The sequence below is a fragment of the Mesorhizobium sp. BR115XR7A genome, from assembly GCF_020165315.1.
GTDB classification, from domain to species: Bacteria; Pseudomonadota; Alphaproteobacteria; order Rhizobiales; family Rhizobiaceae; genus Mesorhizobium; species Mesorhizobium australicum.
In genome coordinates, this window is the sequence record NZ_JAIUHW010000005.1 from 225697 (window position 1) to 335030 (window position 109334).

Genomic DNA, 109334 nt, shown 5'->3' on the forward strand with positions numbered 1-109334 from the left:
CGATGACCAGAAAGCCGACACCGAAACCAATCGCCGCCGCCAGCGATCCATAGCGGGCCGATGCCCAGATATAGGCCGCGCCGACCAGGAAGCCGATACCGCAAAACACCGCCAGCGCGGCAAGCATATAGACGATGGCCGCCGTCCGTGCTCGACGTATGGCGGCCACGGTTTCGCCCGAGGCGAAACCCGAGAGCAACGATGCCAGCAGTCCCATCTCGGCGGAACTAGCGACGCGTGAGCAGCGCGAACAGGAAGCCGACGCCCGCGGCGATAGCCAGCGACGTCACCGGCTTTTCGCGTACGCTTGCCACCATCTGCGCCTCGATATCCCTGGCATTACCGCGCAAGCTGTCGAAGGCGGCCTCCCCTTGGGCGCGCAACTGTTCGACGCCTTCGGCCGCCGCGCGCCGCGCCGTGCCGTAGCCGTGTTCACCGGTCTTGGCCAATTGTTTGGTGAGCTTGTCGATATCGGCCTTCAGCTGCCTGATGTCGGCTTCCAGATCCGGATTCGTCCGCGCTTCGTTGGCTGTCTTCCCTGCGACGGTGGCCATTGCTTAACTCCTTGTGATTGCTCGATTTCAAACGCGCCTTGCGTCTCAAGGTTCCGATGTCGGGACAAACTACCCGAAAACCCGGTCACGCGCACCCGATCCGCCCCGGCAAGGTGTCGGTCAGATCAGCGGCCGGCGGCCCTCGGACAGCCCCTCCCAGCCGGCGAGCTGTTTCAGACCTTCAATGTCGACGACACCGCAACCGCCGTCGCGCCAGACGATCAGCTGACGGTCCATCAGCTTGCGGATTGTCTTGTTGGTGTGAACCAACGACAAGCCAAGCGTATCGGCGATGTGCTGCTGCGTGATCGGTATCTGGATGGACTGCGTGCCGTTCAGGCCCACGACCTTGGCGCGGCTGGCGATGAAGGCGACAAGATAGGCGGCGCGTTCGATTGCGCTGCGGCGGCCGACACTGAGCAGGTTCTCGTCCAGCATACGCTCTTCACGCGAAGCGATCCAGGTGATGTCGTAGGCGAGGCCCGGATGGTTGCGGTAGATCTCGAGCAGATTGTCGCGTTCGAACACGCAAAGCAGCATTGGCGACAGCGCCTCGACGGAATGCTGCATTTCCCCCATGACGCTGCCTTGCAGACCGATGAGATCGCCGGGCATGAGGTAATTGAGGATCTGCCGGCGGCCGTCCTGCAGCAGCTTGTAGCGGAACGCCCAGCCGGACAGCACCGTGTAGAGATGCGCGCTGTGGCTTCCTTCCACGAGAACCGTGGCACCCTTGTCGACCGCGAGTTCTCCCTTCTTGAACTTGCTGATGAAGGCCAGCTCCGGCTTCTCGAACTCCCGGAACACCGGCAGGGCCCGCAACGGGCATTGCTCGCAGGGGTATTGACGGCTTGAGGAAGAGCGCCCGGTCTGGCTCGGCATTTCGGCCCCTTGCGAATGCCTGCCGTGAGCAGGTCTGTTTTAGCGCGTTGCCGAGATCGGCCTGTCGGCGATGTCTTTTTTAAATGACAACACACCAAATTACGATCATGACTCCCGGCGTTTCAAGGAGCAATTGCCTGTGCCCCAATTACTTGATGGATTGCGCATTCTTGTCCTGGAGGATGAATTCCTCATCGCCATGGATGTCGAGCAACTCTGCCGTGACCACGGTGCAGGCGAGGTGGTGGTTGCCCGCGATTTGGCCGAGGTCGATGGCCGGAAGGTCGCGAAGGATTTCGACGCGGCCATTGTCGACCTGATGCTGGGTGGCGCCTCGACGCTCGAATTTGCCGCGGGCCTTCGTGAGACCGGCGTCCCGTTCGTGTTTGCGTCCGGTTATTCGGATGCGGATGAGATCAAGGCGTCTTTCCCGGGGGTAAGGCTGGTCACCAAGCCCTATTCGGGCGAAGACCTCGTCGAGGCCGTGGCGCTGGCCTATGGTCGCGGCTCCCCTGGCTGAGACTGACGCGACAACGTCCGAATCGCCGTTATGCGGCTCCGCATTTCAATGCGCGGCCGTTCCCGTGACCTGAGCCGAAATCGCGTCGGGGCCATACTCGTCCTCACCTGAGATTTTCAGGATTTCCTGCAGGCGCGTGCGGGCCCTGCTGACGCGGCTTTTGATCGTACCGACCGCGCAACCGCAGATTTCGGCGGCCTCCTCGTAGGAGAAGCCCGATGCACCGATCAGGATGATGGCTTCGCGCTGGTCCTCCGGCAATTGCTCGAGTGCACCCCGAAAATCCTTGAGGTCGAGCTGGCCGTGCTGGGCCGGGTGCACTGCAAGCCGGGCCGTCATGATGCCGTCGCTGTCCTGCACCTCGCGGCCGCGCTTGCGCATTTGCGAATAGAATTCATTGCGCAGGATCGTGAAAAGCCATGCCTTGAGGTTGGTGCCGGGCTGGAAGCTTTCATGCTTGTCCCAGGCCTTGACCAACGTTTCCTGAACGAGGTCATCGGCCTTGTCGGCATTCTGCGTCAGCGACACGGCAAAGGCCCGCAAGCTCGGGATCGCCCCAAGCAGATCGGTCTTGAAGCCTTGGGAGACCGCTGCCATGTCCCTAGTCCTTCTTCTGTGCGGGTTCGGCCTGTTCCAGTTGGCTGAGCAACTGGGCGAAGCGATCCGGCACATTGTCGGAGACCAGCTCGTCGTAATATTGTTTGAGTTTGCGTCCGATTTCGGAATTCGGCCCTAACGGATCGCCGTCGCCGTTCCGGCGCCTGCCCGTGACGCCAGCCAGAATATCTTTGGTCATGTCCTTCATTTCGCCCTTTATTTCCCAGAACTCAAGCCGCTCACAACACAACACAAGGCAAGCGGCACCCTCGTCTGGTTGCCCATCCCGGCACTAAAACGCCATTGCCGGTGATTCGTTCCATATCGGCGGAACTTTTTCAGAAAAGCGGCGTTGTTCCCACGGGGCTTGCAATCGGCATAGCCTGGAATCCGTTCAACGCGTCATCTGAGGGAGACGTCTATTATGAGCTTGTCCGCCACCATCGCTCCGCATCTGCCGTTCCTGCGGCGCTTTTCGCGTGCCGTCTCGGGATCGCAGGAGAGCGGCGACGCGCTGGTCGCCGCGATGCTTGAGGCGATCATTGCCGATGTCGACATCTTCCCCGAGGCGTCGAGTGACCGGATCGCACTATACAAGGTTTTCGCCAAGCTCTTCACATCGGTTGCCATCCGCGTTCCGCAAGAGCAGACACAGGCGGGCTGGGAACAGCGCGCGGCCGCCAATCTCAATGCAATCGCGCCGCTTCCCCGCCAGGCCTTCCTGCTGGTTGCCGTCGAAGGTTTCAGCGAGGACGAGGCGGCCGAGATCCTCGATGTCGGCGACCAGCAGTTCTCCGAGCTGCTTGCCCAGGCAAGCAACGAGATTTCCCGTCAGGTGGCGACCGACGTGCTGATCATCGAGGATGAGCCGCTCATTGCCATGGATATAGAGGAGATGGTCGAGAGCCTCGGCCATCGGGTGGTGGGCACGGCGCGCACCCATGCCGAAGCGGTGACGATGTTCGGCAAGACCCGACCGAAGATGGTGCTGGCCGACATCCAGCTCGCCGACGGCAGCTCGGGCATCGAGGCGGTGAACGAAATCCTCTCGTCAACATCGGTGCCGGTAATCTTCATCACCGCTTTTCCCGAGCGTCTGCTGACCGGAGAGCGTCCGGAGCCTGCTTTCCTCGTGACCAAGCCGTTCAATCCCGACATGGTGAAGGCGCTGATCAGCCAGGCGCTCTTCTTCGACCGGCAGGCCAAGGCCGCTGCATAAATCGCGGCCTCCGCGAGCCGGACAAGGACATAAAAGGCCACTGGGTGCGATGCATTCGGTGGCCTTCTTGACAAGCCGGATCGGCCGCCAGCGAATTTCCAGCCCGCGCTGCCTGGAACGGTTTGCAAGCATCGGCTTTTTCGGCGAATGGTGGAACAAACCGCATTTACCCACGTTTTCACCATATCATTGGAAGGAGATGAACCATGCTTTACTGGGCGCTCGTATTTCTCGTCGTGGCGATTATTGCCGGCGCGCTTGGTTTCGGCGGCATCGCCGGCACATCCGCCGGTATCGCGCAGATATTGTTCTTCATCTTCCTCGCGTTCCTGGTCATTTCGCTTTTGGCCGGCCTTTTCAGACGGGCGTGAGCCTGGCGACTGAATAGAGGAACACTGGAAGCCGCACCCCTCAAACGGTTTCCAGCCACCGCCGGGCGGTGTCCTTTACTGGACGCCGTCCGGCGGACCGCTTTAGGAAGGGTGGTTGTCCCGATTCATTTGGAACCGATGTGGCAGGTGAGCGGTTCAGTCTGAGTTGGGGTGGACAGGTTGACCGATGCGCTCGAGGACTTCAGATAGAGAGGAAGGCGCACGGGGCGATGAAGTGATCGCCATGCATCCGGCCGAGAGCGGCATGCAGCTTGGCCGGGCTCTTCTCCACGCGCTCCACAATGCCGGCATTTCCGTCCTCTATCAGGATCGTGAGATGAAGACCGTATGGGCCCGCAACATGCGCGCCCCTTGGGCCTCCGACGATGTCGATGGCAACGGCATTTTGCCGACGGCGCAGACCGACCGCATCGGCGCCGCCAAGCGCGATGTGATCGCGACCGGCAATCCCCAGCGCCTTGAAATCAGTGTTCCGGTCGAGAATGGCGTTCGCTGGTTTCAGATTTGGGTCGATGCCGACCGAGGCGACGATGGCGATGTACAGGGCGTCGTCACCACCATGGTCGAGACGACCGAGCAAAAGCGGCGTGAACAGACGTTGACGACGCTGCTGCGGGAAGTCAGCCATCGCTCGAAGAACCTCCTGGCGATCATCCAGAGCATCGCGACCCAGACCGGCCGCTATTCCGACGGCATCGGCGATTTCCTGACGCGCTTCCGCGGCCGGCTGCAGTCGCTGGCCTCCTCGCAGGATCTGGTGACATCCTCCAATTGGCGAGGGGCAGCCCTTCATGAACTGGTGGCGGGCCAGGTCGGCCGCTATGGCGCGAACCCGTCGCATAGCCTCCGTTTTCGTGGCGCCAATCCTTACCTCAATCCCAACGCCGCGCTGCATATCGGGCTGGCGATGCATGAACTTGCCGTCAACTCGGTGAGCTACGGCGCCCTGTCCCGGCCGGATGGCTTCGTCGAGGTCACCGCCCAACTCGACGCTGCTGCCACGGGGGAGGTTGCGCTGTCGCTGACATGGGCCGAAACGATAGAAGCCAATCGCGGTGGCGGCGGTCAACGGCGCTTCGGAAGCGTTGCGTTGGAGCGGGTGGTGCCGGCATCCCTGAACGGAACCGCGAACCTGGATATCGGCGAGGGCCACCTCGAATATCGCCTTGTCGTGCCGCACAGCAGTTTCGAGACGCAGTGAGAGCCTGGCAAATAACAATCCTTAACCGGCTGTTCACCATAAGCGCGGATGCTGTTTTTCCCAGATACCGTCGGAACCTGCCCCGCCTTCGGAGATTGTTGGCAGGCTCGAAGCACGGTACGGGAGGAATGTCTTGACGATTGCCGACATGAACAGATTGGAACAAGCCGCCCGTATTTCGATGGGCGAATTTCTGGAATCCGAACCCTCCATGGAGGCACTCCCTGAAGCAGGTAGGGGGTTGATGAAGGGGATCGTTCTTGCCGCGGCCGCGATCATGGTGCTGGCCATTTTCTGGCAGTTGACCTGACTAAATCTGCTCTCCTCTCCGTCGCGCCAATTGAAGTCGCCGGGCAGGCCAACGCCGCAGCGTGAGGAGCCGCGGTTTTCTCCGAACTATTCGCGTAACGCCGTTGGAATGACAGGAACTTTTTGACGATGCCGGCCGTTAATGCGGCCAGAGGAACATCTGTCATGGAACACATAGCCGCGTTGTTGCTGGTGATCGGTTGCTCGAACACGATGGCCGAATGTCGGGAATTGCAGGTCCCTGTCAGTGTTTTTGCGACTGCTGACGAATGCACCGCTGAGCGCCCCTTCGCGATGGGCGACGTGCAGGGGCAGGCGCAGCATGTCGTCGCCAAATGCCTCGCGGTCGATCCCGCCTTGGAGGACGACTACGATCAGATTGTCTGGAAGGTGCGGCCAGATGGTAGTCTTGACGCTTCGTTGGCCGTATCCAACGTCGTCATGGCATCTAACACGAACCGCCCAGAAAAAGACCACCTTAGCCAACAATAAATTGCAGCAGCAAAGGCCTTCGTTTCGTGCTAAATGGCGGTTGGAGCTTACCAAAGTGTGGACACAAGTGAGGAGTGACTCTATGCGGAAAATACTTATTGCCATGGTTGCGGTGGTTGCCGTCAGCGGCTGTACCTCGACCGAGCAGGACGTCGTCGGCGGCGGCTTGATCGGCGCGGGCGTGGGTGGGTTGGTCGGCGGCGGCAAGGGTGCCCTGATCGGCGCGGCCGTCGGTGCCGGTTCCGGCCTGCTGGTTCGCAACCTGCGCAACGGCTACTGCCAGTATCGCGACCATCGCGGCCGGATCTACACGGCCCGCTGCAACTGATTCAGCGATAACAAGTCAAAATCCGGAGGCCCAGGGGCCTCCGGATTTTCGTGGCTGGGGGTCGGCCGCTAGGGCCGCTGACGGGTGGGTTTCAGCCGGCCAGTGGAATTTTGATTTCCACCTTGAGGCCATCGGCCTGAAAATCGCGTCTGATCGTGCCGCGCAGCTCGCGCGTGACATTGAGATCGATCAGCTTGGTGCCGAATCCCGTCCGCGATGGCGCCTCTACCCTCTTCTTCCCCGCCTCCCGCCAGTTCAGCGCCAGCGTCCGCTCGCGCCCCCGCCCTTCCAGCGACCAGTTCACCTTGAGAGCGCCAACGAAATTGCCGGCTTCGCCGTATTTCAGCGCGTTGGTGGCGAGTTCATGAAAGGTCAGCCCAAGCGCCTGCGTCGTTGTTTCATCGAGCAGCACCTCCGGGCCTGACAGGAGCCCGTCCGGCAGTTCCTTGCCGAACACTTGGCCAAGCTCGATGCGCAGCAGATCGGCAAGGTCGGCTTTCTGCCAGCGCGAGCGCGTCAACATGTCCTGCGAGGCGGCCATCGCCTGCAGCCTGGCCGAGAAGGAAGCGGAAAACTCATTGACGTCGGTTGCCCGCGAAGCCGTCTGCCGCGCGATCGCCAGCACCCTGGTGATGGAGTTCTTGATGCGATGCTTCATCTCCTGCAGCATCAGGTCCTTTTCGAGCAGGCTTTTTTCCGTCGTCTCGTGCAAGGCCGACACCGCGTCATAGGCTCGCTCCTGATAGCGCGCCACCAGCGCGATGGCGCCTGCCAGGAGCAGGCCGAACAGCCCCAGCATCACGGGGATGGCGCGCGAAGAGGGTTGCGAGAAGGCGCTGGTTGGCCTGAACAATACGGTCCACGGGCGTCCCGCCACGGTCATCTTGCGGGTGACCAGCAGCCGGTCTCCCAGGGATGAGGCCGGTGGCGTCTCCGAGCGGAACAACAGATTGTCGCCGTTCACCGCTCCATCATAGATCTCGGTGTTGACCGGCAGCAGCGGCGCACGGCTGAGCGCGATCTGGAACAGGTCCCGGGCCCGAAAGGCCGCATAGAGAAAGCCGGCGGTCGAGGACCGCGATGCGTTGATGACCTCCGGTGCGGTTTCCACATTGAGCCGCACATAGACCAGGAAGCCCGTGAAAGTCTGCGCCACGCCCGTGCCCTGGCCGAGTTGCACCAGCCCGCTCGCATGCTGCTGGTCATCGGCCATGGCTTTTTCGATCGCCGCACGCCGCACCGGCTCGCTGAACATGTCATAGCCGATGATGGTCTGGTTGGACGGATCGAGCGGCTCGAAAAGCGCGATCGGCGTGCGCCAGGCCTGCGTCGTATCCGGATAGACCGGATGACTGGCGCCGAAATCGTGGAGGGTGTCGCGTTCCACCGCTGCCTCGTCGCCCGTCCTGACCAGCCGCAGGAAGCCGATGCCTCGCAGGCCGGCGAAATTGTTGCCGACATCCAGCGCCTTGAAGAATGCCTTGAACTCGTTCTGGGAAATATCGCCGTTGCGTGCGTCGAACAGGGCCTGTGTCGAGCGCAGCAGCGACAGGTGCAGGTCGATGCGGCTCTCGATCCGGTTGAGGGCGTCATCGGCCGCCCCTTCGAACTTGATGCGGGCGGCTTCCTGCGTCGCGAAATAAGCGAACCCCGCCATGGTCATGCTGATCAGTGCAACGGCAATGAACGCGACGATTGGAAAAAGCTTCTTCAACGGATGATGCGGTCCATGAGCAAAACAGGACCTTTTATGGGCAAGTCGCCGGGCCAACACAATGGTCAGGCCACACCATCGTGATCACTGGCATATCACGTGACCGGCAACGGGGCGTGCCCGAAGCGGCCTGACCGGCCTCAGGCGGCGATCTTCAGCGCGCCCGGCCCCGGTATGGCACCTGGAGGACATTTGCCCAGGATGATCATCCCAAGCACCTCGTCCTGAGTGACGTCAGTCGTGCGGGCGGTGCCGACCACCTGGCCATTCTTCATCACGCAGACACGGTCGGCCAGCTCGAACACGTCGTGGATGTCGTGGCTGATCAAGAAGATGCCTATGCCATCGGATTTGAGCTGCCTGACCAACTCGCCGACCTGGGCGGTTTCCTGGGGCCCAAGTGCCGCCGTCGGCTCGTCCATGATCAGGATGCGGGCATTGAACAGGATCGCGCGCGCGATCGCCACCGATTGCCGCTGACCGCCCGACAGCTTGATCACCGGTTCCTTGAAGCGCTGGAAGCGGGGATTGAGCCGCCCCATCACCTTGCGCGCCTCGGCCTCCATGGCGACGTCGTCGAGCGTGCCCCAGGCGGTCATCAGTTCGCGGCCGAGGAACAGGTTGGCGGCGGCATCGACATTGTCGGCCAGCGCCAGCGTCTGGTAGATCGTCTCGATACCATATTTCTTGGCGTCGCGCGGGTTGGAAATCGCTGCCTCCTCGCCATTGACGAAGATCTGGCCCGCATCGCGTTTGTAGGCGCCGGACAGGATCTTGATCAGCGTCGACTTGCCGGCGCCGTTGTGGCCGAGCAGTGCCACGACCTCGCCGGGGAAAAGATCGATCGAGGCGTCGTCGACGGCGCGGATGCCGCCGAAGGCGATCGAGATGTTGCGCATGTCGACCAGCGGCGTGCCAGTGGGCGCAGTTGTGAGGGCCCTTACGGGAGCGGTTTTGTCAGCCATGGTCGTATCCCTAAACCCGCTTGCGATAGACGGTGTCGAGCCAGACGGCGATGACCAGCACGGCGCCGACGACGATGCTCTGCAACGGCGAATCGACACCGAGCAGCACCATGCCCGACTGCAGCGACTGCATCAGCAATGCACCGAGCATGGCGCCGATGATGGTTCCCGAGCCGCCGGCAAGCGAGGTGCCGCCGATGACGGCCGCGGCAATGACCAGCAGCTCATCCAATGTTCCCAGCACATTGGTGGACGAGTTCTGCCGGGCCGACGAAATGGCGGCGGCGATCGTGGCCAGCACGCCCATGATCATGAACACCTTCATGGTGATCCAGCGCGTGTTGATGCCGGCGAGATTGGCCGCTTCCGGATTGCCGCCGATAGCAAAGACATAACGGCCGAAACGGGTGCGGTTGGTGATGAAGGTCATGACCAGACCGACGGCGACCGCCATCAGCACCGGTATGGCGATGCCGTGGGCGATGAACAGCCCGCCCTCCGGCACGGTGATGTTGTTGGCGGCCGCGTACCGGTTCACGATCCCGATCGGCCATGGATAGGAGTTGGCTAGCCAGACCGCGCCCATGATGACGGCGCAGGTGACGACGCCGAGCAGCGTCTCGGCCCAGATCGGCCGCAGGGGGAAGCGGAAGCGCTTGCGCTGGACCCGCCCGTTGAACAGCGCGAACACGACGGCCAGGCAGGCGACGATGCCGACGACCCAGCTCCAGGTGGCGCCGATCGATCCGGCCGGTCCGCCGCCCATAAGCTGGAACGTGGCGTCGAGCGGTGCCACCGTCTGGCCTGACGTGACCCACCAGGCGGCGCCGCGCCAGACCAGCAGGCCACCCAGCGTGACGATGAAGGCCGGCACTTCGAGATAGGCGATGATGAAGCCCTGGAAGGCGCCGATCAAAAGCCCGAGCGCCAGACCGATGACCAGTGCCAGGACCCAGATCCATGGGTTGCCGAGTTCAAGTCCTACGAACCGAACCAGGAAATGTACCTGCGCAAAGCCCATGACCATGCCGATCAAGCCCTCGGCGGAACCGACGGACAGGTCGATGTTGCGCATGACGATGACCAGCACCATGCCGCAGGCCATGATGGCGACCGCGGACGTCTGCACCGACAGGTTCCACAGATTGCGTGGCGTGAGGAACGTGCGGCTGTCGAAATCGAGCGGATTGACACCAAGACGCAGGCTCGAAATCACATGCAGCGCGACCCAGATCAGCAGCAGCGCGCCGATCATGCCGAGCATGCGGGTATCGATCTCGGTCGCCTTCAGGAAACGCGCGACCGCGCCGAGTTCCGACGCACGCGCCGTATCGGCCTGCGAGGTTGAGGTCGTGTCGGTCATGATGTCCTCCCAGCGGCTTGCCGTCTGACGCGGAGCCGGACCAGAGCCCAGAAGTTAGCCGCCAGCGGCGGAAACACAAATCTTGTCGGGAAAACGCCGCGGCTTGGAAGCAATTCCAGGAAAAGTGCGTAAGGGTTTTTGTCCGGAATTGCGAAGACAAGGAAATTGGAACGGCCAGTGTTCAGAACACTGACCGTTCCACGCCGCGGCGTTTCCGACTTTTCAGGCGATCAAGCTCAGTTGCAGGCCGCGACGTTGCCCGCGGCAACGCCCGTGCAGACTTCGTCCTTCTTGATCCAGCCGGCGTCGATGACGAGGTTGAGATTGTCCTTGGTGATGGCCACCGGGGTCAGGAACAGCGACTTGACGGTGTTGCCGCCAGGCGTCGTGAAGTCCTTCACGCCGGCGATGTCGGTCATCTTCTTGCCGTCGGCGAGTTGCGAGGCGATCTCGGCGGCGTTCTTGCCGAGTTCGCGCGCGTCCTTCCACACCGACACGGTCTGGGTGCCGAGCGCGATGCGGTTGAGCGCGGCGTGGTCGCCGTCCTGGCCGGAGACCGGCACGGTGCCGGCGAGCCCCTGCGCCGTCAGCGCCGCGACGACGCCGCCGGCGGTGCCGTCATTGGCGGCGACCACGGCGTCGACCTTGTTGTCGTTGGCGGTGAGGAACTGTTCCATGTTCTTCTGGGCGTTGGCGGGCAGCCAGCCGTCCGTATAGGCTTCGCCGACATTCTTGATCTTGCCGCTGTCTATGGCCGCCTTCAGCACTTCCATCGAGCCCGAGAACAGGAAGTCGGCATTCGGATCGGCGCCGGAGCCCTTGATGAAGACGTAATTGCCCTCAGGCTTCACCTTGAACACTTCGCGGGCCTGCATGCGGCCAACTTCCTTGTTGTCGAAGGTCAGGTAGAAGACGTCCTTGTTCTCGATCAGGCGGTCATAGCCGACGACCGGAATGCCCTCGTCGAGCGCCTTCTGTACCGCCGGGCCGATGGCCGACGCGTCCTGCGCCAGGATGATCAGCGAATTGGCACCCTGCGAAATCAGGCTCTCGACATCGGTCAGCTGCTTGCCGGGATTGGACTGCGCATCGGCGGAAATGTACTTGTCGCCCGCGGCCTCGATCGCCTTCTTCATGGCCGCCTCGTCGGTCTTCCAGCGCTCCTCCTGGAAGTTGGACCACGACACGCCGATGACCTTGTCCTTTGCCTGCGCGACCGACGCCAGCGTCAGCGACATGGCGACACCCGCCAGAATGGCGACTGTGAATCTCTTCATGATATCCTCCCTGCGCCCGCGTGTGGCGCGACCAAACTGGCCCTAAGGCCGGCACAAAGGCCCTATTTTTTCGAGCCTCGAAAAAACACTGGTCCATCGCCTGAGCACTGTCAACATTGATTCTGACGCATTTTGAGGTGCCAGAAGCCTTTTTTCGAGCCCCGCAATAAATAAATGACAGCCCCAGCCGCTTCTGCCAGTATTCGACCCGTTGCCGGAGGTGTTCGAGGGGGCGTCAAGAACCACGGCGACGGGGAGGGAATGATGTCGGTCGGAATCCGCCACGACGATCTGCGCCGGCGCAACCGTGCAATGGTGATTGGAGCCGTGCGCCGGGGTGGCCAGCCCTCGCGCACTGAGATCGCCGCCACCACCGCCCTGAGCCACTCGACCATATCGGCGATATCAGCCGATCTGATCGGCGAAGGTATCCTGAGCGAAGGCAAGCCGAACGAGGCCGGCTCACTGAAACGCGGCCGGCCGCAGGTGGGCCTTTGTCTCAACCCCGAGGCCGCGGCGGTCATGACCGTGGTGCTGTCGCTGAATTTCCTCTCCGTCGCCGTCATCGACTACGCCGGCCAGGTGATATCGGAGGAGCAGCGCCGGCTGGACACGCTGACCATGTCGCGCGAGGCGCTGATCGGCGAATGCGTGGCCATCGTCCGGCGCCGCCTCGAGGATCCCGACCTCGATGTCGCCAGCATTGCCCGCATCGCGCTGGCGATCCAGGGCATCACCGACACCGAGGCGCGCGCCATGCTGTGGTCGCCGATCACGCCGCAGACGGACATTGCCTTCGCCGATATACTCGAAGCCGAATTCGGCATCCCCGCCACCATGGAGAACGACTGCAACATGATGGCTGTGGCGCTGCGCTGGCGCGACCCCGAGCGCTACCGCGACGACTTCATCGCCATCCTGCTCTCGCACGGCATCGGCATGGGCCTAGTGCTGAAGGGCGAGCTGTTCACCGGCACCCATTCCTCGGGCGGCGAGTTCGGCCACATGATCCATCGCCCCGGCGGCGCGCTCTGCCGCTGCGGGCGGCGCGGCTGCGTCGAGGCCTATGCCGGCAACTATGCCATCTGGCGTAATGCAGGACAGATGGGTGAGGACGCCAAACCGGTCGACGTCAGCGACGCCGACATGCGCGCATTGGCGGCCACGGCGCGCGAAAGAGACGGACCGGAGCGCGAGGCCTATCGCAAGGCCGGCGAGGCGCTAGGCTATGGGCTTGGCAGCTTGTTCGCGCTGATCGATCCGGCGCCGGTTGCGATGGTCGGCGTCAGCGCCGCCGCCTTCGATCTGATCGAGCCGGCCTTGCGTGAGGCCATCGCCCAGACCGCCGGCGGCCAGCATTCGAAATCGATTTCCTTCGATACAGAGCCGAACGAATTGCCGCTGATCCGCGAGGGCTGCGCCATGCGCGCGCTCACCTTCGTCGACCAGGAGATTTTCGCGCCGGGCGTGCAGGTGAGATCCGGCAAGAACGTGGCCTGATCTCAATCCTCGCGAATTGCGTAGCCTGCGCCACGGATGGTGCGTATCACATCGGGCATGCGGCCATTGTTGACCGCCTTGCGAAGGCGCCCGACATGCACATCCACGGTGCGCTCGTCGATGTAGATCGTCTCGCCCCAGACATTGTCGAGCAACTGGCTGCGCGAGAACACGCGGCCAGGATGGCGCATCATGAATTCGAGCAGCCGGAACTCGGTCGGTCCGAGCCGGATCTCGCTCTTCTTGCGATAGACCCGGTGCGATTCGCGGTCGAGCACGATGTCGCCGACCTTGAGCACGCTGGACAGCACTTCCGGCTTGGCGCGGCGCAGCAGCGCCTTGACCCGGGCCATGAATTCCGGCGTCGAGAACGGCTTGACCAGATAGTCGTCGGCGCCGGTCGAGAGGCCGCGCACGCGATCGCTCTCCTCGCCACGCGCCGTCAGCATGATGATCGGCAGTCGCTCCGTCTCGGGCCGCATGCGCAGGCGCCGACAGAGTTCGATGCCGGAAACCGCCGGCACCATCCAGTCGAGCACCAGGAGGTCGGGCACGTTTTCCTGGAGGCGTATCTCGGCTTCGTCGCCGCGTGTCACCACCTCGACCTGGTAACCCTCGGACTCCAGGTTGTAGCGGAGGAGCACGCCCAGCGGCTCCTCGTCCTCCACCACCATGATGCGTGGCGCGATCATCGGTCGATCATCCCTGCCGTCAAGCCGCCGGCACCGACATCGCCGTCTCGTCCTGCTTCGGACGGTTGGCGGGCAGTTGCGTGCCGGTCAGCACATAATACGCATTCTCGGCGATGTTGGTCACATGGTCGCCGATGCGTTCGAGATTCTTGGCGCAGAACAAAAGATGCGTGCAAGCCGTGATGTTGCGGGGATCCTCCATCATGTAGGTCAGGAGTTCGCGGAACACCGAGGTGTATTTGACGTCGATGCGTTCGTCGTCATTCCTGAGCTTGGCGAGGGCGGCGGCATCGCCGGCCGCATATTCCTCGACCACGCCCTGCACCTGGATCAGCACCAGCTGCGCCATGGAGTCGATGGAATGCGACAGGTCGCGCGGCGTGGCGGTGAGGCCGACGGAGCCGACGCGCTTGGCAATGTTCTTGGCAAGGTCGCCGATGCGTTCGAGATCGCCCGCCATGCGGATCGAGCCGACGACATGACGCAGATCGTCGGCCATCGGTTGGCGCTTGGCGATCAGGGTGATGGCGCGATCATCGAGTTCGCGCTGGCGTGCGTCCATGATGGCGTCGTCGGAGACGACGCGCTGTGCCAGCGCGTTGTCGGAATTCAGCAGCGCCTTGGTGGCGCCGCCGACCATCGTGCCGGCGAGATCGCCCATGTCGCTGATCAGCCTGCTGATCTGTCCGAGATCCTCGTCGAAGGCTGCGACTGTGTGTTCGGCCATGATCCTGGTCCTCGTATGCGTGAGATCAGCCGAAGCGGCCGGTGATATAGTCCTGCGTGCGCTTCTCGCGAGGCGACGTGAAGATTTTCTCGGTCTTGTCGAATTCGACCAGCTCGCCCAGATACATGAAAGCCGTCTGCTTCGACACGCGCGCGGCCTGCTGCATGTTGTGGGTGACGATGACGATCGTGTAGTCGGCCTGCAACTCGTCGATCAATTCCTCGATCTTGGCGGTCGACAATGGGTCGAGCGCCGAGGCCGGTTCGTCGAGCAGGATGACCTCCGGCTTGACCGCCACGGTGCGGGCGATGCAAAGCCGCTGCTGCTGGCCGCCCGACAGGCTGAGGCCGCTGGCGTTGAGCTTGTCCTTGACCTCGTTCCACAGCGCGGCGCGTTTCAACGCCTGCTCGACACGGCCGTCCATCTCGGCCTTGCCGATCTTCTCATAGAGCCTGACGCCGAAGGCGATATTCTCATAGATCGACATCGGGAACGGCGTCGGCTTCTGGAACACCATGCCGATCTTGGTGCGCAACAGGTTGAGGTCCTGCGAGCGGTCGAGAACGTTCTGGCCGTCGAGCAGCACCTGACCCTCGGCGGTCTGCTTGGGGTAGAGCTCGTAGATGCGGTTGAAGACGCGCAGCAGCGTCGACTTTCCGCAACCCGACGGTCCGATGAAGGCCGTCACGCTGCGCTCGGGCAGCGACAAGGTGATGTCTTTCAGCGCCTTCGACTGGCCGTAGTAGAAATTGAGGTTCTTGACCTCGATCTTCGCCTTGGCGGCTGCCTCTGTCGCAATCGTCATGTCTGGAGACAACATCTGGCTCATTTGTCCTCTCTGCGTCCGGTCAGGCTGCGCGCAAAGATGCTGAGCGCGAGAACCGTCAATGTGATTATGAGTGCGCCGGTCCACGCCAGTTGCTGCCACTCCTCGTAAGGGCTGAGAGCGAACTGGAAGATGGTCACCGGCAGGCTGGCCATCGGCGCATTGAGATTGCTCGACCAGAACTGGTTGTTGAGCGCTGTGAAGAGTAGCGGCGCCGTCTCGCCGGAAATGCGGGCAATGGCCAACAATATGCCGGTGACGATGCCGGACATCGCCGCGCGGTAGGCCACCGAACGGATCACCACCCAGCGCGGCGCGCCAATCGCCGTGCCGGCCTCGCGCAAAGCGTTCGGCACAAGGTTGAGCATGTCCTCGGTGGTACGCACCACGACGGGAATGACCAGGATGGCCAGTGCCACGGCACCGGCGATGGCCGAGAAATGCCCCATCGGCCGTACCATCAATTCGTAGACGAACAGGCCGATGATGATTGAGGGCGCCGACAGCAGGATGTCGTTGATAAAGCGCACCACGGTGGTGAGCTTCGAAAAGCGGCCATATTCGGCCATGTAGGTGCCGGCCAGCACGCCGATCGGCGTGCCGACGACGATGCCGATAATAGTCATCACGATGCTGCCGTAGATGGCGTTGAGCAGGCCACCGGCATCACCGGGCGGCGGGGTCATTTCCGTGAACACTGAGAGCGAAACGCCCGACAGGCCCTTATAGAGCAGCGCGCCGAGGATCAGCGCCAGCCAGGCAAGGCCGATGCCGGCGGCGACGACGCAGAGCGTCATCATCACGCCGTTCTTGCGCTTGCGGCTCTGGTGAAGCGATGCGGCTGTCGACATCGGTCAGACTCCGGTACGGGCATCGATGCGCATCAGCATGTAGCGGGCGATGGCAAGGATGAGGAAGGTGATGACGAACAGGATCAGGCCGAGCGCCACCAACGAGGAAGTGTAGAGATCGCCGACGGCTTCGGTGAATTCGTTGGCGATGGTTGCCGAGATCGTCGTTGCCGGCGCGAACAGCGAGGCGCTGATCCGGTGGGCGTTGCCGATGACGAAGGTGACCGCCATGGTTTCACCGAGTGCACGGCCGAGCGCAAGCATGACGCCGCCCATGATGCCGATGCGGGTGTAGGGGACGACGACCCGGCGTGTTACCTCCCAGGTCGTGCAGCCAATGCCGTAGGCGGACTCCTTCAGCACCGGCGGCACCGTATCGAACACATCCTTGGTGATCGAGGTGATGAAAGGCAGGATCATGATGGCCAGGATCATCGCCGAGGTCAGCAGGCCGATGCCATAAGGAGGCCCGGCAAACAGGCTGTTAAGGCCGGGAATGCCGTGGAACACGTTGATGATGAAAGGTTGCACTGTCGTCTGCAGGAACGGTGCCAGCACGAACAGGCCCCAGATGCCGTAGATGATCGAAGGAATGCCGGCCAGCAGTTCCACCGCCATGCCGATCGGGCGCCGAAGCGGACGCGGGCAAAGCTCGGTAAGAAAAATGGCGATGCCGATGCCGAGCGGCACAGCGATCAGGATGGCGATGGCCGAAGTGATGATGGTGCCATAGATCGGCGCCAGGGCGCCGAATTTCTCGGTGACGGGATTCCAGCTCTCGGTGGTCAGAAAGGAGAAGCCGAAGGTCGACAGTGCCTGCCAGGAACCGGCGAACAGCGAGATGGCGACGCCGCCGAGCAGCACCAGCACGAGAATGGCGGCGGCGCGGGTCAGCCCATGGAAGATCGAATCGGTCAACGCGAACCGTCTGACGGTGGCGTCGCGTGAACCTCGAATGGCTGGCAAGGCTTCGTGGGCAGCGCTCATGTCAAGCTCGGCTCTTTGTGTTGATTGAAAAGGAGCGCCGCGGGGCGGCGCTCCTCCAGAAAGATATTACTCGCCGGCGTAGACGGGCTTGCCGTCGGCCTTGATGTCGGCCTTCCACGAAGCCTTGATCAGGTCGACGACGCTATCGGGGATCGACACATAGTCGAGCGCCTTGGCGGTTTCCTTGCCGTCCTTGTAGGCCCAGGCAAAGAACTTGAGCGCTTCGCCGGTGGCTGCGGCATCGTCCGGGGTCTTGTGGATCAGCACCCAGGTCGAGGCAGCGATGGGCCAGGTGGCGTCGCCCGGCTCGTTGGTGATGATGACGTTGAAGTTCTTGGCGCCCTTGAAGTCGGCGTTCGAAGCAGCCGCGCCGAAGGATTCGAGCGACGGCTCGACGACCTTGCCGGCGGCGTTCAGCATCTTGGAGTAGGAGAGATTGTTCTGCTTGGCATAGGCATATTCGACATAGCCGATGCCGCCGTCGGTCTGCTTGACGGTGTTGGCAACGCCTTCGCTGCCCTTGGCGCCGACGCCCGTCGGCCATTCGACGGCCGTATCTGAGCCGACCTTGTCCTTCCAGTCGGGCGAGAGCTTCACGAGGTAGTCAGTGAAGTTGAAGGTCGTGCCCGAGCCGTCCGAACGATGAACGACGGCGATAGCGGTCGACGGCAGCTTAAGGTCCGGGTTCAGGGCCTTGATCGCGGCATCGTCCCAGGTGGTGATCGCGCCGAGATAGATCTGGGCCAGCGTCTTGCCGTCGAGGACGAGTTCGCCCGGCTTGATGCCCGTGAGGTTGACGATCGGCACGATGCCGCCCATCACCATCGGGAACTGCACGAGGCCGTTCTTTTCCAGATCGGCGTCGGACATCGGCTTGTCGGTGGCGCCGAAGGTCACGGTCTTGGCGATGACCTGCTTGATGCCGCCGCCCGAGCCGATCGACTGATAGTTGAGGCCGATGCCAGTATCCTTCTTGTAGGTGTCGGCCCATTTGGCGAACACCGGATAGATGAAGGTCGAGCCGGCGCCGGAAAGGTCAGCTGCCATTGCTGCGGAAAGGGTGAGGGTGGACGCCGCAGCCATTGCAATCGCAACGGCCGCCGAGCGGATGAAATGTCTCATGTGGCCTGCTCCTGTTCGGAAGATGGTCTCTCGGCGCCACTTCTTGCCGGCGCCGCTGAGGCCAATAGCCTTCGATTATAACAGTCGCATGACAGTTTCATGTCAGCCCGGTAACGCGTTGCCGGCAACGCGAAAGACGCTGATCTCGGGCGCTCGCGGCGCGGTCCGAGTTTGCCGCCGGAATCAGGGGCTTGAGCCGTCCGACGGCTGGAATCACCACGGACTCGACCAGGCTTTTCCCAAATGAAGAAAATCCGGACGGGAGCGCGTTGCTCGCAGCCAGAGCGTGTCATGGCCGGGCCATCGCCAAAAACAGGTCCGTTGGGGTAGAGTGACACTGTTTCTTGCAGGCGGTCGCTGCTCCCGCCCGTAACTGAGAAGAGCGGAATTCGATTTCGCTATTGTTCCGGCTGGACACGGCCTTTGATATGGCGCGATCGCACCATAGTCATTGCACGCAGCGGTAGCAGCGAATCTCCGCTGATTCCTTGTTGCCTCCCCGGATCCTGCAATTCAGGCGACGCGGGCTCTATCCCGCGTTGCGGTGGACCTGACGGCCGGCGCCGACCCAGCGCTCGACCTTCTCGAGCAGGGCCCTGGGGCTGATCGGCTTGGGCAGATAGTCGTCCATGCCTGCCTCCAGGCAGCGCTCGCGGTCGCCCTTGAGCGCATGCGCGGTGACGCCGACGATCGGCACATGCGTGCCGGTCTCCTGCTCCAGCAGGCGGATCGCGGCCGTCGCTTCGAGACCGCTCATCTCCGGCATCGAGACATCCATCAGGATCATGCACGGATTGAGCGTACCGAAGGCGTCGAGCGCCTTGCGGCCATTGCCGACGATCTCGAAGCCATAGCCGGTCTCGCCGAGGATTTGCGTGAACACCATCTGGTTCACCTCATTGTCCTCGGCCACCAGGATATCCAGCCTGTGCCCGCCGGCCGTCGCGGGCAGCCTGGGGCGAACCTGTGGCGGCTGCAATTGCGCGCGCTGCTCGGATGGTGCCAGGGGCGGCGGCCGGGACGCCTCGGGCGCCTCGCCCGTGAGCGGTTGAACGGCGTGGCCGCTGGTGGCGTGGCGATGGCGCTGGATGGTCGCGACCAGCGTTTCCAGGAGCACCGAGGAGCGCGCCGGCTTGATCAGCTGGGCGTCGATGCCAAGATCGCGGTAGCTGGTGTTGGCAAGCGACTGGTCGACCGATGTCAGCATGATGATCGGCGTGTCCGCGAGGCCCTCGGTGTTGCGCACGATACGCGCCATTTCGGCGCCGCTCATTTCAGGCATCTGGTAGTCGAGCACGACGCAGTCGACCGCCACGCCATAAGCTGCCGCGGCGATCAGCACCTTGAGACCTTCGGCGCCGCTTTCGGCCGCGCAGGAATCGAACGTCCACGAGGTCATCTGCTCGGTCAGGATGGCGCGGTTGACGGCGTTGTCATCGACGATCAGCACGCGTGCGCCCGTCACGTCCACCGGCGTGATGCGCTGCCCGCTCTGCTGCCCGGCCCCTGGCAACGTTACGGTGAACCAGAAGGTTGACCCCTTGCCTTCGGCGCTCTCGACGCCAATGTCGCCGCCCATCAGATCGACCAGCCGCGAGGTGATGGCAAGGCCAAGCCCGGTGCCCTCGTGGCGCCTTGTCGAGGACGTATCGACCTGGCTGAATTTCTCGAACACCAGTTTCAGTTTTTCCTCGGGGATGCCTATGCCGGTATCGGTGACCGAGATCGTCAGCCTGGTTCCCGTTGGAACCCGTTCGCCGGTCACGTCGACCAGCACGTGGCCTTCATCGGTGAACTTCACCGCATTGCCGAGCAGGTTGGTGACGATTTGCCGGATGCGGCCGACATCGCCGATGAACAGGCTTTCGAGCCGTGGCTCGATGCGCACGATGAGCTCCAGATCCTTTTCCTTGGCCCGTGTCGACACCAGCGTCGCCACGTCCTCGATCGCCTCGGCGAGATTGAATGGCGCCGGGTCGAGCACCAGCTGGCCGGCATCGATCTTGGAGAAATCCAGGATGTCGTTGATGATGGTCAACAGCGCGTTGCCCGATTTGACGATGATGTCGGTGAATGTCTTCTGCTTCGGATCGAGATTGGATTTGGCCAGGAGTTCAGCCATGCCCAGCACGCCGTTCATCGGCGTGCGGATCTCGTGGCTCATATTGGCTAGGAACTCCGACTTGGCGCGGTCGGCGAGCACGGCGCGCCGGCGCGCCTCGCTGAGCTCCGCCTCGCGCTGCTTGAGTTCCGTAATATCTGTGGTCGAACCGATCAGGTAGAGCGAACCGTCAGAGGCGATCATTGCGCCCTTGCGGGCGAACTGATGCCTGACGCTGCCGTCTGAAAGGCGCACCGTCTCCTCGATCTCCTGGGTCTCGCCGGTACGCAGCACGGCGAGATCGCTGGCCACGAAGGCCTCGCCATCCGGCCCGAAGATCTCGACGTCGGTCTTGCCGATCGCCTCCTGCTTGCTGAAGCCGGTGAGATCGCACCAGCCCTTGTTGACATAGAACTGCCTGAGATCGGAGCGCTTGGCGTAGATCGACACCGGCACGTTGTCGATCAGGCTGCGGAACACCTCGTTCTCGCGCATGCTCTCTTCCAGAGCTTGCTCGCGCGCCTTGACGTCGGTGATGTCGGTGCTGGATCCGACCAGATGCACCGATCCGTCCGTGGCCACCAGGCGGCTCTTGCGCGTCATCAACTGCCGCACCGTTCCGTCACGATGGGTGACGGGCTCCTCGACCTCGCGCACATTGCCGTTCGTCACGACATCGGTATCGTCCTGGCTGAAGCCCTCCGCTTCCTCGCCGTTGAACAGCTGACGGTCGGTCCGGCCGATGACGTCGTCCTTGGCGAGACCCGTCAGCGCGCACCAGGCCTTGTTGACGAATTCGATGCTCAGGTCCTGCGCCTTGATGAAGGCGGCTACCGGCAACTCGTCCATGACATGGCGGAAGAGATCGATCTGGCGCATCGAATCATGAAGCGCCGCCTCGCGGCTCTTGAGGTCGGTGATGTCGACGCGCACCCCGATGAACGTGCCGTCGCCTGTGCGCATATCGTAGACCTGGTACCAGCGGCCATCCGCATTGAGGCGCTCATAGGAGGAATTCGGCAGACGGTAACGCGCCAGGATGCCGTCAAGCCAGCGTTCGGAATCGCCTTCGTACAGGCTGTCGATCCCAGGATCGCCACTCGAACGGAAATAACCCACCGAATGGCCGAACTCCAGCGCTTCGCGGAAGGTGCGGCCGGGCTGCCACAAAGGCTTCAGCGCCGGCAACGTATCCTGCAGCCTGTGGTTGGCGAAGACGAACTTGTCGTCGCGGTCGTAGATGATGACCCCCGCCGGCAGCGATTCCAGCACGCTGGCGAGATGCTTGCGCGCATCTTCGGCTTCGGTCTCGCGCCGCTTCATGTCGGAGATGTCGAACAGAAAGCCGGCGACATAGTCGCGGCCGCTTGCCATGCGGACGCGGTTCTTCCTGACGATACGCGAACGGGTGCCGCCGCCGGCCTTGAAGCTTTCTTCCACTTCGTATTGCTGTCCGCCGGCCAGCACCTCGCGTTCGCTGCTTTCGAACAGCGCGACCTCGTCCGGCCCGAGGAAATCGCTTCCCGGCCTGCCAAGCATGGCCTGCGGCGCCTGCTTGAACAGCGCCGCGAAGGCCTCGTTGACGAAGACGAAGCGCAGATTGTCGTCCTTGACGAAGATCGGATCCTTGACCCCGTTGATTACTGCTTCCGCCAGCCGCGCCTTTTCCAGCGCTTCGGCAAGTTCGGCCTCGCGATCCTTCATGTCGGTGACATCGACATAGGAAATGAACCGCTTGCCGCCGGCCAGCGGCGCCATCGACGAGATCAGCGTCCTGCCGTCATTGCGCGGGAACTGCCTCGCTCCAGCTGTGCCGGCTCTGATTTCAGCCTCGCGTTCGGCGACATGCCGGTGCCATGTCGCGTCGTCCGAACCATACGGGTCGATGTCGCGGCTGGCTTCCATCAGATCGAGGAAGCTGCAGCCGGTCTCGGCGCGCCGGGCGTCGATCTGCCAGAAATCGTAAAAGGCGCGGTTGATGACCTCGGCATGCATGTCGGCATCGAGGACAAGAACACCGATCGGCATCTGATCGACCATGGTGCGGAGATTGGCGAAAGTCTCGGCTATCTTGGCGTTGGCATTCTCGATCTCGGCGTCCCGCCGCTTGACCTCGGTGACCTCATAGTAGGTCAGCAGGCGTTTGCCTCCCGACAGAGCCGTGACGGAGAACATCATGGTGCGCCCGTCGGTGTGGGCAAACTCCCGAGGTGCGACGGTGCCGGCCTTGATCTCTTCGATGCGCGTGGCGAGGTAGCGCTGCCATTGCTCTTCGTCGATGTCGCCATAGATGCCGTTGCGGCGATTGAGTTCCATCAGCAGGCTGAACGGCGCGCCTACCGTCACGGCCCCGTCCGGAATCCTGGAGAGATCGCGGTAGGCCTTGTTGACGATGAGCGTATCGAGCCTGGCGTCCAGAAGCACGACGCCCATATGCATGGCATCCATCGTCCGCTCGAGATCGGCGAGATGCTGGACGGCATCGCCGCCAGCCGCCGGCTGCATGGCCTCGAAGGCGCTGGCCAGCGCGGTGACGTTGCGGCCCAGGCCGCGATAGCCGACGAATTTTCCTTCGCTGTCGAAACGCGGGAAGCCTGACGTCAGCACCCAGCGGCAGTCGGGGCGGCCCCCCTTCAGTTCGTAGACGAAGTCGCGGAACGGCCGGTGCGCCTGCAAATCCTCCAGATGCGCCGCCGCACCGCGGTTGCCCTTCAGGACCTGGTTGAGAAAATCGAAGCGGAACCGGCCAAGCACCATTGCCGGATCGATACCGGTTGCCGCCTGGTAATCTTGGGAAAGCCAGGAAAAGCGCAATTCCGCGTCGGTTTCCCAAATCCAGTCCGAGCCCGCTTCGACGAGTTGGCGCAGCGCGTCGGCGCAATCCATGTCGACGCCGGATGGCCCATCGCCGCCAGGCGCGGCTGCCTTGCCGGGCTTGCGCTTGCCGCGCACGCCGATTGCTTCGTCCGATTCCGCCATGCTGTCCCCACCCCGAAAATCAAGGCCGAACCCTCCCTCCGCGGTCCGTCGGCGGAATGTGCCGTAGAAGCATTAACGATCCGCTAACCTTAACGGCGCAACCGGCCTGTTCCTGCTGCGTTATTCCGTCCGGTTGTGGCGCGGAGCAAGGCCGCGCTATAAGCATGCACAGGGGTGTTGCTAATGTACGGACGGATAGGGCCTTTCTTGCTGGGCGTGGCGCTGCTTTTCGGCGGCGGCTGCTCTCGCAGCTATGACGGCACGGTGGTTATTCCGCGGCCGCTCGACGCCAGGCGAATCTGGGACCGGCCGCCGCCCAATGTCGACTACCAGCCGCAGGTCGACAACAGCGCCTTTCCGGGTCCACCCCAGCCTCCTGGGCGGTTTAACGAGCGCAGGGTCGTTAAGCCTGCGCCTCACAGACGGTCTCAGACCAGGGCGACAACGCCCTCTCATCCGTCATCGGGCCCCGAAAAACAATTGGCATGCAGGAACGTAAGCGCTCCCGGCCAAAGAGTTCGCATGGTTTGCGACTAATGCATAAAAACAAAGACCTAAAGCGCGGCGCCTGAATCCGCTTCGACGCGGCGTGCTTTGGAACGGTTCGGCTCTATAGCGTTGCCGCGCCCTTCCTCGGTTCCTTGGCGCCGAGCTTGTCGAGAGCAAGCCGAACCTGGCGCAGATCGTCCTGCCAGCCGTCATCGTCGCCCATCGGGCTCTCCGACGCCGCCCGTTGCAGCCCGCGCGCCTCGGATTCGATCTTGCGCAATTCAGCGATCTTCTGGTCGGTAGTCAGGGAGCCGTCTTCGACGATCTCCAGTACCCGCATATCCCTGAACGTGGCCATGGCGCTTCTCCCTGCCTGATATCGACCACAACGCCGGGAAGCGGGCCCCTGTTCCGAAGACGGCCGTTCCCGCGAAAACACTCGTGGGTCATTCAGCCGGGAAAAAGGCGGGGCCGACCACACGCACCGTCCGCTGGCCGGCCTCGATCGACTGGAGCTGGGTGGCCGTCGGCGGGCCGATGCGTCGAGCCTGCGATCAATCAGGCGTTACCGGTGTCCGGCACTGAAACCTTTGCCCGTACTGCCGCGTTGAGGCGCAAAGGAGAACGCGCGATGTCGATGCATTTCACCGTATCGGAGCTGACAAGAAACCTTTTTCACTCCCTCGGGCTGGATCACGGGCGTGCCCCACGGCCGCTCAACCCCGAGCAAAACCTGTTACTGGAGTGCTATCTGGCCGGGCAGATTCCGGAATCGGCCTGGAGCGACTACGTCTTCGAGACCCCGGATCTGGCACGGCATGCCGAAGCACGGCGCCTGAGCCATTGATCTGCGGCGATCGGGGGAAATGACACCCGACCCGGTTCTCCGGTTCGACGAACACCCGTGCCGATGCCCGCTCCATGGCAGGCGTTCTTTGGGCGCTACCGCTATTGCTTGGGCGAAACGAATTGCTGCGTGAACACGTTGCCGGCAATCCCTTGCGACAGCGCCGGCGATAAACTCAGCGGCGTGCAATTCTTCACCGCCGCTATTGCCGCATCGATGAACGCCTTACGTGCCTTGTCGTCGCCAGCCACCTTGGCGGCGGTTGGTCGCGGCGGCCCTATCAGAGTACCGTCGCGCTTGAAACTGAAACTCAGGGTTACAGTCGAATCTCCGGCACCGGCAGGCGGTGTCCAGCAGGACTGGATCGCGGTCCCGACATCGTCCATAGTGTTGAGCGTTGCGGCAGATGCGCATACGACACCTGCCGACATCACACCCGCAATCGCCAGTTTTGCAGCACGTTTCATCGCAAGCCCTCATCGTCACGACGGTCCGGCAACCCGCCGGACTGCTGTGATCGATGGTAGAGCCGACATGGGCAATGACAATATCCCTTGCCAAAAAGTTGTTCGAAGAAAGCCGACTGCGAAGCCGCCCTGGCGCCTGGCCGATGCGAGCCATGTAGCCCGAAAAAGCAAAAAGGCCGGCACGGAGCCGACCTTTCCTTTCCGCCTCGGCAACTGCGCCAGTACATCCGTGGTCGCAGGCCGAAAGCGAATTGTCCCCAGTAGACAGGCTATTGGTAAACCAAACCTTAACCTGCCTGCCGTCCCCACCCGCAAGGCTAGGAATAGATGGCCGCGATGTCCATGATTGTCGCGATAGGACGGCCTACGCGACGGCCCTGAACTCGGTTTCTGGTATCGTTCCAAGCCCGGCACACTGCGCGCATATCATGGTCTTTCCCGGGCAACCGCTTTGATGTGTCCCGTGCGGGCAGCAATACCCTTTTGAGGCACGCCATCTCGAGCAGTCGAAAACCTTTCCACCGCCATGGCAGTGCGTGCATGTCGTCCCAACAGAGGCCATTCCAAACTCTACCCGACCCAAACCCGCGTTGCCGCGAAAGCTATCCCCGCTCCGCAAGTATCAGAGATCGCAGTGCTTTCAAGCGTCGCGGCTTGACTTAAATTGGGTGGATTCGGGGTATGGGAAGCCCGGCCTCTCGCAGGCTTTGCGTGCTCTTTCGAGGTATGCGGAGCCCATGCCGGACGGGTCCGAAACTGCAGGATTGTCTGTAGGTCAACGACAGGAACGTTGCCTGGTACGCCCAAGGGGAATCGAACCCCTGTTCCCGCCGTGAGAGGGCGGTGTCCTGACCGCTAGACGATGGGCGCGCTCAAGAAGGGGCGATATAGGCTGACGGCCGGGAAAAAGCAACTGGGGTTCGGCGGCTTTGCCGCATCGAATGAAAAGCCGCCCCGCGTTACCGTTTCGGCTGGATCAGGTCCCACAGATTGCCATGCAGATCGGCGAAAACCGCCACCGTGCCATAGGCTTCGTGACGCGGCGCCTCGCGGAATTCGACGCCCTTGTCCAGCATCGCTGCATGGTCGCCGGCAAAATCGTCGGTTTCGAGGAAGAGAAAAACCCGGCCGCCGGTCTGGTTGCCGATGCTTTTCCTCTGCGTCTCGTCGGACGCCTCGGCCAGCAACAGCCTGGCGCCCTGCCCGTCGGCCGGCGCGACCGTGACCCAGCGTTTGCCGCCGCCGAGATCGACATCCTCCGTCAGCGTAAAACCCAGCCGCTCGACATACCAGGCGATCGCCTCGTCATAGCTGGCGACGACCAGCGCCACGGTCGCGACACGACGGTGTTCGGCAAACCCGGTCATGTCGGTGGCAAATGTGTTTGCCGCATTGGCGCCGGCCTATTTGTTGCGGATCGCAAAACGGCCGATCAGGCGGCGCTCGGCGATATCGTAGACGAAGATCGCACGGCTGCCGTCGGCAAGCTCGGCGTCGATCGAAAGGCGGCTGCCCGACAGTGACTGACCGACCACCCTGGCGCCAACCGGCAGAACGATGTCCCCGCTGAGCGGTTCGCCAGCGGGCACCTGGACGTCGCCGGCCAGCGGCGGGCTCACCGGCGTTGCCTTGCGTGATTTGTAGACAATCGCCGCGATCACCACCATAAGAGCCAGAAAGAGCAGGCCGAGATTGATGGCCATGAAGCGGATGAGCTTGCCGCGCAGCTTGTCGACTTCGGGGGCGAGCGGTTTTTCCTGCTCTTCATCGGCATCGGGCCGGGCCATGGCAAACATTCCGGAATGGTTTTTCGATGAGCGCTCATAGCGAAGAGGCCCCCGAATTGATAGAGGACGTGTTGATAGAGGCCGCGCCCACCTTGCTGGTCGCCGGCGCGGATGCGGCCGGCCAACGGCTCGATCAGTGGCTGGCGGCAGCCCTTGGCCCGGACATGTCACGCAGTCGCGTGCAGATGCTGATAAGGCAAGGCGCCGTCGTCATCGACGGCAAGCCGGTCGACGAAACCAAGCGCAAGATGCGCGCGGGCGAAAATGTGTCCGTAGCCATGCCGGAACCGGAGCCGGCGCAGCCGCAGGGCGAGAACATTGCGCTCGACGTGCTCTACGAAGACGACGAGTTGATCGTCATCAACAAGCCGGCGGGGCTCGTCGTGCACCCCGGCGCCGGCAACTGGACCGGCACGCTGGTCAATGCGCTGATTCATCATTGCGGCGACAGCCTGTCAGGCATTGGCGGGGTGCGCCGCCCGGGCATCGTCCATCGCCTCGACAAGGAGACCAGCGGCGTCATGGTGGTCGCCAAGACCGACCGTGCCCACAAGGCTCTGTCGGAGGCGTTCGCCGACCACGGCCTGACCGGCGATCTCGAGCGCGCCTACCTGGCGCTGGTCTGGGGCATACCGCAGAGGCCGACCGGAACGATCGATGCACCGCTTGGCCGCGCCTCCGACCGGGTTCGCCGCGCCGTGGTGCCGGAAGGCCGCGACGACGCACGCCACGCGGTCACCCGTTTTGCCGTGCAGGAGCGTTTCGGCGAGGGCCAGCGGGAATTCGCTGCCGCTAGCCTCGTCGAATGCCGGCTGGAAACCGGTCGCACCCACCAGATCCGCGTCCACATGGCCCATATCGGCCATCCCGTGATTGGCGACCCGGACTACGGGCTAGCCTTCCGCACCAAGGCCAATCGGCTGCCCGAACCGCTGAAACGCCAGGTCGAGGCATTTTCCCGGCAAGCTTTGCATGCATGGCTCCTTGCATTTCGGCACCCGACTACCCATCTAACGATGAGGTTCGAGGCGCCGTTACCGGGGGACATGGAGGAACTCGTCGGCGGCTTTCGCAAGCTGTGAACCTGCCATCAAAAAACCTGAGTGGCATTGTTCACTTCAGCGTGACACACTGTTTCGTGTTGAACAAATGCTGTCTTTTCTGGTTTTGTTCCTGTATAAGATCTGTTGTCGCGAGCGAGCCTTTTGGTGTTCGCGTCACATGCCTGCCGCGTTTCGGGGGCATCACTCCAATAGAGAGGGGGCGCTATCATGGCCCAGTCATTACCCAGTATCGTTTCCGGTGAAGGCGGCCTCAGCCGCTATCTGGAAGAAATCCGCCGCTTTCCCATGCTTCAGCCGCAGGAAGAGTACATGCTCGCCAAGCGTTACGCCGAGCATGAAGACACCACGGCCGCGCACAAGCTCGTCACCAGCCATTTGAGGCTCGTCGCCAAGATCGCCATGGGCTATCGCGGCTATGGCCTGCCGATCGGCGAAGTGATCTCGGAAGGCAATGTCGGCCTCATGCAGGCCGTCAAGAAATTCGAACCCGAGCGCGGTTTTCGCCTCGCCACCTACGCCATGTGGTGGATCAAGGCCTCGATCCAGGAATACATCCTGCGCTCGTGGAGCCTGGTCAAGATGGGCACGACCGCCAACCAGAAGCGTCTGTTCTTCAATCTCCGCAAGGTGAAGGGCAAGATCCAGGCGCTGGACGATGGCGACCTCAAGCCCGACCAGATCGCCGAAATCGCCACGCGGCTGAACGTTTCCGAGGCCGAAGTGGTGTCGATGAACCGCCGCCTGTCCGGCGACGCGTCACTCAACGCGCCGATCCGGGCGACGGAAGGCGAGTCCGGCGAATGGCAGGACTGGCTGGTCGACGACCACGAAAGCCAGGAAGAGATGCTGATCGAGCAGGACGAGCTGGAAAACCGGCGCGGCATGCTGTCGGGCGCTCTGGCCGTGCTCAACGATCGCGAGCGGCGCATCTTCGAGGCGCGCCGCCTCGCCGAGGAGCCGCTGACGCTCGAGGAACTGTCGGCCGAGTTCGACATCAGCCGCGAGCGCGTGCGGCAGATCGAGGTGCGCGCCTTCGAGAAGGTGCAGGATGCGGTCAAGGCCGCCGCCAAGCGACAGATGCAGGCGCTGCGCACGATCGAGGCACAGCCGGCGGCTTAAAGCCGGCTTCGCGCAGGAAGTAGCAGGGCGGCGTCAGGAAACTGGCGCCGCCCTTTTTGTACGCCGTAGCCGGGCCACGGTTGCCTCAAAGCGAATCCAGCGGAAATTTGAGGTAGCGCCGGCCATTGGCTTCCGGCTCTGGCAGCCGCCCCCCATTGATGTTGACCTGCAGCGCATGCAGGATAAGCCGCGGCATCGGCAATGTGCGATCGCGCGCCTCGCGTAGCGCGACGAACTCGGCCTCTGTACGCGCGGCGACAAGATGGATGTTGGTCGCCTTCTGCGCCGCGACCGTGCTTTCCCACATCGGTTCGCGCCCGCCGGCCTGGTAATCATGGCCGACGAACAGCCGGGTTTCCTCCGGCAAGGCCAGGATGCCCTGGATCGAGCGCCACAACCGCGCGGCGCTTCCACCGGGAAAATCCGTTCTTGCCGTGCCGCTGTCGGGCATGAACAGGGTGTCGTGGATGAAGCCGGCGTCACCGATCACATAGGTGATCGATGCCAATGTATGTCCAGGCGAGAACAGCACCCTGACCGGAAGGGTTCCGATCCGGAAGGTCTCGCCCTCGGCGAACAGCCTGTCCCACTGTGAGCCGTCTGCCGGAAAGTCCGGCCAGTTATAGATCACCTTCCACAGTGCCTGGACGTCGACGACCTTGTCGCCGATCGCCATCGGCGCGCCGGTCCTCTGTTTCAGGTAATGCGCCGCCGAGAAATGGTCAGCGTGGGGATGGGTATCGAGAATCCACTCGAGCTCCAGCCCGTTTTCCCCAATGAAATCGAGCAAGCTATCCGCGCTCATCGTACTCGTCGCGCCGGATTTTTCATCAAAGTCGAGGATCGGATCGATAATGGCGCATCGCTTCGTCGCCGGGTCAGCGACGACATACTGGATGGCCCCGGTCGGCTTGTCATAAAAACCGCTGACCTGCGGCTTCGCCAAAGTTATCTGCACGTCCGGCTTCCCCAGACCTAGCCGGCAGGAACGATTTTCTCCGCCGGAACCCACCGTGAGCATGGTTGTCCGCCCCGACGAACCAGTCAAGCATGACTTGGTTCGCAGGAGCGGAAAACGCCGGAAACCATTCCGGCGTGCTGGCTCAGGCGGAGGGCTGCTTGGTCTTCCTGAGATAGGGCAGGATGGTCTCGTAGGCGCCGAAGCGCTTGATCGCATCCTCGTTGGAAACGGCGGCGGTAATGATGACGTCCTCACCCTGTTTCCAGTTCGCCGGCGTCGCCACTTGATGCTTGGCGGTGAGCTGCATGGAATCGACCGCCCGCAGGATCTCGTCGAAGTTGCGCCCCGTGGTCATCGGGTAGGTAAGCACCAGCTTGATCTTCTTGTCCGGCCCGATGACGTAGACCGAGCGCACGGTGGCGTTGTCGGCGGGTGTGCGGCCTTCCGAAGTTTCGCCGGCACCGCCTGGCAGCATGTCATAAAGCTTGGCGACCTTGAGGTCCTTGTCGCCGATCAGCGGGTAATGCACCGAATGGCCGGTCGCCGTCTTGATGTCGTCCTGCCATTTGCCATGGCTTTCGACCGGGTCGACCGAAATGCCGATGATCTTGACGTTGCGCTTCTTGAACTCGCCCTCGAGCCCGGCCATCGTGCCAAGCTCGGTCGTGCAGACCGGCGTGAAATTCTTCGGATGGCTGAACAGGATCGCCCAGCCGTCGCCGATCCAGTCATGGAATTTGATGGCTCCCTGCGTGGTCTCGGCGGTGAAGTCCGGCGCGATATCGTTGATACGAAGACTCATGACCTATCCCTACCCCTTGTGAATGTGGCCGGATCTTCGCCGCCCGGCGCCCGGCACCTGATCGTAGCACCGCAGCGCGACTGATTAAACGCTGGAGATGACGGCCATTCACTCGATGGGCAAAAATTTTTCCCCACACGCGGGATCAGGCCAAAAATACGTCGTGGTATCGGGCATGAGACAAGCGGCAGGAATCGGCAAAGACGCCTCAGGCCTTGTTGATTGCCAGCGTCGCCGACAAATCTTCCATACGCTGCGCCAGGGCGCCGAGTGCGCTGGTCAGCACGCTGTCGCTCTTGTCGGCCTTGGTCAGCGCCTCGTCGCGCGTCTTGCGCAAGGTCAGCACTTCGCTTTCCATGCCCTTGACGCGCTTCTGCAGCTCGGAAAGCTCGTCCATCACCATGATGCCGGCCATGACGGTCAGCCGCTGGTCGCCGATCTCGCCGAAGGAATCCTTCAGGTGCGAGACATAGCGGTCGAAACGCTCGGCGAGATCAATCAGATGCTCTTCCTGGCCCTCGTCGCAGGCCATGCGGTACTGCTTGCCGTCGATTGAAACCGTGACCTGTGCCATCGGGCCAGCTCCTATCTGTCCAACACGGCGCGGATGGTTTCCATCGCGGTCACCAGCCGTCGCGACACTTCCTTGTTGGCGTCTTCCAGCCGTTCGGCGCGCGCTTCGGAATTGTCGAGTTCCTGCGCCAACCGCGAGCGGTCGGCATTCATCCGCTGTACTTCGGCCTCGGCTTCCGAATAGTCGCGTTCATGCTCGAGCTTGGCCGCGACGGCGTTTTCCAGCCCTTCGATGGCCTTGCTCAGCCTGGCGATCACTTCCTTGAGCGTGGTTTCCCCGGTCATGGCTTCGTCCTGTGCCCTGCCCATCACCGAATCGTTCGCGTTCAGAACGCGTTATCCCGGAAACATTAGGCACCGGGTGAAGGCAACGTCAATAAAGCTCTCGCGACTGTCCCCCGCTAACGCTAAAGTAGGTCCACCGCCGACATCACAAGACCGGCAAATCTGCACCCGATTTGTTGACTAAAAGCCCGCGCCTGCTATGTGTCGCGCACCCTTTTCAAGGGCTCTCCCAAGCCCCCAAACCCCCACCCTGGAGGTACCATGACGTCGCGTGAACAACATGACCGGATGGCCAATGCGATCCGTTTTCTCTCCATGGATGCCGTCGAGAAGGCGAATTCAGGCCATCCCGGCCTGCCCATGGGCTGCGCCGACATTGCCACGGTGCTGTTCACCCGCTTCCTGAAATACGATCCCAAGGCCCCGCATTGGGCCGACCGTGACCGCTTCATCCTGTCGGCGGGCCATGGTTCGATGCTGCTCTATTCGTTGCTGCACCTGACCGGCTACGAAGACATGACCATCGACCAGATCAAGCACTTCCGCCAGTTGGGCTCGAAAACCGCCGGCCATCCCGAATATGGCCACGCCACCGGCATCGAGACCACGACCGGCCCGCTCGGCCAGGGCCTCGCCAATTCGGTCGGCTTCGCGCTCGGCGAGCGCATCATGAACGCCGCCTTCGGCAACGACCTTGTCGACCACTACACCTATGTGCTGGCCGGCGACGGCTGCCTGATGGAAGGTGTTTCCCAGGAAGCCATCGCCCTTGCCGGTCACCTCAAGCTCAACAAGCTGATTGTCTTCTGGGACAACAACAACATCTCGATCGACGGTCCGGTGTCGCTCGCCGACAACACCGACCAAGTCGCGCGTTTCCAGGCCTCCGGCTGGAACGCCAGCCACATCGACGGCACCGATCCGGAAGCGATCGCCTATGCCATCGAGGCCGCCCGCCATTCCGACAAGCCGACGATGATCGCCTGCAAGACGACCATCGGCTTCGGTGCCCCGACCAAGGCCGGCACCAACAAGGCGCATGGCTCGCCGCTCGGCCCAGACGAGATCGCTGGCGCGCGCAAGTTCTTCAACTGGGACTCGCCGCCCTTCGAGATCCCGGCTGACATTCTCGACGCCTGGCGCACCGCCGGCAACGCCGGCGTCAAGGCGCGCACGGACTGGGAAGGCCGCCTGGCCAAGGCCGATCCGAAGCTGAAGGCCGAGTTCGAGCGCCGCGCCAGTGGCAAGCTGCCGGCGAATTTCGACGCTGTCATCGCCGACTACAAGAAGAAGCTTTCAGCCGACAAGCCGAAGGTCGCGACCCGCAAATCGTCGGAAATGGCGCTGGAAGTCATCAATGGCGCGGTGCCGGAAACCATCGGCGGCTCGGCCGACCTGACCGGCTCCAACAACACCAAGACCAGCCAGACCAAGAACATCACGCCGGACGATTACGGCCAGCGTTATGTCCATTACGGCATCCGCGAACACGGCATGGCTGCCGCGATCAACGGCCTGACGCTGCATGGCGGCCTTATCGCCTATGGCGGCACCTTCCTGTGCTTCTCCGACTATGCCCGCCCCTCGATGCGGCTTGCCTCGCTGATGGGCATCCGCTCGATCTTCGTCATGACCCATGATTCCATCGGTCTTGGCGAAGACGGGCCGACCCACCAGCCGGTCGAGCACATGGCCGCCCTGCGCGCCATTCCCAACCACAATGTGTTCCGTCCGGCCGACGCGGTGGAAACCGCCGAATGCTGGCAGATCGCGCTCGAATCCGAAAAGACGCCGTCGACCCTGGCGCTGACCCGCCAGAACCTGCCGACGGTGCGCACCGAGTTCACCGAAAAGAACCTGAGCAGCCAAGGGGCCTATGAGCTCGCCGCCGCCAGCGGCGAGGCCGCCGTGACGATCTTCGCCACCGGTTCCGAGGTCGAGATCGCGCTTGGCGCACGCGACCTTCTGGAAAAACATGGCCATCCGACCCGTGTCGTCTCGGTGCCTTGCTTCGAACTGTTCGACAAGCAGACCGACGCCTATCGCAAGAAGACGATCGGCGACGCACCGATCAAGATGGCGATCGAGGCCGGCATCCGCCAGGGCTGGGATCATCTCATCGGCTCGGACGGCATCTTCATCGGCATGACCGGCTTCGGTGCGAGCGGTACGATCGAACAGCTTTATCCGCATTTCGGCATCACCGCCGAGGCGGCCGCCAAGGCGGCGGAAGCCCGCCTGCACGGCAGATGAGGCCCCGGCATGTCGCCCAAAAGTGTGTCGCGGTCTTGAGATAACGACATGCACGAAACAAAATACCCGGCGAGATCGCGTGAAAAGCGGTTTCGCCAGGCTGGCCCAACCTAATCGATTTAGATCCAGCCCGATGCGGCTGGATTCTTTGCCCGTCCGCCGCTATGAAGCTGCGGACCAATCGTCTGCCCTCCAGCTCCCCGGGAGAGAAAAATGACTGTCAGAGTTGCCATCAACGGATTTGGCCGCATCGGCCGCAACATCCTGCGCGCCATCCATGAGTCCGGCCGCAAGGATATCAATGTCGTCGCCGTCAACGATCTCGGTCCGGTCGAGACCAACGCTCACCTGCTGCGCTTTGACAGCGTGCACGGCCGCTTTCCGCATGAAGTGTCGGTCGACGGCGACCAGATCAGCGTCGGCAAGGAGAAGTTCAAGGTCACCGCGATCAAGGATCCGACGCAGTTGCCGTGGAAGGAACTCGGCATCGACATTGCGCTCGAATGCACCGGCATCTTCACCGCCCGCGACAAGGCCGCCGCGCACCTGACCGCCGGCGCCAAGCGCGTGCTGGTGTCGGCGCCCGCCGACGGCGCTGACTTGACCGTCGTCTACGGCATCAACCACGACAAGCTGACCAAGGACCACATCGTCATCTCGAATGCGTCCTGCACCACCAACTGCCTGGCGCCGCTGGCGGCCGTCTTGCATGAGACCGTCGGCATCGAAAAGGGAATGATGACGACGATCCATTCCTACACGGGCGACCAGCCGACGCTGGACACCATGCACAAGGATCTCTACCGCGCCCGCGCCGCGGCGCTGTCGCAGATCCCGACCTCGACCGGCGCCGCCAAGGCGATCGGCCTCGTCCTGCCCGACCTTAAGGGCAAGCTCGACGGCATCTCGATCCGCGTGCCGACGCCGAACGTCTCGGTCGTCGACTTCAAGTTCATCGCCAAGCGATCGACGACGGTGCAGGAAATCAACGAGGCGGTCATCGCCGCCTCCAACGGCAAGCTGAAGGGCATCCTCGGCGTCACCCATCACCCGAACGTGTCGATCGACTTCAACCACGATCCGCGCTCCTCGATCATGGCGCTCGACCAGACCAAGGTGATGGACGGCAACTTCGTTTCGGTGCTGTCCTGGTACGACAATGAATGGGGCTTTTCCAACCGCATGGGCGACACCGCGGTCGCTTTCGGCAAGACCATCGCCTGATCGAAGGTCGATCTTCCCGACATTCGAAACGCCCGGCCTCGTCCGGGCGTTTTCATTTGCCGGAGCAGCAACGCGAAAATCGGCGGCGCCGGGCAAAAAACCACCCTCCCGCCTTGCACTGGTCACGCCTTCGCCCCACTCTGCCGTGAAGCCAGGAGGCAGAGGAATTCGAGGGGCAAATCACGGATGGAGCATGCGATCTATCTCGTTACGCTGGTCGGCACGGCGCTTGTTGTCGCCGCGGCGTTTTCGAGCCTGATCGCCTTTCGCTTCGGCGCCCCGCTCCTGCTCCTGTTTCTGTGTATCGGGCTCGCCACCGGAACCGACGGGCTCGGTATCCAGTTCGACAATGCCCGCATCGCTTATTTTGCCGGCTCACTGGCGCTGGCCGTCATCCTGTTCGATTCCGGTTTCGGCACGCCACTCAACGCCCTGCGGCAGGCGGCAGGACCAGCCCTGTCGCTGGCGACCTTCGGCGTCCTTCTCACCACTGGCCTGTTCGGCGCCGCCGCCTACTACCTGCTCGACCTCAGCTGGCTGGAATCCTTCCTCCTCGGCGCAGCCGTCGCCTCGACCGACGCGGCGGCGGTGTTCTTCCTGCTGCGCGCCGGCGAGATCAATCTGCGCGAGCGCGTGCGCTCCACGCTCGAGGTGGAATCGGGCACCAATGATCCGATCGCCATCTTCCTGACCATCACGCTGGTCGAGATCATCGCCGCCCACGCCAACCCCGAAGCCAATGTCCTGGTCACCAATCTGATCCTCGGCTTCCTCATCAACATGGGCCTTGGCGCGATCGTCGGCGTGCTCGGCGGCCTCGCCATCGTGCGCCTGGTCGATCGGCTCAACCTCGACCATGGCCTGCTGCCGATTTTCGTGCTGACGCTGTCCTTGATGGTCTTTGCCGCCGCCGGAGCCATCGGCGGCTCCGGCTTCCTGGCGGTCTATATCGCCGGGCTCATCGCCGGCAATTCCGACATCCGCGCTGTCACCATCCTCAAGCGCTTCCAGGATGGCATGTCGTGGCTGGCGCAGATCATCATGTTCCTCATCCTCGGCCTGTTCGCGACGCCCTCGCAGTTCCCGGCGATCATGGTGCCTGCGATAGCGCTTGGCCTGTTCCTGATGTTCGTCGCCCGTCCTGTCGCGGTCTGGCTCTGCCTGGTCCCGTTCCGCCTGCCGCGTCCCGAAGTCGCCTTCGTCTCCTGGGTCGGCCTGCGCGGCGCCGTGTCCATCCTGCTCGCCATCACACCGCTGCTCGGCGGTCTGGAAAACGGCCGCACCATCTTCAACGCCGCCTTCATCATCGTTCTGGTGTCCCTGGTCATACAGGGCTGGACCGTCGGCCCGCTGGCGCGGCGCCTCGGCCTGATCGTGCCGGCCCGGCTCGGACCGCTGGACAAGGTCGAACTGGAACTGCCCGGCTCCGCGCATCACGAACTCCTTGCCTATCGTGTGGCGCCGGGCAGTCCGGTGGCGCGCGGCGAACGCATCCCGCGCTGGGCGCGGCCCTCGCTGGTGCTGCGTGACGGCCGCTCGATGCGTTTCCAGGACATGGGCCGGCTCGCCGCCGGCGATCAAGTCTACATCTTCGTGCCCGATCGCTATCCCCGCCTGCTCGACAAGCTGTTCGCCAGCCGCGCCGTCGTCGATCCGGAGGATGCCGATTTCTTCGGCGCCTTCGCCGTCGATCCGGCGCGATCCGCCGCCGAACTGGAAGCCGCCTATGCGCCCGGTCTCAGCGAGGCCGAGCAGAAACAGACCGTCGGTGCGCTGGTCACGGCGCGGCTCGGCGGCCATGCCGAATATGCCGACCGCGTGCTGCTTGGTCCGATCGAGCTGATTGTGCGCGACGTCGACGACAAGGGCAAAATCACCGGGCTCGGCCTGTCCTTCGAGCCGACCGCGCCGGTGGCGCGCGTGCCTGTCTTCCTGAGCGCCGGCGAGATCGGCGACCGTCTCGCCGCCTTTATCCGCAGCTGGCGCAAGCCGGCTGAGGCGCGGGGGGCAACACAGGCGGATGACGCCCCTGAGCCCCCGGTCGAGAAAGCGTCGGCCGAAAGCTGACGCGGGCGACCGTTTGCCCGCTGACATAGGCCGGGCGGTCTTCACGGACTATGTCCCCGTCCGCCTCAAAATTTCGCACCCGGCCCCAGCCAAAGCCTTGCATCGTCATTGATGCGAGGTATGGTCCCGGCGATTTCAGACGAAAGGGAACCGGCATGGCTGCCTTCAAGACACTGGACGATATCGGCAACATCAGCGGCAAGCGCGTGCTGGTGCGCGTCGACCTCAACGTTCCCGTCGCTGAGGGCAAGGTCACCGACGCCACCCGCATCGAACGCATCGCGCCGACCATCGCCGAATTGTCCGGCAAGGGCGCCAAGGTCATCCTGCTCGCCCATTTCGGTCGGCCCAAGGATGGTCCCTCGCCCGAATTCTCGCTGGAGCCGATCGCCAGGGCGACGGCTGAGGTGCTCGGCCGTCCCGTTGGATTCGCCTCCGACTGCATCGGCGACACGGCAGGCAGCGCTGTCGCCGCCATGGACAAGGGCGACGTGCTGCTCCTGGAAAACACTCGCTTCTACAAGGCCGAAGAGAAGAACGATCCCGCTTTTACCGAACGGCTCGCCGCCAATGGCGACATCTTCGTCAACGATGCCTTTTCCGCCGCCCACCGCGCCCATTCGTCGACTGAAGGGCTGGCGCACCTCTTGCCCTCCTTCGCCGGCCGCACCATGCAGGCCGAACTCGAGGCGCTGGAGAAGGGCCTGGGCAACCCGGTCCGTCCGGTCGTTGCCATCGTCGGCGGCGCCAAGGTCTCGACGAAGATCGACCTGTTGATGAACCTGGTGAAGAAGGTTGATGCGCTGGTCATCGGCGGCGGCATGGCCAACACCTTCCTCGCCGCGCGCGGCACCGATGTCGGCAAGTCGCTGTGCGAGCACGACCTGGCTCCGACCGCCAAGCAGATCATGATCGAAGCGGCGGAGGCCGGCTGCGCCATCATCCTGCCGGTCGACGGCGTCGTCGCCAAGGAATTCAGGGCGGGTGCGGCCTGCGAGACCATCGCCATCTCCGACGTGCCGGCCGATGGCATGATCCTCGATGTCGGCGCCAGGACCGTGACGACGATCGGCGAGTGGATCGACCGCGCCGCGACGCTGGTCTGGAACGGACCGCTCGGCGCCTTCGAGATCGAGCCGTTCGATCACGCCACGGTGGCCGCGGCCAAGCATGCCGCGGCGCGCACAAAGGCCGGCAAGCTGGTTTCGGTCGCCGGCGGCGGCGATACCGTGGCTGCATTGAATCACGCCGGTGTCGCCGACGACTTCACCTATGTCTCGACCGCCGGCGGCGCCTTCCTGGAATGGATGGAAGGCAAGCCATTGCCCGGCGTGGACGTGCTGAAGCGCTGAGGGCACCACGGCTCACCGGCAATTCGATCAACTCGAAGGGAGCTGGCGGCAGCGCCGGCCACTTTCGCTCGATTCGAGCTTTCCGGCGTCATTCCTTTGGCGGTAGTGTCCTGCTGGCCGATACCAACCGGTTAGGAGAAGCATGATGAGCGAACGTCTCGAAGACATTGCCGCCGCGATTGTGGCCAACGGCAAGGGCCTGCTGGCCGCCGATGAAAGCTCCGGCACGATCAAGAAGCGCTTCGACGTCATCGGCGTCGAATCTACCCCCGACAGCCGCCGCGACTACCGCGAGATGATGTTCCGCGCCAAGGACGCGATGGCCAAATACATTTCCGGCGTCATCCTCTATGACGAGACCATTAGCCAGAAGGCCGCCGACGGCACGCCGCTGGTCGACATCATCAAGGCGGCGGGCGCAATTCCAGGCATCAAGGTCGATGCCGGCGCCAAGCCGCTGGCCGGCTTTCCCGGCGACACCATTACCGAAGGCCTCGACGGCTTGCGCGAGCGGCTTGCCGACTATTACAAGCTCGGCGCCCGCTTCGCCAAATGGCGCGCGGTGATCGACATCGACACCGGCAAGGGCGTGCCTTCGGTCAATTCGATCAACTCGAACACCCATGCGCTTGCCCGCTATGCCGCACTTTGCCAGGAGGCCGGCATCGTGCCGATCGTCGAGCCCGAAGTGCTGATGGACGGCGCTCACGACATCGACACTTGTTTTGAGGTCTCCAAGGCGACGCTGATAAAACTCTATGACGAGCTCCACGCTGCCGGTGTTGTCCTCGAAGGCACGATCCTGAAGCCCAACATGGTGCTTTCTGGCAAGAAGTCGGGCACGGTGGACAGTCCTGAGCAAGTCGCGGAGAAGACGATAAAGCTGTTCCGCGAGACGGTGCCGGCCGCGGTGCCGGGCATTGCCTTCCTCTCCGGCGGTCAGGAGGACGAGGAGGCGACCGCCAACCTCAATGCCATCAACGCCATCGGCCCGCATCCGTGGAAGCTGACCTTCTCCTATGGCCGCGCGCTGCAGGCCGCCCCGCAGAAGGCATGGAGCGGCAAGGCCTCGAACATCGCCGCCGGCCAGGCCGCCTTCACCCACCGCGCCCACATGAACCACCTGGCGGCACTTGGGAAATGGAAGGCGAGCCTGGAACAGACTGCCTGAAGCCCCTGCTATCCCTCCCTTCGAACCCGGGCCGACATGCCCGGGTTTTTTGTTTTGGCGCACCGGCCTTGGGTCAAGGCATTCGAATTCTTATTTTCTCTGGGCATCCCTGACAGCGGCGATGTCGGGGCGAGCCCATCCCGTACGTCCTTGGGGTGCAGACAGGGAGAAGTTCATGCATCGCAACAAGGTCGTTTCGCGCGAAGAATGGTTCGAGGCTCATAAGGCACATCTGGCCCGCGAGAAGGAACTGACGCGGCTTCGCGAGCGCGTCGCGGCCGAGCGGCGCGAACTCCCCTGGTTGAAAATTCGCAAGGACTACGTCTTCGAGACCGAAAGGGGGCCGAAGAAACTTGCCGATCTGTTTGGCGCCAACAGCCAGCTGATCGTCTACCATTTCATGTTCGGGCCGGGCTGCGTGAACCATTGCGAAGGCTGCTCCTTTCTTGCCGATCATATCGACGGTGCCAACCAGCACCTCATGCACCACGACGTATCGCTGGTCGTGATCTCGCGCGCGCCGCTGGACGAGCTTGTAGCCTACAAGCAGCGCATGGGCTGGAAGTTCGACTGGGTGTCGTCCTATGCGTCTGATTTCAACTTCGATATGCAGGTTTCCTTCACCGACAGGCAGATCGCGGCTGGCGACACCACATACAATTTCGAGACCCGAGCCCGGACATCGAAGGAGCTTCCGGGCGCCAGCGTTTTCTACAGGGACGAGAACGGCGACATTTTCCTGACCTTCGTTTCGCGTGCCCGCGGCGGCGAACAACTGATCGGCGCCTACCACTATCTGGACCTGACGCCGAAGGGCCGGGGTGAGACCGGCCTCTACCGCAATCTGATGGATTGGGTGCGGCTGCATGACGAATATGCAGGCGAGCCGCAAGCTGAGCACGATTGCCACGATGGCTGACCAGCAAAAGTGCGGAGCGCCTTCGGAATTGCGTAAAACAAAGGGGTAGAGCGTTCGAGGCGATCCTGTTTTCGCCGGAAATGCTCGTTCACCTCTCTCGCGACATGCGTTAGATGCTGGTCGCAAACCAGTTCAATGGACCAGCGATGCGACGCTTTCCGACCTTCCTCACCTGGCTCGCCTTCCCGATCTATGTCTGGCAGGGCTTGGGTGTCCGCCGCCGCACCTCGCGCATGCTGCCGGCGCGGGGACCGGTCATGCACGAGATCTCGGGCCAGGCTCCGGCGATCTCGCTGTTGGTGCTGGGCGATTCCTCCGCCGCCTCGGTCGGCATCGGCAATTCCGAAAACGGGCTTGCCGCGCAGCTTGCCGTCATGATTGCACAGCGCACCGGCGGCGCTGTGCGCTGGCGTGCCGCCGGCTTCAATTCGGCGACATCTGGTCAGATCCGCGACCATGTCCTGCCCAATCTGTCGGCTGATCCGTGGACGCATATCGTGCTCGCCATCGGCACCAACGACACCAAGAATTTTCATTCCGTGCCGCGCTTCAAGAAGGAGTTCGGCGGCCTCCTCTACGCGCTGCGCGCCAAATGGCCGGAGGCGCGCGTGGTATGGTCGCCGGTGCTGGAGTTCACGCGTGCACCGGCCATGCCATCGCTGCTCGGCAAGATCCTCGAGATCCGCGCCACCGCGATGAACCGGATGGGCGAGCGCCTCTGCCTGGAGCGCGGCGCGGTGCCGGCGCCGCGCCTGCCGATCACCAACCCCGAGGCCGGTTTTGCTTCCGACGGGTTTCATGCCTCGGAGGCCGGCTACCGGGCCTGGGCGGAACATCTCGTCGGCCCAGTGCTTGCCGGCTGAAGAGCGACCGCAGCTGTCGCCAGGCCTTATGTCAGGTGCCCGAGCACGGCCGCCAGTGAGATCGCCGCGATGGCGAGCAATGCCAATTTCCAGAAATCGCCGCGGCGCCTGAGCCCCGGCCAGCCGAGCGGCTTGATGAGCTGGATGACCATGAACCCGACGATGACAAGGGCGAGGAGTTTCGTCATGCTGCCTTTGACCAGCAACGCTTGCGCCTGTCAAAGCGGTTCGTTCGGTCTCCGGGAAAGAAAAGGCGCCGCGAACCCGAAGCGGAACGCGACGCACGCCTTGACCGCGCAGCAATCTACTTCAGCGGCTTGAGGCCAGCCTCGATCGATGCGCGTTTTGCCTCCAGGAACGGGGGCAGGGCAAGGCTTTCGCCCAGCGTCTCCAGCGGCTCGTCGGCTGTGAACCCTGGCCCGTCGGTGGCAATCTCGAACAGGATGCCGTTCGGCTCACGGAAATAGAGCGAGCGGAAGTAGTAGCGCTCGACCTCGCCGCTTGACGGCAGCCGGAATTCGGCCAGGCGCGCCGTCCACTGATGCAGCGTCTCCTCGTCCGGCGCCCTGAAGGCGACATGGTGAACCGCACCGGCGCCTTGCCTCGCGGGTGCCAGCCCGGGCTGCACGGCCACATGAAGCTCCGCCGCCGGCCCGCCCGCGCCCATTTCGAAGACGTGGACCTGGCCCTCGCCGTCAGGCGAGGCATAGTCGCGGACCTTGCGCATGTTCATCACCCCGGCCAGCACCGCCTCGGTGTTGGTGATGTCGGGAACACTGATAACGATCGGCCCCAGTCCGCGGATCTGATGCTCGGCCGGCACCGGGCTTTGCGCCCAGGGATGGCTGCCGCCCTTGCCGCCATCGCTGACGAGCCGCAGGCGCTGGCCTTCGGGGTCCTCGAAATCCAGTGACTTGTAGCCGCCGATATCGGCAATCTCTCCTGTCACGATGCCCTCGCTGGCAAGGTGCTGCTTCCACCAGCCAAGGCTCTCCTGGCTGCCGACCCTGAGGCTGGTCCGCGCGATGCTGTGTGTGCCGCGCCGTTCGCGGCCGATCGGCCAGTCGAAGAAGGTGAGGTCGGTACCCGGCGTTGCCTCGCCGTCGGCATAAAAGAGGTGGTAGGCCGAGGTATCGTCCTGGTTCACTGTCTTCTTGACCAGCCGCAGCCCCAGCACCTTCGTGTAGAAGTGAAAATTGCCGGGCGCATTGGCGGTGATGGCGGTCAGGTGGTGAATTCCTGTCAGTTGCAAGCTCATGGTGGTCTCCCTGTTTTTGGGGAAGAATTTTCTCCTTTCATATCAGAACTCCGGTCACTTCGCTGAAGGCCGCCTATCCCGACAGTCCGTCGCCAAGCTATGAACAATACTGCCTCGATTAGCCCTGCCTTAGTGAACAATCCGCGCTCGCGTGACCCGTCACGACAAGAACGGAACAGTCGCCACACGACCTGCCATCCTCCTGACAGACTGCTGTCAGGAGGGGTGTGCGATAGTGTCTCCGGTTAGAGAGAGGAGATTGGTCATGAACGGTTTTACCATTCTGCGCGGCATGCAGCATTATGTCGGCAAGATCCGCACGATGCGCAACGAGATCCGGACCCAGCGGTTCATGAACGCGCTGCCCGCAGACATTCGCAAGGATATCGGCTGGCCTGACATGTATGCCGAGCGTCGCCATCACGGCAATTGAGACGAAATTTTCAACGCAGCGGTTGGATGCTCACGCGTCAGCACCCAGATATCAAGTCCGGCGCGCGAGGGATGGAGCGAGCTCATGCCCGATCAGAAGACAATCGGCTTTCTGTTCATCGAAGGTTTTGCCGACTGTGAATATGGGCTGCTGGCGGCCTCGGCGGTCGAATGGTTCGGCGCTCGCGCCGTGTCGCTGACGCCCGACGGCAAGCCGGTGACCGGAATCAGCGGTTTTAAGCTGATGCCAGACCGCTCGGCCAGCATCAATGAGAATACCGATCTCGATGCCGTGGCGGTCATCGGTTCCGACCACTGGGCGGACAAGGCGCCGCCGGATGCTGCCGAACTGCTGATGGCTGTCGCATCGCGCGGCGGTATCGTTGGTGGCATCTGTGCGGGAACGCTGGCGCTGGCCCGAGCCGGCATGTTCGAGAACGCGAGGCATACCAGCAATGGCCGTGACTGGATTAGCCGTCACGAGTCCGGCTATGCCGGCGATGGCAATTATCAGGATGTGCCACATGCCGTGGCCGACGGCAAAATCGTGTCCGCGCCAGGTTCGGCGCCCGGCACTTTCGCCCTTGCCTTCCTGCAGACGCTCTACCCGGAAAAAGGCAGCGAACTCGCGCGGATGCGGACGCTGTTCGCCAAGGAGTATGCTGAAGCCTCCTGACAGCATGCTGTCAGGAGGTGCGTGCGATGGTGGGACAATGCGCATGGCCGGCCAAGGACGATCGATGAAACACTGGAACGACAGGCTGAACGCGCCTGGCATCAACGGCGTGAAGCCAACGCCGCGCACGGTAGGGGACGTTATCGAAGGCCAGCCCATGCTGGTGCCGACCGCGCGCCAGGTCGACGATTTCATCCGCTCCATCCCCGAAGGCGTCGATATGGACGTTCGCGCGCTGCGCACGGCCCTTGCCATCGAGCATGGCGCCGAAGTGACATGCCCGGTCACCATGGGCTATCATCCGCGTACGGTCGCCGAGGCTGCCAAGGAGGATCTCGAGCGCGGCATGACGCTCAGCGACGTCGCTCCCTTCTGGCGCGTTCTCGATGCGAAGACGCCGACAACGAGGAAACTGTCCTTCGGCGCGGAATTCGTCGCCGCGCAGCGCAAGCGCGAAGGGCTGAAGCCGTAATGCATGTCATGTGGAAGTGGATCCGGTCAGGGAGCCACGGCATGCATGGGAAAAACACTGGGGAAGCAAACGATGCGCCGCGCCGACAGGCTCTTTCAGATCGTGCAGCATCTGCGTGGTGGCCGCCTTGTCACCGCCCAGAAGCTCGGCACATGGCTCGAGGTTTCCGAGCGAACCATTTACCGCGACATAGCCGACCTGCAGTCGACCGGGGTGCCGATCGACGGCGAGGCTGGCGTTGGCTACATGATGAGGGAGGGTTTCGACCTTCCGCCGCTGATGTTCACGCGTGACGAGATCGTGGCGCTGGTGGCCGGCGCCCGCATGGTGCGCGCCTTTGGCGGCGCCGCCATGGCGCGGGCCGCCGACGAGGCACTGGTCAAGATCGGTGCCGTGCTGCCCGATGCCGAGAAAGACCGCATCGCCCGCACCGAGATCCACACGCCGATGTGGGTGGTCAGCGATGCCGCCCGCGAGGCGATCGACCTGATCGAGCGCGCGGTCGAAAAGCGCCAGGTGCTGACCATCGACTACTCGGACGAAGCCGGCCGCGGTACCGCGCGCGATATCAGGCCGCTCGGCCTGTGGTTCTGGGGCAAGGTGTGGACGCTGGTCGCCTGGTGCGAGATGCGCGATGATTTCCGCGCCTTCCGCATCGACCGCATTGCCTCCGTGGTCATCGCCGGCCGGATCTTCAAGCCGGAGCGCGGCAAGCAGCTTGCCGATTTTTACCGGGCGGTGGAGCGCAGCGAGGACTACGGCATGGCGCCCGACCGCGCGGCGCGAAGCTGAGACTTGCCGGGCCGCACAAAATAGCCCGCTCGAAGCGGGCTATTTTGTTGCGTTGGCGAAAAGTCTATTCCTCGTCGTCCGTATCGGTGTCCTTCGACTTCAGCGCCGACAGCTTGGCGAAGACGGCGTTTGCATCGAGCTCCGCGTCCTCGTCCTTCGGCTTCTCCGGTGCAGGCACCAACCGCTCGGTCAATGCCGCCGGCAGCAGCGTGTCGCCGACCGGCTGCGCCTGCTCGCGGCCGCGCGAGGCACGGTTGACTTCCATGTCGAGGTCGATCTGCGAGGCGAGACCCAGCGTCACCGGGTCCATCGGCTGCAGATTGGCCGAATTCCAGTGCTTGCGTTCGCGGATCTGCTCGATCGTCGACTTGGTGGTGCCGACGAGGCGCGAAATCTGCGCGTCCTTCAGTTCGGGATGATTGCGCACCAGCCACAGGATGGCGTTCGGCCGGTCCTGACGTTTCGACAGCGGCGTATAGCGCGGACCCTTGCGCTTGGATTCGGGTACCCGCACCTTGGGGTCGGAAAGCTTCAGGCGCTGGTTCGGATCCTTCTCGGCGCGCGCGATCTCGTCGCGGGTCAGCTGGCCGGTCATGATCGGATCCATGCCCTTGATGCCTTGCGCTGATTCTCCGTCGGCGATCGCCTTGACCTCGAGCGGATGCAGCCCGCAGAACTGCGCGATCTGCTCAAAGGAAAGCGCGGTGTTGTCGACCAGCCAGACGGCGGTCGCCTTGGGCATAAGCAGCGTATTGGCCATGTGCAAATCCTTCTCGTTCGCCCGCGTTCCCGCGCGGGCGGTGGTTTAGAGCCACCAAAATGGGAAATTCGCGGCCTGTATAACTGCTCTCAGGTCGTTTCGCAACGTTTTTGGAAGAGCTGGGAACGACGTGGCCAACCAAGGCACGCGGTGACGGCTAACGTTTGCCACGGCGGTCCCAACCCTGCCGCCGCATTTGCCGCGGATCGCCATGGCATATCACGCCGAAGCCGAGATGAATCCAATCCCCCCAAAAGACAAAACCCGCCGGACAGGGTCCAGCGGGTTTGGAACCGGCGACGACAAGCGTCTGCGGCGGCTCTGCATTGCGACCCTGCCTTGCGGCGGGTCGCGCTTGCAATCAGATCGCCTGACGGGCGATCCGCTCGATGTCGCCGCGGTTGATGCCGAGGTCGCTGAGCTGACGGGCGTTGAGGCGGTTCAGTTCGCGAACGGTCTCGTTGTACATGCGCCAGTTACGGAAAGCACGGATCGGGTTCATGGTAGTCCTCCTGAATTGGGTTCGTTTCGATGATGCTCAAATAGTGATCATCGGGCGGGACTTGAACAGCCGATTTTGCATAGCAATGATGCAAATGCTGCATTGCACCATTAAGCTTCTGTTCATCTTGTAGGCAGGGGCGAAGGACGCTGGCCAGACCGTGTCGAGATCCGGTCGGGCCGAGCCGAAAATGCTGGCGTCCTAGCCGACGTCGAGCACGATCTTGCCGATATGCTCCCCCTCCTCCATCCGCTCATGCGCGCGCCATGCGTCGGTAAGCGGGTAGATCATGTCCATCACCGGTGCCACCTTGCGCGTGCCCAGCAGAGGCCACACCTGTGCCTCCAGCGCCGCCGCGATCGCCGCCTTGAATTCGACTGTGCGCGGCCTGAGCGTCGAGCCCGTATGGGTCAGCCGCTTGACCATGACCTTGGAAAAATCGGCACTGGCGACAGCGCCTGCCTGAACCGCGATCTGCACGATCCGGCCCTCGACAGCGGCGGCCTCGTAGTTTCGCTGGACATAGTCGCCGCCGACCATGTCGAGGATGACGTTGGCGCCTCGGCCTTCGGTCACCTCCTTGACCGCGGTGACGAAATCCTGCTCGCGGTAATTGATCGCACGGTCGGCTCCGATCTTCAGGCAGGCGTCGCATTTCTCCTGGGATCCGGCGGTGGTGATCACATAAGCGCCGAAGGCCGAGGCGAGCTGGATCGCCGTGGTGCCGATGCCGGACGAGCCGCCATGGACGAGCAGTGTCTCACCCTTCTTCAGGCCGCTGCGTTCGAACACATTGTGCCAGACGGTGAAATAGTTTTCCGGCACCGCCGCCGCTTCCGTGTGGGTGAAGCCCGCCGGCAGTGGCAGAACGCTGCCTGCATGAACCCTGACATATTCGGCATAGCCGCCGCCGGGCGTGAGCGCGCAGACCCTGTCCCCGATGCGCCAGCGCGATATCTGGTCGCCAAGAGCGGCCACTTCTCCCGACACCTCGAGGCCCGGCAGGTCCGATGCACCGGGCGGAGGCGGGTAGGCCCCCTTGCGCTGCTGCACGTCCGGCCGGTTGACGCCGGCGGCATGCACCTTGATCAGGATTTCGCCGGGGCCGGGCTGCGGTACGTCGCGCGTTTCCGGTTTCAGCACCCTTGGGCCACCCGGCTCCGAGATAGCGATCGCCGTCATCCGTGCCGGAATTTTCTGTCCGCTCGCCATGAAGTTTTCCGTCTTTCCTCGCCGCACTCTTACCGGCTGTTTGCATCGACGCCCTTGCCCTATGTATGCTCATTGCCAAATCAGGCAAATGGCCAATCTGGTCTGGCGGAGGAGGAGCAGCCATGGCGATCTTCGACGACGAACCCAAGAAGAAGGCACGTCCGCACGAGATCGGGCAAGACCTGTCGCTGCTTTCCGTCGGTGAACTGTCAGAGCGCATCGGAATCCTGCGCGACGAGATCGCCCGGCTGGAGGCCGAACTCAAGACCAAGGACACCACCAAATCGGCTGCCGAGGCGCTGTTCCGCCGCGGATAAATCGCTGGGGCAATCGCCCGCCGCCGAAAAGCCCGAATGCGACTGTCTTCAAACCCGCGTCCCCGCCCAGTCCCCCAGTCGGATCAAAAAATGCTCGCAGCCTACAGACCGATCCTTTCCCTGCTTCGCGGCACCGCCTTTCTTCTGGCGGCATCGGGATTGCACGGGCTGCTGCTGCCCTTGCGCGGCCAGGTGGAAGGGTTCTCGACCGCTTCGCTCGGCCTGATGGGCACGGCTTGGGCCGGCGGCTTCGTCACCGGCTGTTTCTTTGCGCCGCGCATCGTGCGCCGCGCCGGACATGTGCGCGCCTTCGGCGCCTTTGCCGCGTCCGGCGCGATCGTGGCACTGCTCACCGGCCTGATCATCGACGAGTATGTCTGGATCCTGCTGCGTGCCTTTACCGGCTTCACCATGGCCGGCGCCTTCATGGTCATCGAAAGCTGGCTGAACGAGAAAGCCACCAACGAGAACCGCGGCACCGTTTTCGGCCTTTACATGATGGTCACCTATGCCTCGATCATGGGCGGCCAGATGATCGTCGCCGGCGGCGACGTGAAATCGGCGTCGTTGTTCATGATCACCGGCATCCTGTTTTGCCTGTCACTGATCCCGACGGCCGTGTCGACCGCCTCGCATCCCAAGCCGCTGCAGGACGTCAAGCTCGACGTCAAGGGACTCTACGCCAACTCGCCGGTGTCGGCGATCGCTTGCCTTTTGATTGGCATCGCCAACGGCGCCTGGGGCACGCTCGGCGCCGTCTACGGCGCCCGCATCGGAATCTCCACCGCCGAGATCGCCTTGATGATGAGCCTGGTGGTCGTCGCCGGCGCCGCCATGCAACTTCCGGCCGGGCGCCTCTCCGACAAGACCGACCGGCGTTTCGTGCTGGCCGGTGCCGCCTTCGGCGCGGCGCTGTTTGCGCTGCTCATCTTCCTGTTCGAGCCGCGCTCGGCGGTCTTCGTCCTCGTCTTCACCGCCGCCTACGGCGCTTTCGCCTACACGCTCTATTCGATCGCCGTAGCGCATGCCAACGACCACGCCCGGTCGGAAGATTTCGTCAAGGTGTCGGGCGGGCTGCTGCTGCTTTACGGCTTCGGCACCATGATCGGGCCGTTGCTGGCCGCCGCCCTGATGGGCTGGATGCGCCCGGAGGGCCTGTTCCTGGCGACAGCCTTCGCGCATCTGTCGCTGGCCGGCTACACGCTGCTGCGCATCAGCCGCCGCGCGCCGGTGCCGATCGGAGATCGCGATGCCTTCAAGACGCAGCCGGCCGACCGTTCGGTGACCCCCGAAGCATTGCGGCTCGATCCGAGAAGAAAAGCAGAAGCAAACAGTTGAGATTTGAAAAACTTTGCCTCACAAATGAGGCATGATGTTTTCCGACGCCTTCATGGCGATCGCCGATCCCAATCGGCGCCATCTTCTGGAAGAACTTCGACGCGGTCCGAAGACCGTCAACGAATTGGCGGCCGGGCTGCCAGTCTCCCGCCCGGCGGTATCACAGCATCTGAAAGTGTTGCTCGACGCCGGGCTGGTCAATGCCAAGGCTGAAGGCACGCGGCGTGTCTATACGGTGAGCAATGCCGGCTTCCTCAGACTCAACATCTGGCTCGACCAATTCTGGGAAGCCTGATCTTCTTCGATCAGCAGCCACAACGATCAGGTTTCCATCCGCAAAAACTTGCCGAGCAGATCGAGCAACACCCCGGTCCCATGCTCGCGTGTGCCGGACGTGTCATGGCCATCCAGGAAAGCGCCCTGCTCGGTCAGCACTAGGCGCGTGCCCTTGTCTTCGGCAAAAAGTTCGATCGTGGCCAGCGACACCGAAATTCTGATATCGCCAAACAGCATGTCGTAGCTGTAGACGATGCGCTGGTCGGGCACGATATCCCAGTAAGTGGCGGTGTAGACGTGGATCGGCCCATCCTTCGGCCCTCCGGCATTGATCTCCTTGCCGCCGACGCGAAAGTCCAGTTCGTATCGGCTGGGCATCGGGTTGCCCGGATCGGTGAACCAGTGCCGCTTGGCGTCCGGATTGCTGAGCGCGAAAAAGACCTTCGATGGCGCCGCCGGATAGAGGCGCTCGATAACGAAGGTGGAGTGGACGACGGAACGTTCGGTCATGGCTTGGGTCCTCGCTGGTCAACTCGATTGGTTCGGCGGAATGAAGACACCGTTGCGATAGGCAGCGCCGAAATAGACCTCGACACTACGCAGCCGGCCGCCGCGAAACACGTGTAGCTCGGTGTTGCGGAAGGATTTTCCGTCCACCGTTTCGCAGCCATACAGAACGAAGGCGGCAGCCCCGTCTTCGCAAATCCGCTCAATCGTCATCGACCGGAACAGCTTGCCATTCGGCCAGCAGCGCTCGAAATAGGTCGTGCGATCGATGGCGTCGTCATAGGGGCTGGTGAAGGTGAAATCGTCGGCGAGGGTCGCCTCCATGACGGCGCGGTCGCCGGCCTGAAAGGCCGCGAAATAGCCGCGGACAAGATCGGATTTTCTCTTTGACATGGCATGCTCCTCTTCAGTTCTCCGCAAGAAAATCGCCGAGCCGATCCAGCCGGCGTTCCCATGAGAGGCGCCGCTCATTGATCCAGTGTTCGGCCGCGCGCAGCGCCTTCGGCTCGATCTGACAGGTGCGCACCCGTCCGACCTTTTGCGTGCGCACGAGGCCGCTCGCCTCCAGGAGATTGAGGTGCTGGACGACCGCCGACAGCGACATCGCCAGCGGCTCGGCCAACTGGCTCACCGACGCCGGGCCGCGTGATAGCCGGTCGACCATCTGCCGCCGCGCCGGATCGGCGAGCGCCTGGAACATCAGGTCGAGTTGGGCGGGATCGTGCAGCATCGCGATCAGCCGTTGTTGTAGGGAAAGAACTTGAAGTAAGGCTGCGCCTCCTCGATCACCCTGGTGAAGGCGGCGCGCTGCAGCAGGCGGTCGTGATAGCGCTTCACGGCGGGATAGCTGTCGCCGAACGGCTCGACCTTGTTGGCATAGAAGAGCGCCGGAGACGCCGCGCAATCGGCCATGGTGAAGATATCGCCCACGGCCCATTCCCTCGACAGCATCTCCCGTTCGATGATGGCGTAGGAATTGCGCAGCTGGCTCCGCGCCTGCTCGACACCGAATGGATCGGTCTTGTCCTGCGGCCGCAACCTGTCGCCGACGATCTTCTGCATCGGCTCCTGCACATAGAAATCATAGAAGCGGTCGGCCTGGCGGACCGCCAGCGCCAGGTCGATGCCTTCGGGAACGAGGTCAATCGGTCCCGGATAGTGCGCGGCCAGATATTCCACGACGATGGTCGATTCCAGCACCGTCCGGTCACGCGCGTCGTCGCGCAGCGCCGGCATCTTGCCGGTCGGCGAAACCTTCAGAAAGGCCGCGCGCGATTGCTCATCGCCTAGGTCGACGATGACGGGCGCAAAAGGCGTGGCGTTCTCGTAGAGCGCGATCAGCGGCTTCCAGCAAAAGGAGGCCAGCGGATGGAAATGTAGCGTCAGGGACATTCTTGTGCTCATCTGTTCTGTGGAAACACTGAAGCATTTACTTAACTATTGCGGCAGGCCTCGCTCGTCAAGGCTCGCCCACGAAGTCTCAGCTGGATCGGACATGCTCGACAATGGCGGCTTCTATATCAGGCCAGTCATCCGGATGCAGTTCGTGACCGCCGCCTTCGACACGAAGGAGTTTCGCGCCGGCAACTGCTTGGGCCAAGGCCTCGCCATGCTCGACCGGAAAGATCGGATCCGACGTGCCGTGGATGACCAGAAGCGGCAACGCCAGTTCGTGCAGGCGACCCTTCCATTGGTCATTGCCCTTGAGCATGAAATGATTGGTGGCGCTGAGCAAGCCGCCGGACCTGGTATAATCCCGCTCGATGAACGCCCTCATCCCGGCCTCGTCGAACGGATGCGCGGTGCTGGCGATCGCGCGTGCATCGCTGACCATGAAGTCGGTGACCTGGCGGCGGTCCGCCCAGTCGACTTTGGCCCCATCGGCCGAATGCTCCATATAGGCGTCGGTCGTTTGCGGCAGATGCGACGTGTCGGTCCCCACGGGCGAACTGCTGATCACGGTCAGCGAAGCGACGCGCGAAGGGTGCCGGAGCGCGACGAGCTGCGCGATCATGCCGCCCATCGACATGCCCGCGACATGCGCCTTGCCGATGCCGTAACTGTCGAGAACGGCTATCGCGTCGTCAGCCATGTCGTCGAAAGTGTAGGGCGGCTGTCCCACCAGATATTTGGTCGACCGGCCGGTATCGCGATTGTCGTAGCGGATCACGTAAAGGCCGGCATCCGCGAGCTTCCGGCAAAACGCCTCCGGCCACCACAGCATCGAGGCCATCGCGCCCATGATCAGCAGCAGCGCCGGATCCGCCGGATCGCCAAACGCTTCCGATACGATCTCGGGACGGTCTTTGCTCGTCATTTCATGGCCTCCTCATCTGCTTGCATTTTGCAATCGGTTGCACGATAATAAAACCGATACGATAATGCAACCGGTTTTGCGGAGAAAATGGAATGACCCTCGATCGCCGGTCCGGCTGCCCGATCAACCTTTCACTCGAGGTGTTCGGCGATCGCTGGAGCCTGATCATCCTGCGCGACATGATTTTCGGCGGCAGGCGCCATTTTCGTGAACTGCTCAACGGGTCGATGGAGGGTATCGCCTCCAACATCCTCGCCGACCGTTTGAAGCGGCTGATGGAACTCGGCATGCTGACCAAGGCGGACGACCCCAGTCATAAGCAGAAGGCGATCTACAGCCTGACCGAGATGGCCATCACGCTGGTGCCCATCCTGGCCCATCTCGGCGCCTGGGGCCGCGTCTGGCTGCCGACAAGCGAGGAACTCTCGATCCGCGCCGAACTCCTGGAAAAGGGCGGACCTCCAATGTGGGAGAAATTCATGGACGAATTGCGCCATGAGCATCTCGGCACCCCTCTCGACACAGCGCCCGGCTCCTCTGTCCGCGCGACGCTGCAGGCCGCCTATGAAGCGGTGGTTGCCGAAAAGGCCCGCAACGCCAGCCCGCCCGCCTGACCAACTATTTTCCCCGTTGAAAGGCCGGCTCTGCTACAAAGGATGGAAATCACACTTCACGGGATTGGATAGGCTCTTGGTTGAGAACTCTAGGGACACTGCCCGCGCGCGTGCCGATCTGCGCTTCAAGAAGCAGGAAGAGGCGGCGACGGTCCGGCAGAAAGCCATGGCCGAATACGTCGCCGAGAGCGATGCCCGCAAGGCCAAGACCGACAAGCTGCGGGCGCTGCGGCTGGCCAAGGAAGCCGAAGATCTAGCCAACGCGCCTGCCGCACCTGCCAAGAAGCCGGCCCGCGCCAAGAAAAAATAACCCCCCGTCTCTCCGCCAATGCCTTGCCCTGGATCGAGCGTCGTGACGCATCCGACAGGCACGCCTTCATCCCGCTGCTTCGCGGGAAGCAATTTCAACCGAAAGCGGGATTGCCTGGTCCGGCTGGCCGGCGATGATTGGGCTGTTCAACAGGAGATTGCCATGACCGCGTTGCCGCTCGAAAAAGCCGTAGAGATCATCAATGCCGCCTTCGCCAAGGGCGCTGATCTCAAGCTCAAGCCGCTCGGCGTCTCGGTGCTCGACGCCGGCGGGCACCTGGTCGCCTTCCAGCGCCAGGACGGCGCCTCGTTCCTGCGCCCGCAAATGTCGGCCGGCAAGGCTTATGGCGCGCTGGCGATCGGCATGGGCTCGCGCAGGGTCGAGGCCTTCGCCAAGGAGCGCCCGCATCTGGTTGCCGGCATTTCCGACGTGTCGGGTGGACGCGTGCTGCCGGTCGTCGGCGGCGTGCTGATCCGCGACAAGGCAGGCAGTGTCATCGGCGCTGTCGGCATTTCCGGCGACACGTCTGACAATGACGAGGCGGCCGCGATTGCCGGCATCGAAGCCGCCGGCTTCGCCGCCGATCCGGGCTGAGGCTCCGGTCTAATTCAAATTGATGTCGCGGCTGGCCGACCGCATCGACACCGCGAACCCGGCCAGCACGTCGAACAGCGCGATGATCAGCAGCGTGAAGAAGATGGAGTGCGCGGCACCCTTCACCAGCAGGAACTCGACCAGGAAAGCAACGAAGACAAGCGTCGACAACAGATGGTCCATGATCGAGGCGGTGGTCGTGCGCGCCGACTTCACCATTTCAAGGAACAGAAAAATCAGCCCGATCAGCACGATCAGGTCGCCGAGCGTCATCGAGAACACCCCGCCCGACATCATGCGGAACGAGAACATCTCGCTCGCCCACGGATCGTCGCCGCCGCCGAATATACCGAGCAGGCCGAGATTGTAGAGCACGAAAGGCACGATCAAAAGCGGGACGGCACCGAACATCTGGCGTCTCCATATGGGGGCACCTTCTGTAGAATGCCCCACAGGCACGGCGTCAAGATTTTTCGTGCGCGGCCGCAAACACGGTCGAATACCGGATGCAACAACCATGTCAGCCGGTTGCCCGGCCGACATGAAAGACGAGACAAAAAAGCTCAGCGCTTGAAGTAGCCGGCGCGCAGGGCAAGGCCAAAACGCAAAAAGACCGGCCAGAAGCCGGTCTTTTGTAACTCGGTTGCTTGGGAAAAGCTGGTCTCAGCTTTCCTTGGGCGTCAGCACTTGGCGACCGCGATACATGCCGGTCTTCAGGTCGATGTGGTGCGGGCGGCGCATTTCGCCGGAGTTCTTGTCCTCGACATAGGTCGGGGCCTTGAGGGCGTCGGCCGAGCGGCGCATGCCGCGCTTGGACGGAGAGGTTTTGCGTTTCGGAACGGCCATGGATATGCTCCACTACATGGTCAAAAGCCCCGCCCGCCCTCGTGAAAGGGCCATGTCGGGGCCTAAATCTGAGAAAGTCGGGTGCCTATACACGCCTGACACCGTTTTGGCCAGCACTGTGGTGAATCTTTTTTATACCGGCTAGTCCAGGCAACCGACATAGGCGCCGGAGCGGCCGGCGCGCCGCTCGATCAGATTGGCGAGCCTTCTCAAGCCCGGCCCTGGTTTTGCCGGATTGCGGGCGATCGGATTGGGCAGCGTGACGGCGAGAAGGGCCGCCTGCCGTCTGGACAGCTGCTTTGCCGAAATGCCGAAATGGTGCCGCGCCGCCGCCTCGATGCCGTAGATGCCGGGCCCCCACTCGGCGATGTTGAGATAGATCTCCATAATGCGCCGCTTCGACATCACCGCGTCGAAATAGACGGCCAGCGGCAGTTCGACGACCTTGCGCACCGAGCCCAGCGGCCGCGACCACAGGAAGAGGTTCTTCACCGTCTGCATAGTGATGGTCGAGGCGCCGCGCGTCGCCTCGCCGGCCAGCGCATCGTCGACGACCCCCCTGAGCTCGCCGAGATCGACGCCGCGATGAAAGCAGAACTGCCCGTCCTCCGACATGATAACCGAATGGGCGAGCACCGGCGCGACATCATCGATCGACACCCAGCGCCGGTCGTAGCCGGAAAAGGTCGCAAGGTCCTTCAGCATCAGCGTCGACACTGGGTGCACGAAGGACGGTAGGTAGAGAAAGGTCAGCACCACCGGGATGAGCGCCAGCACGGCGGCCACGACGATGCCGCGCCGGACCCAGCGCCTGAGACTGCTGCGGCTCACGCCTCGCGATCTCGTCGCCATGTCCAGCTTTTCGGTCTCATGATCGACGATCGGTTCCGCCAAGCCGCCCAACCCATGCCAGAGAACTCGCTTTGAAGCTGGCTCCCGTGAGTCATGTGAGGGTGTTTTCGAGAACCGGAGCGGAGCGTACATTCGAGTACGTGAACACCGGAAGCGCGGAAAACGCCTTCAGATGACCGCAGGAGATGAGTTTCCAAACGGGCTCTTACCGCCCCGGCATAATGGCGCTTGCCTTCTTGCGCAACGTCTGAGTGTCGGCTACCGGTCCCGGCCATGACGAATGACGACGAAATGGCGTTCGAAATGGCGCTCATCAGGCGCGCGGCCGCCGTCGAGGTGATGCTGCGTCGCTTGCTCGACGATCGCCCGCTTTCGGGTGAGATCGCTCGGCCCGATCGTCTGATGGCGGCGATGCGCCATGGCGTGTTGAACGGCGGCAAGCGCCTGCGCCCCTTCCTGGTCATGGAAAGTGCCGCCCTGTTTTCCGCCGATGGCGAAGCGGCGTTGCGCGTCGCGGCGGCGCTCGAATGCGTGCATTGCTATTCGCTGATCCACGATGACCTGCCGGCGATGGACGACGATGACCTGCGCCGCGGCCAGCCGACCGTGCACAAGGCCTTTGACGAAGCCACCGCCATCCTGGCGGGCGACGCCTTGCTGACTCTGGCCTTCGACATCATCGCCGGCGAAGCGACGGCGCTGCCGGCCGAACGGCGCGCAGCCCTGGTGCTGGCGCTCGCCCGCGCCGCCGGGGCCGGTGGGATGGTCGGCGGCCAGAAGCTAGACCTCGAAGCCGAGCAGGTGCGACCGGACGAGGCCGGCATCATAACACTGCAGGCGATGAAGACTGGCGCGCTGATCCGCTTCGCCTGCGAGGCGGGTGCGATCCTGGCCGGCGCACAGTCGGATGACCTGGAAAGGCTTGCCGAGTTCGGTTCGGCGATCGGCTTGGCCTTCCAGCTCGCCGACGACCTGCTGGATCTGACGGCCGACGCCGAGCAGATGGGCAAGGCGACCGGCAAGGATGCCGCCGCGGGCAAGGGTACGCTGGTGGCCCTGCACGGCGCGGATTGGGCACGCAAGCAGCTCGACGGCCTCGTCGGCCAGGCGCACGCGCTGCTCGAGCCCTATGGCGAAAAGGCTGCCCTGCTGAAGGCCGCAGCGATCTTCGTCGCAACCCGTAACAGCTGACGGCAGGCTCATGTCGGTTGCGCGGTGCACCTGCGGTCCACCAACGAAATCTTAATGTAAATGAAGCGTAATCCCAATCCTTAGAATGATGCGTATGTGTTGGGGTTGCGCATGCCGGAATATTCTTCCTTTATCCGGTCCGTCCGGATACGTTATCTTTCAGGATTGTTGGTTTTCGCGCTGGCTTCAGCCGCCATCATGGTTGCGCTCAATCGTGTCAATTCCTTGCGCCATGAAATCGATGCGCTGAGCAGCAATCTCGTCATTTTCACCCGCGATCTGCGCAACGCCACCAGCTTCGCCGAGACAACCAGTTCCGCCTGGCGGATCGAGACGCGCGATTCGCTGACGGCTTCGGCGCGCGACCATTCCGAGCGGCTGACCGGCGAGATCGAGACCCTGACCGCCCAGCTCGCCGCGATCCGCCCGCGCCTGTCGGCCAGGACCGTCAGCGAGCTCGCGGCCGCTTCGGTCAATGGCGATCTGTTCTGGTCGCCGCGTGACATGGTTCGCAACTTCAACCTGATGTCGGTGGCGCAAAAGACAGATGAATGGAGCACTCGCGAAATCCGCAACCAGAACGACCTGTTCGTTCAGCCTATGCTGGTGCGTGTCCGCACCGCGATGGACGACGAACGCCATCAGGCGGACGCGTCCAGCGATCGGCTGCTTTTGTGGGCAAGCGGCTTGTTGTTTGCCGTCCTGGGCATCGTCGCTTTCTGGATCTTCCGCCCGATGGAACAGGCGATCCGTCGCGCCTTTGCCCAGTCGGCCGAATCCTTGTTCAAGGCTGAGGCCGCCGACCGCGCCAAGTCGGAATTCCTGGCCAATATGAGCCACGAGATCCGCACACCGATGAACGGCGTGCTCGGCATGGCCGAATTGCTGGCCAAGACCGAGCTCAACCCGCGCCAGAAGACGTTCACCGACGTTATCGTCAAGTCGGGCAACGCGCTGCTCACCATCATCAACGACATCCTCGACTTCTCGAAGATCAATGCCGGGCAATTGACGCTCGACCCCGCCCCCTTCCGCCTCTCGGAAGCGGTGGAGGACGTGGCGACGCTTGTCTCGGCGCGCGTCGCCGAGAAGAACCTGGAACTCATCGTGCGCGTCGACCCCAGGCTGCCGGCCTATGTCGTCGGCGACGCCGGCCGCTTCCGGCAGATCGTCACCAACCTGGTCGGCAATGCGGTGAAATTCACCGAGAAGGGCCATGTGCTGATCGATGTCGGCGGCGAAACCGTCAACGACGTCGTCCAGCTCAAGCTGCGCGTCGAGGACACCGGCATCGGCATCCCGGCCGAGAAATTGCAGAACGTGTTCGAGAAGTTCGCCCAGGTCGATGGCTCGTCGACCCGTCGTCACGAAGGCACCGGCCTTGGGCTGGCCATCGCCGCCCGCCTCGTCGATCTGATGGCCGGCAAGATCGGCGTCGAGAGCGAGATCGGCCGCGGCTCCGTCTTCTGGTTCGCCGTGCCGCTGCCGGTCCACCGCGCCGAGGCGCGGGACGCCATCGTGCCGGTCGACGTAACCGGCGCGCGTGTGCTGGTCATCGACGACAATCCGGTCAACCGCGAGATCCTGCTCGAACAGCTCAGAAGCTGGAGCTTCGACTGCGCCGCCGCCGAAAGCGGCGCGGTTGGCCTCGCCTTCCTTGATCGCGCCTGCCAGCTCGGCGCCAGCGTCGACTGCATCATCCTCGATTATCAGATGCCCGGCATGAACGGCGCCGATGTCGCCCGGGCCATCGCCGCCGACAGCCGGCTGTCTACCATCCCAGTCGTGATCCTGACCTCGGTCGACCAGGTCGATTTCGGCAAGATGATCATCGACTTCGGTATATCGGCGCATCTGACCAAGCCGGCGCGCTCGGCGGTCCTGCTCGGCACCGTCATCTCGGTCATCCAGAAGGCGCGCTCGCAGGTCGGCAAGGCGCACTTCATTCGCGAACCGATCCAACCGATGCCTCAGCCGGCTCCGCCGGCCTTCACGGTTATCCGCGGCCCCGCCATGCCGATCGCGGCAGTGCCGGAATCGAATGCCGCGCCGAACAGCCCGATCGACATCCTCATCGCCGAGGACAATGACGTGAACCAGATGGTGTTCGGCCAAATCCTCAATGGGCTGGGCTTGAGCTACCGCATCGCAGGCAATGGCCGCACCGCGGTCGAGATGTACCGGTCGCTGCATCCGAGGTTGGTTCTGATGGACGTCTCGATGCCGGAAATGAACGGCTACGAGGCGACACGCGCGATTCGGGCGATCGAGGCGTCGTCGGGCGGCCACATCCCGATCATCGGCGTCACCGCGCATGCGCTGAAGGGCGACCGCGACAAGTGCATCGAGGCCGGCATGGACGACTATCTGCCGAAGCCCGTTTCTCCCGATCGCCTCGGCGCCAAGATCGGCACCTGGCTCAGCGAAACGGTGGTGGCCAAGACGGCCTGAACTCCGTCCGGCATCAGACGGTTGCGTCCAGATGGTAGCGGCGCATCCAGTCGAGGCTTGTCGAGTCAGCGAGCTTCGCGACACCCGGTTTCACATCCCCGGCGTTCGGCGACTGTACACCCAAGGCCTGACAGATGGAGATCAGCGTTGCCGCCGGGCTGCTTGAAAGCCGCTCGTAGCCAGTCCGCAGTGGCGGTATGTCTTGCTCGGCGAACCATGTGTTCCACGCTGCGTCATAGGCCTCAAGCTCGGCGACTTCGTCCCTGATACGCTGGAAATCGTACCGCGGTTCTCCTGGCGATCCGAGCCTTTCGATCTCCGTTCCATCGGGAGCGACGTGCCAAAGGCCGGTCTGCTCCGCCTTGACCAGGGAGACAGCCTGCGCAAGCTTGTTCTCACGCGACAGATGCACGTAGAGAACGCGACCGAAAGCCCTTTCGAAACGCGCTTTGTCCGACACAAGCCCCGGAAAAATCCGCTCGAGGATCGCTGAAAGCTCGTCCAGGTTTTCTCGCATCAGGCGAAGACCGAAGATTTCCGTACCACCCTTGCCGGCATCGATCGCCGCATTGAGATAGGCAAGCTGGAATTCAAGCTCGCCCATCGTGTCGCGAGGCGGCAGGTTCCATTCTTCGGCCCACTCCGACACATCCTGCCTCCGATAGAATGAGTGTGGATCGCCGGTCGTTCTGGTGGCCGCCAGCAGTTTGCACAGCAAGGTGCTGCCGGTTCTGGGCGTGCCGCAGATAATGTACGCGTCGAACATCGCTGTCCCTGTAGCTGCCGAAGGCGGACCAGCCCACCGGTCCGGCGCCGCTATAGCTGAAGTCGTTGCTGGATACGATGGGCACATTCCAACGGCGTGTGCCCCGTGCAGCCCAACCCTCCTCGGCTACCGGTTGCGCACCACCACGCAGGCGCCACCGATGCTTTGCAGTTTCTGGCAGATGACATTGGCGGCGGCGCGGTCGTCGACGCCGATCCGGACCGCGTAGATGCCGCGCCGGCCGATCGGCGTACGCACTCGGCTGACCACCGGATCATGCCCGGCAAGCAGGGCCGGAAAACGGCCCCGTACCCTGAGCCATTGGCTGATCGCGGCGCTGCGGCGGAAATTGCCCGCCACCTGAATGCCCCATGGCTTGATGTTGATTGAGGCCATCGCCACGGTTCTGGACATGATCACCGGCAGCTTGCGGCAGGCGACCGCGAAATCCAGCTTGGCGTCGAGTGGCTCGACTTTGCCGGCATAGGCCCGGTCGGTGAACTTGTCGACCGGCTCGCCCATCACGTCGAAGACATAGCTTTCCGTCTCCATCGGCAGGAAGCCACCGGAATTCAGCCAGCGCGACACCCGGCTCTCGCCGGCATTGTAGGCAGCGGCCGCCAAACCGAGATTGCCATAGCCGGCCTTCATTTCGGCAAGATATCTAGCCGACGCCGGAATCGCCTGGTTGATGTCGAAGGAATTTTCAAGCCCCCGCATCTTGGCGGTGCCCGGCATGAACTGGGCAATGCCTTCGGCGCCGACAGGGCTCACGGCGTTGGGATCGAACCGGCTTTCCTTCCAGATCAGGCGGGCGAAGAAATCCCGAGGCAGGCCGTTCTGATCGGCATGCGCCTGGATCAGGTTACAGACCTTGTCGATCAGCCGCTGCTTGGCCGATTGCGGTGGATCCGCCTGGGCAAGCGTCGACCAGCCCATGCCACACAGGAAAATCAGCGCCACCCACGGGAAACGCCGCATCTGGCTTACTCTGCCGCGGCCTTGCCGCCCCGACCGAAGCGCTGGTCAATATAGTCGGCGACCATTTTCTCGAAATCCGCCGCGATCGACGGCCCGCGCAGCGTCGCCGCCTTCTTGCCGTCGACGAAGACCGGCGCGGTCGGCGTTTCTCCGGTGCCGGGCAGCGAAATGCCGATATCGGCATGCTTGGATTCACCGGGACCGTTGACGATGCAGCCCATCACCGCGACCTTGAGGTTCTCGACGCCCGGGTATTTCTCCCGCCACACCGGCATGTTCTTGCGCAGGTCCGCCTGGATGTTCTGCGCCAGTTCCTGGAACACGGTGGAGGTGGTGCGGCCGCAGCCCGGGCAAGCCGCGACGATCGGCACGAACTGCCGGAAACCCATGGTCTGCAGCAGTTCCTGCGACACCTGCACCTCGCGGGTGCGATCGCCATTGGGCTCCGGCGTCAGCGAGATGCGGATGGTATCGCCAATGCCTTGCTGCAAGAGGATGCCCATGGCCGCGGAAGACGCGACGATGCCTTTGGAGCCCATGCCGGCCTCGGTGAGGCCGAGATGCAGCGCATGGTTGGAACGGGTCGCAAGCTCGGTGTAGACGGCGATCAGGTCCTGCACGCCGCTGACCTTGGCCGACAGGATGATTTTTTCGCGGCCAAGACCAATTTCCTCGGCCATCTCGGCCGACAGGATCGCCGACTGCACGATTGCCTCGCGCGTCACTTCCTGCGCCGTCCGCGGGAAACCCTTGTCCTGGTTGTCGTCCATCAGCCGCGTCAGAAGCTCCTGGTCAAGCGAGCCCCAGTTGACGCCGATGCGCACCGGTTTGTCATGTTTGATCGCCATCTCGACGATCGCCGCGAACTGCCGGTCCTTCTTATCCTTGAAGCCGACATTGCCGGGATTGATGCGGTACTTGGCCAGCGCCTCGGCGCAAGCCGGATGATCGGCCAGGAGCTTATGTCCGATATAGTGGAAATCGCCGACCAGCGGCACGTTGATGCCAAGCCGCTGCAGCCGCTCATGAATGCGCGGCACGGCGGCGGCACTTTCATCGCGGTCGACGGTGATGCGCACGATCTCGGAGCCGGCGCGGTGCAGCGCCGCGACCTGCGCGACTGTCTGGTCGATATCGGCCGTGTCGGTGTTGGTCATCGACTGAACGACCACCGGCGCGCCGCCGCCGACGACCACGCCGCCGACATCGACGCCGACCGAGGTGCGGCGGGGGAAGGGAGAAGAAAAATATCCGGTCATGCCGGCAGCCTTTTGTCTCTGGAGCGCTATGCGTCTCTCTGAAGCGCGTGCGTCCACCTGGACGCACAAGCCGGGGCCGATGCGTTGAAGTCCGGCATGAGGTGGAGGAGCAAAGATGGCTTGTCAATGGCGACAGGTCGCCACTGGCAGCAATTGGTCCCGGCCGGGACCTGAAACAGCACACGAGCTGGCAGCGGCCAAGCGGGCAAGATGGGTCCGAAGGATATTAGTTTCCGCTTATGGTGCAGCGCTGAAAATCGCAATCACTGCACCGGCGGCTGGCGCCGCCGGCAAGGAAGACCGCCAGTGGTGAGCGGCTATGTCAGGTGAGGATCAATGCGTGGTTGGTTGCGCCCTCAGTTTCTCAATCGCATCCTTGAGTGCCAGCTTGCGTCGCTTGAGATTCCCGATTTCGAGGTCATCAACCGACGGGTGATTCATCGCGTCATCGATTTCGCGTTCGATGTCGCCGTGTTTCCGCTGCAACTCATCAAGATGGGATGCAAGAGACATGATTGGTTCTCCCTTTCATGGTTTCCTCGATTGCAGCCGCCAAGGCACGTCCACCGCAGGTCGTATCTGTGACGGCACAATGACAGTGTGCCACCATCGAGCAGCGATGTCGAATGCTGCGTGGTAGCATTCCACGACAACGTGAAATGTGATATGGGCTGCGCGCCGGTGGCAGAAATTGCCGCCCCCGCCCAACCAGGCCCAGTTTTGGGCGCCGCAGACGTGCAGACGGTAGAGAATGTCCGATCAGGAACAGGCCGATACTCGCCTCGAATTTTCCCGGCTGAAGCAGGAACACGCCGATTTCGATGCCGCGATCAACGCGATGATCGCCATGAATTGCGACCCGCTGCAGATCCAGCGCATGAAAAAGAAGAAGCTGTTCCTCAAGGACCGACTGATGAAGCTGGAAGACAGGATCATTCCAGACATCATCGCCTGAGACGGAATCGCGCCGCCGGCACTTTCCGCCTATGCGCCGATCGAGAGCCCGGCGGCGCGGCCGCGCAGCAGGCCGATGAGATCGGCGGTCCGCTCCTCCGACGTATCGATCGGAACCACCAGGCACATCGTCGCCTCGACCTTGCCTGGCGCTGAAAAGACCGGCACGGCGAGGCATTTCGTATAGGCGTCGACCAGGCCCGAGGTGACGCAGTAGCCGGTCACCCCTGCCTTTGCGATGTCGGCGATGAAATCGTCGAGCTGCAGCTTGCGCCCGTCAGGCAGCACGAGATCGTCATCAGACACCATGGCTTCGATCGCAACTCTATCCAGCCCCGCAAGCAATAGCCGGCCAGACGCGGTCCAGGGCAGCGGTATCTGCAGGCCGGTGGCCGAACTGATGCGGAACGGCCTGGTACCAGGGCTGGAATGGACGATCGTATAGCGGCCGCTCTGCAGCATGCACAATTCCGAGGTCTCGCCCGTCTCGCGCGACAGATGGTCGACCTCCTGGCGCCCGCGCCGCAACAGGTCGTTGCCGCGCACATAGTCCATCCCGTAGAGGTAGAGCTTCTTGCCGAAATAGACGCGATTGCCGTCGCCGGCCATTTCCAGAAGGCCGGCGTCGACCAGCGACCGCACCAGCGTGTAGGTGGTCGAACGCGGCGCATTGACGCCCTTGGCGAGATCGCCAATCCCGATCGCACGCTGCGTCGTGTGAAGGAACTCCAGGATCTCCAGGACCCGGTTGAGGCCCTTCTCACGGGAGCCCGGCGCCTTCTCGTCGGCCGAAGCAGCCAAAACACTACCATCTTGCATTGTCGATTCCCGGTGCTAGTATCTGTCTTGTACAGGATACATGCGTCTCTTGTAAGAGACAATCTTTGATAATCACTGCCGCGTGTATGGCCTGTGCATAGGGGAACACAACACGAAAGGAGGTCGCCGTGAACGACACATCCGGAAGACGTGATTTTCTGAAATTGGGAATGGCGGGACTTGCCACGGCCGGCGTGCTGGCAGCCGTCGATGCGCAGAAGGCCGCCGCACAGGCCGCATCCGACAGCCTGCTGCGCACCGTGCTCGACAGAGGCAAGCTGATTGTCGGGACCGGCAGCACCAACGCACCCTGGCATTTCGAGAACGATGCCGGCGAACTGGTCGGAATGGATATCACCATGGGCCGCATTCTCGCCAAGGGCCTTTTCGACGACCCGACCAAGGTCGAGTTCGTCATGCAGGATCCGGCCCAGCGCATTCCCAACGTGACCACCAACAAGGTCGACATCACCATTCAGTTCATGACTATGACGGCGCAGCGCTCGCAGCTGATCAATTTCTCCCGGCCCTACTATGTCGAAGGCGTTGCCTTGCTGACCCTGCCGACCGCCGAGAACAAGACCTTCGACAAGCTGCTGGCCGGTGGTTCAGCGACACGCATTTCCATCCTGCAGAATGTCGACGCCGAAAGCTCGGTCCACTATGCTCTGCCGCAGGCCCAGGTGTTGCAGATCGACACGCAGGCGAACGTGCTGCAGGCGCTGGAGTCCAAGCGTGCCGACGCCGCCGCGGTCGACCTGTCCACCGTGCGCTGGCTCGCCTCGCGCAATCCAGACAAGTATTTCGATGCCGGCAAGAGCTGGTATTCGATGCTTTACGGCGCCGCGCTGCGGCAAGGCGATTTGGACTGGCTGACCTTCGTCAACCAGACTTTCACCATCGCCATGTTCGGCCACGAATCGGCGCTCTATGACGCCGCCTTCAAGGACTATTTCGGCCAGGAGCCGCCGGCGCGTCACCCCGGCTTCCCGGTCATCTGATCCCGGATTACGGAAGGGTGGCGTTGTTGCCCTTCCGTAATCGACTCGACGTCCTTCACACCGAGGCGGATGCATGGGCTATGCCCTTAATTTCAACCTGATCTGGCGGCATTTCGACAAGCTCTGGGGCGGCCTGCTGCTCAGCCTCGAGCTTGCCGTGATCTCGATCGCCATCGGCGTCGTCATCGGGTTGGTGCTCGCGGTCTGGTACGTCTCGGCCGGACGCGTGGTGCGGGCGGTGATCGCCGCCTATGTCGAATTCATCCGCAACGTGCCGCTGATCCTGCTGGTCTATCTCGTCTTCTACGGCCTGCCGACCGTGGTCGACCTGGCCTACAGTGCACCAACCTCGTTTGTATTGACCCTGTCGGTCTATAGCGGCGCCTATCTGGTCGAGGTGTTTCGCTCCGGGCTCGAGGCTGTCCCGCGCGGCCAGCTCGATGCCGGCAAGGCGATCGGCCTAACGCCATGGCAGAGGCTGTTGCACGTGCGCCTGCCTACAATGCTGCGCATCACGCTGCCGGCGCTCTCCAACACCTTCATCTCGCTGTTCAAGGACACCTCGATCGCCTCGGTCATCTCGGTGCCCGAACTCACCTTCGGCGCCCAATGGATCAACTTCAACACATTCCGCATCGTCGAGGTCTACCTGGTCACGACGGCGATGTATCTGGTAACCGGCTATGCGCTGCTTTTCGGGCTGCGGCTCGTCGAGCGCCGGTTCAGGGCGGCGCGCTGACATGCTGAGCCAGATCCTCTACGCACTGCCCTTCCTTGCCCAGGGCTTCGCCGTGACCTTGTGGGTCTCGCTGCTGGTGGTGGTGCTGTCGCTTATCGCCGGCGTCCTGCTGGGCGTCGGCCTGATCTATGGTCCCGCCCCTTTGCGCTGGGCGGTGCGCATCTTCTCGGACACCATTCGCGGCATTCCGATCCTGGTGCTGATGTTCTTCGTCTATTACGGCCTGCCGGCGATCGGGCTGCATCTGCCATCGTTCTGGGCCGCGGTGTCCGCGCTCACCCTGTTCAAGACGGCGCAGGTCATCGAATACCTCAGGGGCGCGGTCGGCTCGATTCCGAAGGGACAGTCCGAAGCCGCGATGGCGATCGGGTTGACCTTTCGCCAGAGGCTCACCTACGTCATCTTTCCGCAGGCCTTCAGGCGCTTCCTGCCGCCCTGGATCAATGGCGTCACCGACGCGGTGAAGGGCAGCGCGCTGGTGTCGCTGCTCGGCATCACCGATTTGATGCAGGCCATCAACCAGGTCATCGGCCGCACCTATGAAGCGATGCCGCTCTATATACTGGGCGCGCTCCTCTATTTCGCGGTCAACTACGCACTCTCGCTCGCCAGTCGGCGGCTCGAGCGGCGTTTCTCCTTCATCCGGGAATAGCAACGATGTCCGAAGCCCCAAACGCCGGTCCCGCGCTGCTCGATGTGCGCGATGTCTCCAAGGCCTTCGGTGCCGTCGAGGTGTTGCGCTCCGTCAGCCTTCAGGTGAAGCGCGGCGAGGTGGTGACCGTCATCGGCCCTTCCGGCAGCGGCAAGACCACGCTGCTGCGCTGCGTCAACTTCCTGGAGAGCTACGACAGCGGCTCGATCCGCATCGACGGCAAGGAGGTCGGTTTTCGCGAGGCCGGAACGCGTCAGCGCCGCAGCGAGCGCGATCTTGCCGCCATGCGCGCCGAGACCGGCATGGTGTTCCAAAGCTTCAACCTCTTCCCTCACCTGACGGCGGCCGGCAACATCATGCTGGGTCTGACCAAGGTGCGCGGAAAAAAGGACGCCGAGGCACGATCGATCGCCGAACACTGGCTCGGGCGCGTCGGCCTTGGCCACAAGGCCGACAGCCTGCCGGCCGAACTCTCCGGCGGCCAGCAGCAGCGCGTCGGCATAGCCCGCGCCGTGGCCATGGAACCGAAGATCCTGCTGCTCGACGAGATCACCTCCGCGCTCGATCCCGAACTCGTCGGCGAGGTGCTGGCAGTGGTGCGCAGCCTCGCCGAGGATGGCATGACCATGCTGATGGTGACCCACGAAATGGCCTTTGCCCGCGACGCTTCGAGCCGCATCGTCTTCATGGCCGATGGCGGCGTCAGCGCCGTCGGGCCGCCGAAGGAGATCCTCGCGGCGGAAACCAGCAACGAACGTCTCCGCACTTTCCTGGCGCGCTTCCGAGCCTCGCATTTCTAAACTCAGGCGGCCAAAGCCGCCCAAGGAGCCTTCATCCATGACGCCTTATATCAGGCTCGCCGAACTCGGCCTGACGTTGCCCGAGCCGCCGACGCCGATCGCCAACTTCGTCACCCATGCCGAGAGCGGGCGGCTGATCTTCCTCTCCGGCCAGGGGCCGCTGCGCGCCGACGGCACGCTCTGCACCGGCAAGGTGGGCGAGGACGTGACGGTCGAGCAAGCCTATCAGCATGCCCGGCTGACCGGGCTCAACCTGCTTGCCGTCATGCATGCCGCCGCCGGTGATCTCGGCCGTATCGTGCGCGTCGTCAAGCTGCTCGGCTTCGTCAACGCGACGCCGACCTTCAGCGACCATCCGAAGGTGGTCAATGGCTGCTCGGACCTGTTCGCCGACGTCTTCGACAAGATCGGCGGCCATGCCCGCTCGGCGATCGGCGTCGGCTCGCTGCCTGGAAACATCACCGTCGAAATCGAAGCGGTCGTCGAGATCGCCGCCTGACCTGCCACCCACGGGATTAGCTCACATGAAAACCTCTTCCGACACCGGCTCCAACACCACCATCCGCGAACGGCTGGGATTGCGGCCGATCATCAACGTCTCGGGCACCATGACCGCGCTCGGCGCCTCGATCATCGTCCCGGAAGCGATCTCCGCCATGGCTGAAATGGCCTCGCAATGGGTGGAAATGGACGATCTGCAGCGCGCCGCGAGCACGGTCGTCGCACGCCTCACCGGCGGCGAGGCCGGCTTCATCACCGCCTGCTGCGCCAGCGGCATCACCATGGCGATCGCCGGTGCGATGACCGGAACCAGCCTGCTCGCCATCGAGCGCCTGCCCGACGACACTGGCGACCTCAAGTCGGAGGTCGTCATCCAGCTCGGCCACATCGTCAATTACGGCGCCCCGATCGACCAGTCGGTCCGCGTCGCCGGCGCCAGGGTGGTGCCCGCCGGCACGGTCAGCGTGACCCAGGACTATCATGTAAGCGAGGCGATCAACGAGCGCACGGCGGCGGCCCTCTACGTCGTGGCCCACCACACGGTGCAATACGGCATGCTGTCGCTGGAGGAATTCTGCGATATCTGCCACGCCAAGGGCGTGCCGGTGATCGTCGACGCCGCGTCCGAGTATGATCTGCGCGGTTTTCTGGCGCGCGGCGCCGATGTCGTCATCTACAGCGGCCATAAATTCCTGAGCGGGCCGACCAGCGGCATCGTCACCGGCCGCAAGGATCTGGTGCGGGCCGCCTATCTGCAGAACCGCGGCGTTGCGCGCGCCATGAAGGTCGGCAAGGAAAGCATCGCCGGCACCATGGCGGCACTCGAAGCCTGGGAGAAGCGCGACCATGCCGGCATCCGCCGGCGCGAGGAAGCAGCACTGAACCTGTGGAAGGACGCGCTGCAGGGACTGCCCGGCATCGCCGCCATCATCATTCCCGACCCCACCGCCAATCCGCTCGACCGGCTGCAGATATTCGTCACGCCGGAGAGCCGCTTCACCGCCGCCGGTCTTGCCTCGGCCCTTGCCGCCGGCTCGCCGCCGATCATCGTGCGCAACCACGAGGTCGAGCGCGGCCATTTCTTCCTCGACCCCTGCAACCTTCACCCCGGCGAGGCGGAGATTGTCGCCGAACGTCTGCGCGCCGTGCTGACGGCGAAGGAGCGCCCGGCCGACGCGATGAAGGTCGCCCGCAAGGATTCGTCAGGCGTCTTGCGCTGGCCGGATTGATCGCTAAACCGACCATGCCGAAGGCATCGGCTGATCACGCGACTGTGAACAGCCGGAATTTGCCCACGCGGGAATAAATCCTCTCTTCAACAAGTCTCCTCGACATACGCCACGGCTGGCGTTGAGGAGACTGGCATGCCCCATCATCGCGAGCACAGCGAACACGGCTGCGGCGTCAGCCGCCGTCATGCGCTGCCGAGCATGATCGTCATCAATCCCTTCTCCATGGCGCCCCTCCTTTTCATAGCGCCCCTCCTTTCATAGCGCTTGACACTGGTGACGCAGATGAATTCACTTTCAGCAAGGCAGACGACTTTGCCCGTTTCCGGGGGCTTTGCTCCTGCAAGCCAGGCAAAATCGCTGTCGCATCTTGAGGCGGCACGGCCTGTCCGCTCCGGAGAGGATCATGGTGCTGCTTTGAGCGACAGGGCCCTGGCAGAGCGTTTCAACGACGTAGTGCTGCCGCATCTCGGCGACGCGCTGGCGCTTGCCCGCTGGCTGACCGGCAATGCCGCCGACGCCGAGGATGTCGTTCAGGACGCCTGCATCAAGGCGCATGCCGGCATATCAGGCTACGCCGGCGGCAATGCGCGTGCCTGGCTGCTCACCATCGTGCGCAACACCTCCTACACCTGGATGGCGCGCAACCGGCCGCGCGGCATGATGGCCGTCGGCGACCTCGGCGATCTCGACGACATGGCGGCCGCCCATGGCACCAGCCTGCCGGACGAGGATGGTCCGGAAGCGAGCCTGATCGCCAGGGCCGACACGGCGGCACTGGAGGCTGCGATCGCTGCCCTGCCGCAGCCGTTTCGCGAAACGCTGGTGCTGCGCGACATCAACGGCCTCAGCTATCGCGAGATAGCGGCCATGCTCGACGTGCCGATGGGTACGGTGATGTCCAGGCTGGCCCGCGCCCGCGGCCTGCTGGCGTCCGAACTGGGGAGAGCGCCATGACCGGCCATGACGATGGACTGCCCAATGATCCCGAAGGTGTCAGACTGATGATCCACGCCCTTGTTGATGGCGAGCTTGATGCGGCGGCGGCCCTTGCGGTGGAGCGTCGCATCGCCGCCGATCCCCGGCTTGCCGCCGAACATGCCCGCATCCTTGCCTTGCGAGGCGCGGTCAGCCGCTTGCCGCGCCCCGACGTGAGCGACGCCTTTCGGGCCCGCATCGCGGCGATCGGCATGGCCAGCACCGAGCAGCCGGCGACAGCCGAGGCAGCAGAGCCGCAGCGCGGCACGCCGTCGGCGCTGCCGGGCTTGATTGCCGGCGCTGGCGTCGGCCAGCGGCGTGAAGCCGGGACGCGTCCTTCGCTGGCGCGGAGATCGCCGAGGGCAAGCCGCTTCGGCTCGTTCGACTGGCGCGCCATGGCGGCATCGATCATGATCAGCGCGGTGCTGGCCAGCGGCGCAACGCAATGGGTAATGTTCAACGGCGCCGAAGACGGCTTGGCCGCGGCCGTCGCCAGCGGCCATCGCCGCAGCCTGCTCGCCGCGAGCCCGATCGACATCGTCTCCTCCGACCGCCATACGGTCAAACCGTGGCTGGACGCCCGCATCGGCGTCTCGCCGCCGGCGCCGGATCTTGCCCAGGAGGGTTTCGCTCTTATCGGCGGCCGGGTCGAGGTGATATCGGGCCGGCCGGTACCGGCACTGGTCTACCGCCACCGCGAGCACCTGATCACCCTGGTCGCCGAACCGCAGCAGGGCGGCAAGACCACCCAGCCGGACGATCTTTCCTCCGGCGGCTTTTCGATGGTGCACTGGAGCGACGGCGCCTTCTCCTATTGGGCGATCTCCGACATGGAGCGCCCCGAGCTCGACGACTTCGTCGCTCGCTTCCGCAAGGCGGCGGCATGAGCCGGAATATGGCCGTCGGCATCTCGCCGATGGCCTGAAATCCTTGCGGCCCCGCGCGAATTCCGCTAAGGCGCGCCTTTGTCGCCGGGGAGCAGAAGCTTGGACGATCAACGCGCCGACGTCGCCATCATCATGGGCAGCCAATCCGATTGGGCGACGATGCGCCAGGCAGCGGAGACGCTGGAGGCGCTTGGTGTGCCCCACAAACGGCTGATCATCTCGGCGCACCGCACGCCCGACCGGCTTTACGAATTCGCCAAAGGCGCCAAGGCCGCCGGCTACAAGGTCATCATCGCCGGCGCCGGCGGTGCCGCGCATCTGCCCGGCATGACGGCGGCGATGACACCACTGCCGGTGTTCGGCGTGCCGGTGGAATCGAAGGCGCTGTCGGGCCAGGATTCGCTGCTCTCGATCGTCCAGATGCCGGCCGGCATTCCTGTGGGAACGCTGGCCATCGGCAAGGCTGGTGCGGCCAACGCCGCCCTGCTGGCCGCCGCCGTGCTGGCGCTCAACGACGACAAGCTTGCCCAGCGCCTCGATGCCTGGCGCGCCTCGCAGACCGCCAAGGTCGCGGCCGAACCGACGGATACGCCGTGAGCCTGCCCGCCGGATCGACCATCGGCATCATTGGCGGCGGCCAGCTTGGCCGCATGCTGGCAATGGCCGCCGCCCGGCTCGGCTATCGCACCATCGTGCTGGAGCCTCAACCGGATTGCCCGGCGGCACAGGTCGCCAACCGGCAGATTACGGCCGCCTATGACGATCCGGCAGCACTTGCCGAACTGGCGGCTGCAAGCGCCGTCGTCACCTACGAGTTCGAGAACGTGCCGGTCGCCGCCGCAACCGCGCTTGCCGCCAAAGTGCCGGTCTATCCGCCGCCGCGGGCGCTTGACGTGGCGCAGGACCGGGTGAGCGAAAAGACATTCCTCAACGGCATCGGCATCGCCACCGCCGCGTTCCATCAAGTCGACACCGACGACGAGCTGGCGGCGGCGCTGAAGGCCTTCGGCGGCAGCGGCATCCTGAAGACGCGGCGAATGGGTTACGACGGCAAGGGCCAGCGCGTCTTCCGCAACATGGAAGCCGGCGGTTTCGCCGGCACCTGCGAGGGGATGGGCAATGTGCCGCTGATCCTGGAAAGCTTCGTGCAGTTCGAGCGCGAGATTTCCGTCATCGCCGCGCGAGGGCTGGACGGCACTGTCGCCGCCTACGATCCAGCCTGGAATGTGCACCGCGACGGTATTCTGCACACATCGACCTTGCCGGCCGGCGTTGCGCCGGCGACCGCGCGGGACGCGAAAGACGCGGCGACGAAAATCCTGTCGGCGCTCGACTATGTCGGCGTCATCGGTGTCGAGTTCTTCGTACCGGCCGACGGCTCCCTGCTGGCCAACGAGATCGCGCCCCGCGTCCACAATTCCGGCCATTGGACCGAAGCCGCCTGCATCGTTTCGCAGTTCGAGCAGCATATCCGCGCCATTGCCGGCCTGCCATTGGGAAGCTCGAACCGTCATTCCGATTGCGTGATGGAGAACCTGATCGGCGACGACGTGCTGCGCGTTCCCGCCTTGCTCGCCGAGCCCGACCTGATGCTGCACCTCTACGGCAAGGCCGAGGCCCGGCCCGGTCGCAAGATGGGTCATTTCACCCGCATCAGCCGCCGCGGCTGATACCAGACACGCCTATTGCACCTCGTCGCTGTCCGCGTCGGGGCTGGCGCAACTTGCATCGCCTTCCTCGCAATTGGCGGAGGCGGCGAGCTGCTTGATGCGATCATTGGTCAGCCTGGTCAGGCATTGCGAGACCTCCATCGCATGGATGGACCCGCCCTGGCTGGCGGCGGTGTTATGCGCGCATTCGGCAGCCCGGAAGCTGATCCAGGCGCGTTGTGCCACCTGAAGCAATCTCTTGCCATCGGCATCATCGGAGCCAATCAGCGCCTGGTAGGCCGCATTGAGCCTGGCGTCGGCCGCCTGATAGTCCTCGCCGGCACAGATATTCATCATCTGCTGGCTGTCGTCGGAGCGGTCGCATTCTTGCCCTCGGGCAGCCGAGCTCGCCGCCAGGATGACGAGGCAGGAGGAGAGGAATATTCGGCGCATGGTCGTTCCCAAATCGCTTGCGATGGACGACATCATCCCAGCCGGCTCATGGCCGCGCAATGCCACGGGGCCGACATGGCGGATATTTGATGATATCGGGACGCGGAGCGCGCTTGCGGTTGACTTACGGTTGACATGGGCAAGTCTCCTCGTTTATGAGCCACCCACCGTTCAAAAGGCGCGTCTTCTGGCGCGCCTTAAAAATTCGACCCCGAACCGGGTCCAGACCGACAGGCAAGACCATGAAGATCAAGAATTCGCTCAAGGCGTTGAAGGCGCGTCACCGCGACAACCAGCTGGTTCGCCGCAAGGGCCGCGTTTACATCATCAACAAGACCGCCCCGCGCTACAAGGCGCGCCAGGGTTGAGTTTTCGGCCGGAGGCTTTTTCGTCTCCGCCCACTGATGCTTGTCGGCCAGCCGACCTTCCCACGCTAAAATCACTTTGATGTTCCGCCGCCCGGGATTAAACTCGGGCGATGCGGATTCTTTTTGTATTCTTGACGACTTTGCTGGTTTCCGGCGTCATCCCCCTGCCGGCCCAAGCCGGTGATCGGCCGATCGCGGTGGCGGCCGCGGATGGTCAGCCGGCGCCCGCCGATGCCCAGCCAGCGGCTCCGGACACTCCGGCCACGCCGATGACGAAACAGGCCCGGCTCGACAAGTTGTTCTCCGACCTGAAGCGCGAGCGCAACGAAAAGGCCGCCGAGCGCATCGCCGGCAGCATCTGGAACGAATGGTTCCAGTCCGGCAGCGCCTCGATCGACCTGATGATGCAGTGGTCGCAAAAAGCGATGAATGATCAGAAATTCGACGTCGCGCTCGATTTCCTGGACCAGGTGGTGACCTTGCAGCCTAGCTACGCCGAAGGCTGGAACCGTCGCGCCACCGTGCATTTCATGATGAAGAACTACGGCAAGTCGATGGCCGACATCGACCGCACGCTGCAGCTCGAGCCACGCCATTTTGGCGCGCTGTCGGGCCTGGCCCAGATCATGGCCGAGACCGGCCACAAGCAATCGGCGCTCGAGGCCTGGCAGAAGGTGCTGGCCATCTACCCGATGATGCGCAGCGCCCAGAACCAGGTCGCGACCCTGTCGGAAGAGCTTGCCGGCGAAGGCATTTGATAGATCAGGAAATAGCCATTAGGCGCTGGCGCTGGAGCCAGCCCTACTGCCCTACCCCACAACTTATCCCCCTCCATCCCCGTATATCCCAGCATGAACCTGATCTATGCCGCGCTCGCCTTCCTGATGGCGCTTGTCCTTGCCCTGGTCGGCGTCACCCGCGCCGGCTCGTGGCTGATCGAGCGCCGCGGTCCTTCGGTCGGGGCGTTCGCCGACATCGACGGTGCCCGCATCCACTACGTCCACCTCCCCGCCTCAGCCAGTGCGGATCTGCCGCCGATCGTCTTCATCCATGGCGCCAGCGCCAATTTGAAAGACCAGATGCTGCCACTCAGGCCGCTGCTTGAAGGCCGCGCCGAAATGCTGTTCTTCGACCGGCCTGGTTTTGGCTGGTCCGGCCGCGGTCCAGGCAACAATGAGGACCCATCGGCGCAAGCCGCAACCATCGCCGCCCTGATGGACCGTCTCGGCATCAAGAAGGCAATCATCGTCGGCCATTCCTTCGGCGGCGTGGTGACGGCGGCTTTCGGCCGCGAGCATGCGGACAAGACGCTCGGGCTGGTCTTCCTGGCGCCGGCGACCCATCCCTGGCCGGGCGGCGCGACGTCCTGGTACTACGACCTGACCACCATTCCGGTGATCGGCCGGCTGTTCTCCGAGACGCTGACCTACCCGGCCGGATCGCTGTGGATGGCGGACGCCACGACCTGCGTCTTCTCCCCCAACAAGGTGCCGGACGATTATCTCGCCGCAACCTCGATCCCGCTGGTGCTGCGGCCGTCGGCCTTTCGCGCCAACGCCACCGACGTTGCCGGCCTCTATCGCTATGCGCTCGGCGCCGCACCGCACTACAAAGAGATCACAGCCCCGACCGTGGTCATCTCCGGCGACCGCGACAAGGTTGTCTATGCCCGGATCCACTCCGTCGGCCTGGTGCGCGACATCCTGGGTGCCGAGCTCGTCTGGGTGCATAATCTCGGCCATAAGCCAGACTGGATCGCATCCGACCTCGTCGTCGGCGCCATCGAGAAAGTCGGCGGCAAGGATATCGATCTGGAAGCAATCGCCAGGACGGTGGAGGCACGGATTGCCGGCGACACATATGGCACGGGCAAATGCGCCGACATCAAAGAACCTGAGGCGGAGCTCGCGCCGACCTGATCCGTGCCAACCGAAAACGGCCATCGCAGCCCGCCATTGGGATCACAGCGGCATGTACCTCCTGAAACACGGCATAAAGAGAAATCCGGAAAAGCGATGGGCGCTGCCGGATCGCATCTTTTTCGGTCACGGCGCATGCGCCATTCTCGCCGGCACCTTCCTCAAGCATCCGCCTTTGGAGGGATTTTACGGCGAACGGATCATTCCTGACGAAGGTTTTTCAGGAAACCATATCTATGTGACGAACGGCCTGATCGCTTTCGACTATCATGGCTATTGCGCCCGAGAGCGGTTGCTCGAACACCATGAAAGAAGCTGGGCTTCGCGCAACGCCGGATGGCGTTGCACGATTGCGAAAGTGGATTTCGATCTGCTCGATAAGACCGAACTCAACCGGCGAAAGATGCTCGGCCCAAATCAATATCTGCATGACCCCATTCCTCGCGCGCGACGGTTCCTCCAGCGAAGAAACCACGCGGAAGCCGCGGTAAGAGCGCTGGGGACTGCAACGACGCTGGCGGCCGACTACCGGCCGGCTGTTTCCGATCCGACATAGGCGATGCGCAGCATGTTGGTCGATCCCGGAGTCCGCAGCGGCACGCCTGCGGTGATGATGACCCGGTCGCCCGGCTTGCCGAAGTCTTCTTCCAGCGCGATGCGGCAGGCGCGGTTGACCATGTCGTCGAGATCGGTGGCATCGGGCGAGACGACGCAATGCGTGCCCCACAAAAGCGACAGCCGTCGCGCCGTGTTGAGGATCGGCGACAGCGCGATGATCGGCACCTGCGGACGCTCGCGCGCGGCGCGCAGGCCGGTGGTGCCCGATGCCGTGTAGGTGATGATCGCCGACAGTTTCAGCGTCTCGGCGATCTCGCGGGCGGCCAGCGAAATGGCATCGGCGCCGGTCGCTTCCGGCTCCGAACGCTGTGCGTTGATGATGCCGGCATACGTCGGATCGGTTTCGACCTTGGCGGCGATGCGGTTCATCATCGCCACCGCTTCGACCGGATAGGCGCCCGCCGCCGATTCCGCCGACAGCATGATCGCGTCGGCGCCTTCGAAGACGGCGATCGAAACGTCGGACACTTCGGCGCGGGTCGGCACAGGGGCGGTGATCATCGATTCCAGCATCTGCGTGGCGACCACCACCGGCTTGCCGGCACGGCGCGCGGCGCGCGTGATCTGCTTCTGGATGCCGGGCACCGCCTCCAACGGCATTTCGACGCCGAGATCGCCGCGGGCGACCATCAGCGCGTCGGACAGTTCGATGATCTCGGCCAGCCGGGCCACGGCCTGCGGTTTTTCGATCTTGGCCATGATCAGCGCCCGGCCACGGGCGATCTTGCGCGCCTCGGCCAGATCTTCCGGCCGCTGCACGAAGGACAGCGCGACCCAGTCGACGCCCGTGGCGAGCACCGCGTCGAGGTCCTTGCGGTCCTTCTCGGTCAGCGCGCCGACCGGCAGGTCGGTATCTGGCAGGCTGACGCCCTTCTTGTCGGAAATGGTGGTGCCGGCAATAACGGTGCAGACGATCGACTTGCCGTCGCTCTTTACCGCCTTCAGTTCGAGCTTGCCGTCGTCGATCAGGAGGCGATGGCCAGCCTCGACCGAGCTCAGGATTTCAGGATGCGGCAGGTAGACCCTTGTCGAGGTGCCGGGCTCGGGATTGTCGTCGAGCGTGAAGGTCTGGCCCAGCGTCAAGACTTCCTTGCCATTGGCGAACTTGCCGACGCGCAGCTTCGGGCCCTGCAGGTCGGCCAGGATGCCGATCGGCCTGCCAACTTTTTCCTCGACCGCGCGGATGCGGGCGACCAGCGTGCGCATCAGCTCATGATCGGTATGGCTCATATTGATGCGGAACACATCGGCGCCGGCTTCGAACAGCTTTTTCAGCATCTCCTCGGAGGAAGATGCCGGACCGATTGTGGCTAGGATCTTGACCTTGCGGCTACGTCTCATTGACTATTCGTTCCCGGGGCGGCTGGAGCGCCTCCCGTTGCGGGCTCGTCGGTGAGCTGGACCATCCAGCTTGCCTGCTCGCCCGTGTCATATTCCTGGAATCCGGCGCGCTGGAAGCCCCTGGCGACGCAGTCGCTTACGCCGGCAATCTTGAACTCTTTTTCAGCCACGCACATGTTGATCGGGCCGTCCCAGCGTCCACCGCGCTCGGCGTCTTCTGCATAAAGATAGTAAAACCTTGATGACAGCGGCCCTTCGATCAACGTCTTGCAGCTCGATCCCTCGATGTGCCACCAGCCCTCGGTGATCCAGCCGGCCTTGGCCCGATAGCCGATTCCGACGCCGACCAGGTTCTGCGTGGCGTTGCAGACGCGGAAGTCGGCGCGCGCCGGTGAAGCTGTGACCATCGCTGACAGTCCCACGGCGAGCGTCAGGAGCGGCATGGCTAAGGCAAAGCGCGCGCGCTGCCCGCCGTGGGAACCCATCCTAAAACCCCTCAAGAACCACATCAGCATCTCTCTGCGCCCCTTTTCGGAAAAGTCCGGGCGCATGTCAACGCGCCGTTTTGACCGATTCCAATCGATTTAGGAAGGCTCCCGGCGCACGACCGTCGCCCCGTGCAAGATTTCCCGGGAAACCTTGGCTAAACAACGGCATTGCGCACAGGTCGTCTTCGTGGAATGACGATAGCATCCTCCCCGAAGGCCAGCGAACGACCATTTTTCCGCCAATGACCCGATCCACAGTTTTCGCGCCCTTCGACATTGTCGAGGGCGACCGCAAGCGAGGCATCGTGCTTCTGGCCGATCATGCCCGCCGCGACCTGCCGGAAGAATATGGCAGCCTGGGGCTGGCCCCGGCCGAATTCGACCGCCATATCGCCTATGACATTGGCGTCGAAGCGGTGACGCGCGAACTGGCGGCCCTGCTCAATGCGCCGGCGGTGCTCGCCAATTTCTCGCGGCTGCTGATCGACCCCAACCGAGGCGAGGACGATCCAACACTCATTCGCCAGCTTTACGACGGCACCATCATTCCCGGAAATTATCCCCTGGCGCAGGAGGAACGCGAAAGGCGGCTCGATCGCTTCTACCGCCCTTATCACGACGCGGTCGGCGCCATGATTGCGTCAGTCGCGCAGGCTTCAGGGCAAGCGCCTTTCATCTTCTCGGTGCATTCCTTCACCCCTGCCATGCAGGGCAAGCAACGTCCGTGGCATGTCGGTATCCTGTGGGACAAGGACGACCGGGTGGCGCAACCGCTGATCGATATGCTGGCTGAGGACAAACAACTCGTGGTTGGCGACAACGAACCGTATGATGGCGCGTTGCGCGGCGACACCATGTTCAGGCACGCCATCGTCAATGGCTATGCCCACGCGCTGATCGAAATCCGCCAGGATCTGATAGCGGACCAGAAGGGCATTGTCGCCTGGGCCGGGCGGCTCGCACCGATCGTTGACGCGATCGACCGCCGTCCCGATATACATGCGGTAAAGATGTTCGGCTCGCGCACCGGGCCGCTATGACGGAGGTTTCGATGACCGAACTCAGCGACGAACAGAAGCGCGACTTCGAGGCCGCCGCCTTTCGGCGACTGGTCGAGCATTTGCGTGAACGGGGCGACGTGCAGAACATCGATCTGATGAACCTCGCCGGCTTCTGCCGCAACTGCCTGTCGAACTGGTACCGCGAAGCAGCCAATGCCGAAGGCGTCGATCTCGGCAAAGAGCAATCGCGCGAGATCGTCTACGGCATGCCCTATGCGCAATGGCAGGCGCTCAACCAGATAGAGGCTTCGGACGCCAAGAAGGCGGAATTCGAAGCACGGCGCCCCAAGGATCACTGAGCCCGTTTAGCCCAAATGCTTTCCCACAACAGCGCTTGACTGAAAATTGAATCGATCTAATTTGCCGCGCAAAGCCATTTTCTGACCGGATTCGTGCCATGAACGCTTCGAACGCCATGCAGACTGCCATTCGTGGGCGATGGGCCGTGGCGGCCATTTTCCTCGCCAATGGTTTCCTGACCGGCAGCTGGGCGCCGCAGATTCCTGTCTTCCTGACCCGGCTGGACATCTCGAAATTCACGCTCGGCCTGCTGATCCTTTTGTTCGGCGCCGGCGCGGTCACCGCCATGACATGGTGCGGCCACCTGATCTCCAAACACGGCTCGCGCACCGTGCTGCGCTGGTTCGGCCTGTGCGGCAGCCTCGGCCTGCTGGTCGTGGCGCTGGCACCCGACGTGCCGCTGGCGGCCATCGCCATGTTCATATTCGGCGGCTCCATCGGCGGCATGGATGTCGCCATGAATGCCAATGCGGTGGTGGTGGAACGGCGGCTGGGGCGCGCCATCATGTCCTCCTCGCACGGATTCTGGAGCCTCGGCGGGTTCGCCGGCGGCGCCCTCGGCGGCTTCGCCATCCAGACCTATGGCCACCTCGCCCATGCCGCGGTGGTGACCGTGCTTGCCTTCGCGGCAATCGCGGCGGCGGTGCCCCACATCGTGGCCGAAAACAAGCCGCAGGCGGTCGAGCATCATAAATTCGCTCTGCCGGCAAACCCATTGGTCTACCTCATCGGCCTGATGGCCCTGTTGACGATGATTTCAGAGGGCGCGGTGCTCGATTGGGCGGCGCTGTATCTGCGGCAGGAACTCGGCGCCGACCTCGCCGTCGCCGGTCTTGCCTATGCCGCCTTCTCCGGCGTCATGGCGATCATGCGCTTTTTCGGCGATGGCGTCCGCAACCGCTTCGGCGCGGTGATGACACTGCGCGGCTCGGCCATCGTCGCGGCCGCCGGCATGCTGATCGCCGGCCTGTCACCTTCGCCTTGGCTCGCCATATCAGCCTTTGCGCTTTGCGGCTTCGGCATCGCCAACATGGTGCCGATCATCTTTTCCGCCGGCGGCAACCAGGAGGGCATGTCGTCGGGCACCGGCATGAGCGTCGTCACCACCATGGGCTATTCCGGTATTCTGGTGGCGCCGTCGGCGATCGGCTTCGTCGCCGAGCATTCCAGCTTCGGCCCGATCTTCATCGCCATGTCGGCTCTGCTGATCGTCGTCTTGCTGATGGCCGGTTTGGCTCACCGCGCCGAATTCGCTCCGGATGCCGCCCCTGCCGAATAGTGCTTCAATTCCTCGTGGAGAAAATCAGCCACGCGGCGGATGCGCACGCTGGTGCGCACGTCGCGATGCATGGCCAGCCATACCGGCAGGGCAGGCAAGGGCAGGCCGGGCAACACCCTTTCCACCAGCGGATCGCGGTCTGCCAGCGGCTCCTGGCCAAGACCAATGCCGTTTCCCGCCCGCACCGCTTCCCAAAGCACGATCTGATTGTCGGCCCTGAAACGAAAGCTGTTTCGGGTGACCGGGATGCCATACTGGGAAAAGGCCCGGATCATCTCGTCGCTGCGATCGAAGCCGATCAGGGCGTGATTGACGAGGTCGGCCGGTCCCAGCGGGCGCCCGCGCCTATCGAGGTAGGATATGGCTGCACAGGCGCAGAGTCCGATATCGCAGACCTTGCGCGCCACCAGTTCGTTCTGCGCCGGCTTGACCATGCGGATGGCAATGTCAGCATCCCGGCGCAGCAGGTTCTCGACCTGGTTCGAGGCAACGATCTCGACCTCGATGCCGGGCTCGTTGACGCCGAGCCGCGCCATCATGTCGGGCAGCACATAGGCCGCGACCACCTCACTGGCCGCGATGCGCACCGTGCCTTCGATCGCCTCGACCGAACCCAGAGCGAGCCGTGAAAAGGCGCTTGCCTGCTCGCTCACCGTCTTGCCGCGCTCGAACAGCGTGGCTCCCGCTTCGGTCAGCGCATAGCCGCTTCGCCCGCGCCGGAAAAGCGTGACGCCGAGCGCCTGTTCCAACTCCCCGATGTGACGGCCAAGCGTCGGCTGGCTTGCCGACAGCTTCCGCGCTGCGGCCGACAGGCTGCCGGTTTCCGCCACGGTGACAAAGCTCTTGATTAGGTTCCAGTCAATGTCCCTCATTCAATAATGAATATCAAAACTGCATTCATAGTCAATTTTAATTCATCGATGAAGCAATCACATTCACCCTGCAAACACGGACTGCAACAACCAACCAGGAGCAATCCAAATGACCAAGATCGCACTCGCAACCGCCGCCCTCTTCATCGCCGCCAACACGGCTTTCGCCGGCAGCGACAAGTTCGGCTCGGACAATGCCAGCCAGCCAACCGTCGTCACCACCGACAATGTGACCACCACGTCGATCAGCAAATCCGAGGCGACCAATCAGAAGCCAGCCGTCCAGGGCAGCAACCGCGACCTCTTCGGCAGCCGCTGAACGGCGGCCCTCGAAAATCCAGAAGCGGCGGGCTCGTCCCGTCGCTTCTAGGCAAACCCCGCACTTGAAAACAAATAAGGAGACGAAGAATGACCAAGATCGCAATTCTCGGCGCCAATGGCCGGCTCGGTCGCGTGGTTGCCAAGGCCTTCATCGACGCCGGCTTCGACGTCCGCGCCGTCACCCGTACCGGCATGGTGCCGGCCGAGCTTGAGGGCGCCACGGCGGTTGCCGGCGATGCGCTGGACCGTCAATCGCTGATCCAGGCCACCGAGGGCGTCGACATCATCTTCAACGGCCTCAACCCGATCTACACCGACTGGGGCAAATGCCTGCCAATGGCCGAAAATGTCATGGCCGCCTGCCATGCCAACGATGCGCAGCATCTCTTCCCCGGCACCGTCTACAATTACGGCTCGCCTATGCCGGCGGTGATATCGGAAGACACGCCGTTCCATCCGACGACCGAGAAGGGCCGCATCCGCTGTGCCATGGAGGATCTGTTCCGCCGTGAGGCCGAGGCCAGACGGGTGCGCACCATTGTTCTGCGGGCCGGCGATTTCTTCGGCGGCACCGGCAGCGGCTCCTGGTTTGACCTGATCGTCGCCGCCAAGATCAACAAGGGCATCTACACCGCGCCCGGTCCGGCCGACCTCGTGCATGAATGGGCCTATTTGCCGGATTTCGCCGTCGGTTTCGTCGCGCTGGCCCGCAATCTCGACAAGCTCGGCTTCTATGAGGCGCTGAGCTTTCCGGGCCATGCCGTCACCGATCTCGAGATCAAGGTGGCCGCCGAGAACGCCGTCGGCCATCAACTCAAGATGACTTCCATGCCTTGGTGGGTGCTGCGCGCCGGCAGCCCGTTCGTGGCGATGTGGCGCGAGATCGTCTCGATGTCATACCTGCGCTTCGAGCCGCACCGGCTGATCTCGACGCGGCTGGCAGGCATCATCGGCGAAATCCCGCATACGCCGCTCGATCAGGCGGTGAACAAAGCCTTGCAGGATATCGGCATCGCCGTCGCGCCCGCCCGTCGCCAGGCCGCCTGATCGAGCTTGCTGGCAGGTGAGAACAGCTGCGCCCAGTAAGGGTCCGGCGGCGGATCGTTGCCGGTCAGATCCTGCCCAGCACAAGCAGGATCAGCACCACGACCAGTATGACGCCGACAATGCCCGATGGTCCGTAGCCCCAGGAGCGCGAATGCGGCCATGCCGGCACAGCGCCGATCAGGATCAGGATCAGGATGATAACGAGAAGTGTGCTGATCGTCATTTTGAGCCCTCGCCGTCTGGTTGCATTCGAGGGAACAATGCAAAAGGCCGCCCGGTTGTTCCCGGACGGCCTTTGTTGCTTGGCCTGCGAAATGCTCTATTCCGCCGCCTTCGGAAAGCTGACTGCCGGCTCGGCGCCGACATCTGCCAGAGGCCCTTGGGACGATATCTCGCCCTGGCCGCGCCGGAAGAGACGGCTGATTAAGCCGCGTCGCGCGCCGGGCTTGACCTTGGCGCGGGTGAACACCATCAGCATCGACGGCGTCACAACCAGCGTGAGAATGGTGGCGAAGGACAGGCCGAAGACGATCGCGGAGGACAGCGAAATCCACCATTGCGTCGACGGCGCATTGATCGTCGTCTCGTGATGGAAGATTTCGAGCCCAAGGCCGAAGGCGATCGGCAGCACGCCGAGAATCGCCGACACCGCCGTCAGCACAACCGGTCGCGCACGCTCGCGGCAGGTCTGCAGCACCGCGTCCATCTTGTCCCAGCCCTCCTCACGCAACCGGTCGTAGGTGTCGATCAACACGATGTTGTTGTTCACCACCACGCCGGCCAGCGCGATGACGCCAATGCCCGACATGACGATGCCGAACGTCTCGCCCGTGATCAGCAGTCCAAGGAACACGCCGATTGTCGCCATGACCACGCAGGACAGCACCAGCCATACGCTGGTGAACTTGTTGAACTGCGCCAGCAGCACCAAGAAGATCAGGAAGATCGCCGCGCCGAAGGCCTTGCTGAGGAAGGCGCTGGCTTCCGCGCTGTCCTCGTTCGATCCGGCGAGCTTCCAGCGTATTCCGCTGCCCAGATTCATATCGGTGACGGCCTGAGTGACCTGCTGCTGGACTGCCGCGACCTGTTGGCCGGCGGCAACATTGGCCTGCACCACCACGGTTCGGGCACCGTCGATGCGGTTGAGGATGCCGACCGTCGGCTCGGGTTTGCGCACGACGAAGTTTGAGATCGGCACCGACCCTTGCGAGGTCTGCACCCTGAGCTCGTCCAGCGTCGACAGCGTGCGCCGGTCTTCCGGAAGACGCAGGCGGATGTCGACGGCGTCATCGGCACCAGCAGGCCGGTATTCGGAGAGCTTCAGTCCGTTCGTCACCAGCTGCACCACGGTGCCGACCGAAGTCGGGCTGATGCCGTATTGCGCGGCCTTGGCGCGGTCGACCTCGAGAGCCCAGTCGACGCCGGGCGGCGGCAGGCCATCGGAAATATCGATGACGCCCGGCACCTTGGCGATACGCGCCGCGACGGCGCGCGCCTTGTCGTCGAGGCCGGCTGGATCGACGGCCGATAGCCTGATCTGGATCGGTTTGCCGGTCGGCGGACCGGCTTCCGGCACGCGCACCTCCACGTCGACCCCGGGAATGCCGGCCATCACGCCGCGCAGATCGCTTAGGATCTGGTTGGCGGACTTGCGTTCGCGCCAGTCGATGAATTCGTACTGGATGACGCCGACGACGTCCTCGGGCACGTCCTGGCCGCCGCCCTGCGTCTTGCCGACGCGGGTGTAGACCGACTTCACGCCAGGCCACCCGAGCAATCGGCTCTCGGCGATCTTGGTCGCCGTATCCATTTCGGCCAGCGAAAGGTTGCCGCGGGCATGCACGTAAAGCAGGCCGTAGTCAGGTTCGACGCTCGGGAAAAACTCGACGCCGGCACCGTACTTTGAATAGCCAACGAAAATACCGGTCAGCAAGACGACGGTGAGCACCATCACGGTGATGGGAAAGCGCACCGCCTGCTTGACGACAGCCATGTACCAGCCGTCGCGATTGCCATCCTCGTGATGCTGCGGCGCCTTGGCGAATATAGCGCCCAGCGTCGGCGCGAAGACCAGCGCATAGAGCATCGAGGCCGACAGCGTGACGATCAGCGTGATCGGCATGTACTTCATGAAATCGCCGATGATGCCGGGCCAGAACAACAGCGGCGAGAAGGCGGCGATACGCGTCATCGTCGCGGCGATGACCGGGCCGGCCATGCGCTTGGCGGCAAGCGCGAAGGCTTCCTGCTTCGGCATGCCTTCGCTCATCCTTCGTTCGGCGAACTCGGTGACAATGATGGCGTCGTCGACCAGCATGCCGACCGCCAGGATGAGGCTGAACAGCACGATCATGTTGATCGTGTAGCCCATCATGGCAAGCAGCAGGATACCGATTAGGAAGGACGACGGAATGGCCAGGCCAATCAGCAGCGAGGCACGGCCGGACAGCGCGTAGAGGATGACGATGAACACCAGGATGACGGCGATCATCACATGGTTCTGCAAGTCCCCCAGCAGCTGGTTGACGAAGACCGACTTGTCCTGCGTGTAGGTGACGTGCATGCCCTCGGGCATGGTCTTGACGAAGGCATCCGACACCTCCCTGACCTTGGTCAGCGTATCGATCAGATTGGCGCCGATGCGCTTTTTGACTTCGATGGCGATGGCCGGCTTGCCGTTGAGGCGCGTGATTGTCGTCGCGTCGGCGAAGGTCGAGCGTATCGTCGCGATGTCCTTGGCCTGCACCACGGCATTGGGCCCGGCGACCACGGGAAGTGCCGCCACATCCTCGGGTGTCTCGATCAGCGACGGCACCTTGACGGCATATTTGCCTTCCGAGCCCTCAATGTTGCCGGCGGCGACCAGGCTGTTGGAAGCACCGACCGCGCCGATCAGCTGGTCGAGCTGCAGGCCATAGGACGACAGCTTCATCGGATCGATGACGACCTCGACCAGATCGTCGCGCGAGCCCTGCAACGAGCCTTCGAGCACGCCGGGCACTTCCTCGATGCGATCACGCAGTTCGCGCGCCGCGGCAGCCAGCACGCGTTCGGGCAATTCGCCGGACAGCGTGACGACGAGCACCGGGAATTCGGAAATGTTGACCTCCGTGACGACAGGCTCCTCGGCCGCCTGCGGCAGGTCGGCCTTGCCGTCCTGCACCTTGGAGCGTGTGTCCTGCAGTGCCGTCGCCAGGTTCGTCTGCGGCTGGAACTCGACCAGAACGTAGCCGCCGCCCTGGAAGGCGGCCGAGCGCATCTCCTTGAGGCCCTTCAGGCTTTTCAACTTGCTTTCCATCGGCCGCAGCAGAAGACGCTCGGAATCCTCCGGCGAAATGCCTTGATAGATCAGGCTGACATACATCATCGGAATCGGAACATCGGGTTCCGCTTCCTTCGGTGTCGACTGATAGGCGACCCAGCCTGCAATCAGCAGGAAGACCAGGACCGAGATGGTCAGGCGGGCATTGTTGATTGCGAGTCTGACGATATCCATGACTTATGCCTGCTGTTGCTTTCGGGAGTGGCGAACGGACATGCTGTCGCCGGACAAGGCCCGGCGCCGGCGCCCATGCGCTACTGCGTCCCGGCGGTGGCTTCGCCGATCAGTTTTTTGATGGTCGCCTGATCGGCCTCGACCGGATGGACCTCGTCGCCTTCCTTCACCAGTTCCTGGCCGGCAACGATGATGCGCGCATCGGCCGGGATGCCGCCAAGCACGAGACCGGTCGGCGTATCGTCGACCAGATCGATCGGGAAGAACGCCACCTTGTTGTCCTTTCCGACGGCGCGGATGCCGAGGTCGCCCTTGTCGCCGAGCGTCACCACCGAGCGCGGCAAAAGCACCGCGTCGGTCGGCAGCGCGCTGAGCCGGATTTCGGCCGTCATGCCGGCCGGCACCGAGCCATCGGCATTGGGGATGGCAATCTCGACACGGAAGGTGCGGGTCGCCGACGAGGCGTCGCGGCTGATATAGCGCACGGTGCCTTCGACGGTCTGGCCGCTGACCAGCCGAACGCTGGCCTTGTCGCCGATCTTGAGATAGCCGAGGTCGCGCTCGCTGATTTCGCCGCGCGCGATCACCGGGTCGAGCTTGAGGATCGTCGCCACCTCGCCGCCCTGCATGACGGAGCTGCCGAGTTCCACCGGCACCCGGTCGATGACGCCGTCGAACGGCGCCTTCACTTCGTTGCGGTCGAGCTCGGCCTGTGCGGTGTCCAGCTGGGATTGCGCCTGGGTCAGGTTGGAGCGGGCGGTGTCGAGCTGCAGCTTCGGCAAATTGCCTGTCTTGGCCAGACGCTCGGCGGCGTCGAGTTCGGCCTTGCGCTGCGCCACAAGCTGCTTGGCGTTGTCGACCATCGAGATCTTTTCCTCGGCGGCGAGCATCAGCACCAGGTCGCCGGTCTTGACGTGGTCGCCCTGCTTGACCGGCAGCTTGTCGATGACGCCGGCGACGCGGGTTGCCAGCACCGCGCGCTTGTCGGCTTCGGTCAGCCCGGAAATGCGGATGGCGCGCGCATAGGTCTTTCGCGGCGGCGTCACCACAGCGACGGTACGCAGCGGAGCCTTCGGTTCGGCTTCCGCCGTCTTCGGCTTGCTCGCGTCCGGCGTCTTGCCCTGCTCGGCTTCGGCTGCCTTGGCCTTGTTCGCCGCTACGCTGCCGACCGACGAGAACTCGCCGGTCGCCATCCACGCCGCGAAACCGATGAGCACAACAATGGCTGCAAGCTTGTGAAACCTGATTTTAGGCATCGTCATTTTTCCACTGCGGGTTCGGCCAGCACCGCGTCTGATGACGCGGGCGCGTCGCCGATATGGGTGCGCGCTCGACCGTGTTCAAATTGCCGTGATCGGCGAGCGCGCTTCTACATCAAAGTTGCATCGCAATATAGCCCCAAAGTTGCAGCAGCATTGCGTAGCCGAACAAGGTGTGGCCGCCGTGAAACGGTACTTCGTCACTTGCCAGGCTACTTGGTGAAGCCGGCCGCCGGCTCACAATCCGGCTCTGAAACATCGTCCACCGGAGACCAGCGCGGCTCGCCACAGGCCCGTCCGGCCGTCTCCGAAATATAGCCGCGATCCGCATTGCGTCGCCGATCGAAGTGCAGGCACAAACCGACGATCCGCGTCAGTGTGATCGGCGAGAGGCAATGATCGAGACACCATAACACTCTACTAAAGGGCTGGAATTGTTCGAAAAAAGGCACGGCAACCTTTCAGGTCAGGCTTGCCGCCGCCAAGGCCCCGAGGTCGAACCTGATGCTGAAAAACTCAACGCGCCCGCATTCTTACGCCTTGGACCATCGCGTCGCGATACGCGCGACATAGGGCTCGGCACGAGACAGGTGCGGGAACACCGGGTGTGTTTCGTCCCATTCGCAATTCGGGTCGAGCATTGCGCCCGATCCCTTCGGACGTCTTCCGCCCGGCGTCATCTGACCGTTGGTGGCAACAGGCGTCAGCATGATGACGGCTCTTCCGCACGCCAAGGTTGCTGTCACGCCAGCAGCGCTGGACTACGCGCTGCTGCGGAGACCCCGCCATGCCGCCGGCGGGCTCAGGCCCGACGGCGCTCTGCCTCCGGATTCTTGCGAACGGCGAGAAACTCCTTCACGCGACGGCCCGGTGCTGGACCGCGGACCGGCTTGAAACCGTCGTCGAGTTCGCCCGAGAGATCGAGCGTGGCATGCTTGCCGACGGCAGCGTAATTCTCTTCAAGCCAGTCGCTGGCGGCGGTGCGGCCGAGGTCGCGCAGATAGGTCAGGAAGGCCCATTCGGCATTGACCTTCGAGGATGCCGACAGGCCCTTGAACGCCTCGTCGGCATCGATGCGGTGCATGCGGATGTCCCGGTATTCGCCATGCGGCAGACGCCCGGCGGCGATCAGTTCCTTGACGAAGGCGATCGAGCGGAATTCGCGCAGCAGCCCGGCATTGAAGGTGATCTCGTCGATGCGGTTCTGGATCTCGTTGGCGCTTCTCGGTGTTCCCTCGCGCACCACCGGGTTGATCTGCACCAGAAGCACGTCCTCGGTCGCCGCCGTCTTGAAGAATGGATAGAGCGCCGGATTGCCGCCATAGCCACCATCCCAATAGGGCACGCCCTTGATCTCGACAGCACGGAACAATTGCGGCAGGCAGGCCGAGGCCATCACTGTGTCGAGATCGATCTCGCCATCGGAAAACACTCGCAACTGCCCTGTCTCGACATTGGTGGCGGAGATGAACAGTTCCATCGGCTTGCAGGCATGGACATTCCCGAAATCGATCTCCCGCGCGACGACGTCGCGCAGCGGATTGAGGCCGAGCGGGTTGGCGACATAGGGCGAGAATACCCGCGACATGGTGTCGAAGAAGACATAGCCCGGCGTGTTCTCGATCGACCAATTGCCCCAGGCGACATCCCACGGCATGCGTTGCACCGGGCTGAACCGTCCCTTCGCCGCCACCGCGCGCCAGAAATCGTCCAGCTTCTTGCGCGCGCCCTCGACCCCGCCTCTGACAAAACCGTCAGCCAGCGCCACCGCGTTCATCGCGCCGGCACTGGTACCGGACACCGCCGATATCTCCAGCCTGCCATCCTCCAGCAGCCGGTCGAGCACGCCCCAGGAAAAGGCGCCATGCGAGCCGCCACCCTGGAGAGCGATGTTGATCTTCTTCTTTTCCTCCGCCTTGCCGCTCTTCGTCATGGCGTTCCTGTCATCCTGATACGCCAGCCCGCCCCCCACGTCATTCGAAGGAAGCAGCTATCGCCAGCTTATGTTGCAGTGCAGCATATAAGGATGGGCCAAGGCAAGAACACGAACACGCTCGCGTGATCACATGAAATTTCGGTCATGCGAAAGCCAATCGCTGCATGCGGAGAGACCGCGGCTTTCGAAACAGACATGAAGCCAGGCAAATGGGAGCTAGGCGACGAGGTCCGGCACAGGCCCGATATAGCGTGACTGCGGACGGATCAGCCGTCCGGTGGTCTGCTGCTCGCGCGCGTGCGCGACCCAGCCGGCGACGCGTCCGGCTGCGAAGACATTGCTGAACGCCTCGGGCGGAAACCCTGCCGCTTCCAACACCAGTGCGGTGTAGAATTCGACATTGGTCTGCAGCGAACGCTGCGGCTTGGCGACCCGGAGCACGTCGAGCGCGGTTTGCTCGACCGTCTCGGCGAAAGCCAGCCGCCTGCCGGTGTCGCCCTCACCGCCAAGCTTGCGCACCACCGCTTTCAGGACATCGGCACGCGGATCGCGCACGCGGTAGATGCGGTGACCGAAGCCCATGATGCGTTCGCCATGCGCGATCTCGTCGCGCAGCCAGGTGGCCGCATCGCCATGCGCGGCGATGGCGTCGAGCATCTCGATGACCGGGCCGGGCGCGCCGCCATGCAGCGGCCCCTTGAGCGCGCCAAGCCCGGCTAGCACCGACGATGTCAGGCCCGGCAGGGTCGAAGCGACGACGCGGGTGGCGAAGGTCGAGGCATTGAGGCCATGATCGCAAACGGTCACCAGATACGTGTCGAGCGCGTTTGCCAATGCCGGCGACGGGACCGATCCCCTGAGCATCCGCAACATGTCGGTGGCATGATCCGCCTTGCCGTCGGGTGCGATCGGCTGCTCGCCGCGCCGCAGGCGCAGCAAGGGCGGCGTCAGCACCGCCGGCGCAGCGATCAGCCGCAAGGCGTCCGCCAGCGTTTCGCCATCCGGCAGCAAGGCCATGCCGGCGCGCATGGCGCTGTAGATTTCGAGGGGCGCCAGCAGGCGCAGCGAAGGCGCGAGCCGGTCGAAGACCTCGGTGCGTGCCCCGCCTAACCTTGCCGCCAGTTCGGCGTCACCGGGCAGATCGTCGAAGAAGCCGTCCAGCAGCAGGCGGACGACCCGGGCGTAACTCCATCGTCCAGCCAAGTCCCCAAGCGAATGGCCTCGGATCGTCAGGCGGCCGCCCAGGCCATCCACGTCGGACAGCACGGTTTCGGCCGCCACCACATCATCGAGCCCATTCGCCATGGCCTTGTCTCCTTGAAGCTTTTCCTGGTGGGAGATAAGGATGGGCGCCATAAGCATCAATCTTGATCAATAGAATCAATATCTGAGCTCGATATGTCCGAATGGTTGTCGCGGGAAGAGGCGCTGGAAAGGCTCCGGGTGAGGCCGCAGACGCTCTATGCCTATGTCAGCCGCGGCCGCATCGGCATGCGCCCGGATCGGGCCGATGCGCGCCGCAGCCAGTACCGCGCCGACGATATCGCGGCGCTTGCTACGCGAAGGGCGCGCGGGCGCAGCCCCTCGGCCATCGCCGAAAGCGCGATCGCCTGGGGGGAGCCGTCGCTCGTCACCGCGATTTCGACCGTCTGGCACGGCAACCTCATCTATCGGGGCCGGAATGCCGTTGCGCTGTCCGACCATGCCACGCTGGAAGAAACCGCTGGACTGCTCTGGGCTCTGTCCGGCCCGGTCCATTTCGAAGCATCGCCTCCAGATGCGCCGCGCCCGACCGGCCGCGCCCAGGCGTTCGTGCAACTCGCTTTGCTTGCCGGCCAGGCGCGGCCCTCGCTTGGACGAAATGGTGCCTCGCTGTGCACTGATGCCGCACACGCGATCGGCGTGTTGGCCAGCGCCCTCGGCGCCGAGGCGGGGTCGGAACCAGTACACCAGCGATTGGCGCGGGGCTGGTCGGTGGACGATGAAGGCGCGGATGCGATTCGGCGTGCGCTTGTGCTGCTTGCCGATCACGAACTCAATGCGTCGACCTTCGCGGCCCGCGTCGCCGCCTCGACCGGAGCCTCGCCCGCCGCTTGTCTGCTGGCCGGCCTGGCGACACTGTCAGGTCCCCGCCACGGCGGCGCCGGCGAAGCGGTAATGCAACTCGCCGAAGACGCGGGACGATATGGTGCCGATGCCGCGATCCGGCGCTGGCTTGGCCACGACCGGCCACTGCCGGGATTCGGCCACCAGCTCTATCCCGAGGGCGATCCCCGGGCCACGGCGCTTCTGGCGACCTTCGACAACACCGATGAAACATTGCGGTCGCTGGAAACCGCCGCCATGGCGGCGACCGGCGCCCAACCGAATATCGATTTTGCCCTGGCCGTGCTGGCGCGCAGCCTTGGCTTGCCGCTCGATGCACCGTTCCACCTCTTCGCGCTTGGACGCAGCGTCGGCTGGGCGGCACATCTGGTCGAACAGATCGTGAGCGGCAGCATCATCCGGCCGCGCGGCCGCTATGAGGGATTGCTGCCGTAAATCGCGTGAGCGCTATGCGCTCATGACATCGTGTCGAGCTTGCGCTGCATGGCCGCGATCTGGTCCTTCAACTGCTGCAGATCGTCGGACTTCTCCGGCGCTTCCTTCCTGGCCGGCTCGGCGGGGGCCGCTGCCGGTGCCGAGCCGGCGGGCGGAAAAGGCGTGAACAGCCGCATCGCGTTCTGGAACATTTCCATGTTTCGGCGCGTCTGTTCTTCCAGCGCCTTGATCGGCGTCGCCATCTTCATCACGTCCAGTGGCGACTTGCCGATGGCGCCCTTCATCTGCTCGCGGAACCGCTCTTGTTCCTTGGAAAAGGCGATCATCGATTGCTCGAGGAAACTCGGCACGATCATTTGCATCTGGTCGCCGTAGAAGGCGATCAGCTGGCGCAGGAACGGGATCGGCAGCATGTTCTGCCCGTCCTTGTTCTCCAGCTCGAAGATGATCTGGGTCAGCACCGGATGCGTGATGTCGTCGCCGGTCTTGGCGTCCTGGACGGTGAACTCCTCGCCCTTCTTGACCATCTCGGCCAGATCCTCGAGCGTCACATACGTACTCGTCCCCGTATTATAGAGGCGGCGATTGGCGTATTTCTTGATAATGATAGGGTCGTCTTTTGCGGCCATCTGCATCCTCCCCGGACACCGGCACGCCTGAGTAAGCAGCCGGTAACGATTGCGCCCTTTTTGAGGATATGCGCAAAAGCCCTACAATTCCAAGCAGTTTGTGCACTGCGGGATCATATAATGCTGCATAGCAGGCAAAATATGCTGCGCGGCAGCGACCGGACCGCCGACACCGCGATGCGCGGCCCGCTTGCGGCGCATCGGCGCCATGCCGATTTCCGGTTTGACTTGGGGGTGGGAAAGGGCAAAAAAGTCCTCAACGGCACAACAACACCCTTGAAGTCTGGAGAAGAAAATGTCCGCTTCCATCGTCATTGCCAGCGCCGCGCGCACGGCTGTAGGCTCCTTCAACGGCGCCTTCGCCGCCACGCCCGCGCATGAGCTCGGCGCCGTCGTCGTGCAGGAACTTTTGGCGCGTGCCGGGGTCGAACCGGCCGAGATCGACGAGGTCATCCTCGGCCAGGTGCTGACCGCGGCGCAAGGCCAGAACCCGGCCCGCCAGGCCTCGATCCTTGCCGGACTGCCCAAGGAGACCACCGCCTGGGGCCTCAACCAGGTTTGCGGTTCGGGCCTGCGCGCCATCGCGCTCGGCATGCAGCAGATCGCCACCGGCGACGCCAAGGTGATCATTGCCGGCGGCCAGGAATCGATGTCGCTGTCGCCGCACGCCGAGCACCTGCGCGCCGGCGTCAAGATGGGCGACTACAAGATGATCGACACCATGATCAAGGACGGGCTGTGGGACGCCTTCAATGGCTACCACATGGGCAACACCGCCGAGAACGTCGCCCGCCAGTTCCAGATCACCCGCGACGACCAGGACCAGTTCGCACTGGCCTCGCAGAACAAGGCCGAGGCCGCGCAGAAGGCGGGCAAGTTCAAGGACGAGATCGTCGCCTTCACCATCAAGGGCAAGAAGGGCGATACGGTTGTCGATCAGGACGAATACATCCGCCACGGCGCCACGATCGATGCCATGACCAAGCTGAAGCCGGCCTTCGACAAGGATGGCACGGTGACCGCCGCCAATGCCTCCGGCATCAATGACGGTGCCGCCGGCGCGCTGCTGATGAGCGAAGCGGAAGCCGCAAGGCGTGGCATCACCCCGCTGGCGCGCATCGCCTCCTGGGCGACCGCCGGCGTCGATCCGGCGATCATGGGCACCGGACCCATTCCCGCTTCACGCAAGGCCTTGGAACGGGCCGGTTGGTCGGCAGGGGATCTCGACCTTGTCGAGGCCAATGAGGCGTTCGCCGCACAGGCCTGCGCCGTCAACAAGGACATGGGCTGGGATCCCTCGATCGTCAACGTCAATGGCGGCGCCATCGCCATCGGCCACCCGATCGGCGCCTCGGGCGCCCGCATCTTCAACACGCTGGTCTTCGAAATGCGCCGACGCGGCGCCAAGAAGGGGCTGGCCACCCTATGCATCGGCGGCGGCATGGGCGTCGCCATGTGCGTGGAGGCCTTCTGATAGGACGGGCGGCGCAAGCCGCCCGTTTCACATGTGGTGCCTGTAGTAAATCCAGTGCCTGCCAAGCCCGACAACAGGGCGATTTCAAAAAGGGGAAATGCATGACCAAGGTTGCAATCGTCACGGGTGGATCGCGTGGCATCGGCGCGGCGATCTCGATCGCTTTGAAGAACGCCGGCTATTCGGTTGCCGCGAACTACGCCGGCAATGACGAGGCGGCGGCGAAGTTCAAGGCGCAGACCGGCATTCCGGTCTACAAATGGTCGGTCGCCGACTATGACGCTTGCGCGGCCGGTATCAAACAAGTCGAGGCCGACCTCGGCCCTGTCTCGGTGCTGGTCAACAATGCCGGCATCACCCGCGACGCCATGTTCCACAAGATCACCCGCGAGCAGTGGAAAGAGGTGATCGATACCAATCTGTCCGGTGTCTTCAACATGACCCATCCGCTGTGGGGCGGCATGCGCGACCGCAAGTTCGGCCGCGTCATCACCATCTCCTCGATCAACGGCCAGAAGGGCCAGGCCGGTCAGGTCAATTACTCCGCCGCCAAGGCCGGCGACATCGGCTTCTCGAAGGCGCTCGCCCAGGAAGGCGCCCGCGCGGGCATCACCGTCAACGTCATCTGCCCTGGCTACATCGCCACCGAGATGGTCAAGGCAATCGACGAAAAGGTGCTCAACGAGCGCATCATCCCGCAAATCCCCGTGGGTCGCCTTGGCGAACCGGAAGAGATCGCGCGCTGCGTGGTCTTCCTCGCTTCGCAAGATGCCGGTTTCATCACCGGCTCGACCCTCACCGCCAATGGCGGCCAGTACTTCGTCTGAGACGTCTGCTCGCGCAGTCCAACGCTGCGGATTCATGCGTACCCTGCGATAGGCGGACCGGAAAATCGGTCCGCTTCCAAATGGCGCCTGACTCTTGGAAGACATCGCTGTGACGCAATGCCCCAATCCGGCACGCAAAGCTTAATGCCGGTAGGCGCGTCTGTGCGAACCCTGTGATCAAGCCTGTGGATTCTCGGTGGATAAGCTGTTCACAACACAAGATATTGGGGGAACAAAAAGAGAAAATACGGCCGGCGCTGCTTTGTCGCCGATTCGTTCCGGCTTTGAGCCCAATGTTAAGATTAATGGCCGCGATAAGCTGCTATTCTTTAACGTCGAGTTTAGAAAGATTAACAGTTTCATAAGTTTAACGGGGGGCGCACCGTATCGCCCTCATCGTTCCCGGCGAAAGTTAACGGAAGGACCCGCCCAGCATAAAACGGGCCAGTTCGGCGATTCAGCATGTGGTGAGACTCGTGGAAACAAAATCCATATCTAGCCGTGAACAAAAGCTGAATCTGACGGAGTCGCCGATTCGTCGCTGATTCGTTCCAGACTCGTTCCAACCGTTAAGCAGGGGCTGATTTGCGGAGTGAGACGGGCGTCTCCGGAACCCTGCCGGAACATTCTGCTTTCGCTTCGCGCCCGAAATCCCTATGTGTCGGCTGTCATACGCGCCGTCCTGGCACGCTCCCGACCACGAGAGGCCAGAAAGCCTTATTTCCGAGCCGATGAACATCCAGCCGAAACACACCGAGCCGCTGATCCTGTCGGGCCGCGACGTGACCGCCGTGCTTGGGCCGACCAACACCGGCAAGACCCATCTCGCCATCGAGCGCATGGTGGCGCACGAAACCGGTGTCATCGGCCTGCCGCTGAGGCTGCTGGCCCGCGAGGTCTACACGCGCGTCTGCGAAAAGGTCGGTGCCAACAAAGTGGCGCTGATCACCGGCGAGGAGAAGATCCAGCCGCCGGGCGCCAGATATTCGGTCTGCACCGTCGAAGCCATGCCGCGTGAAACCGACGCCGCCTTTGTTGCCATCGACGAGGTGCAACTGGCCGGCGACCTCGAGCGCGGCCATATCTTCACCGACCGCATCCTGCATCTGCGCGGCCGCCAGGAGACGCTGCTGCTTGGCGCGGCCACCATGCACGGCATTCTCCAGCGGCTGCTGAAAGGCATCTCCGTGGTGACGCGGCCGCGGCTGTCGCATCTCGCCTATGCCGGCTCCAAGAAACTGACCCGCTTGCCACGGCGCACCGCGATCGTCGCCTTCTCCGCCGACGAGGTCTATGCCATCGCCGAACTCATCCGCCGCCAGCAGGGTGGTGCGGCCGTCGTGCTCGGGGCGCTGTCGCCCCGCACCCGCAACGCCCAGGTGGCGCTGTTCCAGTCGGGCGATGTCGACTACCTCATTGCCACCGACGCGATCGGCATGGGCCTCAACCTCGACCTCGACCATGTCGCCTTCGCCCAGAACCGCAAGTTCGACGGCTACCAGTACCGCAATCTGACGGCGGCCGAACTCGGCCAGATCGCCGGCCGCGCCGGCCGGCATCTGCGTGACGGCACGTTCGGCGTCACCGGCCAAGTCGATCCGCTGGACGAGGACCTCGTCCAGAAGATCGAGGGCCATGACTTCGACCCGGTGAAGGTGCTGCAGTGGCGCACCGCCCAATTCGATTTCGCCAGCCTCGATGCGCTGAAGCGCTCGATCGAGACCAACGCCCCGGTCGAGGGTCTGACACGCGCGCTGCCGGCCGTCGATGCGCAAGCGCTCGAACATCTCTCCCGCGACGAAGACATCCGCGCGCTCGCCACCAACGCCAAGCGCGTGGCGCTGCTGTGGGAAGCCTGCGCCCTGCCCGACTATCGCAAGATCGCGCCTGCCCAGCATGCCGACCTCATCGCCTCGATCTACATGGACCTCGCCCGGCAGGGCCATGTCGACGAGAACTACATGGCCGAACAGGTGCGCCGCGCCGACACCACCGAGGGCGACATCGACACGCTGTCGCACCGCATCGCCCAGATCCGCACCTGGACATTCGTGTCGAACCGGCCCGGCTGGCTGGCCGATCAGGCACACTGGCAGGAAAAGACGCGCGAAATCGAAGACAGATTGTCGGATGCGCTGCATGAGCGGTTGACGAAACGCTTCGTAGACCGCAGGACTTCCGTCCTCATGCGGCGCCTTAGAGAAAATACCATGCCTGAAGCCGAAATCAGTCCTACCGGAACCGTCCTTGTCGAAGGCCATCATGTCGGCGAGTTGCAAGGGTTCCGCTTCACCGCCGACCAGACCGCCGGCGGCGAAGACGCCAAGGCCGTGCGCACTGCCGCGCAAAAGGCGCTTGCCGCCGAGTTCGAGGCACGCGCGGAGCGCTTCGGCGCCTGCGCCAATGGCGATCTCGCGCTCGGTTCGGACGGCACGCTGCGCTGGATCGGCGCGCCGATAGGCACGCTGGTCTCGGGCGAAGACGCGCTGAAGCCGCGCCTGGTGTTGCTGGCTGACGAACAGCTGACGGGCCCGGCGCGCGACAAGGTCGCGGCGCGCGCCGAACGCTTCGTCAATTTCCAGATCGAGTCGTTGTTGAAGCCGCTGGTCGATCTGAAGAACGCCGAGCAGATTTCCGGCATCGGCCGTGGCATCGCTTTCCAGCTGGTCGAGAATTTCGGCCTCATCAACCGTCGTGACATCGCCGAAGAGATGAAATCCTTGGACCAGGAAGGCCGCGCGGCGCTGCGCCGGCTTGGCGTCCGCTTCGGCGCCTACCACGTGTTCGTGCCCGCGCTGATCAAGCCGGCACCCGCCGGGCTGGTGACGCTGCTGTGGGCGTTGAAGAACGACGGCAAGGACAAGCCAGGCTTCGGCGACGTCGTCCACGCGCTGGCCTCGGGCCGCACCTCTGTTGTCATCGACCCGGCCTTCGACAAGGCCTTCTACAAGCTCGCTGGCTACCGCAATCTCGGCCGCCGCGCCGTGCGCATCGACATTCTGGAGCGGCTGGCCGACCTGATCCGCCCGGCGACCAACTGGAAGCCCGGCCTTGGCCAGCGTCCGGACGGCGCCTATGACGGCCAGTCCTTCATGGTGACGCCGCCGATGATGTCGATCCTTGGCGCCACCGCCGACGACATGGAAGAGATCCTCAAGGGGCTTGGCTATCGCGCCGAGCCGAAGCCGGCCGCGGAAGTCAAGGCACGGCTGGAAGCGCAGGACAATGCCGCGCGGGAAGCCGCCGCGGCCAGGCAGGCAGCCGAAGAAGCAGCCCGCGCGGAACAAGCCAAGGCGGCGGAAGAGTCGGCCGCCGAGGGAGCCGAACTGGTGCCGGATGCGGCAACCGACGTGGAGACGGAGGTTCCAGCCGAAGTCGCCGCCGACGCGCCGGTGGAAGCTGTCGCGCAAGAGCAGGCGGAAGCCACCGCTGAAGTTGCGGAGGAACCTGTAGCCGAAGCCGCTGTTGAAGCCGCCGAGCCGGCGCCAGTTGAGCAGCGGGCCGAACCTGAAACTGCCGAGCCCACCGAGGAAACCGCAGCGGCGGAGCCCGCCGTCGAAGCCTCCGCGTCGACGGAAGCCGCCGAACCGGCTGCAGTGGCGGAAGCCGCCGGCGAACCCGTGCCGGAAGCCGAAGCGCCAAAGCCGATCCTGCTGTGGCGCCAAGGTCGCTTCGACCAGCGTCCGCGTCATCGCGACGGCCGCAACAACCGGCCGCAAAACGGACAGGCGCGCGGCCGAAGCAACGCGCCGGCCGGCGGCGAACAGGCAGCAGCCGCGCCCGCGGACCGTCCCGCGCACGAAGGGCGCCGCGACGGCGCCGGAAAGCCGCGCTTCGACCGCTCGAAGTTCAAGCCCAAGCCGCAAGCTGAGGGCGCTGAGCGCCGCGACGGCCGCCCGCAGGGCGAGCGTCCCGAGCGCCGAGAAGGCCGGCCAGACTGGAAGGGCGGCAGGCCGGAAGGCAAGGGTGCCGATCGCGGCGGAAAGCCCGCTTTCCAGCCCAAGCCCCGCGAGGAGCGCCCGGTGCGTTTCGATCCGGACTCGCCCTTCGCCAAGCTCGCCGCCTTGCGCGACCAATTGAAGAAGTAAACTCGCTTCGATGGTTGCTGAAGGCCGTCAGCGCATCGACAAATGGCTGTTCTTCTCGCGCGCGGTGAAATCGCGCTCGCTGGCGGCCAAATTGGTGGTCGCCGGCCGCGTGCGCATCAATCGCGACAAAGCAGCGCAGGCCTCCGATCTGGTCAAGCCAGGCGACGTGCTGACCATCACACTCGACCGGCGTATCTTCGTCTGGAAGGTGCTCGGCGCTGGCGCGCGGCGCGGCCCGTCCGAGGAAGCCCGCACCCTTTATCAAGACATGTCGCCCCCGCCCGCACCGAAGGGCGACGCCCCGCCCGATGCTATCGCGGCGCTGCGCCAGGCAGGCAGCGGCCGCCCCACCAAAAAAGAGCGTCGCCAGACCGACCGATTGCGCGACGAAGATTGAGCCTGCCGATCGACGCAGATGTGCGCTCCCGCGGCAACGGCAACCAAAAGCGAATTTTGCACCGGCAAACCAACGTCGGTGAGGGATGCGGGACCGTCGCGGCACCGCCGATCTGAAATTCAATTCCCAAACTCTGGCGCCGCTGGGGATGGCTACCCTTGCAAGCAGCCCATAAAGGCGTTACCTCACGGAAAAAGCCAACAAAAACGGGACGTCCCGGAGCCGACCGATGACCTATGTGGTGACCGACAACTGCATCAAATGCAAATATATGGACTGCATCGAGGTCTGTCCGGTCGACTGTTTCTACGAAGGCGAGAACATGCTCGTCATCCATCCCGACGAGTGCATCGACTGCGGCGTCTGCGAGCCGGAATGCCCGGCCGACGCGATCAAGCCCGACACCGAGTCCGGCCTCGACAAATGGCTGCAGATCAACACCGAATATGCCGATAAATGGCCCAACATCACCGCCAAGAAGGAGCCGCCGGCCGACGCCAAGAGCTTCGACGGCGAGGCCGGCAAATTCGAGAAATACTTCTCCGCCGAGCCCGGCGAAGGCGATTGACAACACCGCTGTAAAGGCTTGTATGACGCAGCGTAACAGGCACGCCGGATTAACCGCCTTGACAGGCGGCGATTGGTTGTGGCCTTCGCTTACGCAGCAAAACCTTGATTCTCCCGACTTTTTGTGTTACATCAGCGAAACATGCCGGTGACACAACGTCGATTTATGGCGCAGACGCCCCAAATCACTGAAAGGTGAAAATCCCATTCCGGACCAGAGCGATCTGGGCCAGGCGGTCGCAATTCTTGCGGTTTGCCGGTCCCGGCTTTTCCGGTGGGTCATCTGTTGTGCGGCTAATGATCGGTGACCCCGATCACGTGAGTTCAGCCGGCACCGCCGCCGGCCCACAACAAGGAGTTCAGGGCGTAATGGCAACGATCACCCCGCAGAAGAAGTCCACAGCTGCACGTCACGGTTTCAAGACCGGCGAGTTCATCGTCTATCCGGCGCATGGCGTCGGCCAGATCGTCTCGATCGACGAGCAGGAAGTGGCCGGCCACAAGCTGGAACTGTTCGTCATCGACTTCCAGAAGGACAAGATGCGCCTGAAGGTGCCGGTCGCCAAGGCGACCTCGATCGGCATGCGCAAGCTGTCGGAAGAGGATTATGTCGAGCGCGCGCTGAAGGTCGTGCAGGGCCGCGCCCGCGTCAAGCGCACCATGTGGTCGCGCCGTGCCCAGGAATATGATGCCAAGATCAATTCGGGCGACCTGATCTCGATCTCGGAAGTCGTGCGCGACCTCTATCGCGCCGACAACCAGCCGGAGCAGTCCTATTCCGAACGCCAGCTCTACGAGGCGGCACTCGACCGCATGGCCCGCGAGATCGCGGCCGTCAACCGCATGTCGGAAACCGAAGCCGTGCGCCTGATCGAGGTCAACCTCAACAAAGGCCCCAAGCGTGGCGCCAAGGCCGACAATGAGGAAGCCGAGCAGGAAGAAGCTGCCTGAGCTTTTTCGCATTCAAGTTGACGAAACCCGGCCTCGCGTCGGGTTTTTGTTTTTTGGGGAAGGCCGCGATTGTCGCGCCTATGCGCCTCCCTCTTCCTCCGCCGCCTCCTGCTTCAGCGTGGCGATAAACCGCTTGGTGCGTTCGCGCTCCGGATTGCCGAACAGCTTGGCGGATGCCCCCTGCTCGACGATGACGCCGGCGTCGAGGAACACCGCCTCCTGGGCGATCTTGGAGGCCAGGCGCAAATCATGCGTCGCCATCACCATGGTCGTTCCCTCGCTGGCGAGCTGACCCAGCACATCGACCACCTCCTGCGCCAGCTCCGGATCGAGCGCCGAAGTCGGTTCGTCGCACAGCAACACCTTCGGCGACGGCGCCAGGGCGCGGGCGATCGCCACGCGCTGCTGCTGGCCGCCCGACAGCGTCGCCGGCCAGGCATCGGCCTTATGCACCATGCCGACCTTCTCCAGCAGCGCGAGTGCCCGCTCATGTGCCTTCTGCGGCGACCATTTGAGCACCGTAACCAAGCCTTCCATGACATTTTCGATGGCGGTGCGATGCGGAAACAACTGGAAATTCTGGAACACCATGCCGGTCTGCAGGCGCAGACGCCTTATGTCCGCCGCCGGCACCTTCCCGCCCGGGCGGAACTCAAGCGTCTCGTCACCGATCCGCACCGTGCCCGAGGTTGGGATCTCCAGCAGGTTGATGCAGCGCAGCAGCGTGCTTTTCCCCCCGCCGGAAGGGCCGACAAGCGCGGTGACGCTGCCTTCGGCGATGGCGACAGTCACCCCCTTCAGCACGAGATTATCGCCGAAACGCTTTTCGATGTTGGTGAGGCTGATCATGAGCGTGCCTCCAGGAAGCCGCCATAGCGGTTGAGCCGCTCCTCCAGTCGCGTCTGCAAGGCCGACAGTACCGAACTCATCGCCAGATAGAGGATCGCCGCCTCGACATAGAGGATGAGCGGCTCATAGGTGGTGGCGACGATGCGTTGCGCCGCCTGGAACATTTCCGGCACGGTGATGGCGGCGGCCAGCGACGTGTCCTTGACCAGCGAGATGAAGGTGTTGGAGAGCGGCGGCACCGCCACCCGTCCGGCTTGCGGCAGAATGGTGCGCCGCATCGCCTGGCTCCAGGTCATCCCGATCGAATAGGCGGCCTCCCACTGGCCCTTGGGCACCGAGCCGATGGCCGCCCGGATGATTTCCGACGTGTAGGCCCCGATGTTGAGCGTGAAGCCGATCAGCGCCGCCGTGAAGGCGTCAAGCAGGATGCCGACCGACGGCAGGCCGTAGAAGATCAGGAAGAGCTGCACCAAGAGCGGCGTGCCGCGGAAGATCCAGACATAGAAGCGCACGAGCGCCACCAGCGGCTTCGGGCCGAACAGCCTGCCGAGCGCCGCGCCCAGCCCTACCGTCAGGCCGAGCACGAAGGACAGCAACGTCAGCGGCACGGTAAAGATCAACGCTGCCCACAGCAGCGAGGGCAGCGAGTCCAGCATCAGTTGTAGCCAGTGCGGCACGAAAGATCCTCCGGAATGGACGGGGAACGTCATCGAAGCGCGAATGCGCCAGCCATATCACGACAAAAGCGGCGAGCCGTCAAAGACGACTCGCCGCTGGATACATCACAGGGCGACAGCCGGCCCCGCTTGGTGAATTACTTCGAGACGTCCTGGCCGAAATAGGTGTTGGCGATCTTCTGGTAGGTGCCGTCCGCCTTGATGTCGGCCAGCGCCTTGTTGATGGCCGCGACCAGCTCCGGATCGCCCTTGCGCACGATGACGCCGGAGTAATCGGCATTCTCTTCCTGGGCGGCGATCTTCACATTGGCGTCGGGCTTGTGCTTCTTGAAGTCGAGGAACGACAGGCTGTCATTGATGGTAGCGTCCGCACGGCCGGTCAAAAGCAGCTGGATCGACTGGTCGAAGCCGTCGGTGCCGACCAGTTCGGCGCCATTGGACTCGGCCAGCTTGCCGAAATTGGATGTCAGCGACTGCGCCGACTTCTTGCCCTTGAGGTCGGCGAAGGTCTTGATGTCGGTGTTGTCGCCGCGCACGATCAGCACTGCCTTGGAGGCGATATAGGGATCGGAAAAGGCGTACTTGGCCTTGCGGGCGTCGGTGATGCCGACTTCGTTGATGACGGCATCATAACGGTTGACGTCGAGGCCGGCGATCAGCCCGTCCCACTTGCCTTCGAGGAACTCAGCCTTGACGCCGAGCTTATCGGCGATCGCCTTCGCGATCTCGACATCGAAGCCAACCAGCGCGCCGGAAGCGTCATGGTAGGTGAAGGGAGCGTAGGTGCCCTCCGTACCGACCTTGATGATTCCGGCCTGCTTGATCTGGTCGAGATTGGCGCCGGCGTGGCCCGATGCGACGGCCAGGGCCTGCAACGTTCCGGCGATGATGAGTGACTTGAGCCATTTCATTTTTCTGTGATCCCGTCCTTGGCCGGTAACCCGGCATGTTGTGAGGGCTGGAAAATGACAGATGCAGGTCGAAAAAATAAGGAATGAAATTTCAAACAGAGCGTCTTCCGGAAATCAAATTCTCCGGAAGGAATTCACTCGCAGGCCCGGAAGTTCCAGACAGCTGCGCGGACGCTAGCGCTTGCCCTGCCCGCACCGGCGGAACCTTTCTCGCGCATGACAGTTTTGGCTGTTGTAGGGCACGCCGCCGTCATTTCAAGCCGGTGTCTGCCATTCGCCTCGCCGAGCCACGGAGCGCCTTATGATGGAAGACACGGCAGGACGGATCATGGTCCGCGCGGCAATGAAGGCACCCTATCTCGAGCGCGAGGAGGAGCATCGGCTGGCATTGCTCTGGAAGGAAGACAACGATCAGAACGCGCTGCACAGCATCACCGTCGCCCACATGCGGCTGGTTATTTCCATGGCCTCGAAATTCCGCCATTACGGGCTGCCGCTCGGCGATCTGGTTCAGGAAGGCCATGTCGGACTGCTCGAGGCCGCCGCCCGTTTCGAACCGGAGCGCGAGGTGCGGTTCTCGACCTACGCGACGTGGTGGATCCGCGCCTCGATGCAGGACTACATCCTGCGCAACTGGTCGATTGTGCGTGGTGGCACCAGTTCGGCGCAAAAGGCCCTGTTCTTCAATCTCAGACGCTTGCGTGCGCGTCTCGCGAACGGCGCCGAGCCGCTCTCCAACACAAATCTCTACCGCGAGGTTTCGGTTGCGCTTGGTGTATCCGAGGCTGATGTGGCGATGATGGATTCACGGCTGTCGGCTCCGGATTCTTCGCTGAACGTGCCGCTGGCCGACGATGCGGGCGGCACCGAGCGGATGGATTTCCTGGTCTCGGACGATCCCTTGCCGGACGAAATTGTCGGCGACAAGATCGATGTCGCGCGCCGCTCGCTCTGGCTGAAGGAAGCGCTTCACGCACTCAACGCGCGTGAACTCAGGATCATCGAGGAACGCCGGCTGAATGACGAGGGGGCCACGCTCGAGGCGCTCGGCGAGACGCTCGGCATCTCAAAGGAACGTGTCCGCCAGATCGAGGCGCGCGCCATGGAAAAGCTCAAGGTCGCGCTGGTGAAGCAGAATCCGGATTTCATGGCGACCGCCGCCTGATCTCCCGCTCGGGCTTTTATTTGTCGGTGACGATCTTGACCTTGTCGCCGGCCGAAACCGCGGCCCCCGGCGACAGCGCATTGAGCACGCGGAACAGGTCGAGCTTGCGGTCGACGCCAACCATCTGCGCGGCAAGCGATCCCATGGTCTGTCCCGGCTGCACGGTGAGCACACGAATATGCAGTGGCTTCAGTGCCGCCTTCTCGGCGGGGCTGAGGATACGGAAGGAGCCGCTGACCGAGCGCGCCACCGTTTCAAGCGAGGTGCTGGCCGAGGGGGCTGCGGTCAGCAATCGGTAAACCTGGCCGCCGGCGCGGATCACAGCGATATCGAACTGCCAGCCTTCGGCGCCTGCATGGGCGGTCGCCGCCTCATTGCCGTTGATGGTTTCCTGCTTGACGGTGCTGTCGTCGAGCCCGGCCACCCAGCCGCTTCTGATATAGTCGGTCAGGGCGCGGTTCTTGTCGATCGAAACGCCGTCGAAGCGGATCGCTATGTCGCCGGGACCGGTCGCCGTCACGGCCGCCGCCGAATTGTCGATGATGAAACCGTCCGGCACCGTGAACGACACGCCCAAGCCTGGATGCAGGAAGGTTTCGCCGCGCACATAGCCTTCTTCCGGCGTGTCGCCGTAAAGCAGGCCGTCTATGCCGGCGAGGAAGGAATCGCGGTCGCGTGTACCGAAGCCGGGCGCACCGAACTGGCGGGCGTGCCGCTGTGCCAAATCGATGCGTTGCGGCGTGTTGGGGTGCGTCGCCAGGAAGTCGAGGCTGGCGTCGGTGGCGCCGCTGATCGAGCGGAAATCGGTATAGGCCGACATCGACTGCAGGAAGCGGCCGGCGGCATAGGGATCGTAGCCGGCTTCGCCGATCGACTTGATGCCGATGGCGTCAGCCTCAAGCTCCTGGTTGCGCGAGAACTGCGCCAGCCTGAGCTTGCCGCGGATGAGTGCAGCCTTGGCGGTCGGGCTGTCGCCAAGCACATCGGAAACGACCTTGGTCGCCAGACCTTCCTCGGCCTCCAGCTGCTGGCGCTGCAGCCCATGATTGGCGGTGACGTGGCCCATCTCATGCGCGATGACGGCGGCGAGCTCGGACGAATCATTGGCCAGCGCCAAGAGGCCGCGCGTTATGTAGAGATAGCCGCCCGGCAGCGCGAAGGCGTTGACGTTGGGCGAATTGAGGATGGTGATGCGATAGGTCTGGGTTGGGTTCGCCGACACCACGGTCAGATTGCCGACCACCTTGGCGACCATGCGTTCGAGCTTGGGATCGGAATATTCGCCGCCATAGGTCGCCAGGATGCGCGGATGCTGCGCCTTGGCGAGTTCCGCGAGCTTGTTGTTGGCGGCGACATTGTCGACCGTGATCGGCTTGTCGGATGGCTGGAAGCCTGATTCCTGGACTTCCGGAGGCGTGAACATCTGGCAGCTTGCCAGCGCCACGGCAAAGCCGGCCAGCGCCAGAAAGCGCGCCAGCGGGTTCATTCGTAGCCTGTCAACGCCGATCGCCAGAACGGCTTCCTTTCAGGTCCCTGCACATGACCACATGCGCAAAACAAACTGCTACAGTATCCGTCACGCGCCCCTCGGAGCATGCGGCGGAAGCTGTAGGCAAATCACGGCCTGTGCCGGACCGGTATCGAGCGGACCTAGCCACACTACTCCAGTCATGGCAAGCAAGCGCCACATCGCATCGGGCCGGTTTGAGCGTAAATTATGTCCGCTTCCGGGCAATATCTCGTGATAAGGAATCCCCGGCACCGGCTCCGATATAGCGCCGGAATGCCTCCGGACCAGCCCCGGCAAAGAAATCATCCGCCGTGCCGATAGCGGCGACCGCGCCGTTCTCGATAAACACCAGCCTCTGACCGATGCGGCGCGCATCTTGCGGCTGGTGCGTGACGAACAGCACCGTCATGCCACGCTCGGCATGCAGGCCGGCAACCAGGTCGAGCATATCGTCTCGCAAGGCGGGCCCAAGCGAAGCGAAGGGCTCGTCGAGCAGCAGCACCGGGCGGTCACGCACCAGCACGCGAGCCAGGGCAACGCGCTGGCGCTCACCGCCGGAAAGTTCGCGGGGCAGCCGCTTCTCCTTGCCGGCAAGGCCGGTGCGCGCAAGCGCATCGGCGATCGCAGCGCGATCGCCTTCGGCCAGCCGCAACGATGGCGAACGGCCGAGCCCGACATTCTGCTCGACGGAAAGATGCGCGAAAAGGTTGTTTTCCTGAAAAACCATCGACACTGGCCGCGTCGCCGGTGGCGCGGTGCTGACATCGGCCCCGCCGATCAGCACGCGGCCGGATCGCGGCGGCTCGAAGCCGGCCACCAGATTGAGCAGCGTCGACTTTCCGGAGCCGCTCGGTCCCATGATGGCGGTGATTTGCCCCGCCGTGAACTCGGCATCGAAGGTGAACAACGTCTCGCCATAGCTGAACGAAACCTTGTCCAGCCGCACCGAAACCCCTTTGCCGCCAGCCGCCCCGTCAGACATTGCGGGCCGTCTCCTTTCCCAGCCGGTCCGCTGCCAGCACCAGTGCCAGGCAGACAAGGCCGAGCAGCAGCGCCAAGCCGGCGGCGTCCTCGGTTCGGTAGCTGCCCATGCGCGCCAGGAGAAGGTAGGGCAAGGTCTGCACGGAATCACTGCCGAACAGGGCGATGACGCCGAGATCGCCGAGCGACAGTGCCATGGCGAAGGCAAAAGCGGTGGCCAGCGGGCGCCGCAACGTCGGCCAGTCGACCAGCCACAGTCTTGACCAGCCGGAAATTCCAAGCTGCGCGCAAAGCCGCTCGTGACGCTCGCTTGCCGCATCATAGGCGGGACGGATGGCGCGCAGCGCAAAAGGCATCGCCATGACAGCGTTGACGGTGACGACCATGAGCGGGGCGATGGCTAACACATCGCCGACATGGCGCAGCAACAGGAACCAGCCGGCGCCGACGACGATCGGCGGCACGACCAGGACAAACCCGGCGCCGGTATCGGTGGCATGTTCGAGCAGTGTCCTTGCCCCGAAGCGGCGGTTCGACGCCAGCGCCCTGCGCGCCATGGTCAATGCCAGCGAAAGCATCACCGAAAGCAATGCCGAAAGGAAAGCGAGCACGGCACTGGTCAGCGTCGCCTGACGGACAGTGGCCTCGCCTGCAAGCCGGCCGAGGTCGGCGCCAAGGCCGGCCGCCACGGTCGCCGCCATCGGCCCCGCAACGAACAGCAAGGCCAACACGATGAGCGTCGCGTTCAGCCAGGCTTCGGTCCTGTTGACGGAGAGGTAGCGGCGCGGCGCGACCGGCAGGTTGACGTCGCCGACGACGTCGGCTCCGAGTCGGGTCAACGCCAGCACCACGATGAAGGTCAAGGCGATCTGCAGCAGCGTCAGAGCGACAGCCCTCGCGGGATCGAAATCGAAGCGCAATGCCTGATAGATGCCGACTTCGAGCGTCGTCGCGGCCGGCCCGCCGCCGAGCGTCAGCACGATGGTGAAGGATGTGACGCACAGCATGAAGACAAGTCCGGCGACCCCGGGCAGCGCGGCACGCAGCGTCGGCCACTCGATCAGCCGGAATGCCGGCCGCGCCCCCATGCCGAGCTGGCTCGCCAGCCGCCACTGGTCGGAGGGAATGGTCCGCAGCGCCTCGAGGAGCAGACGTGTGGCCAGCGGCAGGTTGAAGAAGACATGGGCGACGAGAATGCCGGACAGGCCATAGATGCCCGGCCAACCCTGGCCGCCGACGGCGCTGAGAAAGCCGGAGAAATAGCCGGCGCGGCCATAGAGCGCCAGGATACCGAGCGCCGCGACGATGCCCGGCAGCGCCAGCGGCACGGCGAAGAGCTGCAGGATGAAGGCACGGCCGAAAAACCGTGGATGCCGCGACAGCGCCCGCGCCACGAGCAGGGCCGGCCCGACCGAGAGCAGCGTCGACAGGGCCGCCTGCCAGAGCGTGAAGCGCACGACCCGGAACAGGTAGAGATCGAACGCAGCCCAAGCGCCGGAAAAATCGCGAGCACCTTCGACAAGCAGCCCCGCAAACGCTCCGCCGATCAAAATGGCGATGGCGGCGAGCCCTATCACGCCGGCTGTGATGCGGGGATCAGAGCGGGTTTGCACACCGCACATCAACGATTGGGTGAAGCTTAGGGAGCATCGCCGGAGAGCGTTCATCTCACGAGATTAGCCCACAAAACCTACTTGCTCATCACCGCCAGCCATTCATCGACCCAGGCTTTGCGGTTGGCCGCGACCTCCTCCGGGCTGAACAGCAAGGTCTTGGTCGGCTTGACCAGCTTGTCGAAGGCGGGGTTGAGCGGCTTGTCGGTCTTCCCGGCCGGGAACATCCAGTTGGTCTCGGGGATGGCGTCCTGGAATTTCGGCCCAGTCATGAAGGCCATGAACTTTTCCGCCAGCGGATTCTTGGCGCCGGTCGTGGTGATGCCCGCGACCTCGATCTGCAGATATTCGCCTTCCTCGAACGACGCCGCCTGATAGCGCTCGGTGTTCTCGGCGACCATGTGGTAGGCCGGCGAGGTGGTGTAGGACAGCACCATCGGCGCCTCGCCCTTGGTGAACAGGCCATAGGCCTCGCTCCAGCCCGGCGTCACGGTCAGCACCTTGGTCTTGAGCTTGGCCCAGGCCTCCGGCGCCTTGTCGCCGTAGACCGACTTCACCCACAACAGCAGGCCGAGACCGGGCGTCGATGTGCGCGGGTCCTGGATGACGATCTTGTCGTCGGC

120 protein-coding genes and 1 tRNA gene (2 of these 121 only partly in view) are annotated in these 109334 nt (G+C 63.4%); 59 read left to right on the plus strand and 62 right to left on the minus strand.

What is annotated here, in order from left to right; translation table 11 throughout:
• The 3 genes from LB557_RS12800 to LB557_RS12810 form a co-directional block, all read right to left on the minus strand.
• Positions 1-217, minus strand: the 5' portion of a protein-coding gene (locus tag LB557_RS12800) for a hypothetical protein (RefSeq protein WP_140720109.1). 272 nt of this gene lie to the left of the window's left edge; 217 of the gene's 489 nt are visible here — the first part of the coding sequence; it begins with the start codon at positions 215-217; its stop codon lies beyond the left edge, outside the window.
• A 10-nt stretch (positions 218-227) separates the two neighbouring features.
• Entirely contained in the window at positions 228-554 is a 327-nt protein-coding gene (locus LB557_RS12805) for a YqjD family protein (protein ID WP_015315401.1), read from the minus strand.
• A gap of 120 nt (positions 555-674) precedes the next feature.
• A complete protein-coding gene (locus LB557_RS12810) occupies positions 675-1436 on the minus strand; it encodes a Crp/Fnr family transcriptional regulator (protein ID WP_224643045.1) in 762 nt (253 codons plus the stop codon).
• Between the two features lie 70 nt (positions 1437-1506).
• Here LB557_RS12810 and LB557_RS12815 point away from each other — a divergent pair, with 70 nt between their 5' ends.
• Complete coding sequence (locus tag LB557_RS12815) at positions 1507-1956, plus strand: response regulator (protein ID WP_015315399.1); 450 nt, start codon at positions 1507-1509, stop codon at positions 1954-1956.
• 45 nt (positions 1957-2001) lie between these two features.
• Here the strand turns inward: LB557_RS12815 and LB557_RS12820 are convergent, their stop codons facing one another.
• Positions 2002-2553: an RNA polymerase sigma factor gene (locus tag LB557_RS12820; protein ID WP_010911883.1), complete on the minus strand. Its 552-nt coding sequence runs from the start codon at positions 2551-2553 to the stop codon at positions 2002-2004.
• A 4-nt stretch (positions 2554-2557) separates the two neighbouring features.
• On the minus strand, positions 2558-2761 hold the full coding sequence (locus LB557_RS12825) for a NepR family anti-sigma factor (protein ID WP_140616734.1): 204 nt from the start codon (positions 2759-2761) through the stop codon (positions 2558-2560).
• 216 nt (positions 2762-2977) lie between these two features.
• On the opposite strand from LB557_RS12825, the gene LB557_RS12830 reads away from it, so the two are divergent.
• The 6 genes from LB557_RS12830 (at position 2978) to LB557_RS12855 (ending at position 6494) form a co-directional block, all read left to right on the plus strand.
• A complete protein-coding gene (locus tag LB557_RS12830; protein WP_015315397.1) occupies positions 2978-3772 on the plus strand; it encodes a response regulator in 795 nt (264 codons plus the stop codon).
• Between the two features lie 206 nt (positions 3773-3978).
• Entirely contained in the window at positions 3979-4143 is a 165-nt protein-coding gene (locus LB557_RS12835) for a DUF1328 domain-containing protein (protein ID WP_010911886.1), read from the plus strand.
• Between the two features lie 187 nt (positions 4144-4330).
• Positions 4331-5365 (plus strand): sensor histidine kinase, encoded by a 1035-nt coding sequence (locus LB557_RS12840; protein WP_224642752.1) that lies wholly within the window; start codon positions 4331-4333, stop codon positions 5363-5365.
• A 133-nt stretch (positions 5366-5498) separates the two neighbouring features.
• Positions 5499-5675 (plus strand): hypothetical protein, encoded by a 177-nt coding sequence (locus tag LB557_RS12845; protein WP_015315395.1) that lies wholly within the window; start codon positions 5499-5501, stop codon positions 5673-5675.
• A 164-nt stretch (positions 5676-5839) separates the two neighbouring features.
• Entirely contained in the window at positions 5840-6166 is a 327-nt protein-coding gene (locus LB557_RS12850; protein ID WP_224642751.1) for a hypothetical protein, read from the plus strand.
• An 82-nt stretch (positions 6167-6248) separates the two neighbouring features.
• Positions 6249-6494 (plus strand): YMGG-like glycine zipper-containing protein, encoded by a 246-nt coding sequence (locus LB557_RS12855; RefSeq protein WP_015315393.1) that lies wholly within the window; start codon positions 6249-6251, stop codon positions 6492-6494.
• A 91-nt stretch (positions 6495-6585) separates the two neighbouring features.
• Here the strand turns inward: LB557_RS12855 and LB557_RS12860 are convergent, their stop codons facing one another.
• The 4 genes from LB557_RS12860 to xylF all read right to left on the minus strand — a co-directional run bounded on the left by LB557_RS12860 (position 6586) and on the right by xylF (position 11813).
• Positions 6586-8208 carry a CHASE domain-containing protein gene (locus LB557_RS12860; protein WP_224642750.1) on the minus strand — a complete coding sequence of 541 codons (1623 nt, stop codon included), beginning with the start codon at positions 8206-8208 and terminating at the stop codon, positions 6586-6588.
• 140 nt (positions 8209-8348) lie between these two features.
• On the minus strand, positions 8349-9173 hold the full coding sequence (locus LB557_RS12865) for an ATP-binding cassette domain-containing protein (RefSeq protein WP_015315391.1): 825 nt from the start codon (positions 9171-9173) through the stop codon (positions 8349-8351).
• A 10-nt stretch (positions 9174-9183) separates the two neighbouring features.
• A complete protein-coding gene (locus LB557_RS12870; RefSeq protein ID WP_224642749.1) occupies positions 9184-10536 on the minus strand; it encodes a sugar ABC transporter permease in 1353 nt (450 codons plus the stop codon).
• Positions 10537-10772: 236 nt separating this feature from the next.
• On the minus strand, positions 10773-11813 hold the full coding sequence (gene xylF, locus LB557_RS12875; protein WP_224642748.1) for a D-xylose ABC transporter substrate-binding protein: 1041 nt from the start codon (positions 11811-11813) through the stop codon (positions 10773-10775).
• A gap of 264 nt (positions 11814-12077) precedes the next feature.
• Here xylF and LB557_RS12880 point away from each other — a divergent pair, with 264 nt between their 5' ends.
• Positions 12078-13313: an ROK family protein gene (locus tag LB557_RS12880; protein ID WP_224642747.1), complete on the plus strand. Its 1236-nt coding sequence runs from the start codon at positions 12078-12080 to the stop codon at positions 13311-13313.
• Positions 13314-13315: 2 nt separating this feature from the next.
• Here the strand turns inward: LB557_RS12880 and phoB are convergent, their stop codons facing one another.
• The 8 genes from phoB to LB557_RS12920 form a co-directional block, all read right to left on the minus strand.
• A complete protein-coding gene (gene phoB, locus LB557_RS12885; protein ID WP_010911896.1) occupies positions 13316-14005 on the minus strand; it encodes a phosphate regulon transcriptional regulator PhoB in 690 nt (229 codons plus the stop codon).
• Between the two features lie 19 nt (positions 14006-14024).
• Positions 14025-14732, minus strand: coding sequence for a phosphate signaling complex protein PhoU (gene phoU / locus LB557_RS12890; RefSeq protein WP_015315387.1), 708 nt, complete (start codon positions 14730-14732; stop codon positions 14025-14027).
• Positions 14733-14757: 25 nt separating this feature from the next.
• Positions 14758-15561, minus strand: a complete 804-nt coding sequence (gene pstB / locus LB557_RS12895) for a phosphate ABC transporter ATP-binding protein PstB (RefSeq protein ID WP_140509733.1) — start codon at positions 15559-15561, stop codon at positions 14758-14760.
• Complete coding sequence (pstA, locus tag LB557_RS12900; RefSeq protein WP_140662985.1) at positions 15558-16409, minus strand: phosphate ABC transporter permease PstA; 852 nt, start codon at positions 16407-16409, stop codon at positions 15558-15560. Before pstA ends, pstB begins: the two co-directional genes overlap by 4 nt.
• A gap of 3 nt (positions 16410-16412) precedes the next feature.
• Positions 16413-17396 (minus strand): phosphate ABC transporter permease subunit PstC, encoded by a 984-nt coding sequence (gene pstC / locus LB557_RS12905; protein ID WP_140712709.1) that lies wholly within the window; start codon positions 17394-17396, stop codon positions 16413-16415.
• A gap of 66 nt (positions 17397-17462) precedes the next feature.
• Positions 17463-18518: a phosphate ABC transporter substrate-binding protein PstS gene (gene pstS, locus LB557_RS12910; RefSeq protein ID WP_015315383.1), complete on the minus strand. Its 1056-nt coding sequence runs from the start codon at positions 18516-18518 to the stop codon at positions 17463-17465.
• A 529-nt stretch (positions 18519-19047) separates the two neighbouring features.
• The gene (locus LB557_RS12915; protein WP_224642746.1) at positions 19048-23598 is read right to left on the minus strand and encodes a PAS domain-containing protein; all 4551 of its coding nucleotides are present in this window, start codon (positions 23596-23598) and stop codon (positions 19048-19050) included.
• A gap of 610 nt (positions 23599-24208) precedes the next feature.
• Positions 24209-24445: a hypothetical protein gene (locus LB557_RS12920; protein ID WP_224642745.1), complete on the minus strand. Its 237-nt coding sequence runs from the start codon at positions 24443-24445 to the stop codon at positions 24209-24211.
• A gap of 273 nt (positions 24446-24718) precedes the next feature.
• On the opposite strand from LB557_RS12920, the gene LB557_RS12925 reads away from it, so the two are divergent.
• A complete protein-coding gene (locus LB557_RS12925) occupies positions 24719-24934 on the plus strand; it encodes a hypothetical protein (protein WP_140720378.1) in 216 nt (71 codons plus the stop codon).
• Between the two features lie 101 nt (positions 24935-25035).
• Here the strand turns inward: LB557_RS12925 and LB557_RS12930 are convergent, their stop codons facing one another.
• The 4 genes from LB557_RS12930 to LB557_RS12945 form a co-directional block, all read right to left on the minus strand.
• Entirely contained in the window at positions 25036-25401 is a 366-nt protein-coding gene (locus tag LB557_RS12930; RefSeq protein ID WP_224642744.1) for a hypothetical protein, read from the minus strand.
• 795 nt (positions 25402-26196) lie between these two features.
• Positions 26197-26271 (minus strand) — tRNA-Glu (locus LB557_RS12935).
• A gap of 89 nt (positions 26272-26360) precedes the next feature.
• Positions 26361-26768, minus strand: a complete 408-nt coding sequence (locus LB557_RS12940) for a VOC family protein (RefSeq protein ID WP_140712697.1) — start codon at positions 26766-26768, stop codon at positions 26361-26363.
• 36 nt (positions 26769-26804) lie between these two features.
• Positions 26805-27188, minus strand: coding sequence for a fimbrial protein (locus LB557_RS12945; RefSeq protein ID WP_140616707.1), 384 nt, complete (start codon positions 27186-27188; stop codon positions 26805-26807).
• A gap of 26 nt (positions 27189-27214) precedes the next feature.
• Here LB557_RS12945 and LB557_RS12950 point away from each other — a divergent pair, with 26 nt between their 5' ends.
• Positions 27215-28270: an RluA family pseudouridine synthase gene (locus LB557_RS12950; RefSeq protein WP_224642743.1), complete on the plus strand. Its 1056-nt coding sequence runs from the start codon at positions 27215-27217 to the stop codon at positions 28268-28270.
• A 189-nt stretch (positions 28271-28459) separates the two neighbouring features.
• Positions 28460-29371, plus strand: a complete 912-nt coding sequence (gene rpoH / locus LB557_RS12955; RefSeq protein ID WP_015315375.1) for an RNA polymerase sigma factor RpoH — start codon at positions 28460-28462, stop codon at positions 29369-29371.
• Between the two features lie 85 nt (positions 29372-29456).
• Here the strand turns inward: rpoH and LB557_RS12960 are convergent, their stop codons facing one another.
• The 4 genes from LB557_RS12960 to LB557_RS12975 form a co-directional block, all read right to left on the minus strand.
• Positions 29457-30329 (minus strand): MBL fold metallo-hydrolase, encoded by an 873-nt coding sequence (locus tag LB557_RS12960; protein ID WP_140720091.1) that lies wholly within the window; start codon positions 30327-30329, stop codon positions 29457-29459.
• A gap of 145 nt (positions 30330-30474) precedes the next feature.
• Entirely contained in the window at positions 30475-31134 is a 660-nt protein-coding gene (locus LB557_RS12965; protein WP_015315373.1) for a peroxiredoxin, read from the minus strand.
• A gap of 208 nt (positions 31135-31342) precedes the next feature.
• The gene (locus tag LB557_RS12970; protein ID WP_015315372.1) at positions 31343-31708 is read right to left on the minus strand and encodes a cell division protein ZapA; all 366 of its coding nucleotides are present in this window, start codon (positions 31706-31708) and stop codon (positions 31343-31345) included.
• An 11-nt stretch (positions 31709-31719) separates the two neighbouring features.
• Positions 31720-31992 carry a DUF4164 domain-containing protein gene (locus LB557_RS12975; protein WP_015315371.1) on the minus strand — a complete coding sequence of 91 codons (273 nt, stop codon included), beginning with the start codon at positions 31990-31992 and terminating at the stop codon, positions 31720-31722.
• Positions 31993-32253: 261 nt separating this feature from the next.
• On the opposite strand from LB557_RS12975, the gene tkt reads away from it, so the two are divergent.
• The 7 genes from tkt (at position 32254) to LB557_RS13010 (ending at position 41841) form a co-directional block, all read left to right on the plus strand.
• The gene (gene tkt, locus LB557_RS12980) at positions 32254-34245 is read left to right on the plus strand and encodes a transketolase (RefSeq protein WP_224642742.1); all 1992 of its coding nucleotides are present in this window, start codon (positions 32254-32256) and stop codon (positions 34243-34245) included.
• A 213-nt stretch (positions 34246-34458) separates the two neighbouring features.
• Positions 34459-35469, plus strand: coding sequence for a type I glyceraldehyde-3-phosphate dehydrogenase (gene gap, locus LB557_RS12985; protein WP_140822474.1), 1011 nt, complete (start codon positions 34459-34461; stop codon positions 35467-35469).
• Between the two features lie 186 nt (positions 35470-35655).
• Positions 35656-37536: a potassium/proton antiporter gene (locus tag LB557_RS12990; protein WP_140720087.1), complete on the plus strand. Its 1881-nt coding sequence runs from the start codon at positions 35656-35658 to the stop codon at positions 37534-37536.
• A 155-nt stretch (positions 37537-37691) separates the two neighbouring features.
• Positions 37692-38888: a phosphoglycerate kinase gene (locus LB557_RS12995; protein ID WP_224642741.1), complete on the plus strand. Its 1197-nt coding sequence runs from the start codon at positions 37692-37694 to the stop codon at positions 38886-38888.
• A gap of 145 nt (positions 38889-39033) precedes the next feature.
• Positions 39034-40059, plus strand: a complete 1026-nt coding sequence (locus LB557_RS13000) for a class I fructose-bisphosphate aldolase (RefSeq protein WP_224642740.1) — start codon at positions 39034-39036, stop codon at positions 40057-40059.
• A gap of 175 nt (positions 40060-40234) precedes the next feature.
• Entirely contained in the window at positions 40235-40978 is a 744-nt protein-coding gene (locus tag LB557_RS13005; protein ID WP_224642739.1) for a DUF899 domain-containing protein, read from the plus strand.
• A 146-nt stretch (positions 40979-41124) separates the two neighbouring features.
• Complete coding sequence (locus tag LB557_RS13010; RefSeq protein ID WP_015315364.1) at positions 41125-41841, plus strand: SGNH/GDSL hydrolase family protein; 717 nt, start codon at positions 41125-41127, stop codon at positions 41839-41841.
• 26 nt (positions 41842-41867) lie between these two features.
• Here the strand turns inward: LB557_RS13010 and LB557_RS13015 are convergent, their stop codons facing one another.
• Both LB557_RS13015 and LB557_RS13020 read right to left on the minus strand, forming a co-directional pair.
• Positions 41868-42029 carry a hypothetical protein gene (locus LB557_RS13015; protein ID WP_224642731.1) on the minus strand — a complete coding sequence of 54 codons (162 nt, stop codon included), beginning with the start codon at positions 42027-42029 and terminating at the stop codon, positions 41868-41870.
• Positions 42030-42145: 116 nt separating this feature from the next.
• Positions 42146-43099 carry a ring-cleaving dioxygenase gene (locus LB557_RS13020; protein WP_224642729.1) on the minus strand — a complete coding sequence of 318 codons (954 nt, stop codon included), beginning with the start codon at positions 43097-43099 and terminating at the stop codon, positions 42146-42148.
• Positions 43100-43364: 265 nt separating this feature from the next.
• Here LB557_RS13020 and LB557_RS13025 point away from each other — a divergent pair, with 265 nt between their 5' ends.
• The 4 genes from LB557_RS13025 to LB557_RS13040 all read left to right on the plus strand — a co-directional run bounded on the left by LB557_RS13025 (position 43365) and on the right by LB557_RS13040 (position 45471).
• Positions 43365-43532, plus strand: a complete 168-nt coding sequence (locus LB557_RS13025; protein ID WP_015315361.1) for a hypothetical protein — start codon at positions 43365-43367, stop codon at positions 43530-43532.
• An 84-nt stretch (positions 43533-43616) separates the two neighbouring features.
• Positions 43617-44207 carry a DJ-1/PfpI family protein gene (locus LB557_RS13030; RefSeq protein ID WP_224642727.1) on the plus strand — a complete coding sequence of 197 codons (591 nt, stop codon included), beginning with the start codon at positions 43617-43619 and terminating at the stop codon, positions 44205-44207.
• A gap of 64 nt (positions 44208-44271) precedes the next feature.
• Positions 44272-44679 carry a hypothetical protein gene (locus LB557_RS13035; RefSeq protein WP_015315359.1) on the plus strand — a complete coding sequence of 136 codons (408 nt, stop codon included), beginning with the start codon at positions 44272-44274 and terminating at the stop codon, positions 44677-44679.
• 72 nt (positions 44680-44751) lie between these two features.
• Complete coding sequence (locus LB557_RS13040) at positions 44752-45471, plus strand: helix-turn-helix transcriptional regulator (protein WP_013529238.1); 720 nt, start codon at positions 44752-44754, stop codon at positions 45469-45471.
• Positions 45472-45535: 64 nt separating this feature from the next.
• Here LB557_RS13040 and LB557_RS13045 read toward each other — a convergent pair whose 3' ends face one another.
• The 3 genes from LB557_RS13045 to LB557_RS13055 all read right to left on the minus strand — a co-directional run bounded on the left by LB557_RS13045 (position 45536) and on the right by LB557_RS13055 (position 47945).
• Positions 45536-46231, minus strand: a complete 696-nt coding sequence (locus tag LB557_RS13045) for a DUF1013 domain-containing protein (RefSeq protein WP_015315358.1) — start codon at positions 46229-46231, stop codon at positions 45536-45538.
• Positions 46232-46592: 361 nt separating this feature from the next.
• A complete protein-coding gene (locus tag LB557_RS13050; protein ID WP_013892619.1) occupies positions 46593-46733 on the minus strand; it encodes a DUF1127 domain-containing protein in 141 nt (46 codons plus the stop codon).
• A gap of 201 nt (positions 46734-46934) precedes the next feature.
• The gene (locus LB557_RS13055) at positions 46935-47945 is read right to left on the minus strand and encodes an NAD(P)H-quinone oxidoreductase (protein WP_224642726.1); all 1011 of its coding nucleotides are present in this window, start codon (positions 47943-47945) and stop codon (positions 46935-46937) included.
• A gap of 122 nt (positions 47946-48067) precedes the next feature.
• On the opposite strand from LB557_RS13055, the gene LB557_RS13060 reads away from it, so the two are divergent.
• The 3 genes from LB557_RS13060 to LB557_RS13070 all read left to right on the plus strand — a co-directional run bounded on the left by LB557_RS13060 (position 48068) and on the right by LB557_RS13070 (position 49895).
• Positions 48068-48262 (plus strand): DUF1192 domain-containing protein, encoded by a 195-nt coding sequence (locus LB557_RS13060; RefSeq protein WP_015315356.1) that lies wholly within the window; start codon positions 48068-48070, stop codon positions 48260-48262.
• 90 nt (positions 48263-48352) lie between these two features.
• Positions 48353-49600, plus strand: a complete 1248-nt coding sequence (locus tag LB557_RS13065) for an MFS transporter (RefSeq protein WP_015315355.1) — start codon at positions 48353-48355, stop codon at positions 49598-49600.
• 31 nt (positions 49601-49631) lie between these two features.
• Complete coding sequence (locus tag LB557_RS13070; RefSeq protein ID WP_010911936.1) at positions 49632-49895, plus strand: ArsR/SmtB family transcription factor; 264 nt, start codon at positions 49632-49634, stop codon at positions 49893-49895.
• A gap of 26 nt (positions 49896-49921) precedes the next feature.
• Here LB557_RS13070 and LB557_RS13075 read toward each other — a convergent pair whose 3' ends face one another.
• The 5 genes from LB557_RS13075 to LB557_RS13095 all read right to left on the minus strand — a co-directional run bounded on the left by LB557_RS13075 (position 49922) and on the right by LB557_RS13095 (position 52700).
• Positions 49922-50386, minus strand: coding sequence for an SRPBCC family protein (locus tag LB557_RS13075; RefSeq protein ID WP_224642725.1), 465 nt, complete (start codon positions 50384-50386; stop codon positions 49922-49924).
• An 18-nt stretch (positions 50387-50404) separates the two neighbouring features.
• Positions 50405-50776: a nuclear transport factor 2 family protein gene (locus tag LB557_RS13080; protein ID WP_015315352.1), complete on the minus strand. Its 372-nt coding sequence runs from the start codon at positions 50774-50776 to the stop codon at positions 50405-50407.
• A gap of 13 nt (positions 50777-50789) precedes the next feature.
• Positions 50790-51113: an ArsR/SmtB family transcription factor gene (locus LB557_RS13085; RefSeq protein ID WP_015315351.1), complete on the minus strand. Its 324-nt coding sequence runs from the start codon at positions 51111-51113 to the stop codon at positions 50790-50792.
• A 5-nt stretch (positions 51114-51118) separates the two neighbouring features.
• Positions 51119-51775: a glutathione S-transferase family protein gene (locus tag LB557_RS13090; RefSeq protein WP_140822497.1), complete on the minus strand. Its 657-nt coding sequence runs from the start codon at positions 51773-51775 to the stop codon at positions 51119-51121.
• Positions 51776-51863: 88 nt separating this feature from the next.
• The gene (locus LB557_RS13095) at positions 51864-52700 is read right to left on the minus strand and encodes an alpha/beta fold hydrolase (protein ID WP_224642724.1); all 837 of its coding nucleotides are present in this window, start codon (positions 52698-52700) and stop codon (positions 51864-51866) included.
• 92 nt (positions 52701-52792) lie between these two features.
• On the opposite strand from LB557_RS13095, the gene LB557_RS13100 reads away from it, so the two are divergent.
• The 3 genes from LB557_RS13100 (at position 52793) to LB557_RS13110 (ending at position 54218) form a co-directional block, all read left to right on the plus strand.
• Entirely contained in the window at positions 52793-53314 is a 522-nt protein-coding gene (locus LB557_RS13100; protein WP_140720073.1) for a winged helix-turn-helix transcriptional regulator, read from the plus strand.
• A gap of 76 nt (positions 53315-53390) precedes the next feature.
• Positions 53391-53624, plus strand: a complete 234-nt coding sequence (locus tag LB557_RS13105) for a hypothetical protein (RefSeq protein ID WP_023773965.1) — start codon at positions 53391-53393, stop codon at positions 53622-53624.
• A gap of 162 nt (positions 53625-53786) precedes the next feature.
• On the plus strand, positions 53787-54218 hold the full coding sequence (locus tag LB557_RS13110; RefSeq protein WP_140720071.1) for a GlcG/HbpS family heme-binding protein: 432 nt from the start codon (positions 53787-53789) through the stop codon (positions 54216-54218).
• Positions 54219-54227: 9 nt separating this feature from the next.
• Here LB557_RS13110 and LB557_RS13115 read toward each other — a convergent pair whose 3' ends face one another.
• The 3 genes from LB557_RS13115 to LB557_RS13125 all read right to left on the minus strand — a co-directional run bounded on the left by LB557_RS13115 (position 54228) and on the right by LB557_RS13125 (position 55967).
• Positions 54228-54629 (minus strand): hypothetical protein, encoded by a 402-nt coding sequence (locus LB557_RS13115; RefSeq protein WP_140792665.1) that lies wholly within the window; start codon positions 54627-54629, stop codon positions 54228-54230.
• Positions 54630-54881: 252 nt separating this feature from the next.
• On the minus strand, positions 54882-55064 hold the full coding sequence (gene rpmF, locus LB557_RS13120) for a 50S ribosomal protein L32 (RefSeq protein ID WP_008834724.1): 183 nt from the start codon (positions 55062-55064) through the stop codon (positions 54882-54884).
• 141 nt (positions 55065-55205) lie between these two features.
• Positions 55206-55967, minus strand: a complete 762-nt coding sequence (locus tag LB557_RS13125) for a transglycosylase domain-containing protein (protein WP_140874834.1) — start codon at positions 55965-55967, stop codon at positions 55206-55208.
• 222 nt (positions 55968-56189) lie between these two features.
• Here LB557_RS13125 and LB557_RS13130 point away from each other — a divergent pair, with 222 nt between their 5' ends.
• Both LB557_RS13130 and LB557_RS13135 read left to right on the plus strand, forming a co-directional pair.
• On the plus strand, positions 56190-57107 hold the full coding sequence (locus LB557_RS13130) for a polyprenyl synthetase family protein (protein WP_140792669.1): 918 nt from the start codon (positions 56190-56192) through the stop codon (positions 57105-57107).
• 111 nt (positions 57108-57218) lie between these two features.
• Positions 57219-59558 (plus strand): response regulator, encoded by a 2340-nt coding sequence (locus LB557_RS13135; RefSeq protein WP_224642723.1) that lies wholly within the window; start codon positions 57219-57221, stop codon positions 59556-59558.
• Positions 59559-59571: 13 nt separating this feature from the next.
• Here LB557_RS13135 and LB557_RS13140 read toward each other — a convergent pair whose 3' ends face one another.
• The 4 genes from LB557_RS13140 to LB557_RS13155 form a co-directional block, all read right to left on the minus strand.
• Positions 59572-60324, minus strand: coding sequence for a Stf0 family sulfotransferase (locus LB557_RS13140; RefSeq protein WP_224642722.1), 753 nt, complete (start codon positions 60322-60324; stop codon positions 59572-59574).
• 126 nt (positions 60325-60450) lie between these two features.
• Entirely contained in the window at positions 60451-61305 is an 855-nt protein-coding gene (locus LB557_RS13145; RefSeq protein ID WP_140792673.1) for a lytic transglycosylase domain-containing protein, read from the minus strand.
• Between the two features lie 5 nt (positions 61306-61310).
• Positions 61311-62564: a flavodoxin-dependent (E)-4-hydroxy-3-methylbut-2-enyl-diphosphate synthase gene (ispG, locus tag LB557_RS13150; protein WP_224642721.1), complete on the minus strand. Its 1254-nt coding sequence runs from the start codon at positions 62562-62564 to the stop codon at positions 61311-61313.
• A 333-nt stretch (positions 62565-62897) separates the two neighbouring features.
• Complete coding sequence (locus LB557_RS13155; protein WP_015315338.1) at positions 62898-63077, minus strand: YdcH family protein; 180 nt, start codon at positions 63075-63077, stop codon at positions 62898-62900.
• Between the two features lie 238 nt (positions 63078-63315).
• Between LB557_RS13155 and LB557_RS13160 the strand changes: the two genes are divergently transcribed.
• Positions 63316-63519 (plus strand): YdcH family protein, encoded by a 204-nt coding sequence (locus tag LB557_RS13160; RefSeq protein ID WP_015315337.1) that lies wholly within the window; start codon positions 63316-63318, stop codon positions 63517-63519.
• A 29-nt stretch (positions 63520-63548) separates the two neighbouring features.
• Here LB557_RS13160 and LB557_RS13165 read toward each other — a convergent pair whose 3' ends face one another.
• Positions 63549-64337, minus strand: coding sequence for an IclR family transcriptional regulator (locus tag LB557_RS13165; RefSeq protein WP_224642720.1), 789 nt, complete (start codon positions 64335-64337; stop codon positions 63549-63551).
• A 170-nt stretch (positions 64338-64507) separates the two neighbouring features.
• Between LB557_RS13165 and LB557_RS13170 the strand changes: the two genes are divergently transcribed.
• The 10 genes from LB557_RS13170 (at position 64508) to LB557_RS13215 (ending at position 72794) form a co-directional block, all read left to right on the plus strand.
• A complete protein-coding gene (locus LB557_RS13170) occupies positions 64508-65338 on the plus strand; it encodes a transporter substrate-binding domain-containing protein (protein WP_174361987.1) in 831 nt (276 codons plus the stop codon).
• A gap of 73 nt (positions 65339-65411) precedes the next feature.
• Complete coding sequence (locus LB557_RS13175) at positions 65412-66077, plus strand: amino acid ABC transporter permease (protein ID WP_015315334.1); 666 nt, start codon at positions 65412-65414, stop codon at positions 66075-66077.
• Between the two features lies 1 nt (position 66078).
• On the plus strand, positions 66079-66729 hold the full coding sequence (locus LB557_RS13180) for an amino acid ABC transporter permease (protein WP_015315333.1): 651 nt from the start codon (positions 66079-66081) through the stop codon (positions 66727-66729).
• Positions 66730-66734: 5 nt separating this feature from the next.
• Complete coding sequence (locus LB557_RS13185) at positions 66735-67529, plus strand: amino acid ABC transporter ATP-binding protein (RefSeq protein ID WP_224642719.1); 795 nt, start codon at positions 66735-66737, stop codon at positions 67527-67529.
• Positions 67530-67566: 37 nt separating this feature from the next.
• Positions 67567-68028, plus strand: coding sequence for a RidA family protein (locus LB557_RS13190; protein ID WP_015315331.1), 462 nt, complete (start codon positions 67567-67569; stop codon positions 68026-68028).
• A 25-nt stretch (positions 68029-68053) separates the two neighbouring features.
• Positions 68054-69259, plus strand: coding sequence for an aminotransferase class V-fold PLP-dependent enzyme (locus LB557_RS13195; RefSeq protein WP_140662709.1), 1206 nt, complete (start codon positions 68054-68056; stop codon positions 69257-69259).
• Positions 69260-69676: 417 nt separating this feature from the next.
• Positions 69677-70216, plus strand: coding sequence for a sigma-70 family RNA polymerase sigma factor (locus LB557_RS13200; protein WP_041163301.1), 540 nt, complete (start codon positions 69677-69679; stop codon positions 70214-70216).
• Positions 70213-71124 (plus strand): anti-sigma factor family protein, encoded by a 912-nt coding sequence (locus tag LB557_RS13205; protein ID WP_015315327.1) that lies wholly within the window; start codon positions 70213-70215, stop codon positions 71122-71124. The genes LB557_RS13200 and LB557_RS13205 overlap by 4 nt, the downstream gene beginning before the upstream one ends.
• Before the next feature lie 99 nt (positions 71125-71223).
• The gene (gene purE, locus LB557_RS13210; protein WP_023773946.1) at positions 71224-71721 is read left to right on the plus strand and encodes a 5-(carboxyamino)imidazole ribonucleotide mutase; all 498 of its coding nucleotides are present in this window, start codon (positions 71224-71226) and stop codon (positions 71719-71721) included.
• Positions 71718-72794, plus strand: a complete 1077-nt coding sequence (locus LB557_RS13215) for a 5-(carboxyamino)imidazole ribonucleotide synthase (RefSeq protein WP_015315325.1) — start codon at positions 71718-71720, stop codon at positions 72792-72794. Before purE ends, LB557_RS13215 begins: the two co-directional genes overlap by 4 nt.
• Before the next feature lie 12 nt (positions 72795-72806).
• Here the strand turns inward: LB557_RS13215 and LB557_RS13220 are convergent, their stop codons facing one another.
• Entirely contained in the window at positions 72807-73226 is a 420-nt protein-coding gene (locus LB557_RS13220) for a lysozyme inhibitor LprI family protein (RefSeq protein ID WP_224642718.1), read from the minus strand.
• Positions 73227-73468: 242 nt separating this feature from the next.
• Here LB557_RS13220 and ykgO point away from each other — a divergent pair, with 242 nt between their 5' ends.
• The 4 genes from ykgO (at position 73469) to LB557_RS13240 (ending at position 76069) form a co-directional block, all read left to right on the plus strand.
• Positions 73469-73594 carry a type B 50S ribosomal protein L36 gene (ykgO, locus tag LB557_RS13225; protein WP_006327841.1) on the plus strand — a complete coding sequence of 42 codons (126 nt, stop codon included), beginning with the start codon at positions 73469-73471 and terminating at the stop codon, positions 73592-73594.
• A 110-nt stretch (positions 73595-73704) separates the two neighbouring features.
• Entirely contained in the window at positions 73705-74352 is a 648-nt protein-coding gene (locus LB557_RS13230; protein ID WP_140616674.1) for a tetratricopeptide repeat protein, read from the plus strand.
• Positions 74353-74445: 93 nt separating this feature from the next.
• Entirely contained in the window at positions 74446-75513 is a 1068-nt protein-coding gene (locus LB557_RS13235) for an alpha/beta fold hydrolase (RefSeq protein WP_224642717.1), read from the plus strand.
• Positions 75514-75565: 52 nt separating this feature from the next.
• Positions 75566-76069, plus strand: coding sequence for a hypothetical protein (locus LB557_RS13240; RefSeq protein ID WP_224642715.1), 504 nt, complete (start codon positions 75566-75568; stop codon positions 76067-76069).
• Here the strand turns inward: LB557_RS13240 and pyk are convergent.
• Positions 76039-77472: a pyruvate kinase gene (gene pyk / locus LB557_RS13245; RefSeq protein WP_023773940.1), complete on the minus strand. Its 1434-nt coding sequence runs from the start codon at positions 77470-77472 to the stop codon at positions 76039-76041. The genes LB557_RS13240 and pyk overlap by 31 nt on opposite strands.
• A complete protein-coding gene (locus tag LB557_RS13250; protein ID WP_174361986.1) occupies positions 77469-77915 on the minus strand; it encodes a DUF1036 domain-containing protein in 447 nt (148 codons plus the stop codon). Before LB557_RS13250 ends, pyk begins: the two co-directional genes overlap by 4 nt.
• Before the next feature lie 287 nt (positions 77916-78202).
• On the opposite strand from LB557_RS13250, the gene LB557_RS13255 reads away from it, so the two are divergent.
• The 3 genes from LB557_RS13255 to LB557_RS13265 all read left to right on the plus strand — a co-directional run bounded on the left by LB557_RS13255 (position 78203) and on the right by LB557_RS13265 (position 80600).
• Positions 78203-79000 carry an N-formylglutamate amidohydrolase gene (locus LB557_RS13255; RefSeq protein ID WP_224642714.1) on the plus strand — a complete coding sequence of 266 codons (798 nt, stop codon included), beginning with the start codon at positions 78203-78205 and terminating at the stop codon, positions 78998-79000.
• A gap of 11 nt (positions 79001-79011) precedes the next feature.
• A complete protein-coding gene (locus LB557_RS13260) occupies positions 79012-79320 on the plus strand; it encodes a DUF1244 domain-containing protein (protein WP_140874813.1) in 309 nt (102 codons plus the stop codon).
• A 98-nt stretch (positions 79321-79418) separates the two neighbouring features.
• Positions 79419-80600, plus strand: coding sequence for an MFS transporter (locus LB557_RS13265; RefSeq protein WP_015315316.1), 1182 nt, complete (start codon positions 79419-79421; stop codon positions 80598-80600).
• Here LB557_RS13265 and LB557_RS13270 read toward each other — a convergent pair.
• Positions 80558-81472: a LysR family transcriptional regulator gene (locus tag LB557_RS13270; protein WP_224713064.1), complete on the minus strand. Its 915-nt coding sequence runs from the start codon at positions 81470-81472 to the stop codon at positions 80558-80560. The genes LB557_RS13265 and LB557_RS13270 overlap by 43 nt on opposite strands.
• Positions 81473-81581: 109 nt before the next feature.
• On the opposite strand from LB557_RS13270, the gene LB557_RS13275 reads away from it, so the two are divergent.
• Complete coding sequence (locus LB557_RS13275) at positions 81582-81791, plus strand: DUF680 domain-containing protein (RefSeq protein ID WP_224713065.1); 210 nt, start codon at positions 81582-81584, stop codon at positions 81789-81791.
• Between the two features lie 89 nt (positions 81792-81880).
• Positions 81881-82840 carry an SDR family oxidoreductase gene (locus tag LB557_RS13280; protein WP_224644117.1) on the plus strand — a complete coding sequence of 320 codons (960 nt, stop codon included), beginning with the start codon at positions 81881-81883 and terminating at the stop codon, positions 82838-82840.
• A gap of 64 nt (positions 82841-82904) precedes the next feature.
• On the opposite strand, the gene LB557_RS13285 is transcribed toward LB557_RS13280, so the two are convergent.
• From LB557_RS13285 to LB557_RS13310, 6 genes are all read right to left on the minus strand, one after another.
• Positions 82905-83063, minus strand: coding sequence for a DUF3309 family protein (locus LB557_RS13285; RefSeq protein WP_015315312.1), 159 nt, complete (start codon positions 83061-83063; stop codon positions 82905-82907).
• A gap of 96 nt (positions 83064-83159) precedes the next feature.
• A complete protein-coding gene (locus LB557_RS13290; protein WP_015315311.1) occupies positions 83160-86336 on the minus strand; it encodes an efflux RND transporter permease subunit in 3177 nt (1058 codons plus the stop codon).
• Positions 86337-86416: 80 nt separating this feature from the next.
• Positions 86417-87592, minus strand: coding sequence for an efflux RND transporter periplasmic adaptor subunit (locus tag LB557_RS13295; RefSeq protein WP_224644116.1), 1176 nt, complete (start codon positions 87590-87592; stop codon positions 86417-86419).
• A 536-nt stretch (positions 87593-88128) separates the two neighbouring features.
• Positions 88129-88305 carry a hypothetical protein gene (locus tag LB557_RS13300; protein WP_181171150.1) on the minus strand — a complete coding sequence of 59 codons (177 nt, stop codon included), beginning with the start codon at positions 88303-88305 and terminating at the stop codon, positions 88129-88131.
• A gap of 92 nt (positions 88306-88397) precedes the next feature.
• Positions 88398-89528 carry a patatin-like phospholipase family protein gene (locus LB557_RS13305; RefSeq protein ID WP_224644115.1) on the minus strand — a complete coding sequence of 377 codons (1131 nt, stop codon included), beginning with the start codon at positions 89526-89528 and terminating at the stop codon, positions 88398-88400.
• A gap of 219 nt (positions 89529-89747) precedes the next feature.
• The gene (locus tag LB557_RS13310) at positions 89748-90836 is read right to left on the minus strand and encodes a citrate synthase/methylcitrate synthase (protein ID WP_224644114.1); all 1089 of its coding nucleotides are present in this window, start codon (positions 90834-90836) and stop codon (positions 89748-89750) included.
• Positions 90837-90929: 93 nt separating this feature from the next.
• Here LB557_RS13310 and LB557_RS13315 point away from each other — a divergent pair, with 93 nt between their 5' ends.
• Positions 90930-92072: a citrate synthase gene (locus tag LB557_RS13315; RefSeq protein ID WP_224644113.1), complete on the plus strand. Its 1143-nt coding sequence runs from the start codon at positions 90930-90932 to the stop codon at positions 92070-92072.
• A gap of 20 nt (positions 92073-92092) precedes the next feature.
• Here the strand turns inward: LB557_RS13315 and phaR are convergent, their stop codons facing one another.
• Both phaR and LB557_RS13325 read right to left on the minus strand, forming a co-directional pair.
• Positions 92093-92701, minus strand: coding sequence for a polyhydroxyalkanoate synthesis repressor PhaR (gene phaR / locus LB557_RS13320; protein WP_015315307.1), 609 nt, complete (start codon positions 92699-92701; stop codon positions 92093-92095).
• A gap of 81 nt (positions 92702-92782) precedes the next feature.
• A complete protein-coding gene (locus tag LB557_RS13325) occupies positions 92783-93016 on the minus strand; it encodes a hypothetical protein (RefSeq protein WP_224644112.1) in 234 nt (77 codons plus the stop codon).
• Between LB557_RS13325 and LB557_RS13330 the strand changes: the two genes are divergently transcribed.
• The 7 genes from LB557_RS13330 to LB557_RS13360 all read left to right on the plus strand — a co-directional run bounded on the left by LB557_RS13330 (position 92997) and on the right by LB557_RS13360 (position 101005).
• The gene (locus tag LB557_RS13330) at positions 92997-94175 is read left to right on the plus strand and encodes an acetyl-CoA C-acetyltransferase (protein WP_015315306.1); all 1179 of its coding nucleotides are present in this window, start codon (positions 92997-92999) and stop codon (positions 94173-94175) included. The two genes, LB557_RS13325 and LB557_RS13330, sit on opposite strands and share 20 nt — an antisense overlap.
• 101 nt (positions 94176-94276) lie before the next feature.
• Positions 94277-95002: an acetoacetyl-CoA reductase gene (gene phbB / locus LB557_RS13335; protein ID WP_015315305.1), complete on the plus strand. Its 726-nt coding sequence runs from the start codon at positions 94277-94279 to the stop codon at positions 95000-95002.
• A gap of 196 nt (positions 95003-95198) precedes the next feature.
• Entirely contained in the window at positions 95199-95501 is a 303-nt protein-coding gene (locus tag LB557_RS13340; RefSeq protein ID WP_224644111.1) for a hypothetical protein, read from the plus strand.
• 232 nt (positions 95502-95733) lie between these two features.
• Positions 95734-99090: a helicase-related protein gene (locus LB557_RS13345; RefSeq protein ID WP_224713066.1), complete on the plus strand. Its 3357-nt coding sequence runs from the start codon at positions 95734-95736 to the stop codon at positions 99088-99090.
• A gap of 10 nt (positions 99091-99100) precedes the next feature.
• A complete protein-coding gene (locus LB557_RS13350; RefSeq protein ID WP_224591598.1) occupies positions 99101-99487 on the plus strand; it encodes an RNA-binding S4 domain-containing protein in 387 nt (128 codons plus the stop codon).
• Positions 99488-99716: 229 nt separating this feature from the next.
• Positions 99717-100055, plus strand: coding sequence for a ferredoxin FdxA (gene fdxA, locus LB557_RS13355; protein ID WP_015315302.1), 339 nt, complete (start codon positions 99717-99719; stop codon positions 100053-100055).
• 368 nt (positions 100056-100423) lie between these two features.
• On the plus strand, positions 100424-101005 hold the full coding sequence (locus tag LB557_RS13360; RefSeq protein WP_015315301.1) for a CarD family transcriptional regulator: 582 nt from the start codon (positions 100424-100426) through the stop codon (positions 101003-101005).
• A gap of 78 nt (positions 101006-101083) precedes the next feature.
• On the opposite strand, the gene LB557_RS13365 is transcribed toward LB557_RS13360, so the two are convergent.
• From LB557_RS13365 to LB557_RS13375, 3 genes are all read right to left on the minus strand, one after another.
• Positions 101084-101854, minus strand: a complete 771-nt coding sequence (locus LB557_RS13365; RefSeq protein WP_015315300.1) for an amino acid ABC transporter ATP-binding protein — start codon at positions 101852-101854, stop codon at positions 101084-101086.
• Positions 101851-102531 carry an amino acid ABC transporter permease gene (locus LB557_RS13370; protein ID WP_027141826.1) on the minus strand — a complete coding sequence of 227 codons (681 nt, stop codon included), beginning with the start codon at positions 102529-102531 and terminating at the stop codon, positions 101851-101853. The genes LB557_RS13365 and LB557_RS13370 overlap by 4 nt, the downstream gene beginning before the upstream one ends.
• Positions 102532-102668: 137 nt before the next feature.
• Positions 102669-103442 carry an amino acid ABC transporter substrate-binding protein gene (locus LB557_RS13375; protein ID WP_224644299.1) on the minus strand — a complete coding sequence of 258 codons (774 nt, stop codon included), beginning with the start codon at positions 103440-103442 and terminating at the stop codon, positions 102669-102671.
• A gap of 301 nt (positions 103443-103743) precedes the next feature.
• Between LB557_RS13375 and LB557_RS13380 the strand changes: the two genes are divergently transcribed.
• On the plus strand, positions 103744-104607 hold the full coding sequence (locus LB557_RS13380) for an RNA polymerase factor sigma-32 (protein WP_224644300.1): 864 nt from the start codon (positions 103744-103746) through the stop codon (positions 104605-104607).
• 16 nt (positions 104608-104623) lie between these two features.
• Here the strand turns inward: LB557_RS13380 and LB557_RS13385 are convergent, their stop codons facing one another.
• The 4 genes from LB557_RS13385 to thiB all read right to left on the minus strand — a co-directional run.
• Positions 104624-106093: a M48 family metalloprotease gene (locus tag LB557_RS13385; protein WP_023784820.1), complete on the minus strand. Its 1470-nt coding sequence runs from the start codon at positions 106091-106093 to the stop codon at positions 104624-104626.
• Between the two features lie 229 nt (positions 106094-106322).
• The gene (gene thiQ / locus LB557_RS13390) at positions 106323-107099 is read right to left on the minus strand and encodes a thiamine ABC transporter ATP-binding protein (protein ID WP_140874790.1); all 777 of its coding nucleotides are present in this window, start codon (positions 107097-107099) and stop codon (positions 106323-106325) included.
• Positions 107092-108720, minus strand: coding sequence for a thiamine/thiamine pyrophosphate ABC transporter permease (gene thiP, locus LB557_RS13395; protein WP_224643734.1), 1629 nt, complete (start codon positions 108718-108720; stop codon positions 107092-107094). Before thiP ends, thiQ begins: the two co-directional genes overlap by 8 nt.
• Positions 108721-108788: 68 nt before the next feature.
• Positions 108789-109334: the 3' portion of a thiamine ABC transporter substrate binding subunit gene (gene thiB, locus LB557_RS13400; protein WP_224643733.1), read on the minus strand. 453 nt of this gene lie beyond the right edge of the window; only the last 546 of its 999 coding nucleotides appear in the window; the start codon falls outside the window, past its right edge; the stop codon is at positions 108789-108791.

Bases quoted from the DNA above. Each gene is read 5' to 3' on its own strand.
- LB557_RS12805 (WP_015315401.1), bottom strand. From the start codon at position 554: ATGGCCACCGTCGCAGGGAAGACAGCCAACGAAGCGCGGACGAATCCG.
- LB557_RS12810 (WP_224643045.1), bottom strand. From the start codon at position 1,436: ATGCCGAGCCAGACCGGGCGCTCTTCCTCAAGCCGTCAATACCCCTGC.
- LB557_RS12815 (WP_015315399.1), top strand. From the start codon at position 1,507: ATGTCTTTTTTAAATGACAACACACCAAATTACGATCATGACTCCCGG.
- LB557_RS12820 (WP_010911883.1), bottom strand. From the start codon at position 2,553: ATGGCAGCGGTCTCCCAAGGCTTCAAGACCGATCTGCTTGGGGCGATC.
- LB557_RS12825 (WP_140616734.1), bottom strand. From the start codon at position 2,761: ATGAAGGACATGACCAAAGATATTCTGGCTGGCGTCACGGGCAGGCGC.
- LB557_RS12830 (WP_015315397.1), top strand. From the start codon at position 2,978: ATGAGCTTGTCCGCCACCATCGCTCCGCATCTGCCGTTCCTGCGGCGC.
- LB557_RS12835 (WP_010911886.1), top strand. From the start codon at position 3,979: ATGCTTTACTGGGCGCTCGTATTTCTCGTCGTGGCGATTATTGCCGGC.
- LB557_RS12840 (WP_224642752.1), top strand. From the start codon at position 4,331: ATGCGCTCGAGGACTTCAGATAGAGAGGAAGGCGCACGGGGCGATGAA.
- LB557_RS12850 (WP_224642751.1), top strand. From the start codon at position 5,840: ATGGAACACATAGCCGCGTTGTTGCTGGTGATCGGTTGCTCGAACACG.
- LB557_RS12855 (WP_015315393.1), top strand. From the start codon at position 6,249: ATGCGGAAAATACTTATTGCCATGGTTGCGGTGGTTGCCGTCAGCGGC.
- LB557_RS12865 (WP_015315391.1), bottom strand. From the start codon at position 9,173: ATGGCTGACAAAACCGCTCCCGTAAGGGCCCTCACAACTGCGCCCACT.
- LB557_RS12870 (WP_224642749.1), bottom strand. From the start codon at position 10,536: ATGACCGACACGACCTCAACCTCGCAGGCCGATACGGCGCGTGCGTCG.
- xylF (WP_224642748.1), bottom strand. From the start codon at position 11,813: ATGAAGAGATTCACAGTCGCCATTCTGGCGGGTGTCGCCATGTCGCTG.
- LB557_RS12880 (WP_224642747.1), top strand. From the start codon at position 12,078: ATGTCGGTCGGAATCCGCCACGACGATCTGCGCCGGCGCAACCGTGCA.
- phoB (WP_010911896.1), bottom strand. From the start codon at position 14,005: ATGATCGCGCCACGCATCATGGTGGTGGAGGACGAGGAGCCGCTGGGC.
- phoU (WP_015315387.1), bottom strand. From the start codon at position 14,732: ATGGCCGAACACACAGTCGCAGCCTTCGACGAGGATCTCGGACAGATC.
- pstB (WP_140509733.1), bottom strand. From the start codon at position 15,561: ATGAGCCAGATGTTGTCTCCAGACATGACGATTGCGACAGAGGCAGCC.
- pstA (WP_140662985.1), bottom strand. From the start codon at position 16,409: ATGTCGACAGCCGCATCGCTTCACCAGAGCCGCAAGCGCAAGAACGGC.
- pstC (WP_140712709.1), bottom strand. From the start codon at position 17,396: ATGAGCGCTGCCCACGAAGCCTTGCCAGCCATTCGAGGTTCACGCGAC.
- pstS (WP_015315383.1), bottom strand. From the start codon at position 18,518: ATGAGACATTTCATCCGCTCGGCGGCCGTTGCGATTGCAATGGCTGCG.
- LB557_RS12915 (WP_224642746.1), bottom strand. From the start codon at position 23,598: ATGGCGGAATCGGACGAAGCAATCGGCGTGCGCGGCAAGCGCAAGCCC.
- LB557_RS12920 (WP_224642745.1), bottom strand. From the start codon at position 24,445: ATGGCCACGTTCAGGGATATGCGGGTACTGGAGATCGTCGAAGACGGC.
- LB557_RS12925 (WP_140720378.1), top strand. From the start codon at position 24,719: ATGTCGATGCATTTCACCGTATCGGAGCTGACAAGAAACCTTTTTCAC.
- LB557_RS12930 (WP_224642744.1), bottom strand. From the start codon at position 25,401: ATGAAACGTGCTGCAAAACTGGCGATTGCGGGTGTGATGTCGGCAGGT.
- LB557_RS12940 (WP_140712697.1), bottom strand. From the start codon at position 26,768: ATGACCGGGTTTGCCGAACACCGTCGTGTCGCGACCGTGGCGCTGGTC.
- LB557_RS12945 (WP_140616707.1), bottom strand. From the start codon at position 27,188: ATGGCCCGGCCCGATGCCGATGAAGAGCAGGAAAAACCGCTCGCCCCC.
- LB557_RS12950 (WP_224642743.1), top strand. From the start codon at position 27,215: ATGAGCGCTCATAGCGAAGAGGCCCCCGAATTGATAGAGGACGTGTTG.
- rpoH (WP_015315375.1), top strand. From the start codon at position 28,460: ATGGCCCAGTCATTACCCAGTATCGTTTCCGGTGAAGGCGGCCTCAGC.
- LB557_RS12965 (WP_015315373.1), bottom strand. From the start codon at position 31,134: ATGAGTCTTCGTATCAACGATATCGCGCCGGACTTCACCGCCGAGACC.
- LB557_RS12970 (WP_015315372.1), bottom strand. From the start codon at position 31,708: ATGGCACAGGTCACGGTTTCAATCGACGGCAAGCAGTACCGCATGGCC.
- LB557_RS12975 (WP_015315371.1), bottom strand. From the start codon at position 31,992: ATGACCGGGGAAACCACGCTCAAGGAAGTGATCGCCAGGCTGAGCAAG.
- tkt (WP_224642742.1), top strand. From the start codon at position 32,254: ATGACGTCGCGTGAACAACATGACCGGATGGCCAATGCGATCCGTTTT.
- gap (WP_140822474.1), top strand. From the start codon at position 34,459: ATGACTGTCAGAGTTGCCATCAACGGATTTGGCCGCATCGGCCGCAAC.
- LB557_RS12990 (WP_140720087.1), top strand. From the start codon at position 35,656: ATGGAGCATGCGATCTATCTCGTTACGCTGGTCGGCACGGCGCTTGTT.
- LB557_RS12995 (WP_224642741.1), top strand. From the start codon at position 37,692: ATGGCTGCCTTCAAGACACTGGACGATATCGGCAACATCAGCGGCAAG.
- LB557_RS13000 (WP_224642740.1), top strand. From the start codon at position 39,034: ATGAGCGAACGTCTCGAAGACATTGCCGCCGCGATTGTGGCCAACGGC.
- LB557_RS13005 (WP_224642739.1), top strand. From the start codon at position 40,235: ATGCATCGCAACAAGGTCGTTTCGCGCGAAGAATGGTTCGAGGCTCAT.
- LB557_RS13010 (WP_015315364.1), top strand. From the start codon at position 41,125: ATGCGACGCTTTCCGACCTTCCTCACCTGGCTCGCCTTCCCGATCTAT.
- LB557_RS13015 (WP_224642731.1), bottom strand. From the start codon at position 42,029: ATGACGAAACTCCTCGCCCTTGTCATCGTCGGGTTCATGGTCATCCAG.
- LB557_RS13020 (WP_224642729.1), bottom strand. From the start codon at position 43,099: ATGAGCTTGCAACTGACAGGAATTCACCACCTGACCGCCATCACCGCC.
- LB557_RS13025 (WP_015315361.1), top strand. From the start codon at position 43,365: ATGAACGGTTTTACCATTCTGCGCGGCATGCAGCATTATGTCGGCAAG.
- LB557_RS13030 (WP_224642727.1), top strand. From the start codon at position 43,617: ATGCCCGATCAGAAGACAATCGGCTTTCTGTTCATCGAAGGTTTTGCC.
- LB557_RS13035 (WP_015315359.1), top strand. From the start codon at position 44,272: ATGAAACACTGGAACGACAGGCTGAACGCGCCTGGCATCAACGGCGTG.
- LB557_RS13040 (WP_013529238.1), top strand. From the start codon at position 44,752: ATGCGCCGCGCCGACAGGCTCTTTCAGATCGTGCAGCATCTGCGTGGT.
- LB557_RS13045 (WP_015315358.1), bottom strand. From the start codon at position 46,231: ATGGCCAATACGCTGCTTATGCCCAAGGCGACCGCCGTCTGGCTGGTC.
- LB557_RS13050 (WP_013892619.1), bottom strand. From the start codon at position 46,733: ATGAACCCGATCCGTGCTTTCCGTAACTGGCGCATGTACAACGAGACC.
- LB557_RS13055 (WP_224642726.1), bottom strand. From the start codon at position 47,945: ATGGCGAGCGGACAGAAAATTCCGGCACGGATGACGGCGATCGCTATC.
- LB557_RS13060 (WP_015315356.1), top strand. From the start codon at position 48,068: ATGGCGATCTTCGACGACGAACCCAAGAAGAAGGCACGTCCGCACGAG.
- LB557_RS13065 (WP_015315355.1), top strand. From the start codon at position 48,353: ATGCTCGCAGCCTACAGACCGATCCTTTCCCTGCTTCGCGGCACCGCC.
- LB557_RS13070 (WP_010911936.1), top strand. From the start codon at position 49,632: ATGATGTTTTCCGACGCCTTCATGGCGATCGCCGATCCCAATCGGCGC.
- LB557_RS13075 (WP_224642725.1), bottom strand. From the start codon at position 50,386: ATGACCGAACGTTCCGTCGTCCACTCCACCTTCGTTATCGAGCGCCTC.
- LB557_RS13080 (WP_015315352.1), bottom strand. From the start codon at position 50,776: ATGTCAAAGAGAAAATCCGATCTTGTCCGCGGCTATTTCGCGGCCTTT.
- LB557_RS13085 (WP_015315351.1), bottom strand. From the start codon at position 51,113: ATGCTGCACGATCCCGCCCAACTCGACCTGATGTTCCAGGCGCTCGCC.
- LB557_RS13090 (WP_140822497.1), bottom strand. From the start codon at position 51,775: ATGTCCCTGACGCTACATTTCCATCCGCTGGCCTCCTTTTGCTGGAAG.
- LB557_RS13095 (WP_224642724.1), bottom strand. From the start codon at position 52,700: ATGACGAGCAAAGACCGTCCCGAGATCGTATCGGAAGCGTTTGGCGAT.
- LB557_RS13100 (WP_140720073.1), top strand. From the start codon at position 52,793: ATGACCCTCGATCGCCGGTCCGGCTGCCCGATCAACCTTTCACTCGAG.
- LB557_RS13110 (WP_140720071.1), top strand. From the start codon at position 53,787: ATGACCGCGTTGCCGCTCGAAAAAGCCGTAGAGATCATCAATGCCGCC.
- LB557_RS13115 (WP_140792665.1), bottom strand. From the start codon at position 54,629: ATGTTCGGTGCCGTCCCGCTTTTGATCGTGCCTTTCGTGCTCTACAAT.
- rpmF (WP_008834724.1), bottom strand. From the start codon at position 55,064: ATGGCCGTTCCGAAACGCAAAACCTCTCCGTCCAAGCGCGGCATGCGC.
- LB557_RS13130 (WP_140792669.1), top strand. From the start codon at position 56,190: ATGACGAATGACGACGAAATGGCGTTCGAAATGGCGCTCATCAGGCGC.
- LB557_RS13135 (WP_224642723.1), top strand. From the start codon at position 57,219: ATGCCGGAATATTCTTCCTTTATCCGGTCCGTCCGGATACGTTATCTT.
- LB557_RS13140 (WP_224642722.1), bottom strand. From the start codon at position 60,324: ATGTTCGACGCGTACATTATCTGCGGCACGCCCAGAACCGGCAGCACC.
- LB557_RS13145 (WP_140792673.1), bottom strand. From the start codon at position 61,305: ATGCGGCGTTTCCCGTGGGTGGCGCTGATTTTCCTGTGTGGCATGGGC.
- ispG (WP_224642721.1), bottom strand. From the start codon at position 62,564: ATGACCGGATATTTTTCTTCTCCCTTCCCCCGCCGCACCTCGGTCGGC.
- LB557_RS13155 (WP_015315338.1), bottom strand. From the start codon at position 63,077: ATGTCTCTTGCATCCCATCTTGATGAGTTGCAGCGGAAACACGGCGAC.
- LB557_RS13160 (WP_015315337.1), top strand. From the start codon at position 63,316: ATGTCCGATCAGGAACAGGCCGATACTCGCCTCGAATTTTCCCGGCTG.
- LB557_RS13165 (WP_224642720.1), bottom strand. From the start codon at position 64,337: ATGCAAGATGGTAGTGTTTTGGCTGCTTCGGCCGACGAGAAGGCGCCG.
- LB557_RS13170 (WP_174361987.1), top strand. From the start codon at position 64,508: ATGGCGGGACTTGCCACGGCCGGCGTGCTGGCAGCCGTCGATGCGCAG.
- LB557_RS13175 (WP_015315334.1), top strand. From the start codon at position 65,412: ATGGGCTATGCCCTTAATTTCAACCTGATCTGGCGGCATTTCGACAAG.
- LB557_RS13180 (WP_015315333.1), top strand. From the start codon at position 66,079: ATGCTGAGCCAGATCCTCTACGCACTGCCCTTCCTTGCCCAGGGCTTC.
- LB557_RS13185 (WP_224642719.1), top strand. From the start codon at position 66,735: ATGTCCGAAGCCCCAAACGCCGGTCCCGCGCTGCTCGATGTGCGCGAT.
- LB557_RS13190 (WP_015315331.1), top strand. From the start codon at position 67,567: ATGACGCCTTATATCAGGCTCGCCGAACTCGGCCTGACGTTGCCCGAG.
- LB557_RS13195 (WP_140662709.1), top strand. From the start codon at position 68,054: ATGAAAACCTCTTCCGACACCGGCTCCAACACCACCATCCGCGAACGG.
- LB557_RS13205 (WP_015315327.1), top strand. From the start codon at position 70,213: ATGACCGGCCATGACGATGGACTGCCCAATGATCCCGAAGGTGTCAGA.
- LB557_RS13220 (WP_224642718.1), bottom strand. From the start codon at position 73,226: ATGCGCCGAATATTCCTCTCCTCCTGCCTCGTCATCCTGGCGGCGAGC.
- ykgO (WP_006327841.1), top strand. From the start codon at position 73,469: ATGAAGATCAAGAATTCGCTCAAGGCGTTGAAGGCGCGTCACCGCGAC.
- LB557_RS13230 (WP_140616674.1), top strand. From the start codon at position 73,705: ATGCGGATTCTTTTTGTATTCTTGACGACTTTGCTGGTTTCCGGCGTC.
- LB557_RS13235 (WP_224642717.1), top strand. From the start codon at position 74,446: ATGAACCTGATCTATGCCGCGCTCGCCTTCCTGATGGCGCTTGTCCTT.
- LB557_RS13240 (WP_224642715.1), top strand. From the start codon at position 75,566: ATGTACCTCCTGAAACACGGCATAAAGAGAAATCCGGAAAAGCGATGG.
- pyk (WP_023773940.1), bottom strand. From the start codon at position 77,472: ATGAGACGTAGCCGCAAGGTCAAGATCCTAGCCACAATCGGTCCGGCA.
- LB557_RS13250 (WP_174361986.1), bottom strand. From the start codon at position 77,915: ATGCCGCTCCTGACGCTCGCCGTGGGACTGTCAGCGATGGTCACAGCT.
- LB557_RS13255 (WP_224642714.1), top strand. From the start codon at position 78,203: ATGACCCGATCCACAGTTTTCGCGCCCTTCGACATTGTCGAGGGCGAC.
- LB557_RS13260 (WP_140874813.1), top strand. From the start codon at position 79,012: ATGACCGAACTCAGCGACGAACAGAAGCGCGACTTCGAGGCCGCCGCC.
- LB557_RS13265 (WP_015315316.1), top strand. From the start codon at position 79,419: ATGAACGCTTCGAACGCCATGCAGACTGCCATTCGTGGGCGATGGGCC.
- LB557_RS13270 (WP_224713064.1), bottom strand. From the start codon at position 81,472: ATGAGGGACATTGACTGGAACCTAATCAAGAGCTTTGTCACCGTGGCG.
- LB557_RS13275 (WP_224713065.1), top strand. From the start codon at position 81,582: ATGACCAAGATCGCACTCGCAACCGCCGCCCTCTTCATCGCCGCCAAC.
- LB557_RS13280 (WP_224644117.1), top strand. From the start codon at position 81,881: ATGACCAAGATCGCAATTCTCGGCGCCAATGGCCGGCTCGGTCGCGTG.
- LB557_RS13285 (WP_015315312.1), bottom strand. From the start codon at position 83,063: ATGACGATCAGCACACTTCTCGTTATCATCCTGATCCTGATCCTGATC.
- LB557_RS13290 (WP_015315311.1), bottom strand. From the start codon at position 86,336: ATGGATATCGTCAGACTCGCAATCAACAATGCCCGCCTGACCATCTCG.
- LB557_RS13295 (WP_224644116.1), bottom strand. From the start codon at position 87,592: ATGCCTAAAATCAGGTTTCACAAGCTTGCAGCCATTGTTGTGCTCATC.
- LB557_RS13300 (WP_181171150.1), bottom strand. From the start codon at position 88,305: ATGCTGACGCCTGTTGCCACCAACGGTCAGATGACGCCGGGCGGAAGA.
- LB557_RS13305 (WP_224644115.1), bottom strand. From the start codon at position 89,528: ATGACGAAGAGCGGCAAGGCGGAGGAAAAGAAGAAGATCAACATCGCT.
- LB557_RS13310 (WP_224644114.1), bottom strand. From the start codon at position 90,836: ATGGCGAATGGGCTCGATGATGTGGTGGCGGCCGAAACCGTGCTGTCC.
- LB557_RS13315 (WP_224644113.1), top strand. From the start codon at position 90,930: ATGTCCGAATGGTTGTCGCGGGAAGAGGCGCTGGAAAGGCTCCGGGTG.
- phaR (WP_015315307.1), bottom strand. From the start codon at position 92,701: ATGGCCGCAAAAGACGACCCTATCATTATCAAGAAATACGCCAATCGC.
- LB557_RS13330 (WP_015315306.1), top strand. From the start codon at position 92,997: ATGTCCGCTTCCATCGTCATTGCCAGCGCCGCGCGCACGGCTGTAGGC.
- LB557_RS13325 (WP_224644112.1), bottom strand. From the start codon at position 93,016: ATGACGATGGAAGCGGACATTTTCTTCTCCAGACTTCAAGGGTGTTGT.
- phbB (WP_015315305.1), top strand. From the start codon at position 94,277: ATGACCAAGGTTGCAATCGTCACGGGTGGATCGCGTGGCATCGGCGCG.
- LB557_RS13345 (WP_224713066.1), top strand. From the start codon at position 95,734: ATGAACATCCAGCCGAAACACACCGAGCCGCTGATCCTGTCGGGCCGC.
- LB557_RS13350 (WP_224591598.1), top strand. From the start codon at position 99,101: ATGGTTGCTGAAGGCCGTCAGCGCATCGACAAATGGCTGTTCTTCTCG.
- fdxA (WP_015315302.1), top strand. From the start codon at position 99,717: ATGACCTATGTGGTGACCGACAACTGCATCAAATGCAAATATATGGAC.
- LB557_RS13360 (WP_015315301.1), top strand. From the start codon at position 100,424: ATGGCAACGATCACCCCGCAGAAGAAGTCCACAGCTGCACGTCACGGT.
- LB557_RS13365 (WP_015315300.1), bottom strand. From the start codon at position 101,854: ATGATCAGCCTCACCAACATCGAAAAGCGTTTCGGCGATAATCTCGTG.
- LB557_RS13375 (WP_224644299.1), bottom strand. From the start codon at position 103,442: ATGAAATGGCTCAAGTCACTCATCATCGCCGGAACGTTGCAGGCCCTG.
- LB557_RS13380 (WP_224644300.1), top strand. From the start codon at position 103,744: ATGATGGAAGACACGGCAGGACGGATCATGGTCCGCGCGGCAATGAAG.
- LB557_RS13385 (WP_023784820.1), bottom strand. From the start codon at position 106,093: ATGAACCCGCTGGCGCGCTTTCTGGCGCTGGCCGGCTTTGCCGTGGCG.
- thiQ (WP_140874790.1), bottom strand. From the start codon at position 107,099: ATGTCTGACGGGGCGGCTGGCGGCAAAGGGGTTTCGGTGCGGCTGGAC.
- thiP (WP_224643734.1), bottom strand. From the start codon at position 108,720: ATGTGCGGTGTGCAAACCCGCTCTGATCCCCGCATCACAGCCGGCGTG.